Origin of the sequence: Pseudomonas sp. PDM27, assembly GCF_019219205.1 — a bacterium.
GTDB classification, from domain to species: domain Bacteria; phylum Pseudomonadota; class Gammaproteobacteria; order Pseudomonadales; family Pseudomonadaceae; genus Aquipseudomonas; species Aquipseudomonas laurylsulfatiphila.
This window is the reverse complement of the sequence record NZ_JAHUWF010000008.1, coordinates 227,003-313,140: the sequence shown is the minus strand read 5'-3', so window position 1 is coordinate 313,140 and position 86,138 is coordinate 227,003. Positions and strand designations below refer to the sequence as shown.

General features: G+C 61.1%; 66 protein-coding genes, 1 other RNA gene and 1 pseudogene (1 of these 68 cut by a window edge). 36 read left to right on the top strand and 32 right to left on the bottom strand.

Features of this window, described 5'->3' with window-relative positions; translation table 11 throughout:
* Positions 1–144 precede the first annotated feature (144 nt).
* A complete protein-coding gene (gene pdxB, locus KW838_RS18540) occupies positions 145–1,287 on the bottom strand; it encodes a 4-phosphoerythronate dehydrogenase PdxB (protein ID WP_218502270.1) in 1,143 nt (380 codons plus the stop codon).
* A gap of 267 nt (positions 1,288–1,554) precedes the next feature.
* Here pdxB and KW838_RS18535 point away from each other — a divergent pair, with 267 nt between their 5' ends.
* Positions 1,555–2,964 (top strand): MATE family efflux transporter, encoded by a 1,410-nt coding sequence (locus tag KW838_RS18535; protein ID WP_102698745.1) that lies wholly within the window; start codon positions 1,555–1,557, stop codon positions 2,962–2,964.
* Between the two features lie 48 nt (positions 2,965–3,012).
* Here KW838_RS18535 and tusA read toward each other — a convergent pair whose 3' ends face one another.
* Both tusA and rlmM read right to left on the bottom strand, forming a co-directional pair.
* Positions 3,013–3,264 carry a sulfurtransferase TusA gene (tusA, locus tag KW838_RS18530; RefSeq protein WP_007974070.1) on the bottom strand — a complete coding sequence of 84 codons (252 nt, stop codon included), beginning with the start codon at positions 3,262–3,264 and terminating at the stop codon, positions 3,013–3,015.
* A gap of 196 nt (positions 3,265–3,460) precedes the next feature.
* Positions 3,461–4,534 carry a 23S rRNA (cytidine(2498)-2'-O)-methyltransferase RlmM gene (gene rlmM, locus KW838_RS18525; protein ID WP_218502267.1) on the bottom strand — a complete coding sequence of 358 codons (1,074 nt, stop codon included), beginning with the start codon at positions 4,532–4,534 and terminating at the stop codon, positions 3,461–3,463.
* Positions 4,535–4,756: 222 nt separating this feature from the next.
* On the opposite strand from rlmM, the gene acnA reads away from it, so the two are divergent.
* The 3 genes from acnA (at position 4,757) to KW838_RS18510 (ending at position 10,190) form a co-directional block, all read left to right on the top strand.
* Complete coding sequence (gene acnA / locus KW838_RS18520; RefSeq protein ID WP_218502255.1) at positions 4,757–7,498, top strand: aconitate hydratase AcnA; 2,742 nt, start codon at positions 4,757–4,759, stop codon at positions 7,496–7,498.
* Positions 7,499–7,727: 229 nt separating this feature from the next.
* Positions 7,728–8,519, top strand: coding sequence for a CPBP family intramembrane glutamic endopeptidase (locus KW838_RS18515; RefSeq protein WP_218502252.1), 792 nt, complete (start codon positions 7,728–7,730; stop codon positions 8,517–8,519).
* Positions 8,520–8,624: 105 nt separating this feature from the next.
* Positions 8,625–10,190, top strand: coding sequence for a PAS domain-containing methyl-accepting chemotaxis protein (locus KW838_RS18510; protein ID WP_102698749.1), 1,566 nt, complete (start codon positions 8,625–8,627; stop codon positions 10,188–10,190).
* A 97-nt stretch (positions 10,191–10,287) separates the two neighbouring features.
* Here KW838_RS18510 and KW838_RS18505 read toward each other — a convergent pair whose 3' ends face one another.
* Complete coding sequence (locus KW838_RS18505) at positions 10,288–10,962, bottom strand: alpha/beta family hydrolase (RefSeq protein WP_256358889.1); 675 nt, start codon at positions 10,960–10,962, stop codon at positions 10,288–10,290.
* Between the two features lie 95 nt (positions 10,963–11,057).
* On the opposite strand from KW838_RS18505, the gene ccoN (KW838_RS18500) reads away from it, so the two are divergent.
* The 8 genes from ccoN (KW838_RS18500) to ccoP (KW838_RS18465) all read left to right on the top strand — a co-directional run bounded on the left by ccoN (KW838_RS18500) (position 11,058) and on the right by ccoP (KW838_RS18465) (position 17,950).
* Complete coding sequence (gene ccoN, locus KW838_RS18500; protein WP_102698751.1) at positions 11,058–12,482, top strand: cytochrome-c oxidase, cbb3-type subunit I; 1,425 nt, start codon at positions 11,058–11,060, stop codon at positions 12,480–12,482.
* 10 nt (positions 12,483–12,492) lie between these two features.
* On the top strand, positions 12,493–13,101 hold the full coding sequence (ccoO, locus tag KW838_RS18495) for a cytochrome-c oxidase, cbb3-type subunit II (RefSeq protein ID WP_102698752.1): 609 nt from the start codon (positions 12,493–12,495) through the stop codon (positions 13,099–13,101).
* 3 nt (positions 13,102–13,104) lie between these two features.
* Entirely contained in the window at positions 13,105–13,302 is a 198-nt protein-coding gene (locus KW838_RS18490; RefSeq protein ID WP_102698753.1) for a cbb3-type cytochrome c oxidase subunit 3, read from the top strand.
* Complete coding sequence (gene ccoP / locus KW838_RS18485) at positions 13,299–14,252, top strand: cytochrome-c oxidase, cbb3-type subunit III (protein WP_218502249.1); 954 nt, start codon at positions 13,299–13,301, stop codon at positions 14,250–14,252. The genes KW838_RS18490 and ccoP (KW838_RS18485) overlap by 4 nt, the downstream gene beginning before the upstream one ends.
* 482 nt (positions 14,253–14,734) lie before the next feature.
* Complete coding sequence (ccoN, locus tag KW838_RS18480) at positions 14,735–16,177, top strand: cytochrome-c oxidase, cbb3-type subunit I (protein ID WP_102698755.1); 1,443 nt, start codon at positions 14,735–14,737, stop codon at positions 16,175–16,177.
* Entirely contained in the window at positions 16,177–16,785 is a 609-nt protein-coding gene (gene ccoO, locus KW838_RS18475) for a cytochrome-c oxidase, cbb3-type subunit II (RefSeq protein WP_011333287.1), read from the top strand. The genes ccoN (KW838_RS18480) and ccoO (KW838_RS18475) overlap by 1 nt, the downstream gene beginning before the upstream one ends.
* Before the next feature lie 5 nt (positions 16,786–16,790).
* The gene (locus tag KW838_RS18470; RefSeq protein ID WP_003175465.1) at positions 16,791–16,976 is read left to right on the top strand and encodes a CcoQ/FixQ family Cbb3-type cytochrome c oxidase assembly chaperone; all 186 of its coding nucleotides are present in this window, start codon (positions 16,791–16,793) and stop codon (positions 16,974–16,976) included.
* A complete protein-coding gene (ccoP, locus tag KW838_RS18465) occupies positions 16,973–17,950 on the top strand; it encodes a cytochrome-c oxidase, cbb3-type subunit III (protein WP_218481482.1) in 978 nt (325 codons plus the stop codon). Before KW838_RS18470 ends, ccoP (KW838_RS18465) begins: the two co-directional genes overlap by 4 nt.
* A gap of 241 nt (positions 17,951–18,191) precedes the next feature.
* On the opposite strand, the gene KW838_RS18460 is transcribed toward ccoP (KW838_RS18465), so the two are convergent.
* Complete coding sequence (locus KW838_RS18460; RefSeq protein ID WP_218502230.1) at positions 18,192–18,410, bottom strand: hypothetical protein; 219 nt, start codon at positions 18,408–18,410, stop codon at positions 18,192–18,194.
* 519 nt (positions 18,411–18,929) lie between these two features.
* Here KW838_RS18460 and ccoG point away from each other — a divergent pair.
* The 8 genes from ccoG to KW838_RS18420 all read left to right on the top strand — a co-directional run bounded on the left by ccoG (position 18,930) and on the right by KW838_RS18420 (position 27,421).
* Positions 18,930–20,345, top strand: a complete 1,416-nt coding sequence (gene ccoG, locus KW838_RS18455) for a cytochrome c oxidase accessory protein CcoG (protein ID WP_102698758.1) — start codon at positions 18,930–18,932, stop codon at positions 20,343–20,345.
* Between the two features lie 11 nt (positions 20,346–20,356).
* Positions 20,357–20,896 carry a FixH family protein gene (locus tag KW838_RS18450; RefSeq protein ID WP_218502228.1) on the top strand — a complete coding sequence of 180 codons (540 nt, stop codon included), beginning with the start codon at positions 20,357–20,359 and terminating at the stop codon, positions 20,894–20,896.
* 154 nt (positions 20,897–21,050) lie between these two features.
* The gene (locus tag KW838_RS18445; RefSeq protein ID WP_218502226.1) at positions 21,051–23,504 is read left to right on the top strand and encodes a heavy metal translocating P-type ATPase; all 2,454 of its coding nucleotides are present in this window, start codon (positions 21,051–21,053) and stop codon (positions 23,502–23,504) included.
* 22 nt (positions 23,505–23,526) lie between these two features.
* Complete coding sequence (gene ccoS, locus KW838_RS18440) at positions 23,527–23,745, top strand: cbb3-type cytochrome oxidase assembly protein CcoS (RefSeq protein ID WP_007971444.1); 219 nt, start codon at positions 23,527–23,529, stop codon at positions 23,743–23,745.
* Positions 23,738–24,421: a sulfite exporter TauE/SafE family protein gene (locus KW838_RS18435; RefSeq protein ID WP_218502224.1), complete on the top strand. Its 684-nt coding sequence runs from the start codon at positions 23,738–23,740 to the stop codon at positions 24,419–24,421. The genes ccoS and KW838_RS18435 overlap by 8 nt, the downstream gene beginning before the upstream one ends.
* A 163-nt stretch (positions 24,422–24,584) precedes the next feature.
* Positions 24,585–25,967 carry an oxygen-independent coproporphyrinogen III oxidase gene (hemN, locus tag KW838_RS18430; RefSeq protein ID WP_218502286.1) on the top strand — a complete coding sequence of 461 codons (1,383 nt, stop codon included), beginning with the start codon at positions 24,585–24,587 and terminating at the stop codon, positions 25,965–25,967.
* A 90-nt stretch (positions 25,968–26,057) separates the two neighbouring features.
* Positions 26,058–26,792, top strand: a complete 735-nt coding sequence (gene fnr, locus KW838_RS18425; RefSeq protein ID WP_104449746.1) for a fumarate/nitrate reduction transcriptional regulator Fnr — start codon at positions 26,058–26,060, stop codon at positions 26,790–26,792.
* An 80-nt stretch (positions 26,793–26,872) separates the two neighbouring features.
* Positions 26,873–27,421, top strand: a complete 549-nt coding sequence (locus tag KW838_RS18420) for an adenine phosphoribosyltransferase (protein WP_003223345.1) — start codon at positions 26,873–26,875, stop codon at positions 27,419–27,421.
* A gap of 131 nt (positions 27,422–27,552) precedes the next feature.
* Here the strand turns inward: KW838_RS18420 and KW838_RS18415 are convergent, their stop codons facing one another.
* From KW838_RS18415 to dnaX, 5 genes are all read right to left on the bottom strand, one after another.
* The gene (locus KW838_RS18415) at positions 27,553–28,701 is read right to left on the bottom strand and encodes an acyl-CoA dehydrogenase family protein (RefSeq protein WP_218502223.1); all 1,149 of its coding nucleotides are present in this window, start codon (positions 28,699–28,701) and stop codon (positions 27,553–27,555) included.
* A gap of 184 nt (positions 28,702–28,885) precedes the next feature.
* Positions 28,886–29,488 carry a recombination mediator RecR gene (gene recR, locus KW838_RS18410; RefSeq protein ID WP_008050204.1) on the bottom strand — a complete coding sequence of 201 codons (603 nt, stop codon included), beginning with the start codon at positions 29,486–29,488 and terminating at the stop codon, positions 28,886–28,888.
* Between the two features lie 79 nt (positions 29,489–29,567).
* On the bottom strand, positions 29,568–30,602 hold the full coding sequence (locus KW838_RS18405; protein WP_102698765.1) for an NADP-dependent oxidoreductase: 1,035 nt from the start codon (positions 30,600–30,602) through the stop codon (positions 29,568–29,570).
* A gap of 262 nt (positions 30,603–30,864) precedes the next feature.
* Positions 30,865–31,203, bottom strand: a complete 339-nt coding sequence (locus KW838_RS18400) for a YbaB/EbfC family nucleoid-associated protein (RefSeq protein WP_007971455.1) — start codon at positions 31,201–31,203, stop codon at positions 30,865–30,867.
* A 68-nt stretch (positions 31,204–31,271) separates the two neighbouring features.
* Complete coding sequence (gene dnaX / locus KW838_RS18395) at positions 31,272–33,353, bottom strand: DNA polymerase III subunit gamma/tau (RefSeq protein ID WP_218502222.1); 2,082 nt, start codon at positions 33,351–33,353, stop codon at positions 31,272–31,274.
* 123 nt (positions 33,354–33,476) lie between these two features.
* Here dnaX and KW838_RS18390 point away from each other — a divergent pair, with 123 nt between their 5' ends.
* The gene (locus KW838_RS18390) at positions 33,477–34,274 is read left to right on the top strand and encodes an ABC transporter substrate-binding protein (RefSeq protein WP_218502219.1); all 798 of its coding nucleotides are present in this window, start codon (positions 33,477–33,479) and stop codon (positions 34,272–34,274) included.
* 60 nt (positions 34,275–34,334) lie between these two features.
* Here the strand turns inward: KW838_RS18390 and ffs are convergent.
* From ffs to KW838_RS18360, 6 genes are all read right to left on the bottom strand, one after another.
* Positions 34,335–34,431: signal recognition particle sRNA small type (gene ffs, locus KW838_RS18385), an RNA gene on the bottom strand.
* Positions 34,432–34,542: 111 nt separating this feature from the next.
* Positions 34,543–35,709 carry a putative zinc-binding metallopeptidase gene (locus tag KW838_RS18380; RefSeq protein ID WP_218502217.1) on the bottom strand — a complete coding sequence of 389 codons (1,167 nt, stop codon included), beginning with the start codon at positions 35,707–35,709 and terminating at the stop codon, positions 34,543–34,545.
* Positions 35,710–35,858: 149 nt separating this feature from the next.
* Positions 35,859–38,216, bottom strand: a complete 2,358-nt coding sequence (gene ligA / locus KW838_RS18375; protein ID WP_218502215.1) for an NAD-dependent DNA ligase LigA — start codon at positions 38,214–38,216, stop codon at positions 35,859–35,861.
* 242 nt (positions 38,217–38,458) lie between these two features.
* Positions 38,459–39,313, bottom strand: a complete 855-nt coding sequence (gene zipA / locus KW838_RS18370) for a cell division protein ZipA (RefSeq protein ID WP_102673249.1) — start codon at positions 39,311–39,313, stop codon at positions 38,459–38,461.
* Between the two features lie 258 nt (positions 39,314–39,571).
* Complete coding sequence (smc, locus tag KW838_RS18365; protein WP_218502213.1) at positions 39,572–43,060, bottom strand: chromosome segregation protein SMC; 3,489 nt, start codon at positions 43,058–43,060, stop codon at positions 39,572–39,574.
* A gap of 2 nt (positions 43,061–43,062) precedes the next feature.
* The gene (locus KW838_RS18360) at positions 43,063–43,722 is read right to left on the bottom strand and encodes a GntR family transcriptional regulator (RefSeq protein WP_102698771.1); all 660 of its coding nucleotides are present in this window, start codon (positions 43,720–43,722) and stop codon (positions 43,063–43,065) included.
* A 267-nt stretch (positions 43,723–43,989) separates the two neighbouring features.
* On the opposite strand from KW838_RS18360, the gene xdhA reads away from it, so the two are divergent.
* The 4 genes from xdhA to guaD all read left to right on the top strand — a co-directional run bounded on the left by xdhA (position 43,990) and on the right by guaD (position 50,123).
* Positions 43,990–45,444 carry a xanthine dehydrogenase small subunit gene (xdhA, locus tag KW838_RS18355; RefSeq protein ID WP_102698772.1) on the top strand — a complete coding sequence of 485 codons (1,455 nt, stop codon included), beginning with the start codon at positions 43,990–43,992 and terminating at the stop codon, positions 45,442–45,444.
* Positions 45,437–47,836 carry a xanthine dehydrogenase molybdopterin binding subunit gene (xdhB, locus tag KW838_RS18350; protein ID WP_102698773.1) on the top strand — a complete coding sequence of 800 codons (2,400 nt, stop codon included), beginning with the start codon at positions 45,437–45,439 and terminating at the stop codon, positions 47,834–47,836. The genes xdhA and xdhB overlap by 8 nt, the downstream gene beginning before the upstream one ends.
* A gap of 117 nt (positions 47,837–47,953) precedes the next feature.
* Positions 47,954–48,811: a xanthine dehydrogenase accessory protein XdhC gene (gene xdhC / locus KW838_RS18345; protein ID WP_218502201.1), complete on the top strand. Its 858-nt coding sequence runs from the start codon at positions 47,954–47,956 to the stop codon at positions 48,809–48,811.
* A 7-nt stretch (positions 48,812–48,818) separates the two neighbouring features.
* The gene (guaD, locus tag KW838_RS18340) at positions 48,819–50,123 is read left to right on the top strand and encodes a guanine deaminase (RefSeq protein WP_218502198.1); all 1,305 of its coding nucleotides are present in this window, start codon (positions 48,819–48,821) and stop codon (positions 50,121–50,123) included.
* Positions 50,124–50,302: 179 nt separating this feature from the next.
* On the opposite strand, the gene KW838_RS18335 is transcribed toward guaD, so the two are convergent.
* Positions 50,303–51,067: a GntR family transcriptional regulator gene (locus KW838_RS18335; RefSeq protein WP_007971481.1), complete on the bottom strand. Its 765-nt coding sequence runs from the start codon at positions 51,065–51,067 to the stop codon at positions 50,303–50,305.
* 357 nt (positions 51,068–51,424) lie between these two features.
* Between KW838_RS18335 and KW838_RS18330 the strand changes: the two genes are divergently transcribed.
* Complete coding sequence (locus KW838_RS18330) at positions 51,425–52,615, top strand: benzoate/H(+) symporter BenE family transporter (protein ID WP_218502196.1); 1,191 nt, start codon at positions 51,425–51,427, stop codon at positions 52,613–52,615.
* Between the two features lie 151 nt (positions 52,616–52,766).
* Here KW838_RS18330 and KW838_RS18325 read toward each other — a convergent pair whose 3' ends face one another.
* On the bottom strand, positions 52,767–53,111 hold the full coding sequence (locus tag KW838_RS18325) for a YggL family protein (protein ID WP_007971486.1): 345 nt from the start codon (positions 53,109–53,111) through the stop codon (positions 52,767–52,769).
* A 234-nt stretch (positions 53,112–53,345) separates the two neighbouring features.
* Between KW838_RS18325 and dacB the strand changes: the two genes are divergently transcribed.
* On the top strand, positions 53,346–54,806 hold the full coding sequence (gene dacB, locus KW838_RS18320) for a D-alanyl-D-alanine carboxypeptidase/D-alanyl-D-alanine-endopeptidase (protein WP_218502194.1): 1,461 nt from the start codon (positions 53,346–53,348) through the stop codon (positions 54,804–54,806).
* A gap of 134 nt (positions 54,807–54,940) precedes the next feature.
* Here dacB and KW838_RS18315 read toward each other — a convergent pair whose 3' ends face one another.
* Together KW838_RS18315 and rlmKL are read right to left on the bottom strand one after the other, a co-directional pair.
* Complete coding sequence (locus KW838_RS18315; protein ID WP_218502184.1) at positions 54,941–57,340, bottom strand: diguanylate cyclase; 2,400 nt, start codon at positions 57,338–57,340, stop codon at positions 54,941–54,943.
* A 192-nt stretch (positions 57,341–57,532) separates the two neighbouring features.
* On the bottom strand, positions 57,533–59,803 hold the full coding sequence (rlmKL, locus tag KW838_RS18310; protein ID WP_217837653.1) for a bifunctional 23S rRNA (guanine(2069)-N(7))-methyltransferase RlmK/23S rRNA (guanine(2445)-N(2))-methyltransferase RlmL: 2,271 nt from the start codon (positions 59,801–59,803) through the stop codon (positions 57,533–57,535).
* A 530-nt stretch (positions 59,804–60,333) separates the two neighbouring features.
* On the opposite strand from rlmKL, the gene rmf reads away from it, so the two are divergent.
* Positions 60,334–60,549, top strand: coding sequence for a ribosome modulation factor (rmf, locus tag KW838_RS18305; protein WP_003223300.1), 216 nt, complete (start codon positions 60,334–60,336; stop codon positions 60,547–60,549).
* 146 nt (positions 60,550–60,695) lie between these two features.
* On the opposite strand, the gene KW838_RS18300 is transcribed toward rmf, so the two are convergent.
* The 4 genes and pseudogenes from KW838_RS18300 to KW838_RS18280 form a co-directional block, all read right to left on the bottom strand.
* Complete coding sequence (locus KW838_RS18300; RefSeq protein WP_095965179.1) at positions 60,696–61,715, bottom strand: quinone-dependent dihydroorotate dehydrogenase; 1,020 nt, start codon at positions 61,713–61,715, stop codon at positions 60,696–60,698.
* A 1,427-nt stretch (positions 61,716–63,142) separates the two neighbouring features.
* Positions 63,143–63,790 (bottom strand): annotated as a pseudogene (gene sctW, locus KW838_RS18290) (type III secretion system gatekeeper subunit SctW); the annotation flags it as partial.
* The gene (gene sctC / locus KW838_RS18285) at positions 63,787–65,442 is read right to left on the bottom strand and encodes a type III secretion system outer membrane ring subunit SctC (protein ID WP_102698803.1); all 1,656 of its coding nucleotides are present in this window, start codon (positions 65,440–65,442) and stop codon (positions 63,787–63,789) included. The pseudogene sctW and the gene sctC, both read right to left, overlap by 4 nt.
* 4 nt (positions 65,443–65,446) lie before the next feature.
* Positions 65,447–66,229: a helix-turn-helix domain-containing protein gene (locus KW838_RS18280; protein WP_102698804.1), complete on the bottom strand. Its 783-nt coding sequence runs from the start codon at positions 66,227–66,229 to the stop codon at positions 65,447–65,449.
* A gap of 173 nt (positions 66,230–66,402) precedes the next feature.
* Here KW838_RS18280 and KW838_RS18275 point away from each other — a divergent pair, with 173 nt between their 5' ends.
* The 8 genes from KW838_RS18275 to cobA all read left to right on the top strand — a co-directional run bounded on the left by KW838_RS18275 (position 66,403) and on the right by cobA (position 77,983).
* Positions 66,403–67,614, top strand: coding sequence for a CmpA/NrtA family ABC transporter substrate-binding protein (locus tag KW838_RS18275; RefSeq protein ID WP_102698805.1), 1,212 nt, complete (start codon positions 66,403–66,405; stop codon positions 67,612–67,614).
* 15 nt (positions 67,615–67,629) lie between these two features.
* A complete protein-coding gene (locus KW838_RS18270; RefSeq protein ID WP_015096057.1) occupies positions 67,630–68,205 on the top strand; it encodes an ANTAR domain-containing response regulator in 576 nt (191 codons plus the stop codon).
* Positions 68,206–68,543: 338 nt separating this feature from the next.
* A complete protein-coding gene (locus KW838_RS18265) occupies positions 68,544–69,755 on the top strand; it encodes a NarK/NasA family nitrate transporter (protein ID WP_095965153.1) in 1,212 nt (403 codons plus the stop codon).
* Positions 69,756–69,762: 7 nt separating this feature from the next.
* Entirely contained in the window at positions 69,763–71,430 is a 1,668-nt protein-coding gene (locus KW838_RS18260) for a bifunctional protein-serine/threonine kinase/phosphatase (protein WP_102698807.1), read from the top strand.
* A 290-nt stretch (positions 71,431–71,720) separates the two neighbouring features.
* Positions 71,721–74,174, top strand: coding sequence for a nitrite reductase large subunit NirB (gene nirB, locus KW838_RS18255; RefSeq protein WP_102698808.1), 2,454 nt, complete (start codon positions 71,721–71,723; stop codon positions 74,172–74,174).
* Positions 74,171–74,488 carry a nitrite reductase small subunit NirD gene (gene nirD, locus KW838_RS18250; RefSeq protein WP_102698809.1) on the top strand — a complete coding sequence of 106 codons (318 nt, stop codon included), beginning with the start codon at positions 74,171–74,173 and terminating at the stop codon, positions 74,486–74,488. The genes nirB and nirD overlap by 4 nt, the downstream gene beginning before the upstream one ends.
* Positions 74,488–77,205, top strand: coding sequence for a nitrate reductase (locus KW838_RS18245; RefSeq protein WP_218502171.1), 2,718 nt, complete (start codon positions 74,488–74,490; stop codon positions 77,203–77,205). The genes nirD and KW838_RS18245 overlap by 1 nt, the downstream gene beginning before the upstream one ends.
* Positions 77,206–77,215: 10 nt before the next feature.
* Complete coding sequence (gene cobA, locus KW838_RS18240) at positions 77,216–77,983, top strand: uroporphyrinogen-III C-methyltransferase (RefSeq protein WP_218502155.1); 768 nt, start codon at positions 77,216–77,218, stop codon at positions 77,981–77,983.
* A 114-nt stretch (positions 77,984–78,097) separates the two neighbouring features.
* Here the strand turns inward: cobA and KW838_RS18235 are convergent, their stop codons facing one another.
* The 8 genes from KW838_RS18235 to ppsA all read right to left on the bottom strand — a co-directional run.
* Positions 78,098–79,129 carry an OmpA family protein gene (locus tag KW838_RS18235; RefSeq protein WP_218502152.1) on the bottom strand — a complete coding sequence of 344 codons (1,032 nt, stop codon included), beginning with the start codon at positions 79,127–79,129 and terminating at the stop codon, positions 78,098–78,100.
* 107 nt (positions 79,130–79,236) lie between these two features.
* Positions 79,237–79,827 (bottom strand): RNA polymerase sigma factor SigX, encoded by a 591-nt coding sequence (sigX, locus tag KW838_RS18230; protein WP_075949123.1) that lies wholly within the window; start codon positions 79,825–79,827, stop codon positions 79,237–79,239.
* A 90-nt stretch (positions 79,828–79,917) separates the two neighbouring features.
* On the bottom strand, positions 79,918–80,742 hold the full coding sequence (locus tag KW838_RS18225; RefSeq protein WP_007916401.1) for a mechanosensitive ion channel domain-containing protein: 825 nt from the start codon (positions 80,740–80,742) through the stop codon (positions 79,918–79,920).
* 2 nt (positions 80,743–80,744) lie between these two features.
* Positions 80,745–80,993, bottom strand: coding sequence for a hypothetical protein (locus KW838_RS18220; protein ID WP_007971509.1), 249 nt, complete (start codon positions 80,991–80,993; stop codon positions 80,745–80,747).
* Between the two features lie 62 nt (positions 80,994–81,055).
* A complete protein-coding gene (locus tag KW838_RS18215; RefSeq protein ID WP_218502149.1) occupies positions 81,056–82,051 on the bottom strand; it encodes a zinc transporter ZntB in 996 nt (331 codons plus the stop codon).
* Between the two features lie 27 nt (positions 82,052–82,078).
* Positions 82,079–82,567: a ribonuclease E activity regulator RraA gene (gene rraA, locus KW838_RS18210; RefSeq protein WP_173900792.1), complete on the bottom strand. Its 489-nt coding sequence runs from the start codon at positions 82,565–82,567 to the stop codon at positions 82,079–82,081.
* Positions 82,568–82,707: 140 nt separating this feature from the next.
* A complete protein-coding gene (locus tag KW838_RS18205; RefSeq protein ID WP_102698813.1) occupies positions 82,708–83,697 on the bottom strand; it encodes an alpha/beta fold hydrolase in 990 nt (329 codons plus the stop codon).
* Positions 83,698–83,898: 201 nt separating this feature from the next.
* A protein-coding gene (ppsA, locus tag KW838_RS18200; protein ID WP_015096069.1) for a phosphoenolpyruvate synthase crosses the window boundary here: on the bottom strand, positions 83,899–86,138 show its 3' portion. Its footprint extends 136 nt past the window's final position; 2,240 of the gene's 2,376 nt are visible here — the last part of the coding sequence; the start codon falls outside the window, past its right edge — the gene reads right to left on this strand; it ends in the stop codon at positions 83,899–83,901.

Below are 86,138 nucleotides of genomic sequence, written 5' to 3'. Positions count from 1 at the left end.
AGTGTATTTGTGCAGTTACCTTTTAGGGCGTTTGAAAAGCGGTGAAAACCGCCTTTCAAACCCACAAAAACGTAAAGGATGTCCCCGGTTTCGTTTGTAAAGGATGTATCCGTTTCTACATCGCGAAAGGGCCGCCGCGGTCTATCAGATTGCCGCCGCCCCCAACGCCGCCACAATCCGCTGCAACTCAGGCGCATCCCCCTCGATCCGCACCTGCAACCCGTCGATCTCACGGCGTGAAGGATAATTCTTGCGCAGCACATCGAATGCCGCGCGCTGTTCGCTGACACTGCCGACAAGGCTGCGACGGAAATCCGCATCGTCACGACGCGGGTCATACACGCCACGGCACAGCATCGCCAAGGCCCAGGCCGGGTCGCTTTGCGCATTCAGGGTCACGTGCGACAGCCAGGGTGCCGGCAGCAAATCGCTCAGGCTGACGCGGGCCGGTTGCCCGAGGAAATCGCAATAGGCCTGATAAATCTGCGCGGTGCCCCGCTGCTTGCCGTCGAGGCTGTAACCGGCAATGTGCGGCGTGGCCAGCACGCACAACTCAGCCAGCGCCACGTCGACTTCAGGCTCGCCTTCCCAGACATCGAGCACTGCTTGCAGGTCTTCGCGTTCCAGCAGCACATCGCGCAGTGCCGCGTTGTTGACCACCGGTCCTCGACTGGCATTGATCAGCCAGGTACCGGATCTGAGCTGGTTGAGGCGTTTTTCATCGAACAGATGCCAGGTCGATTGAGGCCCCTGCTTGGTCAGCGGCGTGTGCAGGCTGATGACGTCGCACTCTTCGATGATCTGCTCGAGGCTGACGTAGTCACCGCCTTCAGTCGCCTGCCGGGGTGGATCGCACACCAGCACCTTCCAGCCCAGGCCCTGCAGGACCTTGACCAGTCGGCCACCCACCTCGCCGGCGCCGACCACGCCGTAGGTACGCCGGGTCAGGTCGACCCCTTCGATTTCGGCCAGGGTCAGCAAGCTGCCGAGCACATAGTCGACCACGCCGCGGGCATTGCAGCCCGGTGCGCTGGACCAGGTGATGCCGGCCTGCTGAAAGTAATCCAGGTCCAGATGATCGGTGCCGATGGTGCACGTACCGACAAAGCGCACCTTGCTGCCTTCGAGCAGCGCGCGATTGACGTTGGTCACTGAACGCACCAACAGCACATCGGCCTGCTCGACCGTGGCACGGTCGATGGCGCGACCCGGCACCCGGCGGATTTCACCGAAGCCTTCAAAGAAGGCATCAAGCAGGGGGATATTTTCGTCGGCAACAATCAGCATGGCAGGCTCCTTTGGCGGATCGGCAGTGTAGGCGTAGATGACGCATCGCGCCTAGACGCATCTCTCTGTAGGAGCGAGCTTGCTCGCGATGGACGCAAGGATGCCACGTTCATTCAGACATCCCGCGTCATCGTTGACGCTCATCGCGAGCAAGCTCGCTCCTACAGAGGGTTGATTACAAATCGGTAACACGAGCTTTTTCCTGACTGCCGCGTCAACGCGTAGAATGCGCGGCTGTGCATCAAAACCCTCTTGGACGTTTCGCTATTGAATCCTGTTATTGAAAGTACCGTCGCCACCGCTCCTGCGCGCACGACACCCGTTCGCCTGGAACTCAAGGGCCTGCTCGGCCTGGCCCTGCCCATCATGATCGCGCAACTGGCCACCACGGCCATGGGCTTCGTCGATGCGGTGATGGCCGGCCGCGTCAGCCCACGGGACCTGGCCTCGGTGGCCCTGGGCAACTCGATCTGGATTCCGGTCTACCTGTTGATGTCCGGCGTTCTGCTGGCAACCACACCCAAGGTCGCGCAACGCTTTGGCGCCGCGCAGTTCGACGAGATCGGCCCGCTGGTGCGCCAGGCACTGTGGCTGGCCTTGTGTGTCGGCTTGATCGGTAGCGGCCTGCTGCTCGGCGCCGAGCCGATCCTGCACTGGATGAAAGTCGATCCGCAATTGATCGAGCCGAGCATGGGTTACCTGCACGGGATCGCTTTCGGGTTTCCCGGTATGGCGTTCTATTACGTATTGCGCTGCTACAGCGATGGCATGGGGCGTACCCGCCCGAGCATGGTCATCGGCTTGTGCGGCCTGCTGCTGAACATCCCGCTGAACTATGCGTTGATCTACGGCCATTTCGGCGCACCGGCCCTGGGCGGCGTCGGTTGCGGCTGGGCCAGCGGCATCGTGATGTGGTTCATGGCGTTGAGCATGGCCGGCTGGACCTTCTGGGCCCCCTTCTATGCCCGCACCCGGGTGCTGGTGCGCTTCGACCGCCCGCAATGGGCCGTGATCAAGCGTCTGGTCGGCATTGGCCTGCCGATTGGCATTGCCGTCTTTGCCGAGTCCAGCATCTTCGCGGTCATCGCGCTATTGATCGGCAGTCTCGGCTCTACCGTAGTGGCCGGGCATCAGATCGCCCTCAATATCAGCTCGTTGCTGTTCATGATTCCTTATTCGCTGGGCATGGCGGTGACCGTGCGCGTCGGTCAGGCACTGGGGGCCGGCAATCCCTGGCAGGCGCGTTTCGCGGCGAAGGTCGGGCTCGGCGCGGCACTGGTGTTCGCGGCGTTTTCGGCGGCCCTGATCCTGCTGCTGCGCGAACCGATCGCCTCGATCTACACGCCTGACAAGGCCGTGATCCAGATTGCGTCGATGTTGATTGTGTATGCCGCGCTGTATCAGTTTTCCGATGCCATCCAGGTGATTTGCGCGGGTGCGTTGCGTGGATACCAGGACACCCGGGTGACCATGATCCTGACCTTGTTCGCCTATTGGGGCATCGGCCTGCCGGTCGGCTACGTGCTGGGACTGACCGATTGGTTCGGTCCGGCCAGTGGCCCGAGCGGGCTGTGGGAAGGGTTGATTGCCGGTTTGAGCTGCGCGGCGCTGATGTTGTCGATCCGCCTGACGCTCAGTGCGCGCCGGCGAATTCGTAACAGCCGCTCGGCGGGCTGACTGCACAAACAAAAAGACCTGCGTTTGCAGGTCTTTTTTTGGGTGTCATCAGCCGGACTTCTTGCGAATCCAGTAGAGGTAGGTGCCCTCCTCCTCGTGCTGCGCCACCAGTTCGTGGTCGAGAAACACACAGAACTTGGGAATGTCACGACGGGTCGACGGGTCTGTGGCGATGACCTTGAGCAGGCCACCGGGCACCAGGTCACGGATGTGCTGGTGCAGCATCATCACCGGCTCGGGGCAGTTGAGGCCGGTGGCATCGAGGGTGCCGTCTACCGGCGTATCAAGCATTTCACTCATGATTCACTCCTGAAACTGGCCGGCATTGTCGCGCATTGCCGGGTGTTCGGTCACCTGTGGCATTACGCCTCCCTTGTGGGATGACCACTGACCTGTGGGAGCGGGCTTGCTCGCGAAGGCGGTGTGTCAGCAGCGTTGACGTCGACTGACACGACGCCTTCGCGAGCAAGCCCGCTCCCACATTGGTCCCCGTATGTCAGCGGGACTTGGGCTTCTTCACATCAATCCGGCGCAAATGGCAGGTCACTTCCTCGCGGTCGTGGTACAGCTGTTTGCAGCCGATCTCGACCTTGATGCCCCGCGCCTTGAAACCCTCGGCAATGCGCTCGAGCAGACGCTTCACCTCGGCATAGCGCTGTTTCATCGGCAGCTTGAGGTTGACCACCGCCTCGCGGCAATGGCCGTCACCGATCCACTCTTCCAGCATCGCCGCATTGCGCGCCGGCTTCTCGACGATGTCGCAGACCATCCAGTCCACCGGCTGCTTGGGCTTGAAGGTGAAACCGTCGGCCATCAGGTGTTGCACCAGACCGGTGTCCATCAGGCTTTCGGCCATCGGGCCGTTGTCGATGGCGGTCACCAGCATGCCGCGGTTGACCAGTTGCCAGGTCCAGCCACCCGGAGCGGCCCCGAGGTCGACGCCGGTCATGTCGCTGTGCAGACGCTCGTCCCACTGGTCGCGCGGGATGAAGTGATGCCAGGCCTCTTCCAGCTTCAGGGTCGAGCGGCTCGGCGCCTCCCGAGGAAACTTCAAACGGGGAATGCCCATTGGCCACATCGCCGAGTTGTTCGACTCGGCCAGCCCCATGAACACCTCACGACCACTTTTGAAGGTCAGCAACAGCCGCGGCTTGTGAGCGTCTTCCACCAGTTTGCCGGCGGCCATCAGCGCTTTGCGCAGGTGCACTTCGAACTTTTTGCAGAAGTTCGACAGTTCCTTGCCATCATTGGTGTCGACCATTTCCAGCCACAGGCTGCCGCACAGCGGAAAGTCCGCCATATGGGCGAGGATCACGCTGATGCGGTCGGTTTCCGGCAGATCGATGAAAATCCCCCGTGCCCACTGGCGCGGGAAAATCAGCTCGGCGAAACGCTGCCCGCGCATCAGGCGCTCGGCGCCGTCTTCTTCGGTGCAGACGAATTCGGCGCAAGCGGTGGCGGCTTTGGCCTTGGCGTAGCCGGCCACGTTCAAGCGCGCGGCGAGGTCGGAAATCTCGGAACAGACTTCACCTTCGAAGCCCGGCCGGCAATGCATGAATAGGGTGTTCATTCTTACTCCTGGGCAATGGCGATGAATTTCGGCCACTGCACGATGCCCAGGCTTGCCCTGAAGCAAAGCCTGTCACGAAAACCGGCGCATGATAGCCGAGATCGGAACCTGGGGTCTGTCCATAGAGTCCAGTTATTAGCCAGCTACCGAAAACAGGGCTAGGTTTAAGGCTCTGTCCGTCCCCTCAGTCCGTAGCCGTGCGGACTTCAAGGAGTGATCGTAATGCCGTCCCTCGATAGCCTGAAGACGTTGAAAACCCTGCAAGTCGGCAACAAGACCTACCACTACTTCAGCCTGCCCGACGCCGCCAGGAGCCTGGGCGAGCTGGACAAGTTGCCGATGTCGTTGAAAGTCCTGCTGGAAAACCTGCTGCGCTGGGAGGACGAGAAAACCGTCACCGGCGCCGACCTCAAGGCACTGGCCGCGTGGCTCAAGGAGCGCCGCTCCGACCGGGAAATCCAGTACCGCCCGGCGCGGGTGCTGATGCAGGATTTCACCGGCGTTCCCGCCGTGGTCGACCTGGCCGCCATGCGCGCGGCGATGGCCAAGGCCGGCGGCGATCCACAGCGCATCAACCCGCTGTCGCCGGTGGACCTGGTGATCGACCATTCGGTGATGGTCGACAAGTTCGCCAGCAGCAGCGCCTTCGAGCAGAACGTCGACATTGAAATGCAGCGCAATGGCGAGCGCTATGCGTTCCTGCGCTGGGGCCAGAGTGCCTTCGACAACTTCAGCGTAGTGCCGCCGGGCACCGGGATCTGCCACCAGGTGAATCTTGAATACCTCGGTCGCACGGTCTGGACCAAGGACGAGGACGGCCGCACCTATGCCTTCCCCGACACCCTGGTCGGCACCGACTCCCACACCACCATGATCAACGGCCTCGGCGTGCTCGGCTGGGGCGTCGGTGGCATCGAGGCGGAAGCGGCGATGCTGGGGCAACCGGTGTCGATGCTGATTCCCGAAGTCATCGGTTTCAAACTCACCGGCAAGCTCAAGGAAGGCATCACCGCCACCGACCTGGTGCTGACCGTCACCCAGATGCTGCGCAAGAAAGGCGTGGTGGGCAAATTCGTCGAGTTCTACGGCGACGGCCTAGCCGACCTGCCGTTGGCCGACCGCGCGACCATCGCCAACATGGCGCCGGAATACGGCGCCACCTGCGGTTTCTTCCCGGTGGACGACGTCACGCTGGAGTACCTGCGCCTGTCCGGCCGCCCCCTTGAAACAGTGCAACTGGTCGAGGCCTACAGCAAGGCCCAGGGCCTGTGGCGCCTGCCCGGCCAGGAGCCGGTGTTCACCGACAGCCTGGCGCTGGACATGGGCAGCGTCGAAGCCAGCCTCGCGGGACCAAAACGCCCGCAGGACCGGGTGTCGCTGCCGAATGTCGCGCAAGCCTTCAGCGACTTCGTCGACCTGCAATTCAAACCCACCAGCAAGGAAGAGGGCCGCCTCGAAAGTGAAGGGGGTGGTGGCGTCGCCGTCGGTAATGCCGATATGGCCGGTGAAGCGGATTACGATTACGAAGGCCAGACCTATCGCCTGAAAAACGGCGCCGTGGTCATCGCCGCCATCACCTCCTGCACCAACACCTCCAACCCGAGCGTGATGATGGCGGCCGGGCTGGTGGCGAAGAAGGCCGTGGAAAAAGGCCTGAAACGCAAACCCTGGGTGAAGAGCTCGCTGGCCCCCGGCTCGAAGGTGGTCACCGACTACTATAAGGCGGCCGGCCTGACCCGCTACCTCGATGAACTGGGTTTTGCCCTGGTCGGCTACGGCTGCACCACCTGCATCGGCAACTCCGGGCCGCTGCCGGAACCCATCGAGAAAGCCATCCAGCAAGCCGACCTCACCGTGGCATCGGTACTCTCGGGCAATCGCAACTTCGAAGGCCGGGTGCATCCCCTGGTGAAAACCAACTGGCTGGCCTCTCCGCCACTGGTGGTCGCCTATGCGTTGGCGGGCACGGTACGCACCGACCTCAGCCGCGAACCGCTGGGCGAAGACAAGGACGGCAAACCGGTTTACCTGCGCGACATCTGGCCCAGCAGCCAAGAAATCGCCGAAGCGGTGAATCAGGTCAACACCGCCATGTTCCACAAGGAATACGCCGAAGTGTTTGCCGGAGACGAACAATGGCAGGCGATCGAGGTTCCGCAAGCGGCGACCTATGTCTGGCAGGACGACTCGACCTACATCCAGCACCCACCCTTCTTCGACGACATCGGCGGCCCGCCGCCCGTGGTCAAGGATGTCAGCGCAGCGAACATTCTCGCCCTGCTCGGCGACTCGGTGACCACTGATCACATCTCCCCCGCCGGCAACATCAAGGCGGACAGCCCGGCAGGGCAATACCTGCGCGACAAAGGCGTGGAACCGCGGGACTTCAACTCCTACGGTTCGCGACGCGGCAACCATGAAGTGATGATGCGCGGCACCTTCGCCAACATCCGCATTCGCAACGAAATGCTCGGCGGCGAGGAAGGCGGCAACACCCGTTACATTCCCACCGGGGAAAAAATGCCGATCTACGACGCCGCCATGCGCTATCAGGCATCGGGCACCCCGCTGGTGGTGATTGCCGGTCAGGAATATGGCACCGGATCGAGCCGCGACTGGGCGGCCAAAGGCACCAATCTGCTGGGCGTCAAAGCGGTCATCGCCGAAAGCTTCGAGCGCATCCACCGCTCCAACCTGGTGGGCATGGGCGTGCTGCCGTTGCAGTTCAAGCTGGATCAGAACCGCAAGAGCCTGAACCTCAACGGCAGTGAAACCCTGGACATCCTCGGCTTGACCGGTGTCGAGCTAACGCCACGGATGAACCTGACACTGGTCATCACTCGCGAAGACGGCAGCCGCGAGAAAATCGAGGTGCTGTGCCGCATCGATACGCTCAATGAGGTGGAGTACTTCAAGTCCGGAGGGATTCTGCATTACGTGTTGCGGCAGCTGATTGCCTCCTAGCCATGCGCTGATACAAACACCGCCTTCGGGCGGTGTTTTTGTTTGGGTCACGCTTATAATCGCAGCCCTCAGGACACTCCTCATCTGTGGCGAGGGAGCTTGCTCCCGTCGCCAGCCCTGCAGATGCATTTCATCCGGCACACCGGGTTGATTGTTATCGGGGCCGCTTCGCAGCCCAGCGGGAGCAAGCTCCCTCGCCACAAAACCCATTCATCTCTAAGGACTTCAAATGATTGCCCTGCCATGGACGTTTCTGGCCCTGCTTTCCCTCGGTTACGCTCTGGCGCTGACCTACGGCCATCTCGGCTGGCTCTCGGCAATCACGGTGTCCTTGTTGCTGGTCGCTGGCGCGGCAGTTCGCCAGCGCGAGATCCCTTTTGTCCGCTACCTCGGCCACGGTCTGTTCATCGTCCTGGCCCTGGCCTTGGCGACGCATTGGCTACCCGGTTTCTACAACGGTCGCGTTATCGATCCCCAGCGTTTTACCGACGATGCCACGTCATTCGCCATGCACCTGAACCTGGACAAACCGCTGATCGGCTTCTGGCTGTTGCTGGTTTGTCCGTGGATTGTCGGCCGCCGTTCGCTTCGATTGTCGCTGTATGCCACCGCAATGGCCCTGACCTTGAGTGCCGTGCTGGCGCTGGGCGGTGCGCTGCTGCTGGGTGTCATCGCCTGGGCGCCGAAATGGCCTGATCAGGCCTGGCTGTGGCTACTGAACAATCTGCTTCTGGTGACACTGGTCGAGGAAGCGCTGTTCCGCGGCTACATCCAGGGTGGCCTGAGCCGTTGCCTGAAAAACCTGCGCCATGGCGAAAACCTTGCCCTGCTCCTGGCTTCCTTGATCTTCGGCCTGGCCCATGCCGGGGCAGGCTGGCAATGGGTCCTGCTGGCCAGCCTGGCCGGGATCGGCTATGGCCTGGCCTACCGTTTTGGAGGACTGACAGCAGCCGTCGCTACTCACTTCGGCTTGAACCTGCTGCACTTCAGCCTGTTCACCTATCCGATGCTCGCGGGCTGACGCAAGGGTTATTTTGCGACGCATCGCTGATTTTCGAAAAATAACCTCAACAATCCGCCGGTCTTGCCGATACAGCACTTGAAAGCCTTGCGGATTAAAAAAGCCATGCGTAACAACCAGCCAATTACACAACGCGAGCGGACCTTCCCGGCCCAGCAACGGTTGATTTCCACCACCGATGCCAAGGGCATGATCACCTACTGCAACGACGCCTTTGTCGAAATCAGCGGGTTTTCCCGAGAGGAGCTGATCCGTGCACCGCACAACCTGGTCCGTCACCCCGACGTCCCGGCCGCGGTGTTCGCACACATGTGGGGCACACTGAAACAAGGCTTGCCATGGATGGGCATTGTGAAGAATCGCTGCAAGAGCGGTGACCACTACTGGGTGAACGCCTATGTGACACCGGTCTTCGAAGGCAATCAGGTGGTCGGTTACGAGTCGGTGCGGGTCAAGCCCACCGCCGAACAGATCCGCCGTGCCGAAGCGCTCTACCAACGCATCAACCAGGGCAAGTCGGCCATTCCCTCCTCGGACAAATGGCTGCCGATCCTGCAGGACTGGCTGCCGTTCATCCTGGTCAGCCAATTGAGTTTCATGATCGGTGCATCGCTGAACTCCCATTGGGGTTTTGCCCTGGCCGCTGGTCTCTCGGTGCCGCTGGGCCTGATGGGCCTGCAGTGGCAACAGCGCGGTATCAAGCGTTTGCTGCGCCTGGCCGAGCAGACCACCTCCGACCCATTGATCGCACAGATGTACACCGACAGTCGCGGCGCCCAGGCGCAGCTGGAGATGTCCATCCTCAGTCAGGAAGCACGCTTGAAAACCTGTCTGACGCGTCTGCAGGATACGGCCGAGCACTTGACCGAGCAGGCCAGGCAGTCCGATGCCCTGGCGCACAACAGCTCCAGCGGCCTGGAACGTCAACGGGTCGAGACCGAGCAGGTGGCCACCGCGGTCAACCAGATGGCCGCGACCACCCAGGAAGTCGCCAGCCACGTGCAACGCACCGCCGACGCCACCCAGGAAGCCAATCGGCTGACCGGTCGCGGTCGTGACATCGCCGGGGAAACCCGCGAAGCCATCCAGCGCCTGTCGGTGGTGGTGGGTGAAACCGGCGTGACCGTGACCCAGCTGGCCAAGGACAGCAACGAAATCGGTGGTGTGGTCGACGTGATCAAAGGCATCGCCGACCAGACCAACCTGCTGGCCCTGAACGCCGCCATCGAAGCGGCCCGCGCCGGTGAGATGGGTCGTGGTTTTGCGGTGGTGGCCGACGAAGTCCGTCAGCTGGCGCAACGCACCAGCGAGTCCACCGGGCAGATTCATGCGCTGATCGCCAAGCTCCAGCAAACCGCCGGTACTGCGGTGCAAACCATGGAAGCCGGGCATCGTCAGGCGGAAGAAGGCGTGGCGCGGGTACTGGAAGCGGACCAGGCGCTGGTGGGGATCAGTGAAGCGGTGGCCAACATCACCGACATGACCACCCAGATCGCCGCCGCGACCGAAGAGCAAAGTGCCGTGGCCGAAGAAATCAGCCGCAACATCAGCAACATCTCGGCGCTGGCGGACCAGACCTCGGAACAGGCGCAGAACTCGGCGTTGTTGAGTGAAGAGCTGACCAAAACCGCGAATACCCAGTATTCGCTGGTGGAGCGGTTCAACCGCTGACAGCAAAGTCAAAAGATCGCAGGCTGCGCCAGCTCCTACAGGGACCACATTCCCCCTGTAGGAGCTGCCGAAGGCTGCGATCTTTTGATCTTGCTTCTTACAAAAAACCAGCCACCCTGCCCGCCGCAGCCGCCAAATGCTGCTCATGACTAAACCCGGAAGCCTTCAACGGCTTCAAGTCATGATCCCCCGCCGCCAGCCAGAACACCTCAATGCTCGGTGACAACGTGTAAGCCTCGACCGCCTCGCGATTGCCCAACGCATCGCGCTCGCCCTGCACAATCAGGGTTCGGGTTTTCAAAGCAGCCAAATGCTCCACCCGTGGCTTCTCCGGCTTGCCCACCGCATAAAACGGATACCCCAGGCACACCAGCGCATCCGCGCCCAACTCATCGGCGAGCAAACTGGCCATGCGCCCGCCCATGGACTTGCCGCCGATGGCCAGCGGCCCAGTGACATGGCGTCGCACCTGGGCATACACCTCGCGCCAGCATTCGAGCAGTTTCGGCGCCGGATTCGGTGGGCGCTTGCCGCCGTCGAGGCGCCGCTGCGCCATGTAGGGAAATTCAAAGCGCAACACGTTGACGCCTTGTGCGGCGAGGCGTGCAGCCATGTCGCTCATCCAGTCGCTGTCCATCGGTGCGCCGGCGCCGTGGGCGAGGATCAGCGTCGCCGCTGCCTTGCCAGTGGCGGCATTCCACAACCATCCATGATCCCGCACGCACTGCGCCCATTGATCCCCGTCAATACCGGCCTTGTGCCCTTTGTCCATGCTTGCCTCGCTTTTAGTCTGCCTATAACTCCGGCCGAAGGGTGCGCTGCCTTGCGCGAGTGCGCTCACTTCGGCTGAACCGTGGATGGGGAACCATGAACACTTCTATCAGTACCGCCTACAACTACAAGGTGGTCCGCCAATTCGCCATTATGACGGTGGTGTGGGGCATCGTCGGCATGGGGCTCGGGGTTTTTCTCGCTGCCCAGTTGGTCTGGCCCGAACTCAACTTCAATTTGCCCTGGACCAGCTTCGGCCGCCTGCGCCCGCTGCACACCAACGCGGTGATCTTCGCCTTCGGCGGCTGCGCGCTGTTCGCCAGTTCGTTCTATTCGGTGCAACGCACCAGCCAGACGCAACTGTTTGCACCGAAAATCGCCGCGTTCTGCTTCTGGGGCTGGCAGCTTGTGATCCTGCTGGCGGCCATCAGCCTGCCGCTGGGCTACACCAGTTCCAAGGAATACGCCGAGCTGGAATGGCCGATCGACATCCTGATCACCATTGTCTGGGTCGCCTACGCCATCGTGTTCTTCGGCACGATCATGCAGCGCAAGACCAAGCACATCTATGTCGGCAACTGGTTCTTTGGTGCGTTCATCATCACCGTGGCGATCCTGCACATCGTCAACAATATGGAATTGCCGGTCAGTTTCACCAAGTCCTACTCGCTGTACGCCGGTGCCACCGACGCGATGGTGCAATGGTGGTACGGCCACAACGCCGTGGGCTTTTTCCTCACCGCCGGTTTCCTCGGCATGATGTATTACTTCGTGCCAAAACAGGCCGAGCGCCCGGTGTATTCCTATCGCCTGTCGATCGTGCACTTCTGGGCGCTGATCACCCTGTACATCTGGGCAGGCCCCCACCACCTGCACTACACCGCGCTGCCGGACTGGGCACAGTCGCTGGGCATGGTGATGTCGCTGATCCTGCTCGCGCCGAGCTGGGGCGGCATGATCAACGGCATGATGACCCTGTCGGGCGCCTGGCATAAGTTGCGCAGCGACCCGATCCTGCGCTTCCTCGTGGTGTCGCTGGCGTTCTACGGCATGTCGACCTTCGAAGGGCCGATGATGGCGATCAAGACGGTCAACGCCCTCTCCCACTACACCGACTGGACCATCGGCCACGTACACGCCGGCGCCCTCGGCTGGGTGGCGATGATTTCCATCGGCGCGCTGTACCACATGATCCCGAAAGTCTTCGGACGCGAGCAGATGCACAGCATCGGCCTGATCAACGCGCACTTCTGGCTCGCCACTATTGGCACCGTGCTGTACATCGCCTCGATGTGGGTCAACGGCATCGCCCAGGGCCTGATGTGGCGTGCGGTGAACGAGGACGGCACGCTGACCTACTCCTTCGTCGAGACCCTGGTGGCCAGCCACCCAGGCTTCGTCGTGCGGCTGGTGGGCGGCGCGATCTTCCTCAGCGGCATGTTCCTGATGGCCTACAACACCTGGCGCACCGTGCGGGCCTCGCAGCCTGCCGAAGTCGCCGCTGCCGCGCAGATGGCCTGAGGAGTCCGCCATGAAACACGAAACTATCGAGAAAAACGTCGGCCTGTTGCTGCTGCTGATGATCCTGGCCGTGAGCATCGGTGGCCTGACCCAGATCGTCCCGCTGTTCTTCCAGGACGTGACCAATAAGCCGGTGGAAGGCATGAAGCCCTACACCGCGCTGCAACTGGAAGGCCGCGACATCTACATCCGCGAAGGCTGCGTCGGCTGTCACTCACAGATGATCCGTCCGTTCCGTGCCGAGACCGAGCGCTACGGGCACTACTCGGTGGCCGGCGAAAGCGTTTGGGACCACCCGTTCCTGTGGGGTTCGAAACGTACCGGGCCGGACCTGGCGCGGGTCGGGGCGCGCTACTCGGATGACTGGCACCGCGCGCACTTGTACAACCCGCGCAACGTCGTGCCGGAGTCGAAGATGCCCGCCTACCCGTGGCTGGTGGCCAATCAACTCGACAGCAGCCACACCGAAACCAAGATCAAGGCCATGCGCACCCTGGGCGTGCCGTACACCGACGAAGACATTGCCGGCGCCGTCGCTTCGCTCAAGGGCAAGAGCGAGATGGATGCACTGGTCGCCTACCTGCAAGTGCTCGGCACTGCGATCAAGAGCAAGAGGTGAGCCATGTTCATTGAAATGAGCACTGGAATGATCCGCGGCCTGGGCACAGTCGTCGTGTTCGTGGCCTTCGTCGGCCTGACGCTGTGGGTATTCAACAGCAAGCGCGGCCCGGAATTCGCCGAAGCGCGCCTGCTGCCGTTCGCCGACGAACCACAACCCGACATCACCGAAGATTCAGCAACAAGGAGTACCCGGCCATGACCACCTTCTGGAGTACGTGGATCTGCGTACTGACCATCGGCAGCCTGATCGGTCTGACCTGGCTGCTGATCGGCACCCGCAAGGGCGAGACCAAGGGCAGCGTCGACCAGACCATGGGCCACAGCTTCGATGGCATCGAGGAGTACGACAACCCGCTGCCGCAATGGTGGTTCATGCTGTTCGCCAGCACGCTGGTGTTCGCCGTCGGCTACCTGATCCTCTATCCCGGCCTGGGCAACTGGAAAGGCGTCCTCCCCGGCTATGAGAACGGCTGGACCGGCGCCCACGAGTGGGAAAAGGAAATGGCCAGGGCGGATGCGAAATTCGGACCGATCTTCGCCAAATTCGCGGCCATGCCACTGGAAGAAGTGGCCAAAGACCCGCAAGCGCTGAAAATGGGCGGTCGCCTGTTTGCCTCCAACTGCTCGGTGTGCCACGGCTCGGATGCCAAGGGTGCATTCGGCTTCCCCAACCTGACCGACAGCGACTGGCGCTGGGGTGCCAGCGCAGAAACCATCAAGACCACCATCATGGGTGGCCGGATGGCGATGATGCCGGCCTGGGGTGAAGTCCTGGGGGAAGACGGTGTGAAAAACGTCGCCGCTTATGTGCGCCATGATCTGGCCGGCCTGCCGTTGCCGGAAGGCAGCAAGGCGGACCTGCAAGCCGGACAGCAAGCCTTCAGCACCACCTGCGTCGCTTGCCATGGGGCAAACGGCCAGGGCACCGAAGCCATGGGCGCGCCAAACCTGACGCACCCGGCCGGCTTCATTTACGGCACCAGCCTGACGCAGCTTGAACAGACGATTCGGCATGGTCGCCAAGGCCATATGCCGGCGCAGAACGAACTGCTCGGCAACGACAAGGTGCAACTGCTGGCCGCGTATGTGTACAGCCTGTCCCACGGTTTGAATACCGAGCGCCTGCAGGCTGAAGACAACCGCGAATAAATCCCGACCGCTCTGCTGCCGCATTCTCCCGGATGCGGCAGTTCCCTGCCCCTTTGCGACGCATTGTCGCACCCTCTTTGACTCTTCCTTTCGGTTCCCCGGATTCAGGTCTAAGCTTCCCCCGATGCGGACTGGCCGGTGCCGGTTCCAGGTCGACCCTGAACGATGTGTTCGACGAATCTGCCCGATGACAGGCCGCAAAGGCTGGTAGATACCGGCTATCGCGCCAGTTGCCTTCGGTCAGCCAAACGTTGCGTTTGAACACACCCCGTTACATCCGACCTGACCCCCTCGCCTGATCAGTCCGCCGGGACGTTTTGCCCGCGGGCAATTTTGTCCCTACGCGGCGCATGGAAAGGCCGCAGAATCAGCATTTGAAAGCATTGACCCAGGTCATGGCGCGTTGCAATGACCCCCTGCTTTCTCCATACTTGCGGCCGATTTTTAATCCTAATAAAACACCCAAACCGTGGAACCTTAGAATGAGCACAGCAATCAGTCCGACTGCTTATAACTATAAGGTAGTCCGCCAGTTCGCCATCATGACGGTGGTCTGGGGGATCCTTGGCATGGGGCTCGGTGTCTTCATCGCCTCGCAACTGGTCTGGCCGGAGTTGAACTTCGGTCTGGCATGGACGAGCTTTGGACGCCTGCGCCCGCTGCACACCAACCTGGTGATTTTCGCCTTCGGTGGATGTGCACTGTTTGCCACTTCTTATTACGTCGTGCAGCGAACCTGCCAAACGCGACTGATTTCCGACAGCCTCGCCGCCTTCACCTTCTGGGGATGGCAAGCGGTGATCGTCGGCGCGATCATTACCTTGCCGATGGGTTTCACCACCACCAAGGAATACGCGGAACTGGAATGGCCCCTGGCTATTCTGCTGGCCATTGTCTGGGTCACCTACGGTCTGGTGTTCTTCGGCACCATCGTCAAGCGCAAGACCAAGCACATCTATGTGGGTAACTGGTTCTACGGCGCCTTCATCGTCGTGACCGCGATGCTGCACATCGTCAACCACATGTCGCTGCCGGTCAGCCTGTTCAAGTCCTACTCGGCCTACTCGGGTGCGACGGACGCCATGATCCAGTGGTGGTACGGCCACAACGCCGTGGGCTTCTTCCTGACCACCGGCTTCCTGGGCATGATGTACTACTTCGTGCCGAAACAGGCCGAGCGTCCGATCTACTCCTATCGCCTGTCGATCGTGCACTTCTGGGCGCTGATCACCCTGTACATCTGGGCCGGTCCCCACCACCTGCACTACACCGCACTGCCGGACTGGGCTCAGTCGCTGGGCATGGCGATGTCGATCATCCTGCTGGCACCGAGCTGGGGCGGCATGATCAACGGCATGATGACCCTGTCGGGCGCCTGGCATAAGCTGCGCACCGACCCGATCCTGCGTTTCCTCGTGGTGTCCCTGGCGTTCTACGGCATGTCGACGTTCGAAGGCCCGATGATGGCCATCAAGACCGTCAACTCGCTGTCGCACTACACCGACTGGACCATCGGCCACGTACACGCCGGTGCCCTGGGCTGGGTTGCGATGATCTCGATCGGCGCCATCTACCACATGATTCCGAAACTGTTCGGTCGTGCGCAGATGCACAGCACCGGCCTGATCAACACGCACTTCTGGCTCGCAACCATCGGTACCGTGCTCTACATCGCCTCGATGTGGGTCAACGGCATCACCCAGGGCCTGATGTGGCGTGCAATCAACGACGACGGCACCCTCACCTACTCGTTCGTCGAAGCGCTGCAAGCCAGCCACCCGGGCTTCATCGTTCGCGCCCTGGGCGGTGCGTTCTTCGCCACCGGTATGCTGTTCATGGCCTACAACGTCTTCCGTACCGTACGCGCCTCGAACCCGGCTGAAGCCGAAGCCGCCGAACAGATCGTCGTAGTTGGAGCTCACTGATGAAGCATGAAGCAGTCGAGAAGAATATTGGCCTGCTGGCCTTCTTCATGGTCATCGCCGTCAGCGTCGGCGGCCTGACCCAGATCGTTCCGCTGTTTTTCCAGGACGTCACCAACAAGCCGGTCGAGGGCATGAAGCCCCGCACCGCCCTTGAACTGGAAGGCCGGGACGTTTATATCGCCAACGGTTGTGTCGGCTGCCACTCGCAGATGATCCGTCCGTTCCGTGCTGAAACCGAACGTTATGGCCACTACTCGGTCGCCGGTGAAAGCGTCTGGGACCACCCGTTCCTGTGGGGTTCCAAGCGTACCGGTCCGGACCTGGCCCGTGTCGGCGGTCGTTACTCCGATGACTGGCAGCGTGCGCACTTGTACAACCCGCGCAACGTCGTGCCCGAGTCGAAGATGCCGGCCTACCCGTTCCTCGTGGAAAACAAGCTCGACGGCAAAGACACCGCCAAGAAAATGGAAGTGTTGCGCACGCTCGGCGTCCCTTACACCGACGAAGACATCGCCGGCGCCAGGGATGCCGTGAAGGGCAAAACCGAAATGGACGCGCTGGTGGCCTATCTGCAAGGCCTGGGCACCATCATCAAAAGCAAACGGTGAATTAGATGGATATCGGGATGATTCGTGGCCTGGGCACCGTTGTCGTGATGGTGGCCTTCATCGGACTGGCACTGTGGGTGTTCAGTCCCAAGCGCAAGTCGGAGTTTGAAGACGCGACCTTGCTGCCTTTCGCGGATGATCCCGAAGCCATCAAGCACGTCGAGCAAGCTTCTAGGAGTAACAAAGAATGACTACATTCTGGAGTCTGTACGTCACAGTCCTCAGTCTCGGTACGATCTTTTCCCTGACCTGGCTGCTGCTGTCGACCCGCAAGGGCCAGCGCACCGAGCAGACAGACGAGACGGTCGGGCACTCCTTCGACGGGATCGAGGAGTACGACAACCCGCTGCCGAAATGGTGGTTCATGCTGTTCGTGGGCACCATCATCTTCGCACTGGGCTACCTGGCGCTGTATCCGGGCCTGGGTAACTGGAAAGGCCTGCTGCCGGGTTACGGCTACCTCGACAACGAGAAGCAGACCCCCTTCGCCAACGGCCAGACCGGCTGGACCGGCGTCCACGAGTGGGAAAAGGAAATGGCCAAGTCGGACGCGAAGTTCGGTCCGATCTTCGCCAAGTTCGCGGCCATGCCAATCGAAGAAGTGGCCAAGGACCCGCAAGCCCTGAAGATGGGTGGCCGCCTGTTCGCCTCCAACTGCTCGGTCTGCCACGGTTCCGACGCCAAGGGCGCCTATGGCTTCCCTAACCTGACCGACGCCGACTGGCGTTGGGGTGGCGAGCCGGAAACCATCAAGACCACCATCATGGGCGGCCGTCATGCGGTGATGCCGGCGTGGGCTGAAGTGATCGGCGAGCAAGGCGTGGCCGACGTGGCCGCGTTTGTCCTGACCAACCTCGATGGCCGCAAGCTGCCGGAAGGCGCCAAGGCCGACCCGGTTGCCGGGCAGAAACTGTTCGCCGCCAACTGCGTGGCGTGCCACGGTCCGGAAGGCAAAGGCACCCCAGCGATGGGCGCCCCCAACCTGACTCACCCGGCAGCGTTCATCTACGGTTCGAGCTTCGCTCAACTGCAGCAGACCATCCGCTACGGCCGTCAGGGCCAGATGCCTGCGCAAGAGCAACTGCAAGGTAACGACAAGGTTCACCTGCTGGCCGCTTACGTCTACAGCCTGTCTCACGGTGAGAAGGCAGCGGACGCCGAGTAAGGCAAAGGCTTGATGCAACAAAAAACGGCCCCGCCAAATCACATTGGCGGGGCCGTTTTCATTTCAAGTCCATGCACACTTATTTGCGCACAGCTCCGTGGACTTGCTGGCAAGCCCTCCCGGTTATTATTTTTCACGCCCCCTTCGATCAACTAATCAAAACGGCTTCGCCACTTTAGTTATCGAAGTGATTTTTTATAATCTCATGAATACACTTCGTATTCATGTGTATTAGCTGTAATCAAGGAAGGTTACCGCCACCCAAACTGTCCAGACCGCCAGTCCCTTTCTTTTTGTCTGAAGATCGTTTTGCCTGGAGTTTTTGCGCAGTCGGCTCCACCGTATCGACAGTCGTAGCGGGTGCCGGAATCGTGCAGTCTGCACCTGGCTTATGAGCTTCGACAGTAATTGGTCCAGCAGCCTGAGTTGCTCGAGTGCAATCTTTATCATTAATAGACATTTTTACTTATCCTTAAGTAGACACTTACAACGTATACGACGCGCAATAAAATTTATTACCGCCGCACTAACAACCTATTAAATCAAGAGCAAAATATCCATCTACAAATAATCACAAAGCATGACCAAAGTTAAAAATATATTCTTCACGAATAAAACCTATCCGCCTTCTTAAATCATTAGACAGAAAACAAAACATCAAACGATCAAACCAGAACAGTCAAGTTAAGATATTTCCCGCGCATCAACCCACTGATATCCGCCCCCTCGCCGATACGGACTGTTTGTTCACACTAACCGCGCGGCCTTGCTGAAAACCATCCATACTTCACAAGTCAATTGACTCAGATCACGTTTTGTTACATTCGCTACACCATTCATGATTTTTACCCAACGCGACCAAAGGTCGCACCCGCAGGCTAGAGCGACAGGCGTATCATTGCGCCACTGCAACACCCCTTTTTGACCGCGGTCGGCACGTACTGACCGAGGCACTTTTCCACTGCCGTGGGATGCAATGATGAGCAACCAGATTCCGGTACACGACGTCACTCCACCCACCAAGAACGCGAACAACAGCGTCGACCTCTACGCCGCCAGGGAAAAAATCTACACCCGCGCCTTCACCGGCCTGTTCCGCAACCTGCGGATGACCGGCGGTGCCCTGTTGTTCCTGCTGTATTTCGGTACGGTGTGGCTGGACTGGGGCGGTCATCAGGCGGTCTGGTGGAACCTGCCGGAGCGCAAGTTTTTCATTTTCGGCGCCACCTTCTGGCCCCAGGACTTCATCCTGCTGTCCGGCATGCTGATCATCGCCGCGTTCGGCCTGTTCTTCATCACGGTGTATGCCGGACGGGTCTGGTGCGGATATACCTGCCCGCAAAGCGTCTGGACCTGGATCTTCATGTGGTGCGAAAAAGTCACCGAAGGTGATCGCAACCAGCGCATCAAGCTCGACAAGGCGCCGATGAGCGCCAACAAGTTCCTGCGCAAATTCAGCAAGCACAGCCTGTGGCTGTTGATCGGTTTCGTCACCGGCATGACCTTCGTCGGTTACTTCTCGCCGATCCGCGAACTGGTGTTCGACTTCTTCAGCGGTCAGGCGGATGGCTGGTCTTACTTCTGGGTCGGTTTCTTCACCCTCGCCACTTACGGCAACGCTGGCTGGTTGCGCGAACAGGTGTGCATCTACATGTGCCCGTACGCGCGCTTCCAGAGCGTGATGTTCGACAAGGACACCCTGATCGTTTCCTACGACCCGCGCCGCGGTGAAAGCCGTGGCCCGCGCAAGAAGGGCATCGATTACAAAGCCCAGGGCCTGGGTGACTGCATCGACTGCACCATGTGCGTCCAGGTCTGCCCGACCGGTATCGACATCCGCGACGGCCTGCAAATCGAATGCATCGGCTGCGCCGCCTGCATCGATGCCTGCGACGCCATCATGGACAAAATGGAATACCCGCGCGGGCTGATCAGCTACACCACCGAACACAACCTGTCCGGGCAGAAAACCCATAAACTGCGTCCACGCCTGATCGGTTATGCCGTGGTACTGCTGGCGATGATCAGCTTGCTGGTGACCGCGTTTTTCATGCGTGCGCTGGTGGGTTTCGATGTCAGCAAGGACCGCGTGCTGTACCGCGAGAACGCCGAAGGCCGGATCGAAAACGTCTACAGCCTGAAAATCATGAACAAGGACCAGCGCGACCATACCTACCTGCTCGAAGCCTCCGGCCTGCCGGATCTCAAATTGCAGGGCCGGCGCGAGATCAAGGTCGCGGCCGGCGAGATCGTCAGCCAGCCTGCCGAGCTGTCCGTCGCGCCGGAAAAACTGCCGTCGAGCACCAACGAGGTGAAATTCATCCTCAAGGATGCCGACGACGACAGCATCCACATTGAAGCCAAGAGCCGGTTCATCGGCCCACAAATTCGTTGAGAGAACTGAACATGCCCGCAGCAACTGCCGCAAGCCCCTGGTACAAGCACCTCTGGCCGTGGATCATCATCGGGATCCTGGCCTGCTCGGTGACCCTGACCTTGTCCATGGTGACCATCGCAGTGAAGAACCCGGACAACCTGGTCAACGACAACTACTACGAGGCCGGCAAAGGCATCAACCGCTCCCTCGACCGTGAGCTGCTGGCCCAGAACCTGAAAATGCGCGCCAGTATTCATCTCGATGAAGTGACCGGCGAAGTTGACCTGCGACTGAGCGGCGACAGCCATCCGAAAACCCTGGAGCTGAACCTGATCTCGCCGACCCAGCCGGAGAAGGATCGCAAGATCACCCTGGCCCGCAGCGAAACCGAACAGGGTCGCTACATCGGCCAATTGAGCGACAAGATCGAAGGCCGACGCTTTGTCGAATTGCTCGGCACCCAGGACGAGCACATCTGGCGCATGTTCGAAGAAGAACTGGTCAACCATGACAAGGATCTGCTGCTCGGTGACGAACCGTTGCAAGGTGCCGAAGACCTGAAGAAATAAAGCAGCGCTTCGCGCATCGCGAGCAAGCTCGCTCCCACAGTTGATCACCGCCGTGCTCAGAACCTGAGTACACCTATGATCCCTGTGGGAGCGAGCTTGCTCGCGATGAGGCCCTATCAGACGCCAGAGATTCAGCAGTACTAGTGAATACTCCATGACCACCACCCCACTCCCCTGCTACCACTGCGCCCTGCCCGTCCCGGCCGGCAGTCGCTTCACCGCCGTCGTACTCGGGGAGCCCCGCGAGTTCTGCTGCCCGGGTTGCCAGGCCGTGGCCGAGGCCATAGTCGCGGGCGGCCTGGATAGCTATTACCAGCACCGCAGCGAAGCCTCGGCCAACCCCGAGGCGCTGCCGGTACAACTGGTCGACGAACTGGCGCTTTATGACCGCGCCGATGTGCAGCAGCCCTTTGTCCGTCACGATGGCGAACTGGCCGAAACCACGCTGTTGATGGAAGGCATCAGTTGCGCCGCCTGCGGCTGGTTGATCGAGAAACACCTGCGCACCTTGCCGGCGGTGGCCGAAGCGCGCCTGAACCTGTCCAACCATCGCCTGCACGTGCGCTGGAGCGACGCGCAATTACCCCTGAGCCGGGTCCTCAGCGAACTGCGCCACATCGGGTACGCCGCACACCCCTATCAGGCCGACCGCGCCAGCGAACAGCTGGCCGGCGAAAACCGCCTGGCCCTGCGCCAGCTTGGCGTGGCCGGATTGCTGTGGTTCCAGGCGATGATGGCAACCATGGCCACCTGGCCTGAATTCAACATCGACCTCAGTCCCGAACTGCACACCATCCTGCGCTGGGTCGCCCTGTTCCTCACCACCCCGATCGTGTTCTACAGCTGCGCACCGTTTTTCAAGGGCGCCATGCGCGATCTGCGCACCCGCCACCTGACCATGGACGTTTCCGTGTCGCTGGCCATCGGCAGCGCCTACGTCGCCGGGATCTGGACCTCGATCACCGGGGTGGGCGAGCTGTATTTCGATGCCGTCGGCATGTTTGCCTTGTTCCTGCTGGCCGGGCGCTACCTGGAGCGGCGCGCCCGTGAGCGCACGGCCGCCGCCACCGCGCAGCTGGTGAATCTGTTGCCCGCCTCGTGCCTGCGCTTGACCCCCGAAGGCCAGAGCGAACGCATTTTGCTCAGCGAACTGCGAATCGGTGATCAGGTACTGGTTCATCCAGGCGCCATTCTCCCGGCCGACGGCAAGATCCTCGACGGCCAGTCGAATATCGACGAATCGCTGCTGACCGGCGAATACCTGCCGCAACCTCGCACCCTCGGCGATGCGGTCACCGCCGGTACCCTGAACGTCGAAGGCGCACTGACTATCGAGGTCCAGGCCCTGGGCCAGGACACGCGCCTCTCGGCCATCGTTCGTCTGCTCGACCGTGCCCAGGCCGAAAAACCGCGTCTGGCGGAAATCGCCGACCGCGCCGCGCAATGGTTCCTGCTGTTGTCGCTGATTGCGGCTGCGGCCATTGGCCTGTTGTGGTGGGAACTGGATTCATCGCGAGCCTTCTGGATCGTGCTGGCGATGCTCGTGGCGACCTGCCCGTGCGCCTTGTCGCTGGCGACGCCGACCGCCCTCACTGCGGCCACCGGCACCTTGCACAAGCTCGGTCTGCTGCTGACCCGCGGCCATGTGCTGGAAGGCCTGAACCAGATCGACACGGTGATTTTCGACAAGACCGGCACCCTCACCGAAGGGCGTCTGGCGTTGCGCTCGATCCGCCCCCTCGGCGCCCTCGACAGCGACCAATGCCTGGGCCTCGCCGCCGCCCTGGAAAACCGTTCCGAACACCCGATCGCCCGTGCTTTCGGACGCGCGCCGATGGCGGCCGAAGAAGTCCACAGCACCCCGGGTCTTGGCCTGGAGGGGCTGGTTGAAGGGCGACGCCTGCGCATCGGTCAACCGGGATTCGTCTGCGAACTCAGTGGTGCCAAGGCGCCGCCGATGCCCGAAGAAGCCGGCCAATGGCTGCTGCTCGGCGACAGCGAAGGGCCGCTGGCCTGGCTGGTCCTCGATGATCGCTTGCGTGCCGATGCGCCGGTATTGCTGGCCGCGTGCAAGGCGCGGGGCTGGCGCACGCTGTTGTTGTCCGGCGACAGCTCGCCGATGGTCGCCAGCGTGGCGGCAGAACTGGGCATCGACGAAGCGCGCGGCGGCTTGCGCCCGGACGACAAACTGCAAGTCCTGCAACAACTGCACAAGGAAGGTCGCAAGGTGTTGATGCTGGGTGACGGCGTCAATGACGTGCCGGTGCTGGCGGCTGCGGATATCAGCGTCGCCATGGGCTCGGCCACCGACCTGGCGAAAACCAGTGCCGATGCGGTGCTGCTGTCCAACCGCCTCGACGCGCTGGTGCAAGCCTTCAGCCTGGCGCGGCGCACCCGTCGGGTCATTATCGAGAACCTGTTGTGGGCAGGGTTGTACAATGGCCTCATGTTGCCCTTCGCCGCCCTCGGCTGGATCACTCCGGTCTGGGCGGCGGTAGGCATGTCGATCAGTTCGTTGACCGTGGTGCTGAACGCGCTGCGCCTGACTCGAATGCCGAGCGAGCGCGCCCTCGACACCCCGCCAGAAACCCGCCCGCTGCCGGCCTGAGCCGCGCGGGCATGGAGTCCAGATGCCAGCTCTTTACGTGATGATTCCCGCTGCGCTGCTGATCGTGGCCATCGCCGTCTATATCTTCTTCTGGGCGGTCGACAGCGGGCAGTACGACGACCTCGACGGCCCGGCCCACAGCATCCTGTTCGACGACCAGGACCCGAACCACACCGCCGCCGTCGACGAAGCCAGCGGCCAACCGGCCAAACCACAAGACAAGGCCCCGCCCCATGCTTGAACTGGCGCCACTGCTGGTATCGGCGGTGATCCTCGGCTTGCTTGGCGGCGGTCATTGCCTGGGCATGTGCGGAGGCTTGATGGGCGCGCTGACCCTGGCGATTCCCAAAGAGCAACGCAGCCGCCGCTTTCGCCTGCTGCTGGCCTACAACCTGGGGCGGATTCTGAGTTATGCCTGCGCCGGACTGTTGATCGGCCTGGCCGGATGGGCCGTGGCCAGCAGCCCGGCGGCGATGTTCCTGAGAGTCCTCGCCGGCTTGCTGTTGATTGCCATGGGCCTGTACCTGGCCGGCTGGTGGAGCGGCCTGACCCGCATCGAAAGCCTCGGTCGAGGCTTGTGGCGGCACATCCAGCCAGTCGCCAACCGGTTGCTGCCGGTATCGAGCGTTCCGCGTGCGCTGCTGCTGGGCGCGCTCTGGGGCTGGCTGCCGTGCGGCCTGGTTTACAGCACCCTGCTATGGTCGGCCAGCCAGGGCAACGCGCTGGACAGTGCATTGTTGATGCTTGCGTTCGGGCTTGGCACCTGGCCGGTGCTGCTGGCGACCGGCCTGGCTGCCGAGCGCGTCACCGCGGTGTTGCGCAAGCGCAGCGTACGCATGGCGGGTGGGATGCTGGTGATGCTGTTTGGTCTCTGGACACTGCCGGGGCCGCATCAGCATTGGTTGATGGGGCACTAAAAGCAAAAGATCGCAGCCTTCGGCAGCTCCTACATGGATCGCGTACACCTGTAGGAGCTGCCGAAGGCTGCGATCTTTTGATCTTGATGTAAGTCAAGATGCCCCACCCCGCCCTCGCATAAAGTGGCCGACACTGCCAGCCTATCCGGGGAATGCCCGCATGATGCTCGACGCCATTCGTTGGGACACTGATCTGATCCGCCGTTATGACCTGGCGGGACCCCGCTACACCTCGTACCCCACCGCCGTGCAATTCAACAGCCAGGTCGGCACCTTCGACCTGTTTCACGCCCTGCGCGACAGCCGCAAGGCCCAACGTCCATTGTCCCTGTACGTGCACGTGCCGTTCTGCGCGAACATTTGCTACTACTGCGCCTGCAACAAGGTCATCACCAAGGATCGCGGCCGGGCGCAGCCGTATTTGCAGCGCCTGGAACAGGAAATCCAGCTGATCGCCTGCCACCTCGACCCCACACAGAAAGTCGAGCAACTGCACTTCGGTGGCGGCACGCCGACCTTTCTCAGCCACGACGAACTGCGCCAGCTGATGGCGCACTTGCGCAAACACTTCAATTTGCTGGACGACGATTCCGGCGACTACGGCATCGAGATCGACCCCCGCGAGGCCGATTGGTCGACCATGGGACTGCTGCGCGAACTGGGCTTCAATCGGGTCAGCATCGGCCTGCAGGACCTCGACCCGGCGGTGCAGCGAGCGGTCAATCGCCTGCAAAGCCTGGAGGAAACCCGCGCGGTGATCGACGCCGCCCGCACCTTGCAGTTTCGCTCGATCAACATCGACCTGATCTACGGCCTGCCTAAACAGACGCCAGAGAACTTCGCCCGCACCGTCGATGAAGTCATCCGCCTGCAACCGGACAGGTTATCGGTATTCAACTACGCCCACCTGCCGGAGCGCTTCATGCCGCAGCGGCGCATCAACAGCAATGAACTGCCGACACCCGCGCAGAAACTGGAAATGCTGCAGCGCACCATCGAGCAACTGATCAACGCCGGTTACCGTTACATCGGCATGGACCACTTCGCCCTGCCCGACGACGAGCTGGCTATAGCCCAGGAAGAATCGACCCTGCAACGCAATTTCCAGGGCTACACCACCCACGGTCATTGCGATCTGATCGGCCTGGGCGTCTCGGCAATCAGCCAGATCGGCGACCTCTACTGCCAGAACAGCAGCGACCTGAACCACTATCAGAACACCCTGGCTTCTATGCAACTGGCCACCAGCCGCGGCCTGCTGTGCAATGCCGATGACCGGTTGCGGCGCGCGGTCATTCAGCAATTGATCTGCAATTTCAGCCTGGAGTTTTCCGACATCGAACAGGCCTTCAACATCGACTTTCAGGGCTACTTCGGCGATCTCTGGCCTCAGTTGCAAGACATGGCCAAAGACGGGCTGATCGAGCTCGATCGCGACAGGATCACCATCCTGCCCGCCGGGCGACTGTTGGTGCGTTCGGTGTGCATGGTGTTCGACGCGTACCTGGAACAACACAACCGCCAGCGATTTTCACGGGTGATCTAATTCTGCAAGCTAGCGCCCCAGACTGGCCTCGATCTCCTATGGTGAGTTACCCTTACGCCTTATGTGTGAATTCCCACAAGGATTGAAGAAATGTCCGAGCCAGTAAAACAGCGCGCTCATAGCCAAGCCCATTGCAAGGATTGCAGCCTGGCCCCTCTTTGCCTGCCACTTTCGCTGAATCTGGAAGACATGGATGCGCTGGACGAAATCGTCAAGCGCGGCCGGCCGCTGAAAAAGGGCGAGTTTCTGTTTCGCCAGGGCGATACCTTCGATTCTGTCTACGCAGTCCGTTCCGGCGCCCTCAAGACCTTCAGCCTGAGCGACAGCGGTGAAGAACAGCTCACCGGTTTCCACCTGCCCAGCGAACTGGTCGGCCTGTCGGGCATGGACACCGAAAAGCACCCGGTGTCGGCACAAGCCCTGGAAACCACCTCGGTGTGTGAAATTCCTTTCGAACGCCTCGACGAACTGGCCCTGCAACTGCCGCAGTTGCGCCGTCAGTTGATGCGGGTGATGAGCCGCGAGATCCGTGACGACCAGCAGATGATGCTGCTGTTGTCGAAAAAGACCGCCGACGAACGCATCGCCACCTTCCTGGTCAACCTGTCGGCACGCTTCCGCGCCCGGGGTTTTTCCGCCAATCAGTTCCGCCTGAGCATGTCGCGCAACGAAATCGGCAACTACCTGGGCCTGGCGGTGGAAACCGTGTCCCGGGTCTTTACCCGCTTCCAGCAAAACGAGCTGATTGCGGCAGAAGGCAAGGAAATCCGGATTATCGACCCGATCCAGCTGTGCGCCCTGGCCGGTGGCTCACTGGACGGCTGAAACAAAACGTCGTGGCTGAGCGCAACGGTTCAGCCGCCGTTATACTGCGTCGTTTGCAGCCCTGCCAGGACACCTAGACGATGGTCTTCGACTCCTTCGACATCAAATCCCTCATCCGCCCTGTCATCGACTTCCCGAAACCGGGCGTGATCTTTCGCGACATCACCCCGCTGTTCCAGTCGCCCAAGGCCCTGCGCCTGGTGATGGACAGCTTCGCCCACCGTTACGTCGAGGCTGACTTCACCCACATCGGCGCGATGGACGCCCGTGGCTTCCTGATCGGTTCGGTACTGGCCTATCAGTTGAACAAGCCGCTGGTGCTGTTCCGCAAGCAAGGCAAACTGCCGGCTGACGTGCTGGCCGAGGGCTATGCGACCGAATACGGCGAAGCCTTCCTGGAAGTGCACGCCGACAGCCTGTGCGAAGGGGATTCGGTGGTGATGTTCGATGACCTGATCGCGACCGGCGGCACCCTGATTGCCGCCGCCAACCTGATCCGCCGCATGGGCGCACGGGTGCATGAAGCGGCGGCGATCATCGACCTGCCGGAGCTGGGTGGCTCGCAGCGCCTGGAGGACATGGGCATTCCGACGTTCTGCCTGACGCAGTTTGCGTTGACTGATAAGTAATCTGGCGCCTGTACTGACGCCTTCGCGAGCAAGCCCGCTCCCACAGTGAACGCATCCTTCCTGACAGAACGCAGTCAAATGTGGGAGCGGGCTTGCTCGCGAATGGCGTCAGTCGCTACACCGCAAAAAACTCAAAGCCCCATCTGCTTGCTGATGATCTCGTTCATCACTTCCCGCGTCCCGCCGCCAATCGACAAAATCCGGTTGTCGCGGTACAGCCGCTCCACCAGGCTCTCGCGCATGTATCCCAGCCCACCGAGTATCTGCACCGCATCGGTCACGATCCGGTCTGCGGTATCCGTCGCAAAATTCTTGGCCATGGAAATTTCCTTGATCACACTCTGCCCCGCCGCCATCTTTGCCGCCTGGCGATAAGTGAATTCCCGGGATACCTCCAGCGTGGTCGCCATCTCGGCGAGGCGATGCTTGATCACCTGAAACTTGCCGATCGGTTTGCCAAAGGCCTCGCGCTGGCGCGCCCACTTCAGGCTCTCTTCCAGCGCCAGCTGTGCGGTCATGTTGGCCATCAGAGCCAGGGCCAGGCGTTCGCTCTGGAAATTGCCCATGATGCAGGCAAAGCCCATGTTCTCGGCGCCGATCAGGTTTCCCACGGGCACCGGGCAATCATCGAAGAACAGCTCGGCGGTGTCTGACGCCCACCAGCCCATTTTCTTCAGTTGCCGTCCTACGGTGAATCCGGGCGTGCCCTTTTCGATCAGCAACAGGCTGATGCCGGAGAACCCCGGCTCACCGGTACGCACCGCGACGGTATAAAAGTCCGCACGCACACCGCTGGTGATAAAGGTTTTGCTGCCATTGACCCGGTAAAAATCGCCGTCACGCACGGCGCGGGTTTGCAGGTTGGCGACGTCGGAGCCGCCGCCGGGCTCGGTGATGGCCAGGGCGCTGACTTTTTCGCCGGTCAGTACTTGCGGCACCACACGATCACGGACTTCAGGCCGGGCCCACTTGAGAATGGGCGGCAAGCCGATATCCAGCGACCCCAGGCCGGCAACCAGCCCGCCTGAGCCGCAGCGCATCAACTCCTCACTGGCGGCAACCTTGGCGAACAGATCCCCTTCATGGCTGCCTCCGTAAGCCTGCGGGTAGCCGATGCCGAGAATCCCCGCTGCGCCGGCCTTGAGGTAGAGCTCGCGAGGAAAGCTTTCGGCTTCTTCCCACTGCTCGATATCAGGAAGGATCTCGCGTTCGACGAATCGTCTGACGCTGTCACGGACCAATTGGTGGCTGGGGTCGAAGTATTCCTGAAAGGCAGACATCGGCGAGCTCCACTGAAGGGGTCAGTGAAGTTAACCGAGCGCTTGCTTGGTTTACAACAGGATTGTGTGAATCAGCGACACCGAGGTGCGCCCTTCGCGAGCAAGCCCGCTCCCACAGGGGATTGCATTCCAAATGTGGGAGCGGGCTTGCTCGCGAAGGCGTCAGCATGGACGCCACATGAACTCAGAGCGAAATCGGCTTACGCCCGGCAAACGAATGCGCCAGCGTGCCGCCATCCACCAGTTCCAGCTCACCACCGAGCGGCACGCCGTGGGCGATCCGCGAGGCGATCAGGCCTTTGCTGCTGAGCAACTGGGCGATGTAATGCGCAGTGGCCTCACCTTCCACGGTCGGGTTGGTCGCCAGGATGACTTCGGCGAAGGTGCCAGCCTCTTCGATCCGCGCCATCAATTGCGGGATGCCGATGGCTTCCGGCCCCAGACCGTCGAGCGGCGACAGATGCCCCTTGAGCACGAAGTAGCGCCCGCGGAAACCGGTCTGCTCCACCGCATAGACGTCCATCGGGCCTTCCACCACGCAGAGCAAGGTGTCGTCGCGACGGGTATCGGCGCATTGCGGACAGAGATCATCTTCGGTCAGCGTACGGCACAAGCGGCAGTGACCGACCCCTTCCATGGCCTGGCTCAAGGCCAGCGCCAGGCGTGAGCCGCCGCTGCGGTCACGCTCGAGCAACTGCAACGCCATGCGCTGGGCGGTTTTCTGACCCACGCCTGGCAAAATTCGCAGGGCGTCGATCAGTTGGCGAATCAAAGGGCTGAAGCTCATGGTGGAAAAGTCCGACAAAACAACGAGACGCGGTTTATACCCGCGCCTCGGTTGAGCGTCAAATTGCAGCGTCAATTACTCAGTCCCGGGAAACCCGAACCACCAGTTTGCCGAAGTTGCGCCCCTCCAGCATGCCGATGAACGCGTCGGGAGCCTGTTCAAGGCCATCGACCACGTCTTCGCGGAATTTCACTTTGCCATCACGCACCCAGGGCGCCATGGCACTAAGGAATTCCGGCTGGCGATCACCATAGTCATCGAACACGATGAAGCCCTGGATGCGCACCCGCTTGGTCAACAGGGTGCGCTGCAACAGGGGCAGGCGATCCGGCCCGCTCGGCGCTTCATGGGCGTTGTAGGAGGCAATCAGGCCGCACAGTGGAATCCGCGCCTTGGGATTGAGCAACGGCACCACGGCGTCGAAGACCTTGCCGCCGACGTTTTCGTAGTAGATGTCGATGCCCTTGCCGCAGGCCTTGGCCAGCTCATCGGCAAAGTCCGGACTCTTGTGGTCGATGCAGGCGTCAAAGCCCAACTCGTCGACCACATAACGGCACTTGTCCGCCCCGCCGGCCACGCCAACCACACGCAGCCCCTTGATCTTCGCCACCTGGCCGACCACCGAACCCACCGCACCGGAGGCCGCTGCAACCACCAGGGTTTCGCCGGCCTTGGGCTGGCCGATGTCCATCAGGCCCATGTACGCGGTCATGCCCGGCATCCCCAGCACCCCAAGGGCCATCGACGCACTGGGCAATCCCGACGGCACCGGGATGATGCTGCGCCCGTCATTGATGCTGTGGCTTTGCCAACCAGTGGCACCGACCACCAGGTCACCTTCCTGAAACTTCGGATTGAGCGAACGCTCGACCCGGCTGACCGCGCCCCCGGTCATGACTCCGCCGATTTCCACCGGTGCGGCGTAGGACGGAGCGTCGCTCATGCGTCCGCGCATGTAGGGATCCAGCGACAGGAAAACGGTCTTGAGCAGCACCTCACCGTTGGCCAGCTCCGGCAACGCCACCCGCTCCATGCGGAAGTTTTCCGGCGTTGGCGCGCCGACGGGGCGTGAAGCCAGGACAATGCGTTGATTGAGGGTCATGGGGTCGGACATGGCAGCGTCTCCTGTGATCGATGGGGTTGGGTGATATAGGGAGCAGACCTTTGTGGCGGTATGGCGTTCGATGTGTTTTCAGTTGCACCGGGTGAATTCTTCGCGAGCAAGCCCGCTCCCACATCTGGAATGCAATCCCCTGTGGGAGCGGGCTTGCTCGCGAAGGCGACTTCACAGGCACCGCATCTCTGTCAGCCAGAAACAAAAATGCCAGGCGCAATGCCTGGCATTTTTTGTAGCTCATCTGCCGCCTGAAGGCGAATCAGAATGGCAGTTTCATGCCCGGCGGCAGTTGCATGCCGGCAGTCATGCTGCCCATCTTGTCCTGGCTGTTGGCTTCGATCTTGCGCACGGCATCGTTGACCGCGGAGGCGATAACCGCTTCCAGCATTTCCTTGTCGTCTTCGCTCATGCCTTCAACCAGGCTCGGGTCGATGGTCACGCTCTTGACGTCATGACGACCGGTCATCACCACGGTGACCATATCGCCACCGGCCTTACCGGTGACTTCGGCGTTGGCCAGCTCTTCCTGCATCTTGGCCATTTTTTCCTGCATCTGCTGCGCCTGCTTCATCAGGCCGGCCATGCCACCTTTCATCATGGTAATCACCTCTAAAGTACTTGGATCAAAACAGCGCCCGGCGGAATGTAGCCGAGCGCCTTCAGTTATTAGCCCTGAGTGACCAGGGCGTCGACAGGTTCAATAGTATCGTTACGGACCACCGCACCGAACTGCTGCATCATTTGCTGGATGAACGGATCGCCATGGATCGATTCCTCCGCCTCGCGCTGACGGTTGGCGCGGCGGCGCGAAGCCGCTTGTGCCGGGGTTTCCTGCTCGGGCTTGATCAGCTCGATGCTCAGGGTCAGCGTGCGCTGGTGATACTGGTTCAGCGCATCGTTGAGGCGACGCTGCTGAGTGGCGTTGAACAAGGCACTGTGGGCCGGGTCCAGGTGCATCAGCCAATTGTCGCCATCCACCGCGATCAGCGTGCAGTTGGCGGCGATGCTGCCGGTCATGCCGGAAATCGGCAATTTCGGGAACAGCTCCAGCCATTGCAGGGCGAGGCCAGTGGCCGGCATTGCCGCGGGCTCAGGCTCGGGCTCCGGCGCCGGGTCGGCGGCATGCTCGCTGGCCAGTTCGTCGAGGTAACTGTAGGCCGAATCCATGTCCGGCTCGATGTAATCCTCGTCCAGCGGCGGCTCGTCATCCAGGTCCATGCCCGGCGTTGCGGCATCGACGTCGGCCACCGAAGGCTCCGGTATTGGCGCGGCGGCCCACTCCGGGGCATCCGGCACCACGCTGTCCGGCGTCGGCAACGGCATCGGCGGTAATTCGGGTTGTTCGCTGGCGGTTTCCAGCACCGGCTCCACCGCCGGTTGCTGAACGGGGGCAGGCGCGACCGGGTCATTCCACGGCAAGTCGACCACCTCCTCGACCACGGCCGCTTCAACCACAGGCACAGGCGCAGCTTCCGGCACAACGACCGGCGCCACCGGTTCCGGTGCGGGCGCGGGAGCCGCCACTGGCGCAGCCGCTATCGGTGCAACAGCCGCAGCGACTACCGGCGCAACGACCTGCGCGGCAGCCACTGAGTTTGCGGAATCAACTGTGGCCTGGCTGATCCCCACTGGCTTTAGCGGTTGCCTCGGGGCATCCGCGGTATCTGCGGGCCGGAACGCCAGCATCCGCAGCAACACCATTTCAAAACCGCCCCGGGGATCCGGCGCCAGCGGCAAGTCGCGGCGACCGATCAGGCCCATCTGGTAGTAGAACTGCACGTCTTCGGCCGGCAAGGCCTGGGCCAGTGCCAGCACACGATCGCGGTCGCCGTGACCGTTATCGACACCTTCCGGCAAGGCCTGGGCAATGGCAACGCGGTGCAGCACATTGAGAATCTCCGAGAGCACGCCATTCCAGTCCGGGCCTTGTTCGGCCAGGTGGCGGACGGCTTCGAGCAGCGCCTTGGCATCGCCTTCGATCAGCGCATGCAGGACGTCGTAGACCTGCCCGTGATCGAGGGTCCCGAGCATCGCCCGCACATCGGCGGCCAGGACCTTGCCTTCACCGAAGGCAATCGCCTGGTCGGTCAGGCTCATGGCATCACGCATCGAACCGTCGGCAGCACGGCCCAGCAACCACAGTGCATCGTCTTCGAACGGCACGTTCTCGACACCCAGCACGTGGGTCAAGTGCTCGACAACCCGTTCCGGTGTCATGTTCTTCAGGGAGAACTGCAGGCACCGCGACAGAATCGTTGCCGGAAGTTTCTGCGGATCGGTGGTCGCCAGGATGAACTTGACGTAGGGTGGCGGCTCCTCGAGGGTTTTGAGCAGCGCGTTGAAGGAATGGCTGGAGAGCATGTGCACTTCGTCGATCAGGTAGACCTTGAAGCGCCCACGGCTCGGGGCGTACTGCACGTTGTCGAGCAATTCGCGGGTATCTTCGACCTTGGTGCGGCTCGCGGCATCGATCTCGATCAGGTCGACAAAGCGGCCTTCGTCGATTTCGCGACACACCGAACACTCGCCACAGGGGGACGAAGTGATACCTGTCTCACAGTTAAGGCATTTGGCAATGATCCGCGCGATGGTGGTCTTGCCGACCCCACGGGTACCGGTGAAGAGGTAGGCGTGGTGCAGCCGTTGGCTGTCCAAGGCATTGATCAGAGCCTTGAGCACATGGGTCTGGCCGACCATTTCGCGGAACGAGCGCGGACGCCATTTACGTGCAAGAACCTGATAACTCATCGAAAACCGTCGCAGCGAAGGAAGCAGAAGCGGCTAATGCTAGCGGAGCAAGGCACAAATTGCATCCGGTGCGCTCGTGTATTGTGGCTAAGCTGCACATCGGGGGCATTTAACGGAGTGTTTATGCGGTTGGCCTTGGGGACATTGCTGTTGATCAGCCTGGACAGCGCAGCGGCGCCAGCACCGCTGCGCTTCGTGATAACCGACAGCTGGAGCATGCCCATGGTGCAACTTGAACGGGGCAAACCGACCCAGGGCATCCTGTATGACATGATGCTCAGCCTCGCGACCCAGGTCGGCGTACCGGCCGAATTCCACGTATTGCCCCGCAGGCGCATACAAGACGCCATGGAGCAAGGCGAGGTCGATGTCCGCTGTTATGCCGCGCAATCGTGGCTGCCCGAGCAATCTGACGAATATCTCTGGAGCATCCCGCTCTTCACTCAACCTGACGTGTTGATCACCCGGCATGCGCCGCCCGACCCAGTCAAACCCGCCGACTTGCCGCAACAGCCCATTGGCACGGTGCTGGGCTACAGCTACCCGACCCTGCAGCCGCTGTTCGACACCGGCCAACTGCAGCGCGACGATGCACGCAATCAGGAACAAGTGCTGGAAAAACTCCTGGCCGGCCGCAATCGCTATGCCGTCAGCAATCAATGGAGCCTGGACTGGTTCAATCACCGCCTGTTGCCGGAGCAGCAACTGCAAAACGTGGCAGTGCTGCAGGAAAACAGCCTCGGTTGCTACGTTCGCAACGACCCACAGGTCCCGGTGCAGAGCATTCTGCGCACCCTGGCGCGGATGAAGATGTCCGGGGAGATCGATGAAATTGTTCGGCTGTATATCGGTGGCGAGCCGGCGCCTGTGGATAAAGCGCAAACGACGAAAAACCGCCCCGGAGAAGATCCTGGCAGCTAGCGAAAGTCTGTATTGAAGAAGATAACGCGAGAGAACACTCGCGTGGCGTTAAGGTGGTAACCCTACCAGCCACACCCCGGCACACAATGTCACCGCTGCGGCTGCTCCCTTCCAGGCCTGACCGGGTTCACGGCTGATCGTTGCGGGGGGACCGATAGGGTCACCATAACGACGCTCACCTGTCGGCGAGCCGCGCCATTGTACCTATCTGAGGCGAAGTTACAACCGTTGGTTTCGGATAAAAAACATGAGGGGCTTCAAGCACTTGCTATTGCGCCTCAAGCACCGCGTCCGCCCTGCCGCCCGCCTGCTGAATCACCAGGTGAATGAAGTGCAGCTTGGCAACGACAGCAGGCGGCAGGACGAAGGGGTAGAAATCCGGCTGCCCCATGCTGCGTGACAGCTCGTTGAGCATGCCGGCCAGCTCGATCCAGGCGTTGACGAACGACAGGAAAGCCGTGCCGCCGGGATGCTGCGGATCGTAGAGGGTTTCGGGCGGAAACGGCTGATAGTCGAAGTCCATTTCCCGGGCGCTCATGCCAAACCCTAGCGCGGTGTCCACGGCGTCCATCATGTGCAGGTAATGCGCCCAGGTTTCCGCCCAGTCTTCCCACGGGTGCATGGTCGCGTAGGCGCTGACACAGTGCTGCTGCCAGTCGAGCGGCGCGCCCTGCTGATAATGCCGTTCGAGGGCATCGGCGTAGCTCGCGCGTTCATCGCCAAACAAGCCGCGAAAAGGCTCAAGCCAATGGCTGCAGGCGATCAATCGGTCCCAGTAGTAATGCCCGACTTCGTGACGAAAATGCCCGAGCAAGGTGCGATAGGGTTCGTGCATTTGCACCCGCACCTGCTCGCGGTGCGCGTCGTCGGCCTCCTTGATATCCAGGGTGATCAGGCCGTTGGCGTGGCCCGTGGTCGGCGGCTTGCCTTCAAGGTCGACGCCGATGAAGTCGAATGCAAGGCCAGTCTCCTCATCGACTGCCTTGGGAATCACCCGCAACCCCAGGCTGACCAGTTGCGCGACCAGACGCCGCTTGGCGGTTTCCACCTTGCGCCAGCGCTCGTGGTTTTCCGTGATTGACAGGTCGGGAATGGTTCGATTGAGACTGCAGGCAATGCACAAGACCTCTTGGTCATTGGCAGGCAGCAGCCAATTGCAGGCCGCCGGAGAATCGAGGTTGGCGCAGCGTCGAAACAGTCCAGCCCCGGGATCGACATCAAGCAGCCAAGTGCCCGCTTGCACACCCGGCCGCAGTGAGGACAAGCGACTCTGCCCCGGCTGATAACCCAACGCCGCTGAACACGCCAGGCACTGGCTGTTGCGAAAGAACAGCGACTGCCCGCAACGACACGGCCACACCTTGCTGTTGCGCGAGCTTTCGCCCATGAACGGTGCAGCGATGCGCGAGCTGAGCTGCTCGAAGAAAGGGTGCATGGCGATCTCTCCCTGGGGCTTGCAGAGACTAGATCATTCTTGTGCCTGGATCGTTCCAGTTGGAATTGAGGTGTCTGTAAAAAGATCGCAGCCTTCGGCAGCTCCTACAGAGATCGGTGTAGGAGCTGCCGGAGGCTGCGACTTTTTGTTCAGACTGGGACGCCGTGCTCTTTGAGGAATACCACAAACGCCTCTTCATCCAGCACCTTCAACCCCAGCTCATTGGCCTTGGTCAACTTCGAACCGGCGCCCGGCCCTGCGACCACGCAATGGGTCTTGGCCGACACGGAGCCGGCGACCTTGGCCCCCAGGATTTCGAGTTTGTCCTTGGCCACATCGCGGCTCATCAGCTCCAGCGAGCCGGTCAGCACCCAGGTCTGCCCGGCCAGCGGCAAGCCTTCGACGACCTTTTTCTCGCTCTGCCAGTGCATGCCGAATTCAGCCAGTTGCTTCTCGGCCGCCTCGGCCAATTGGCGATTCTCTTCGAGCGCGAAGAACTCGCGCACCGAATTGGCCTGTTTCTCCGGCAGAGCCTGACGCATATCCAGCCAGTCAGCACCGATCACCGCCTGCAGCGAGCCGAACTTGTCCGCCAGTTTCTGCGCCCCGCCCGGACCGACCGATGGAATATGCAGTTTGTCGAGGAAACCGCCCAGCGTGGTGCTTGCCGAAAACTCGGCGCCCAACTCGCCCTGATCCTGGATCTGCAAACCATGCTTGAGCAGTTCAGCAATCACCTGCTGGTTATGTGCGTCTTCAAAGAAGCTGTGGATCTCATGCGCGACTTCCAGCCCGACATCCGGCAAGTAGGTCAGCACCTGCGGCAAAGCCTGCTGCACCCGCTCCAGCGACCCCAGGGAGCGGGCCAGCACCTTGGCCGTCTCTTCGCCGACATCGGGAATCCCGAGGGCGTAGATGAACCGCGCCAGGCCCGGCTTCTTGCTGTCTTCGATGGCGCCGAGCAGGTTCTTGCTCGACAGTTCGGCAAAGCCTTCCAGATCGACGATCTGCTCGAACGTCAGGGCGTACAGATCGGCCGGCGAACTCACCAGGCCTTCGTCGACCAGTTGCTCGACGCTCTTCTCGCCCAGGCCTTCGATATCCATGGCACGACGGGAGACGAAGTGAATGATGGCCTGCTTGAGTTGCGCGCCACAGGCCAGGCGACCGACGCAGCGGTACACCGCGCCTTCGCTGATCGTCTCGCGACCCTTGCTGCGCTTGATCAGTTGTGTGCGCTCGACATGGGAGCCACACACCGGGCACTTCTCCGGAATCTGCACCGGCCGGGCGTTTTCCGGACGACGCTCCATGACCACTTGCACTACTTGCGGAATCACGTCACCGGCGCGGCGAATGATCACCGTATCGCCGATCATCAGGCCCAGGCGTGCGACTTCATCCATGTTGTGCAGTGTGGCGTTGGCCACCGTGACGCCTGCGACCTTGACCGGCTTCAGCCGTGCCACCGGTGTTACCGCACCGGTGCGGCCCACCTGGAATTCCACATCGAGCAGTTCGGTGAGCTCTTCCATGGCCGGGAATTTGTGGGCGATGGCCCAACGCGGCTCACGGGCGCGAAAACCCAGTTCGCGCTGGGAGGCGATGCTGTTGACCTTGAACACCACGCCGTCGATTTCATAAGGCAGTGCGTTGCGCCGCTCACCGATGTCGCGGTAGTAATCCAGGCACTCGGCGATACCCTGCGCCAGTTTCAGCTCATGACTGATCGGCATGCCCCAGGCCTTGAGTTGCTGCAAATTGCCGATGTGCGTATCGGCAATGTCCGCCGACACCTGGCCGATGCCGTAGCAGCAGAATTCCAGTGGACGGTTGGCGGTGATCTTCGAATCCAGCTGACGCAAACTGCCCGCCGCTGCGTTGCGCGGGTTGGCGAACGTCTTGCCGCCGACTTCCAGTTGCGTGGCGTTGAGCCGTTCGAAACCGGCCTTGGACATGAACACTTCGCCGCGCACTTCCAGGGTCGCCGGCCAGCCAGTACCGTGCAGCTTGAGCGGAATGTTGCGCACGGTGCGTACGTTGACACTGATGTCTTCGCCCGTCGTGCCGTCGCCGCGGGTCGCGCCACGCACCAGGACGCCATCCTGGTACAACAGGCTGACGGCCAGGCCGTCGAGCTTGGGCTCGCAGCTGTATTCGACTGTTGCGCCGCCACCGAACAGGTCACCCGCCGGCAAATCCAGGCCTTCAGTCACCCGGCGGTCGAACTCACGCATGTCGGTTTCTTCGAAGGCGTTGCCGAGGCTGAGCATCGGCACTTCGTGACGCACCTGGGTAAACGCCGACAGCGCCGCGCTGCCCACTCGCTGGGTGGGCGAGTCGCTGGTGATCAGCTCGGGATTGGCTGCTTCCAGCGCCTTGAGCTCGTTGAACAAGCGGTCGTATTCGGCGTCCGGAATGCTCGGCTCGTCGAGCACGTGATAGCGATAGTTATGCTGATCCAGCTCAGCGCGCAGCTCTAAAATACGGTTCTTGGCGGCGGTCATGGGTGTTCTCTCATAAAGCAAAAGAGCAGCCGAGGCTGCTCAATTTTCATATTTCGGCCCGGCAAGGGGCTGCATTTGTGGCGAGGGGGCTTGCCCCCGTTCGGCTGCGAAGCAGTCGTAGATCCAGTGTTCGTATTTTATCTGACACAACGGGTTGGCTGGTTTTGGGGCCGCTTCGCAGCCCAACGGGGGTAAACCCCCTCGCCACAAACGCTCTCCTGACATAGAGAGCTCCGTTTGATTTAGCGCTTCTGGGTCAGGGCGCGGCGTTCGAACTCTACGATGCGCTGACGGTAATGCTCGATCGTCTGGGCAGTCAGTACGCTGCGCTGGTCGTCCTTCAGTTCGCCGTTGAGCTCCTGGGACAATTTGCGCGCCGCGGCCACCATCACGTCGAAAGCTTGCTTCGGATGGCGAGGGCCTGGCAGACCCAGGAAGAAGCTCACCGCCGGGGTGCTGAAGTGGTCGATGTCGTCCAGGTCGAATACGCCCGGCTTGACGGCGTTGGCCATGGAGAACAGCACCTCGCCGTTGCCCGCCATGCTTTCGTGACGGTGGAAAATATCCATCTCGCCGAAACGCAGGCCGCTTTCCAGAATGTTCTGCAACAGCGCCGGGCCCTTGAAGCCGGCAGCGTCGCGGCAGATCACGCTGATCACCAGCACTTCTTCAGCTTGCGGCTGATCTTTTTCGCCGTGCGCTGGCGAGGACTTGGTGTCATCCGGGAAATCGTCGTCGCGGCTGCTGAAGCTCGGGCCGCCATCCAGATCCAGACTGAGGTTCATGTCGCCCTGGGAAGGCTCGCTGTGGCCACGCTTGCCGCGCTTGGAGCCCGATTCACGAGGCTCGCGGGCCGGCATGCTCACCGACGGCAGGTCCTGCTCGTCCAGTTGCGGCTCTTTATGCGTGTCCAGCACGCGCGGCGGGCCCAGCAGCTCGGCGCTGCTGTCCTCGTCCGGCAGATTGGACAGACTTCGGTCAAGGCGGAATTTCAGTTTTCCCTTGCCGCCGCGCATACGGCGCCAGCCATCAAAAAGAATACCGGCAATGACAATAATGCCGATGACGATCAGCCACTCGCGCAGACCGATTTCCATGTAATCCCGTGCCTCTATAAAAAATGCTGAAAAATAAGGGGTTTACAACCTGTAAACCGCTTTAAAACGTGGCGCCAACTCTATGTTCTGACAGGCGTTTTGCCCACGTATACGAAAAATTGACATTAAACTAGCACGACCAAAGGCAACTTTACACCGTCTACCACCTTGGCTAGCGCGAATATGTCGATTGGCCAGCAAGTCGAAGCGAGGAAAAGAGTCCTACAACCCATAAACACGCCTTCCTGCAACCACGACTCAGGCATCCACCATCGCCATCGCCTCCTCGACATCCACTGCCACCAGACGTGAACAACCGGGTTCGTGCATCGTCACACCCATCAGTTGATCGGCCATTTCCATGGCGATCTTGTTGTGGGTGATATAGATGAACTGCACTGACTGCGACATTTCTTTAACCAAATTTGCGTAGCGTCCAACGTTAGCGTCATCCAGTGGCGCGTCAACTTCATCGAGCATGCAGAACGGCGCCGGATTCAACTTGAAGATCGCAAAAACCAGGGCCAATGCGGTCAGGGCTTTTTCGCCACCGGAGAGCAAATGGATGGTGCTGTTCTTCTTTCCAGGCGGCTGCGCCATGATTGTCACCCCTGTATCGAGTAGATCTTCGCCCGTCAGTTCCAAATACGCGCGGCCTCCACCGAAAACTTTTGGGAAAAGCGCCTGTAAACCGCCATTGATCTGATCAAAGGTATCCTTGAAGCGGTTGCGGGTTTCCTTGTCGATCTTGCGAATCACGTTCTCAAGGGTTTCAAGCGCTTCCACCAGATCGGCGTCCTGGGCATCCAGATAACGTTTACGCTCCGATTGTTGCTGGTACTCATCGATGGCCGCCAGGTTGATCGCGCCCAGACGCTGAATCCTCGCGGCGATGCGCTCGAGTTCTTCCTCGGCTTCCTTCTCGCTGGCCTCGGCGGTCAATGTCGCGAGTACGCCGTGGAGATCGTAGCCGTCTTCCAGCAACTGGTCCTGCAAAGTCTTGCGGCGCACGGTCAGGGCTTGCCATTCCATGCGCTGGGTTTCGAGCTGGCTGCGAATCAACTGGGATTGCTGTTCGGCCTGGCTGCGGCGCTTCTCGGCGTCGCGCAGCTCGCGGTCGGCGTCTTCGAGGGCGATCTGCGCGGTCTTGAGCTCTTCGTCAACGGTCATGCGCTTGTCGAGCAACTCCTCGAGTTTCAGGCGCAGCTCTTCCAGTGGCGCTTCGCCCTCCTCCAGGTTGAGGCTCAGTTGTTCGCGCTTTTCGGTCAGGCGTTCGGACTGCATCTCCAGACGCTCCAGCGCCTGGCGAGTCGAATCGTGCTGCGCCTTGAGCGAACCCAGGCGCACCGCCAACTGATGGGCATGATCCTTGTGTTGCCGTGCTTCCTGCCGCACCCGATCCAGGCGCTCGCGCAAACTGTCGCGCTGAGCCAGCAACAGCTCGCGCTGCTCGGTGTCCAGCGCCATGCTGTCGAGGGCTTCCTGCAACTGCAGGCGCGCTTCACCGATGTTTTCGTGCTCCAGCGCGCGCTGCTCATCCAGTTCGGTGAGCTCTTCGTCGAGGCGAGTGCGGCGCAGGGTCAATTGCTCGGCCTTGGCTTTTCCGGCCGACAACTGCGCTTTCAATTCACCTTGCTGGCGGGCTTCGTCTTGCAGCAAGCGGCGCAAATGCTCGCGGCCGTTTTCCTGCTGACGCTGCTGCGCCCTGAGATTCTGCAGTTGGGTTTCCAGGGTTTCGACCGCGGCTTCGCGCTCTTCGCGCTCAAGGCCCAATTGCTGGATTTCCTGACCCCGGGCGAGCACACCGCTTTCCGCCTCACTGGCCCGACGCACACGCAGAAAATGCCGACCGACCCAGTAACCGTCACGGCTGATCAGGCTCTGCCCGGCAGCCAATTGCCCGCGCAAGGCCAGGGCCTGCTCAAGGCTGTCCACCGGCTTGACCTGCCCCAGCCATGGCGACAGATCGATCTGCGCCTCGACCTTGTCCAGCAGGCTGCCCGGCACCCGTACGCCATCGCCGGCCGGGCTGAGCAAGCGCAAATCGCCCTGGGCAAAGCCCGACAAATCGAAATCGTTGAAATCATCCACCAGCACCGCCTGCAGGTCGGCGCCGAGCACGGTTTCCACCGCCAGCTCCCAACCGGCCTCAACCTTCAGGCCTTCGGCCAGGCGCGGGCGATCCGCCAGGTTCTGTTCGCGCAGCCATTCAGCGGTGCCGGTGCCCGGATCGAGCGCGGCTTGCTGCAAGGCTTCGAGCGAAGCCAGTCGACCGTTGAGCCGCTGCAAATCGCCCTGGGCCTGTTGTTGCGCCGTCAGCGCTTGCTGTAATTGCTGGCGCAGTTGCTCGAGCTTTTCGACCTGGGCCTCTTCACTGGTCTGCAAATCTTCGAGGGTCGCCTCGGACTCGGCGAGCTGCTCGCTGAGCTCCATAATCGCCGCGTCTTCCGGGTCCGCCGAAAGCAACGCGCGCTCTTCGCCCAGACGCTTCTGGCGATCGGCCAGGCGCTCCAGGCTGGTTTCCAGCTGCTGGATCCGCGATTGCTGCACTTCGGCCTGACGGCGCGGTTCGGCGGCGGTGAGGTTGAACGTATCCCATTGCTCCTGCCAGCCATGCATGGTGGTTTCGGAGTCTTCCAGCGCGGCGGCGGCCTCTTCGGCGGCGGCGCTGGTGACTTCCTGTTCCGGGGTCAGCATGTCCAGCTCTTCGCCCAGGGTCAGCAGCAGCGTGCGGTCATGGCCGAGGTGGGATTCGGTTTCCAGGCGTGCGCGCTCGGCTTCCTTGAGGTCGTCCTGCAATTGCCGCAAGCGTTGCTGGCCGTGCTGGATGCTCTGCTCGACCCGGGCAATGTCGCCGCCGACCGAGTAAAAGCGCCCTTGCACCAGATTGAAGCGCTCCGACAGGTCGTGGTGCCCGTCACGCAGGCGCTCGATGCTCGCGTCGGCATTGCGCTGTTCGGCCACCAGGGCTTCGAAGGAAACCTCCTGGTTGCCGATGATCGCTTCACGCTGGCCGACCTGATCGTTCAATGCCTGCCAGCGCAGGGCCGACAGTTGCGCCTTGAGTTGACGCTCCTCGCCCTTGTATTCCTGGTACTTCTTGGCGGCCTCGGCCTGGCGATGCAAGCGCTCGAGCTGACGCGCCAACTCTTCGCGCAGGTCGGTCAGGCGCTCCAGGTTCTCGTGGGTACGACGGATGCGGTTTTCGGTCTCGCGCCGGCGCTCCTTGTACTTGGAGATGCCCGCCGCTTCTTCGATGAAGTTGCGCAGGTCTTCGGGCTTGGACTCGATGAGTTTGGAGATCATCCCCTGCTCGATGATCGAGTAGCTGCGCGGGCCAAGGCCGGTGCCGAGGAAGATGTCGGTAATGTCACGACGCCGGCACTTGGTGCCGTTGAGGTAATAGGTGGTCTGGCTGTCGCGCGTTACTTTGCGGCGAATGGAAATTTCCGCGTAGGCGGCGTATTCGCCGAGCAGGGTGCCGTCGGAGTTATCGAACACCAGTTCGATGCTCGCCTGGCTCACTGGCTTGCGGCTGGTGGAGCCGTTGAAGATGACGTCGGTCATCGACTCGCCACGGAGGTTCTTCGCCGAACTCTCACCCATTACCCAGCGAACGGCGTCGATGATGTTCGATTTGCCGCAGCCATTGGGTCCGACCACCGCCGCCATGTTGCTGGGGAAGTTCACCGTCGTCGGGTCGACGAAGGACTTGAACCCCGCCAGCTTGATGCACTTGAGCCGCACGCTCAGGCGTCCGTCAGGGCGGAGATCACCAGATCGCAACTGCGCTGGCCATACGCGGTCAGCACGGTGCGGATCTGCGCAAAGTCACGGGCGATCACGGCCGCGAGCAGGCGTTCGAACAGTTCCAGGTATTCGCTCATCGACGCCTTGCGCTGGTCCAGGGCAAGGAAATAGGCACGGCTCATGGCCGGCTGCAGATTCTCGACGGTTTCCTGCAAGTACGGGTTGTTGGCAAACCCGTAGGTGGCGCGCATCACGTTGAAACTGTCGTCGACGAAGGTGTGGATGTCCTGGCGCTCGTAGCTGGCATTCAGGCGCTGCTGGATCTGCACGAACGGCGCCAGGTCGGCCTGGACTTTCCAGCCGCTGGCCACGGCGTTGGCCAGCAGGATGTACATCTCGCTCATCAGCGTGCACAGGCTCTGCACCTTGTGCGGCGTGAGCTCGGTGACGTGGGCGCCACGTCGCGGCAGGATCGCGATCAGGTGGCGACGCTCGAGGATCAGCAAGGCCTCGCGGACCGAACCGCGGCTGACATTGAGGGCCAGCGTGACCTTCTGTTCCTGGATGCGCTCCCCGGGCTTCATTTCGCCGCGAATGATGCGTTCGGCGAGGTGGTGAGCGATTTGCTCGGCGAGGCTGTCCGGCGCCTTGAACGTCATGGTTGTCCTTCAAACTCTTTGATCTGTACAAGCGGCGCAGTGTAGCGCAATTGCTGCGTCAGGGCGGAGTGCCCGCCCGGAGGTTTTTGGCACGATTCAAGCAAAAAAGCAGGCTATCGAACCAACGACAATAATTAAGGAACAAGGGGTTGATCGACAAAATGCAATTTCCTGACCTTTAAGTCAGAAAATCATTGACCGAAAAGTCAGACCTGCTAAATTCGGTTCCTATCGGTTAACAACAATAATGAGTCTGCGAGGCCTTCCGTGATCCAGTTTTTACTAAACCAGGAACTCCGTAGCGAGCACGCCCTGGACCCGAACCTGACCGTGCTCAATTATCTGCGCGACCATGTGGGCAAACCCGGCACCAAAGAAGGCTGCGCCAGCGGTGACTGCGGCGCCTGCACAGTGGTGGTCGGCGAATTGCAGACCGATGACGACGGCCGCGAACACATTCGCTATCGCAGCCTCAACTCGTGCCTGACCTTCGTGTCGTCCCTGCACGGCAAGCAACTGATCAGCGTTGAAGACCTCAAGCACAAGGGTGAGCTGCACAGCGTGCAGAAAGCCATGGTCGAGTGCCACGGCTCGCAATGCGGCTTCTGCACCCCAGGCTTCGTGATGTCGCTGTTTGCCCTGCAAAAGAACAGCGATGCACCGGATCATGCCAAGGCCCACGAAGCACTGGCCGGCAATCTCTGCCGCTGCACCGGCTACCGGCCGATCCTGGAAGCCGCCGAACAGTCCTGCTGCGGCAAGCAACCGGACCAGTTCGACGCTCGCGAGGCCGACACCATCGCGCGCCTGAAGGCCATTGCCCCGACCGATATCGGCGAACTCAACAGCGGCGACAAACGCTGCCTGGTGCCGCTGACCGTAGCCGACCTGGCCGACCTCTACGACGCTTATCCACAGGCCCGCCTGCTGGCCGGCGGCACCGACCTGGCGCTGGAAGTCACGCAGTTCCACCGCACCCTGCCGGTGATGATCTATGTCGGCAACGTTGCCGAGATGAAACGCATCGACCGCTTTGACGATCGCCTGGAAATCGGCGCCGCCACCGCCCTTTCCGATTGCTACGAAGCCCTGAACGCCGAGTACCCGGACTTCGGTGAATTGCTGCACCGTTTCGCGTCCCTGCAGATCCGCAACCAGGGCACCCTGGGCGGCAACATCGGCAACGCCTCGCCGATTGGTGACTCACCGCCCCTGCTGATCGCTCTCGGCGCGCAGATCGTCCTGTGCAAAGGCGAAACCCGCCGCACCTTGGCGCTGGAGGATTACTTCATCGATTACCGCGTCACGGCACGCCAGGAAAGCGAGTTCATCGAAAAGATCATCGTGCCCCGCGCCAGCGTCGAAAAACTGTTCCGCGCCTACAAGGTCTCCAAGCGCCTGGACGATGACATCTCGGCAGTGTGCGCGGCCTTCAACATTCGCCTGGAAAACGGCGTGGTCGCCGAGGCCCGCGTCGCCTTCGGCGGCATGGCGGCCATCCCGAAACGTGCTGCTGCCTGCGAAGCCGCGTTGCTTGGCTCGCCATTCAATAACGCCACCGTTGAACGCGCCTGCGCGGCCCTGGGCGAAGACTTCACGCCGCTCTCGGATTTCCGTGCCAGCAAGGAATATCGCCTGCTCAGCGCGCAAAACCTGCTGCGCAAATACTTCATCGAACTGCAAACACCGCACATCGAGACCCGGGTGACCGCTTATGTCTAATCATCACGCCGTAGAGAAGACCCAAGCCGAATTGGCTGAACTGTTCGCCAAGGACCTGACCACCGGTGTCGGCCGCGCCGTCAAGCACGACAGCGCCGCCAAGCATGTCGCCGGTGAAGCGCAGTACATCGACGATCGCCTGGAGTTTCCGAACCAGCTGCACGTTTATGCGCGCATGTCGGACCGTGCCCACGCCCGCATCATCAGCATCGACACCTCGCCCTGCTACGCCTTCGAAGGCGTGCGCATCGCCATTACCCACGAAGACGTGCCGGGCCTGAAGGACATCGGTCCGTTGCTGCCGGGCGATCCGCTGCTGGCGATCGACACCGTGCAATTCGTCGGTCAACCGGTGGTCGCCGTGGCGGCGAAAGACCTGGAAACCGCACGCAAGGCGGCCATGGCCGCGATCATCGAATATGAAGATCTGGAACCTGTGCTGGACGTGGTCGAAGCCCTGCGCAAGCGCCACTTCGTACTCGACAGCCACACCCACCAACGCGGCGATTCGGCCACGGCGCTGGCCACTGCCGAGCACCGCATCCAGGGCACCCTGCACATCGGCGGCCAGGAACACTTCTACCTGGAAACCCAGATCTCTTCGGTGATGCCGACCGAAGACGGCGGCATGATCGTCTACTGCTCCACGCAGAACCCCACCGAAGTGCAGAAACTGGTGGCCGAAGTCCTGGACGTGTCGATGAACAAGATCGTCGTCGACATGCGCCGCATGGGCGGCGGTTTTGGCGGCAAGGAAACCCAGGCGGCCAGCCCGGCGTGCCTGTGCGCGGTGATCGCGCACCTCACCGGCCAGCCGACCAAGATGCGCCTGCCGCGGGTCGAAGACATGCTGATGACCGGCAAGCGTCACCCCTTCTATGTCGAGTACGACGTCGGCTTCGACAGCACCGGCCGCCTGCACGGCATCAACCTGGAACTGGCCGGCAACTGCGGTTGCTCGCCTGACCTGTCGGCGTCGATCGTCGACCGCGCGATGTTCCACTCGGACAACTCGTACTACCTGGGCGATGCGACCATCAACGGTCACCGCTGCAAGACCAACACCGCGTCGAACACCGCTTACCGTGGCTTTGGCGGCCCGCAAGGCATGGTCGCCATCGAAGAAGTGATGGACGCCATCTCCCGCCATCTGGCCCTCGATCCGCTGGCTGTGCGCAAGGCCAACTACTACGGCAAGACCGAGCGCAACGTCACCCACTACTACCAGACCGTCGAGCACAACATGCTCGAGGAGATGACCGCCGAACTGGAAGAAAGCAGCCAGTACGCCGAGCGTCGCGAGGCGATCCGTCGCTACAACGCCAACAGCCCGATCCTGAAAAAAGGCCTGGCGCTGACCCCGGTGAAATTCGGTATTTCCTTCACCGCCAGCTTCCTCAACCAGGCCGGAGCCCTGGTGCATGTCTACACCGACGGCAGCATCCACCTGAACCACGGCGGCACCGAAATGGGCCAGGGCCTGAACACCAAGGTCGCGCAGGTCGTGGCCGAAGTGTTCCAGGTGGAAATGGACCGCGTACAGATCACCGCGACCAACACCGACAAGGTGCCGAACACCTCGCCGACCGCCGCGTCCAGCGGTGCCGACCTGAACGGCAAGGCCGCGCAGAACGCCGCCGAAACCATCAAGCAGCGCCTGGTGGAATTCGCCGCGCGCCAGTACAAGGTCAGCGAAGAAGACGTGGAGTTCCACAACGGCCACGTGCGGGTCCGCGATCACATCCTGACGTTCGAAGCGTTGATCCAGCAGGCGTACTTCGCCCAGGTGTCGCTGTCGAGCACCGGGTTCTACAAGACCCCGAAAATCTACTACGACCGCAGCCAGGCCCGTGGTCGGCCGTTCTACTACTTCGCCTTTGGCGCGGCGTGCTGCGAAGTGCTGGTCGACACCCTGACCGGTGAATACAAGATGCTGCGCACCGACATCCTCCACGACGTCGGCGCCTCGCTGAACCCGGCCATCGACATCGGTCAGGTCGAGGGCGGTTTCATCCAGGGCATGGGCTGGCTGACCATGGAAGAGCTGGTGTGGAACAACAAGGGCAAGCTGATGACCAACGGCCCGGCCAGCTACAAGATCCCGGCCGTGGCGGACATGCCGCTGGACCTGCGGGTGAAGCTGGTGGAAAACCGCAAGAACCCGGAAGACACGGTGTTCCATTCCAAGGCCGTGGGCGAGCCGCCGTTCATGCTCGGCATCGCTTCGTGGTGTGCGATCAAGGACGCCGTGGCGAGCCTGGGCGACTACAAACATCAACCGAAGATCGACGCACCGGCGACTCCGGAGCGGGTGTTGTGGGGCTGTGAGCAGATGCGCCAGTTGAAGGCGGCGAAGGCTGTCGAGGCGGAGACCGAGTTGGCTTCGCTTTAAGACCGAGGTGCGGCCTTCGCGAGCAGGCTCGCTCCCACATTGAAATGCATTCCAAATGTGGGAGCGGGCTTGCTCGCGAAGAGGCCGGTACAGACAACAGAGATGTTGAGGTGAAACATGTACAACTGGATCGACGCCCTCGCCGACCTGCAAAACCGGGGTGAACCCTGCGTGCTGGTGACCATCATCGAAGAGCTCGGCTCCACGCCGCGCAACGCTGGCTCGAAAATGGTCATCAGCGCGAACCAGGCCTTCGACACCATCGGTGGCGGGAACCTGGAATACAAGGCCATGAAGATCGCCCGCGAGATGCTCGTCAGCGGCAAGCAGGACACCCATCTGGAGCGTTTCAGCCTCGGCGCCAGCCTCGGCCAGTGCTGCGGCGGTGCCACCGTTTTGTTGTTCGAACCGATGGGCCAGGTGCAGGCGCAGATCGCCGTGTTCGGTGCCGGCCACGTCGGCCGCGCCCTGGTGCCGCTGTTGGCCAGCCTGCCTTGCCGGGTACGCTGGATTGATTCGCGGGAAGATGAATTCCCCGAACAGATTCCCCACGGCGTGCGCAAGATCGTCAGCGAAGAGCCGGTGGATGAAATCGATGACCTGCCCGCCGGCAGCTATTGCATCGTGATGACCCACAACCACCAGCTCGACCTCGAACTGACCGCTGCGATCCTCAAGCGCAACGACTTCGCCTACTTCGGCTTGATCGGTTCGAAGACCAAACGCGTGAAGTTCGAACATCGCCTGCGCGACCGCGGTTTCGACAACAGCGTCGTGCAACGCATGCGCTGCCCGATGGGCATCGGCGAAGTCAAAGGCAAGTTGCCTGTGGAAATCGCCATCTCCATCGCCGGTGAAATCATCGCCACCTATAACGCGAACTTCGGCCAGCAGACCTCCAGCGCCGAACCGATTGCCAAACTGCTGCCCGCGTCACGCCGCAGCCAAACCGCAAACTTGAAAGCCTCGAACTGAGAATCTCATGCCTCTGACTCGCAAAGCTTACCGCGCCGCCATCCTGCACAGCATCGCCGACCCTGCCGAAGTCGGTATCGAAGCCTCCTACGAGTATTTCGAAGACGGCTTGCTGATTGTGGATAACGGCCAGATCAGCGCCCTGGGCCACGCCAGCGAATTGCTGCCGACCCTGCCGGCGGATATCGAGATCACCCACTATCAGGATGCGCTGATCACCCCCGGCTTCATCGACACCCACATCCACCTGCCACAAACCGGCATGGTCGGCGCCTATGGCGAGCAATTGCTGGACTGGCTCAACACCTACACCTTCCCGTGCGAAAGCCAGTTCGCCGACAAGGCCCACGCTGACCAGGTCGCGGACATTTTCATCAAGGAACTGCTGCGCAACGGCACCACCACCGCGCTGGTGTTCGGCAGCGTGCACCCGCAATCGGTGAACTCGTTCTTCGAAGCGGCCGAGCAGCTCGACCTGCGGATGATCGCCGGCAAGGTGATGATGGACCGCAACGCCCCGGACTACCTGACCGACACCGCCGAATCCAGCTACGTCGACAGCAAGGCGCTGATCGAGCGCTGGCACGGCAAGGGTCGCCTGCACTACGCCGTCACCCCACGTTTCGCACCGACCAGCACCCCGGAACAGTTGACCCTGGCCGGCCAGTTACTGACCGAATACCCGGATCTGTACATGCAGACCCACATCAGCGAAAACCTCAAGGAAATCGAGTGGGTCAAGGAGCTGTTCCCCGAGCGCAAGGGCTACCTGGACGTCTACGATCACTACCAGTTGCTCGGCGAGCGCTCGGTGTTCGCCCACGGTGTGCACCTGTGCGATGACGAGTGCGCGCGCCTGGCAGAAACCGGTTCGGCCATATCGTTCTGCCCGACCTCGAACTTCTTCCTCGGCAGCGGCCTGTTCAACCTGCCGATGGCCGAGAAGCACAAGCTCAATGTCGGCATCGGCACCGATGTCGGCGGCGGCACCAGTTTCTCGCTGCTGCAAACCCTTAACGAAGCCTACAAGGTGATGCAACTGCAAGGTGCGCGCCTGAGCCCGTTCAAATCGCTGTACCTGGCCACCCTCGGCGGCGCTCGCGCGCTGCGCCTGGAAGACAAGATCGGCACCCTGCAACCGGGCACCGACGCCGACTTCCTGGTGCTGGACTACAACGCCACGCCGCTGCTGGGCTATCGCCTGAAGCAGGCCAATAACATCGCCGAGACGTTGTTTGTGTTGATGACGCTGGGGGATGACCGGACTGTGTTGCAGACGTATGCGGCGGGGAACCTGGTGCATCAGCGGTAAATTTCTTCGGGCATAAAAAATCCCCCGCCGCTTTTCAGCCCGGGGGATTTTTATTGCATGTCACACCGCCTTCGCGAGCAGGCTCGCTCCCACAATGGATCTTCAGTGATCCTGGCTTATGTATTCAACACAAAACCCTGTGGGAGCGAGCCTGCTCGCGAAAGCAGCGACGCGGTCTATCAGATTTTCGCCGGCGAACGCCCAGGCTTCTTGGTCTGCAGCAAATGCGAGAACACCGCATGCAGGTCATCCGAAGCACTTTCCTCGTCGAGGTTGAGCTTGCTGTCGATGTGATCCATGTGATGCATCATCAGGTTCACCGCCAGTTCAGCGTCGCGCTTCTCGATGGCGTCGATCAACTGGGTGTGCTCGTCGTAGGAACAGTGGGAGCGGTTGCCGCTTTCGTACTGGGCGATGATCAGCGACGTCTGGGACACCAGGCTGCGCTGGAAGCTGATCAACGGGGCGTTTTTCGCCGCTTCAGCCAGTTTCAGGTGGAATTCGCCCGACAGGCGGATGCCGGCACCACGGTCGCCGCGGGAGAAGCTGTCGCGTTCGTCGTTGACCATCTGGCGCAATTCGGCGATCTGCTCGGCGGTGGCGTGCTGCACCGCCAGCTCGGTGATCGCGCGCTCGACCAGACGCCGGGCCATGAACACCTGGCGCGCCTCTTCGACACTCGGGCTGGCAACCACGGCGCCGCGATTCGGACGTAGCAGAACCACGCCTTCATGGGCCAGGCGCGACAGGGCGCGGCGAATGATGGTACGGCTGACCCCGAAAATTTCCCCCAGCGCTTCTTCGCTCAACTTGGTGCCGGGCGCCAGACGCTGCTCGAGGATGGCCTCGAAGATATGCGCGTAGACAATATCGTCCTGGGTACCGCTGCGGCCGGCTTTGCCTGCTCGCGGTTGTTTCTTTAGGGGTTGCAACTGTTCGTTCATGGGCACTCGAGTCGGAAGAACTGCGGCGAATTGACCGTGACTGTAATACGGCACAGTGGGTCGCTGGCAAGTATCGCGTAAAAAACACTGCGATTGTACACAATGGACGGTGGCAACACGACTGTACGGCTGAATGTTGCCTCGGCTGTATCGCAACGCCTGATTACTTTTGAGTTTAGGCTTTAACGCAGAATCCGCCTTTTGTGATGCACTCCCTGTGGGAGCGAGCTTGCTCGCGATGACGGCGTCACATTCAGCATTTCTGTTGGCTGATCCACCGCTATCGCGAGCAAGCTCGCTCCCACAGGGTTCAGTGTTGCAGCGGACATTTTCATCTGTAAAAGGAACACCACCGTCATGAACGACGCCACCCACACGCAAATCCGCCCGCTGGCCGACACCTCGCCCTCGGCCATCGTCGCCGGATTCATCGCCATGATGACCGGCTACACCAGCTCCCTGGTGCTGATGTTCCAGGCCGGGCAAGCGGCGGGCCTGAGCAGCGGGCAGATTTCTTCGTGGATCTGGGCGATCTCCATCGGCATGGCGGTGTGCTCCATCGGCCTGTCCCTGCGCTATCGCACGCCGATCACCATTGCCTGGTCGACCCCCGGTGCCGCGCTGCTGATCACCAGCCTGGGCGGCGTGAGCTACGGCGAAGCCATTGGCGCCTATATGACCTGCGCAGTGCTGGTGACGATTTGCGGGCTGACCGGCAGCTTCGAACGGCTGGTGAAAAAAATCCCGGCCTCCCTGGCCGCCGCCCTGCTGGCAGGGATCCTGTTCAAGATCGGCAGCGAGATTTTCGTCGCCGCGCAACACCGCACGGCCCTGGTACTGGGGATGTTCGTCACTTATCTGTTGGTCAAGCGCCTGTCGCCGCGCTATGCGGTGCTGGCCGCCTTGCTGATCGGCACGGCATTGTCAGGCTTCATGGGGCTGCTGGACTTCAGCGGTTTCCACCTGGAGGTCGCCACGCCGGTCTGGACCACACCGCAGTTCTCCCTGGCTGCGACCATCAGCATCGGCATTCCGCTGTTTGTCGTCGCCATGACTTCACAAAACATGCCCGGCATCGCCGTATTGCGCGCCGATGGCTACACCGTGCCAGCCTCGCCGCTGATCACCACCACCGGCGTCGCCAGTTTGCTGCTGGCACCCTTCGGCTCACACGGGATCAACCTGGCGGCGATCAGCGCGGCAATCTGCACCGGTCCGCACGCCCATGAAGATCGCAACAAACGCTACACCGCCGCCGTCTGGTGCGGGATTTTCTACGGGATCGCCGGCGTGTTCGGCGCGACGCTCGCGGCATTGTTTGCCGCGCTGCCCAAGGAACTGGTGCTGTCGATTGCCGCACTGGCGCTGTTCGGCTCGATCATCAACGGCTTGAGCATCGCCATGAGCGAAGTGAAGGAACGTGAAGCGGCGCTCATCACCTTCATGGTCACGGCATCGGGGCTGACGCTGTTTTCCATCGGTTCGGCGTTCTGGGGGATTGTCGCGGGGGTGGTGACGCTGTTGATTCTGAATTGGCACAAGGCCTGACAAAGCAAAAGATCGCAGCCTTCGGCAGCTCCTACACAAGCATATGCGCACATCTGTAGGAGCTGTCGAGTGAAACGAGGCTGCGATCTTTTGATCTTCACAAATTCGCAAAAAAAAACGGCGACCCTTGGGCCGCCGTTTTTTCAGAACATCAAGCTACCGGATTGATCGGCTTTTCCGGGTACCAGACGTCCAGCAGCGGGCTGACTTCAACGCTGGTCAGCTCGGTGCGGCCTTTGAGCCAGGCTTCAACGGCAGCGCGCTGTTCAGCGCTGACCGAGCCACGCTTCTGCAGGCACACCAGACCGTAGTCGTCGCCGCCAACATAACCCAGGCCGTTGGCTTCCATGGCTTCTTTGAGGAACGCATCGAGGAAAGCATCAATGGCTTCATCAGCCAAATCTTCTTTGAAATCCAGGTTCAGTTCGAAACCCAGCTCTTGAAATTCATCGACGCACAGTTTTTTGCGCAGACGCTGGGAACGGTTAGTCGCCATTGGAACAATCCTCTTAAGTAATAACGGGCGGCACTTTAGCAGTTTAAGCCGCCGATTGCCTGACTCTCTGGGCCATCACGCCTACCGTCGGTAAAAAAATAGCCCATCGAACAGCCCTCGCACGGCACAAGTCGTGGCACCTTGGGGCATAATGCCGACACTTTCATGACCATTGAGGGAATTTATCTTCATGCCCTCATCTTTTTTCCCCTCGGCTGTAGGGTTTTATTTCAGATGATCAAGTCTTTGCGTCCATTGCTGTTGGCCGGTTTTCTTCTCCCCCTGGCCCTCCCCGTTTCTGCAGCTCCGGTCAATACTGCGCTGTCGCCCAATGTTGAAAAAGCCCTGAAAGCCAGCAAGTTGCAGGACAACGCCCTGTCGCTGGTGATGATCCCGCTCACCGGCCCCGGCAACCCGACGGTGTTCAACGCCGACGTGTCGGTCAACCCGGCGTCGACCATGAAACTGGTCACCACCTACGCAGCCCTGGAAATGCTCGGCCCGAACCACCAGTGGAAAACCGAGTTCTATACCGACGGCACCCTCAGCGGCGGCATCCTCAACGGCAACCTCTACCTCAAGGGTGGCGGCGATCCGAAGCTGAACATGGAAAAACTCTGGCTGCTGATGCGCGACCTGCGTGCCAACGGTGTCACCCAGGTCACCGGCGACCTGGTGCTGGATAAAACCTTCTTCGTGCAACCGCAACTGCCGGAGTTCAATGACGACGGCAACGACGAGAACAAGCCGTTCCTGGTCAAGCCCGACTCGCTGCTGGTCAACCTCAAGGCGCTGCGCTTCGTTGCGCGCAATGACTCGGGCAAGGTACTGGTCTCGGTGGAGCCGCCGATTGCGAGCATCCGCATCGACAACCAGGTCAAGGCCCTCAACTCCAAGCAATGCACCGGTGGCGTGCGTTACAACCCGGTGGCGCAAGCCGATGGCACCGTGACCGTTACCGTCGGCGGTCAATTGGGTGAAGGCTGCAGCTCGCAGACCTACCTGTCGCTGCTCGACCACGCGACCTACACCGCCGGCGCCGTCCGCGCGATCTGGAAGGAACTGGGTGGCAGCATCCAGGGCAGGGATGTGCTGGCGCCAACCCCTAAAGACGCCAAGGTTCTGGCCCGGGCGTTCTCGCCGGACCTGGCGGAAATCATCCGCGACATCAACAAGTACAGTAACAACACCATGGCCCAGCAGTTGTTCCTGAGCCTGGGCCAACGTTTCCGCACCGATGCCGATGGTGACGACGCCAAGGCTGCCCAGCGTGTCGTGCGTCAGTGGCTGGCGAAAAAGGGCATCACCGCGCCGCATCTGGTGATGGAGAACGGCTCCGGCCTGTCCCGCTCCGAGCGCGTCAGCGCCCGGGAATTGGCCTCGATGCTCGAAGCGGCGTGGCACAGCCCGTATGCCGCCGAGTACATCAGTTCGATGCCGATTGCCGGCACCGACGGCACCATGCGCAAGCGCCTGAAGACCACGGCGATGCGCGGCGAAGCCCACGTCAAGACCGGCACGCTGAACACCGTACGGGCGATTGCCGGCTTCAGTCGCGACGTCAACGGCAACACCTGGGCGGTGGTGGCGATCCTCAACGACAAGGCCCCGTTCGGCGCCTCGTCGGTGCTCGATCAAGTGCTGCTCGACCTGTACCGCCAACCGAAAGCGCCGCAGACGGCTTCGGTGTTGTAACCGAATCGAGAAACTGCAGAGATCCACTGTGGGAGCGAGCTTGCTCGCGATGGCGGCCTGACAGTCAACAATGATGTTGAATGTTATGGCCTCATCGCGAGCAAGCTCGCTCCCACAGGAATTGCATGCCCCCCCTAGTTCATTTCCGCCTCAACCCTATCCCTTCCTGCCTGCTTCGCCGCATAAACCCCCGAATCCGCGCGCAACAGCAAGGCATCGGCGCCCTCCCCGGCGCGCCAACTGGCAATCCCGAAACTGGCGGTGACCGTACCGACGCCTTCAATGGGTGAGCTGCGCAGGCTCTGCCACAATTGCTGGGCCAGCACAAAGGCATGTTCGCCACCGATATCCGGGCACAGCACCATGAACTCCTCGCCGCCCAGGCGGCAGAACACATCGGTGCGACGCAGCCGGTGGCCGATTCGTTCGCACACGGCCTGCAACACCCGGTCACCGATGGCGTGGCCATGCAGATCGTTGATGCGCTTGAAGTGGTCGATATCGAGCATGATCACCGACAAATCCCCACCGCCCCGCTCCACCCGGGCCATTTCGGTGGTCAGGCGTTCCTGGAAATAACGCCGGTTGTGGATGCCGGTCAGCGAATCGGTGACCGACAACGCGCGCAATTCTTCTTCCACCCGCTTCATATCGGAAATGTCCGAGATGTAGCCGTGCCAGAGCACACCGCCACCGGGCAACTCCTCCGGAGTGGCTTCGCCGCGAACCCAACGCACCCCGCGTTGCGGCAGTTGCACGCGGTACTCCTCGCGCCAGGGGCTGAGGGTTTCGGCCGAAGCGCGGATCGAGGCGCGGACACGGGTCGTGTCCTGAGGATGAATCCGGGTGAAGATCGCTTCGGCATTGAGCAGCAGCACGTCGGGTTCCAGCTCGTAGATATCGCGAATGCCATCGCTGGCATAGATCACGCTGAAGCGCCCGTCGAACTCCATCTTGAACTGGTAGATGCCACCGGGCACGTGGGCGCTGAGTTTCTTCAACAGCAGGTCCCGCGCCGCGAGCGCTTCATGGACCCGCTTGCGTTCGGTGATGTCGATGCACACCGCCAGGTGCCCGACCCACAGGCCTTGCTCGTCGAGCACCGGCGTGGCGAGCATGTTGACCATCAGATGACTGCCATCGCCGCGCACCAGGGTCCACTCCCGCGCCTCGTGGCCGCCCTCCACGTCGCCTTCGACCAGCATCGCCTGGCAGGTCGGCACCGGCTTGCCATAGCGCGCGCTCAGCTCGGCCGAACGACCGGCCAGCTCCCGGGGCAGGTGCAGGTTCTCCAGGGTCATATGGCCGACCACTTCGGCACTGCTATAGCCGAGCATCTGCTCGGCACCGGCGTTGAACGTGCTGATGACGCCGCGCAGGTCGGTGGCGATGATCGCGACCTGGGTGGCGGCATTCAGCACGCCACGCAACTGACCATGGGTGCCACGCAGCTCCTGTTCCCGATCACGCAGCTCCTGGGTACGCTGCTCGACCAGTCTCAACGCCCGCTGCCGCTGACTGACCAGCACATAGAGCAAGGCACTGAGCATCAGGCTGAGCAATCCACCCAACACGACCAGACTGGTCACGGAGGAATGGTTGGCCTGCACAAACGCGTCGGAGGGCTGGATATCGACCTGATAGTCATGGTCGGCCATGCGCAACAGGCGCGTGGCCGACAGCTCGCTGACGGCTGGCGGGTTGGGCGACTCGAACAGCACTTCGTGCTGGTCCTCGGTGGACAAATCGAGGATGCGTACCGAGAGATAGTCGCGACTCGCTTCCGGCAGTCCGTCCGCCAGCAATTGGCGCATGCTGATCACGGCCATCACATACCCGTAGGGTTTCGTGGCTGTGAGGTCCTGTCCGGTGCGCTGCGTGAGCGGCGCGACCAGCAGCACGCCGCGCGCATAAGCCGGTTCGATACTCACCAGATGCATCGGTTGCGACACCGCCATGCCGCCATGCTGATCGGCCCGTTCGAGCGTGGCACGCCGCAGCGGCTGGGCCAGCAAGTCGTAGCCGAGGGGGGAACCGAGTTTGCTTTGCGTCTGGCTATACAGCACCGCCACGTACTCATCGCGCTCGCCGGCCAGTTGCAATTGGCCGTCGGCGTTGAGTTCTCTCAGGGTGAAGCTGTTCAAGCCCTCGTCTCGCACCCGTCGCTCGAACGCCGCCCGCTCGTCACGAGTGACCCGCTGGGCATACGAATACGCCTGGGTTCGCAGCAGCAAAGGTTGGGTGTAGCCGTCGAATTCCGCTCGGGACACCGAGCCGGAATTGGCGAAAAACCGGCGCAGGCCGTCGAGGCGCTGCTCCTGATCTTCGAAACGTTCTTCGATACGGCTGTAACGCTCACTGGCCAGCAGTTGGAAGCGTTGCCGCAATTGATGGTGAAACAGATTCAGCGTCGACCACGCCAGCAACCCGGTGAGCACCCCGCCGATCAACAAAACCAGCAGCGCGACCAGCCAGGCCGAGGCATCTTCGCTGATAAAACCCAGGATCTTGGGGCGCACGGCGTGCAACGACATAAAACGCAACTCAAAACGCCAGGTGCGGGAAAGCCCTTTGGCCATGAGTTGAGTTATAGCTATTTGCCACTAATTTGACCAGCGTTGTAGGAGCGAGCCTGCTCGCGATGGACTCAAGAACACCGCGTGCTTTCAGACAGCCCGCGTTATCGTTATCGACCATCGCGAGCAGGCTCGCTCCTACACAGCTATTTAGCGTGCCATGATTTTCCAGGCGCGATGGATCTTGGCGTTGCGGGCAAAATCCGGATCGAGAGTCTGGGCGGTGATGTCCTCGACCGCATAGCGCTCGCCGAGATTGGCCTCCAGTTCGAACTTGCGGAAGTTGTTGGAGAAGTACAACACGCCACCGGGTGCCAGGCGCGCCATGGCCAGGTCGATCAGTTGCACCTGATCGCGCTGCACGTCGAACACGCCTTCCATACGCTTGGAGTTGGAGAACGTCGGCGGGTCGATGAAGATCAGGTCGTATTCGTCACGACTGGCTTCGAGCCACGCCATCACATCGCCCTGCTCCAGGCGGTTCTTGTCGGAAAAACCGTTCAGCGACAGGTTGCGACGCGCCCAGTCCAGATAAGTCTTCGACAGATCGACACTGGTGGTGCTGCGCGCCCCGCCCTTGGCCGCATGCACACTGGCCGTTGCGGTGTAGCAGAACAGATTGAGGAAGCGTTTGCCGGCCGCCTCTTTCTGGATACGCATGCGCATCGGCCGATGGTCGAGGAACAGACCGGTGTCGAGGTAATCGGTGAGGTTCACCAGCAACTTCACACCGCCTTCATTGACCTCGACAAATTTGCCCTGCGCCGCCTGGCGCTCGTACTGCTTGGTGCCGCTCTGACGCTCGCGGCGCTTGACCACTACGCGGTTCTTGTCGATGTTCAACGCCTGCGGGATGGCGGCCAGGGCATCGAACATGCGGGCCGAGGCTTTTTCCGGATCGATGGATTTCGGCGCGGCGTACTCCTGAACATGGACCCAGTCGTGATACAGGTCGATGGCCATGGAATATTCCGGCATGTCGGCATCGTACACGCGGTAGCAGTCGATACCTTCACGCTTGACCCACTTGCCCAGGGCCTTGAGGTTCTTTTGCAGGCGGTTGGCGAACATCTGCCCGCCTTCGCTCAGGCGCGGCTGCTCGACCACCGGAGCCGGTGCCGGCGTCGGTTTGATCGGGTTGCCGTTTTTGTTGAACTTGCGTTCTTGCGGTTCATTCGGCGTCTGATCGTAGGCGGCTTGCTCACGCTCGACCTGGCGCTGTTCCGGCGTACGACGCTCGCCGGTGACGAACTGATCGGGCAGCACCTTGATCAGCAGCAGCTTGCACGGCAAGGCGCCGTTCCAGAACGAATACTGCTTGTGGCTGCGGATGCCCATGCGCTTGCCCAGGTCCGGTGCGCCGGTGAACACCGCCGCTTCCCAGTTCAGGCAGGCCTGACGCAGACGTTCGCCGAGGTTCTGGTAGAGGTAGAGCAGGCTCGCCTCGTCGCCCAGACGTTCGCCGTACGGAGGGTTGCAGATCACCAGGCCTTTCTGGTTCTGGTCCGGGCGCGGCTCGAACGTCGCGACTTCACCCTGGTAGATCTTGATCCACTCGCTCAGGCCGGCCCGCTCAACGTTGTTGCGACCCGGTTGAATCAGGCGCGGATCGGCTTCGTAGCCGCGAATCCACAGCGGTGTCTTGGCCAAACCGGCCGCGGCGCGCTCGGACGCTTCTTCGTGGAGTTTTTTCCACAACGCCGGGACGTGACCGAGCCAGGCAGTGAAGCCCCACTGCTCGCGACGCAGGTTCGGCGCGATGTCGGCGGCGATCATCGCCGCTTCCACCAGGAACGTACCGACACCGCACATCGGGTCGGCCAGCGCGCCGCCTTCGGCCGCGATACGTGGCCAGCCGGAACGGATCAGGATGGCGGCCGCGAGGTTTTCCTTCAGCGGTGCCGCACCCTGCTGCAGGCGATAACCGCGCTGGTGCAGGCTGTGGCCGGACAGGTCGAGGGACAGAATCGCTTCGCCACGGTCCAGGCGCAGGTGAATGCGCAGATCCGGATTGAGCTTGTCGATGGACGGACGGTCGCCTTGCGGGGTGCGCAGTTTGTCGACGATGGCGTCCTTGACCTTCAGTGCGCCGAAGTGGGTGTTGTCGATTCCCGAGCCATGGCCGCTGAATTCGACGGCCAGGGTGCCGTCGTTGAGCATGTGGTCTTGCCACTCGATGTCCAGCACGCCGTGGTACAGGTCTTCGGCGTCCTTCATCGGGAAACGCTTGAGCACCAGCAGCACGCGGTTGGCCAGGCGTGACCACAGGCACAGGCGATAAGCGGTTTCCATGGTGGCCATGCCGCGCACGGCAGAGGTGTGCTCCCGCGCTTCCTCAAGGCCAAGCCCGACGGCTTCCTCGATGAGCAGGCCTTCAAGGCCTTTTGGGCAAGTGAGGAAGAGTTCGAAACGATCGGACATGGGAATTCCAGAACCTTTAGCTGAGTGACCGGGCAACGCATTGCCGGTCCGGTTTTCAATCAGGCGCTTTTCTCGAAGAGCGCCCGCGTGGCACGAAGGTGTGCCGTTCCACCCCTGCTGCTCGGGTTAAATGAGCTTAGATGCAAGGACAGATAAAAAAGTTGATGCAATGAAATGTCATAAGTCGACCCTTCGTCGAATAGTGCCTCCCGGCAACGGGAGCCATTCTCACTAAAGGATTAAGCCCATCATCCAGCGCAGGGCTGATCATACCGGGGTTTGGCCAATAAATACGCTACAAACACTCTGTTACTTATGGCCTTAACACATGAATGGTTACGTCCTTATGACAAAACGATCATTCCCTCGATGTGACGCATTGGTTAGAACTCAACTCAGGTTGGCGCCGCAATGACGCCAACACCTTGGCTCGTCACGCCGGCAACGAGCCCCCAACGGCAGAGTTTTTCTGCCAGACCTCAATAGAGGTCGACGCGATAAATACAGTCAACAAGTGAGGGCAACACCCTATGAGAAGACTTAAGCGTGATCCGTTGGAAAGAGCATTTTTGCGCGGATATCAATATGGCGTTGGTGGCAAATCCCGTGAGCTTTGCCCATTTACTCTACCGTCGGTACGTCAAGCCTGGATCAACGGCTGGCGAGAAGGACGCGGCGACAACTGGGACGGTATGACCGGCACTGCGGGAATCCACAGACTCAACGAACTTCACGCCGTCGGCTAATTACAGGGCACAACACTCCGACACGACAATCTGATTTTGTACTGAATTAACCACGCACGTCCCATCCGGACGGCGGGCTGCGGCCCAGGGGCTCCTTTGAAGGAGCCCTTTTTTATGAACGCAATTTTCCCGTGTAGGAGCCGGGTTTATCTCAGGGCGGCGATGGCGTCTACGGACTCGCGAATCAGCGCCGGGCCCTTGTAGATGAAGCCCGAGTAGATCTGCACCAGGCTCGCGCCTGCGGTGATTTTCTCTGCGGCGTGCTTGCCTTCTGTAATGCCGCCGGCCGCGATGATCGGCAGGCGACCACCCAGCTCAGATGCCAGCACTTTCACGGTGTGGGTGCTCTTGTCGCGAACCGGTGCGCCGGACAGGCCACCGGCCTCGTCGCCATGCTCCATGCCTTCGACGCCGACGCGGCTCAGGGTGGTGTTGGTGGCGATGACCGCATCCATTCCGGTTTCGATCAGCGCTTGTGCAACCTGTGCGGTTTCTTCGTCGCTCATGTCCGGTGCGATCTTGATCGCCAGCGGTACATGCTTGCCATGACGCAAGGCCAGCTCCGCGCGGCGCTCGGCCAGATCGGCCAGCAACTGCTTGAGCGAGTCGCCGAATTGCAGGCTGCGCAGGCCCGGCGTATTCGGCGAACTGACGTTGACCGTCACATAGCTGGCGTGGGCATAGACCTTGTCCAGGCAGATCAGGTAGTCGTCCACCGCACGCTCGACCGGCGTATCGAAGTTCTTGCCGATGTTGATGCCCAGCACGCCCTTGTATTTGGCCGCTGCCACGCGGGCCAGCAGGTGATCGACGCCTAGGTTGTTGAAGCCCATGCGATTGATGATCGCCTCGGCTTCCGGCAAACGGAACAGGCGAGGCTTGGGGTTGCCCGGCTGCGGACGCGGGGTGATGGTACCGATTTCGACAAAACCGAAACCCAGTTGGGCGAAACCGTCGATGGCCGCGCCGTTCTTGTCCAGACCGGCGGCCAGGCCCACCGGGTTCGGGAACTCCAGGCCCATGACGTTCACCGGCATTTTCGCCGGGGCCTTGCACAGCAAACCGTTGAGCCCAAGACGCCCGCCCGCGCCGATCAGGTCCAGGGACAGATCGTGGGAAGTTTCCGGGGAAAGTTTGAACAACAGCTGACGGGCCAGGGTGTACATGGGCGGGTTTGACTCAAGGCTACGAAAAGTGGGGCGATTATAGCCATGTGGAGGGTGGCGGGCGAGAAACTCTGCGATTCAACGTCGCAGACCTGATCCACCACCCGGATCGCCGCTGTCGAGCCGGGTGGTGGCGTATCAGGTTACGCCTGCAACTGCGCTGCAGGTTGAGCCTCAGGCGCGCTCTGGGAGCAACTCCAGATGAATGGGTAGTAGATGAGCATCATCATCATCCCCAGGCAGATATTCAGGATTTGAGCTTGAGTGTTTTCTCCAAGATCAGTCAACGACAGTGCAGCGGCTGCGGTCCCCAAGACAAGAACAAGGCCCATAAACGCCGAAGTTCGCGACGCCCCGTTATTGAACATTGCATTCCCCAACTGTTGTGCCGTGGGCAGGCGTGCTTCGGTGCGTACTTCAAGGACACGTTGCTGGAGTGATTCGGGGTCAATCGATACCGCCCCCAACCCCACTGATGGCGATAACAACGGCCAGCTTCGACAAAGGATAAAGACGAAATCGTCAATCACCGCGCCAAAAGCATTCACGGCTCCCGCAATGGCATCGGCCCCCAGGCTCCAACCAAGGTCCGCCGCTGCGCGCCCCGGGCCACTGGGAGGCATCAGTGGGGCCAATTGCTCCAATAGATACTGCACCGTAGCGAAGGCTACCGTGGCGGCTCCCGTCGCTCTGTCATTCACCGCTCCGGCGTTGTCATTCAAAGGAAAGAAGGCATTGCACAGGTCCCGGGCAAATGTATAAACAGTCGTATTGACCGCCGTCGAAAGCATTGAGCTGGATGCACCGGTCAGGTGCGCCGCGATCAGCGCCCCCATCGTGATGCTCGCCATGCACACTCGCCCCAGTCGAGTCTGAAGATTGGCGGTGCCTGCGCACTCATCGCGGATGGCGCCTATCAGGCTCGTCGCGGGTCCAATCATCGTTATGGCGGCCACCGCCCATGCTTGAGATGCCTCGGGTGAGTCGCCTTCCCGGATAGCTTTCTCCACGTAAAAACCGACCAGCTGACGCAACACTGTGGTCAGCGCGACGACCAGGCCTGTGCGCGCTGTGACATTAAGCAGGTTCAGCCCGGGCCCTCGGGCGCTCTCAAGCAACTCCAGACCGGCTTCAAGCACCGTGCGCATTCGACTTTCGCGAGTTTGTTCGATGTCCACTGCATTTAACGCGCGGATCCGTGTTTCAAAATCCGCAGCGACAGTCCCCCCGGGTGACACTCCCTGATCAATGAAGACCTTCGTTCGTTCCACCACAGTCTGATCTGTCTCGCCTAACTCGCTATTGATCACCTCCATCGCAATCGACACCGAACGGTCAAGGATTTCCACACCCGCACCGATTTGCCTGGGTGATCCCAAACTGGCGGGGCTAAAATCCAACGAAACAACCAGGTCTGAATGATCACCTACCGCCATGCGTTGTGACGGACCATACAGTGCGATCCAGTCCTGATAACAACTGATCGGGCCCTCGTCGGACTCCAGAAAATCCCGGTAGGTCTCGCGCAACACCCCTGCGCGCACCGCCATGCTCGCCCCGAACATCCTGGCCTTGAGGGCGGCGTTGATCCCGGCATTCATCCGCTTGGGGGAGCCTTGGGCAACCACCGTCTGTAAAAGCGTTTCAAGTCGCTGACGGGTGGTCTTTTCCAGTTTCTTGCGACGTAGCAGTTCTCGCAGCACCAACGCCAGATCACTGTCATCGGGGAACAGTTGTCGCACCCTTTGCAGCAACCAGGCGACCGGCTTGTCCGCCAGCCGCACGAGGCTGAGCACCTGCTGCACCTTGGGCAGAGTGTCGTTTTCAAGGACTCGTTCGAAGTTGTCCATCAAGGTCTCGGACTTGAGTTCGAAATGTCGCCGCCCGCGAAACTGAGCCAGTGCCGCCGACATTTCATCGCTGATCTGCACAAAGCGCTGCGCAACGGCAACCGTCGAGCTGTCGTCGAGATCAACCTGCGCATCCGCCTGGGGCTGTGGATGTTCGGCGGCCTTTTCGGCATTGAGCCGTGCCTGGGCCGCTCGCCCACCTGTGGAAACCGGCGGCAGGATCATTTTTCTGCCGCCCGGAAATAGGAGCGGCGCACCCGCTCATGCTGCTGCGGGGTCAGCAGCCGGGTGGCCGGATCAGTCGTGGCGGGCTCAAGTGTGTCGAGAATCTCCTTGGGCTGAATCAGGAACACCCGCACCGTGTTGGCCGAGCGGTTCTGGCGATAGCTGAACAGGCGCCCGATCCACGGAATCGAACCCAGTACCGGAATCCGCCCGACTTGCTCGCTGTGATCATCGCGGGTGAAACCGCCCACCAACAGACTCTTGCCCTGGGGCACACGCGCCACCGTGCTGATCCGTGTGCGCCCGACCGTCGGCAAACTGCCGGGTTGTTTGTTCTGGTCAGGGTTTTCTACTTCGTTGCCGTCTTCGATATTGAGTGACATTTCAATTTCGTCCGCCTGGGCGAAACGGGGCAGGACACTGACGAGCGTGCCATAGGTCACGTGCTGCAAATCGACACTGCGCTCCCCCACCAGCGGGGCATAAAAGGTGCGGTTGTTGTCGAAGATCGCCGGCACGTTCTCTTGTGTCAGGATCACCGGACGCGAGACCACATTCGCCCGGTTGGTGCGCTCCAGGGCCATGACCTGGGCGACGAACGAAGCGCCATCGAGGGTGGTCGCCGAGCCGGCGTTCAGCGATACGCTGAATGTCCCACTGGACTTCAATGCGCCCTGCCAGTTGATGCCCAGCTGATTGAGTTCATCCTTGTGCAAATCGATGATCCACAACGACAACTCCACGTGTCGCTTCGGCGTGTCCAGCGCACTCACCAGGTTCTCGATAAAGCGCACTTGCTCCGGCAGCCCCTTGACCAGCAGGCTGTTGGTGTCGGGATAGGCCACCACCCGTATATTTCCGGCAGCCACCTCTCGCGCAATGATTCGCGGCGCGGTCGGGTCTTGCTCCGAGGGGGCGCTCGCCAGGCCTTCCAGGGGAAACGCCGGCATCAATCCCTGCGGACGCTGCGCGGGGGCTTGTGCCACCGACGGCTCGACCTCGCGCTTTTCGCCACGCAACAACTCCTCGATCACGGTTGCCAGCCCGGGAATGGTCACCTTGTCATCACGCAGCTCATACTTGCGGTCGCTGACAAAGGTATTGCGCACCTGGATCACGCCGATCTGCTGCTTGCCCAGCAACAGTTCCGAGCGCTGGTTATCCATCAGTCCGGCGGCTTGCACCACCAGATCGACATACATCGGCGGGCCCGACACATGAAAAGTGCGCAAACCGTCGTGGCGCAATGGATAACGTGCATCGTGCAACCCGGAACGCTCAAGGAACGCCTGAAGTCGGGTGACTGTCAGGGTCTGCAGCGACATCATCGAGCTTTTGACTTCCGACGCGTCATACAGATACATCGCCTGGCCATCGCTATACCAGATAAGCCCCATCTGCGCGCTGACCCGTTCGAAGGTCCGCTGCGGCGAACGCAGATCGAAGGCACCGGAAATCCGTTTGGCGGCGGCAGTCTTGCTGACGATGACAGGTTTGCCCAAGGGTCCGGACAACTCGCTGAAGAATGTGCGCACGCTCTGTTCGCGAGCCACATAGCCGTCGGCATTGGCGCGCGCGGCAAGCGGCACCAGCGACAACAGGGCGCCTAACCAGAACGGCAAAACAAATAACGAAAGCAATCGGCGGTTCATTGGCTCACTTGCCTGGGAGGTAGGTTATGTCGGCCAGGCTACTGGGCGTGAAGCCAACAAGATCACGGATTTCCTTGGAGAAATGCGAAGAAGAGGCAAAACCCAACTCCAGCGCGATATCCGTCAGGGAGCCTTCCTGCAGGCTCATGTTCAACAGCGCCCTGGCCGCACGCCAGCCGCGCAATGCAGGCTTGGTCGCCGTGCCTAGCGCCTGCCGGCACAGTCGACGGAAGTGCGACACGGAAACGCCATAACGCTGGGCCAGGATGGTCAACTTTTCGCTGCGAGTGCCCTGCTCCAGCAGGAAGCGCACGAGTCCGTAACTCTCGGTATGACGCAGCACGCCGGCGAAGGTCTGGTAGGCCATACCCCCGACCATGGCCTGTTCGATGTACCAGCGCTCAAGTACCTGCCCGGACCACACGGTGGGGTACGCCACCGGCAACGCCGCCCAGGATGTCGGGCTGGGTCGTTGATCAAGCAGCGTGTTTCCCAGATCGATGAACACTTGCAATTTCACCAGCGCCGCCTCTGCAACCGGCCGGGTCTGTGCGCCACCGCTCAGCTCGAATGTATCGCTCGTTGCAATCAGCCCTTCCCAACCGACCGGCAGACAGACCCGCGGGCGCTGCGCCGAAGCCAGATACACAGGGGATTCGCTGACCCGCACATGCAGCACCCGTTCGCTGCAACGAGCATCAGGCAGACCGGTGGCGTGTAGTAATTGGATTTGCACGCCAACCTCCTTTGCGGCCTGACGATTAACGGCCGGCAGGATGAAAGACATGACGCGATCAATCCTGATGTAAAGCTGATGAACCGGTGATGGCATATGCCTTGCACCCTTCCGGGTACCAGCACCCCTGCCAGCGTCGGAATGGGTGCAAAGACAATGGCGTCGTCCCCGGCCTGCCCATGCACGGACCCGGGACGACGTTTTTTTTGCAAGGTGAACGTGCGATGAACGAACCGTCAGCCGGCCCTCTGGCCTGGGTCAATGGCAGCGATGCCCCGGAAAAAACCGAAATCAATCTCGGCTTCATGGCCCTGAGCGACTGCGCCTCAGTGGTGGTCGCCGCCACCCAGGGCTTCGCCCAACCCTATGGCTTGACCCTGAACCTCAAGCGCCAAACGTCCTGGGCCAACCTGCGGGACAAGCTGGTCAGCGGCGAACTCGATGCCGCCCACAGCCTCTACGGTCTGATTTACGCCGTCCACCTGGGCATCGGTGGCGTGGCCGCGACCGACATGGCGGTATTGATGGGCCTGAATCAAAACGGCCAGAGCATCAATCTGTCCCGCGGCTTGCAGGCGCTGGGGGTGACCAGTCCTGAGGCATTGGATCGGCACGTGCACCAAACTCGCGCAAAACTCACCTTCGCCCAGACGTTTCCTACCGGCACCCACGCCATGTGGTTGTATTACTGGCTGGCCAGCCAGGGCATTCACCCGCTGCTGGATGTCGACAGCGTCGTAGTGCCGCCGCCGCAAATGGTCGCCCACCTGCGGGCCGGGCGTATCGACGGGTTCTGTGTCGGCGAACCCTGGTCCGCCAGCGCCGTGCAACAGGACCTCGGTTTCACCCTGGCCACGACCCAGGCCCTCTGGCCCGATCACCCGGAAAAGGTCCTCGGTTGCACCCGTGCGTTCGTCGAGCAATACCCCAATACCGCGCGGGTGTTGGTGATGGCGGTACTGGAAGCCAGCCGCTTCATCGAACAAAGCCGTGAAAATCGTCGCAGCACCGCGCAATTGCTCAGTGCAGCGCAATACCTCGATGCACCGCTCGAATGCATCGAGCCGCGCCTGCTGGGCGACTATGTCGATGGCCTGGGCAATCGCTGGCAAGACCCGCACGCCCTGCGCTTCCATGGTGAAGGCGAGGTCAATCTGCCGTACCTGTCCGACGGCATGTGGTTCATGACCCAGTTTCGTCGCTGGGGCTTGTTGCGCGATGACCCCGATTACCTCGCCGTGGCCCGTCAAGTCCATCAACTAGACTTGTATCGTGAAGCGGCCGGCGCTGTAGGCGTCGCGGCACCGGGCAAGGAGATGCGTAGCAGTCAATTGATCGACGGCAAGATCTGGGACGGTTCGGACCCGGCCGGGTATGCCCGCAGTTTCAAACTGCACGCCATGAGCGACAGCTCCCACCGATCCGCCAGCCGCTGACAGGAGACGACGAACATGCTGCGTATCCTGCTGATCAACGACACCGCGAAAAAAGTCGGACGCCTGAAGGCCGCCCTCACCGAGGCGGGGTTCGAAGTGATTGATGAGTCCGGCCTGACCATCGACTTGCCCGAACGCGTCGAAACGGTGCGTCCGGACGTGATTCTGATCGATACCGAGTCACCAGGCCGCGATGTCATGGAACAAGTGGTGCTGGTCACTCGCGACCAGCCACGACCGATTGTGATGTTCACCGACGAACATGACCCCGATGTGATGCGTCAGGCGATCAAGTCCGGGGTCAGTGCCTACATCGTCGAAGGCATTCACGCACAACGCCTTCAGCCGATTCTCGATGTGGCCATGGCACGCTTTGAAAGCGATCAGGCCTTGCGTGCCCAGTTGCAGGCCCGCGACCAGCAACTGGCCGAGCGCAAGCGCATCGAGCTGGCCAAAGGGCTGCTGATGAAAATGAAGGACTGTAACGAAGAAGAGGCCTACACACTGATGCGCCGCCAGGCGATGAGCCGCCAGCAGAAGCTGATTCAAGTGGCGGAGCAGATTATTGCCATGAGTGAGTTGCTTGGCTGAAGTGCTGTGGCGCCTTTGAGGACGCCATCGCGAGCAAGCTCGCTCCCACAGGGGAATGGCGTCGAACACAAATCACCTGTGGGAGCGAGCTTGCTCGCGATGGCAGCGACTCGATTTCGAGTGTTGGCACAGATCTGGCTAAGTAATCACCACAGGTAACCAACGGCGGTTGCCCCACCTACGACAAAGACGTCGCTCACCTCATTTGCCCTTGGCGGATCGGGTGGCGGCGTTTTTTCGTTTTGGCCCCACAGCACGGGGCCGGTGGAGCGGCCGTAGCGGCGCCCCACCTGCAAGCTCATGACTCCTTTCGAGACTCTTCACAGCTGAGGTGCGCAATGAATTCAAGCTTCTGGAAATCCGGCCACACCCCCACATTGTTCGCAGCCTTCCTCTATTTCGACCTGAGCTTCATGGTCTGGTACCTGCTCGGACCTCTGGCGGTGCAGATCGCCGCCGACCTGCACCTGACGACACAACAACGCGGGCTGGTGGTCGCCACGCCGATTCTGGCCGGGGCGGTCTTGCGTTTTGTCATGGGGATGCTGGCTGATCGCCTGTCGCCCAAAACCGCCGGCCTGATCGGCCAGGTCATCGTGATCTGCGCGCTGTTCGGCGCCTGGAAGCTCGGCATCCACAGCTACGAGCAAGCGCTGCTGCTGGGTCTGTTCCTCGGCATGGCCGGTGCGTCCTTTGCCGTTGCCCTGCCCCTGGCCTCGCAGTGGTATCCGCCGCAGCATCAAGGCAAGGCCATGGGCATCGCCGGCGCCGGCAACTCGGGTACGGTATTCGCCGCCTTGATCGCCCCGGTACTGGCGGCGGCGTTTGGCTGGAGCAACGTATTCGGCTTCGCCCTGATTCCGCTGATCCTGACCCTGATCGTCTTTGCCTGGCTGGCGAAAAACGCCCCCGAGCGACCAAAAGCCAAATCCATGGCCGACTACTTCAAGGCCCTGGGCGATCGTGACAGCTGGTGGTTCATGTTTTTCTACAGCGTGACGTTCGGCGGCTTCATCGGCCTGGCCAGCGCCCTGCCCGGCTATTTCAACGACCAGTACGGCCTGAGCCCGGTAACGGCCGGTTACTACACGGCGGCCTGCGTGTTCGGCGGCAGTCTGATGCGCCCCTTGGGCGGCGCGCTGGCTGACCGGTTCGGTGGCATTCGGACCTTGTTGGCGATGTACACCGTCGCGGCGATCTGTATTACCGCGGTCGGTTTCAACCTGCCGAACTCTTACGCCGCACTCGCACTTTTCGTCTGCACCATGCTCGGCCTGGGCGCCGGCAATGGCGCGGTATTCCAGTTGGTGCCGCAGCGGTTTCGTCGGGAGATCGGTGTGATGACCGGCCTGATCGGCATGGCTGGCGGCATCGGTGGTTTTGCCCTCGCGGCCGGCATGGGCGCGATCAAGCAAAGCACCGGCAGCTATCAACTGGCCCTGTGGTTGTTCGCCAGCCTCGGCATTCTGGCCTGGTTCGGCCTGCACGGCGTGAAACGACGCTGGAGAACCACCTGGGGTTCGGCGGCCGTGACGGCTGCGCGGGTCTGACGCCTCGATGAGCCTGCAACTGAGTTTCGCCGAAGCCAGCGCCATCGGTCCGCGCGAAGAGAACCAGGATGCCCTGCGCCTGGTCACGCCGGCCCCGGCGCTGGCGGCGAGCAAAGGCTATCTGTTCGCTATCGCCGACGGCGTCAGCCAGTGCGCCGATGGCGGCCTGGCGGCCCGTTCGACGCTGCAGGCCCTGGCGCTGGATTACTACGCCACGCCGGAAACCTGGAGCGTGGCGCAGGCACTCGATCGCCTGTTGCTGGCGCAAAACCGTTGGTTGCAGGCCAATGGCGGCGGACAACCGCTGCTGACCACCCTCAGTGCGCTGGTCCTGCGTGGCCGGCGCTTTACCCTGGCCCATGTCGGCGATTGCCGGGTGTATCGCTGGCACGCCGACCGATTGCAGCGAATCAGCGAGGATCACGTCTGGGACCAGCCGGGCATGCAGCATGTGCTGAAACGGGCGCTGGGGCTCGATCAACACCTGGTGCTGGATTTTCTCGACGGTGAATTGCGCCTCGATGAAAGCTTCGTCCTGCTCAGCGACGGCATCTGGGCCGTCCTCGGCGATACCGCCATTGCGGCGATCCTGCGTGATCAACCGGACTTGCACAGCGCTGCACAGACCCTGGTCAATGCCGCACACCTGGCTGGCAGCCAGGACAACGCCAGCGCCTTGCTGGTGCGGGTCGACGCCCTCGGTGAGGCGAACATTGGCGACGCGTTGATTCACTTGCAGCAATGGCCACTGCCGCCGGCCCTGAAACCCGGTCAGGCGTTCGAGGGCTGGCAGGTCGAAGGGATCGTCGCGCAGAGCCAACAATCGCTGCTTTATCGCGTGCGCGACTCTCAGCAACAACCCTGGCTGCTGAAAACCCTGCCTGGGCGCCTGCACGACGATCACCAGGCCGGGCAAGCCTTGCTGTCGGAAGAGTGGTTTCTCAAACGCGTGGCCGGTCGGCATTTTCCTGAAGTGCATGCCGCCAGTCAGCGTCAGCATTTGTACTACGTGATGCGCGAATATTCGGGCGCTACCCTGGCGCAACGGCATGAGCAAAGCGGACCGTTGCCGCTGCCCCAGTGGCAAGACATCGCCGAACGCTTGCTACGAGCGGTCGGCCTGTTGCATCGACGACAGATTCTGCATCGCGATATCAAACCGGAAAACCTGTTGCTGGGGGACGACGGCGAACTGCGCCTGCTGGATTTCGGCCTCGCCTACTGCCCCGGTCTCTCGCAAGATCTGCCCTGGGCTCTGCCGGGTACACCCAGCTACATCGCGCCGGAAGCCTTTCGTGGCGACGTGCCGACGCCACAGCAGGACCTGTATGCCGTTGGTGTGACCTTGTATTTCCTGCTCACCGGGCACTATCCCTATGGCGAAATCGAAGCGTTCCAGCGTCCGAGGTTTGGTCTCCCGGTCAACGCCAGCCGCTACCGGCCCGACCTGCCGGAATGGATCGCCCATCACCTGGAACGCGCCGTGGCGGCGGCCCCCGAACAGCGTTTCGAAACGGCGGAAGAATGGTTGCTGCTGATCGAGCAAGGCGAACGCCGCAGTTTGAGCGTGCGCCCCAAACCTTTGCTGGAGCGCGAGCCGCTGAAAGTCTGGCGGACATTGGCGCTGGTATCGCTGCTGCTCAACCTGGTGCTGCTGGTGGTGGCGCTCCATTAGCGGGCAACGCGCCTTGAATCGGTGCATTCCCTCGCGACCCTGCCCTTGCGAACGGGAAGAACGCCAACAAACACAGGGCCTGAGCAACTTGGCACAACCACTGCATTACCCTTTTCAACAGACATAAAGCGCAGGCTTCAACGACGAAGGCTGCACTTCCCGAGAGAACGGGACCAGGACAAAGGCGTCCTCGCTAGGCAACTAGCGGGACGCCTTTTTTTGTTTGCGCAAAATTTGTCGAGCATGGCCTGAACCCTGATGAGGCAGGCCTGGACTCCCCGGAGAACCTGATGAAAAAACTAAAACTGGTGATGATCGGCAACGGCATGGCCGGGGTCCGGACCCTGGAAGAACTGCTCAAGCTGAGCACCGAGCTGTACGACATCACGGTCTTCGGCGCCGAACCGCACACCAACTACAACCGCATCCTGTTGTCGCCGGTGCTGGCGGGCGAACAGACCTTCGAAGAGATCGTGCTCAACGACCTGGACTGGTACCTGGACAACAACATCAAACTGCTGCTCAACCGCAAAGTGGTGGAGATCGACCGGGTCAAGCGCCGGGTCATTGCCGAAGACGGCAGTGAAGCCGAATACGATCGCCTGCTGATCGCCACCGGCTCGACGCCTTTCATCCTGCCCATTCCCGGCAACACCCTCGAAGGCGTGATCGGCTACCGCGACATCGCCGATACCCAGGCCATGATCGACACCGCGAAAACCTACCGGCACGCCGTGGTGATCGGCGGCGGCCTGCTCGGCCTGGAGGCCGCCAACGGCCTGATGCTGCGGGGCATGCACGTCACCGTGGTGCATATCGGCGAGTGGCTGCTGGAGCGGCAACTGGACAAGACCAGCGGCCAGTTGCTGCAAACCGCCCTGGAGTCTCGCGGCCTGCATTTCCGTCTGTGCGAGCAAACCCAGGCTTTGCACGACGCGGGCAATGGCCGGGTCGGCTCGGTGCAATTCAAGAATGGCGACATCATCCCCGCTGACCTGGTGGTGATGGCCGCCGGCATTCGCCCCAATACCGAGCTGGCAGAGAAATCCGGCATTCCGTGCAATCGCGGGATTCTGGTCAACGACACCCTGCAAACCTATGACCCGCGGATCTACGCCATCGGCGAGTGCGCCAGTCACCGCGGCATCGCCTATGGTCTGGTGGCGCCGCTGTTCGAGCAGGCCAAAGTCTGCGCCAACCACCTCGCCCAACTGGGTTTTGCCACTTACAAGGGATCGGTGACCTCCACCAAGCTGAAGGTCACCGGCATCGACCTGTTTTCCGCTGGCGACTTCATGGGCGGTGAAGGCACCGAGACCATCACCCTCTCCGACCCGATTGGCGGGGTCTACAAGAAACTGGTGATCAAGGACGACGTGCTGGTCGGCGCCTGCCTGTACGGCGATACGGCCGATGGCGGCTGGTATTTCCGGCAGATCCGTGAAAACCACGCCATCAGTGAGATCCGCGATCATCTGATGTTTGGCGAAAACGCCTTGGGCGACGTAGGGCACCAGGGCCAGGACAAAGCCATGAGCATGGCCGACACGGCCGAAGTCTGCGGCTGCAACGGCGTGTGCAAAGGCACCATCGTCAAGGCCATTCAGGAACACGGGCTGTTCAGTGTCGACGAAGTGAAGAAACACACCAAGGCTGCCAGCTCCTGCGGTTCGTGCGCGGGTTTGGTGGAGCAGATCCTGATCAACACCGTGGGCGGCGCCGCCGACGTCAAACCGAAAAGCGAAAAGGCCATCTGCGGCTGCAGCGACCTCAACCACGGGCAAATCCGCCAGGCCATCCGCGAGCAGCACCTGCTGACGATCGCCGGCACCCTGAGCTACCTGAACTGGCGCACACCCAACGGCTGCGCCACCTGCCGGCCGGCGCTCAACTACTACCTGATTTCCACCTGGCCAGGGGAAGCCAAAGATGATCCGCAATCGCGCCTGATCAACGAACGCGCCCACGCCAACATCCAGAAAGACGGCACCTACTCGGTCGTCCCGCGGATGTGGGGCGGCGTGACCAATCCTTCGGAACTGCGGCGCATTGCCGACGTTGCCGACAAGTACAACGTGCCGATGGTCAAGGTCACCGGCGGCCAGCGCATCGACTTGCTGGGGATCAAGAAGCAGGACTTGCCGGGCGTCTGGAAAGACCTCGACATGCCGTCCGGCCATGCCTACGGCAAATCCATCCGCACCGTGAAGACCTGCGTCGGCAGCGAGTTCTGCCGCTTTGGCACGCAGAACTCCACACAACTTGGCATTGAACTGGAACATGACCTGTTCAACATGTGGTCGCCGCACAAAGTGAAACTGGCTGTCTCCGGTTGCCCGCGCAACTGTTCGGAAGCGGGCATCAAGGACGTAGGAATCATCGGCGTCGATTCCGGCTGGGAGATGTACATCGGCGGCAACGGCGGGATCAAGACCGAAGTCGCGGAGTTCTTCGTCAAACTGAAAACCGCCGAAGAAGTCCGCGAATACAACGGCGCATTCCTGCAGCTCTATCGCGAAGAAGCCTTTTACCTCGAACGCACCGTGCACTACCTGCAACGGGTCGGCATGGACCACATCAAGAAGGCCGTGCTGGAAGACCCGGAGCGGCGCAAGGCGCTCAACGATCGCCTGCAGTTCTCCCTGTCGTTCGAACAGGACCCGTGGAAAGAACGCCTGGAACAGCCGCAACTGAAAAAAGAATTCGACGTCATCCCCGTGAAAAACCTGGAGGTGCTGGCATGAACTGGCTGGATATCTGCGCACTGGATGAAATCAATGCCCTGGGCTCGCGGATCGTTGCCGGCCCTAAAGGCGACATCGCGATTTTCCGTACCAGCGACGATGAAGTGTTCGCCCTCGACGACCGTTGCCCGCACAAGGGCGGACCGCTGTCCCAAGGTTTGATCTACGGCAAGCGCGTGGCCTGCCCACTGCACAACTGGCAAATCGACCTGCAAAGCGGCGAAGCCCTGGCCCCGGACGTCGGCTGCGCCCACCACCATCCGGCGCGGGTCGAAAATGGCCGCGTGATGCTGGCCCTGCGGGACGCAGGCTGATGGACCGCCAGATCACCGCGTCCACCTGCTGCTATTGCGGGGTCGGCTGCGGCGTGCTGATCGAGCATGACGGCGAGCGCATCCTCGGCGTCAGCGGCGATCCGGCACACCCGGCCAATTTCGGCAAGTTGTGCAGCAAGGGATCAACCCTGCATTTGACCGGCGACTTGACGGCAAGGGCGCTGTACCCGGAACTGCGCCTGGGCAAAGGCCTGGCGCGCAGCCGCACCGACTGGGATACCGCGCTTGATCACGCCGCCAGCGTTTTCGCCCAAACCATTGCCGAGCATGGCCCGGACAGCGTGGCGTTCTACATTTCCGGGCAGTTGCTGACCGAGGACTACTACGCCTTCAACAAACTGGCTCGGGCGCTGGTGGGCACCAACAACATCGACAGCAATTCACGGCTGTGCATGTCGTCGGCGGTGGTCGGCTACAAGCGCAGCCTGGGCGCTGACGCTCCGCCATGCAGCTATGAAGACCTGGAATTGAGCGATTGCGTGATGATCGTCGGCAGTAACATGGCCTACGCCCACCCGGTACTGTTTCGCCGACTGGAAGAAGCCAAATCCCGACGGCCGCAGATGAAAGTCATCGTCATTGACCCACGTCGGACGGACACCTGCGATCTGGCTGACCTGCACCTGGCGATTTTGCCCGGCACCGATGTCGCCTTGTTCCATGGGATTTTGCATCTGCTGCTGTGGGAAGACTGGATCGACCGTGACTTCATCAAGGACCATACCGAAGGCTTGCCCGAGCTGAAGAAACTGGTGCGTGATTACACACCGCAGATGGTGTCGCAGCTCTGCGGAATCAGCGTCGGGCAATTGCAGCAATGTGCCGAGTGGATCGGCACATCACCGTCTTTCCTGTCGCTGTGGTGCATGGGGTTGAACCAGTCCACCGCCGGCAGCGCGAAAAACAGTGCACTGATCAATCTGCACCTGGCCACCGGGCAGATTGGCCGTCCGGGTGCAGGTCCTTTCTCGCTGACCGGTCAGCCGAATGCCATGGGCGGGCGGGAAACCGGTAGCCTGTCTAACCTGCTGCCGGGCCATCGTGACGCCGCCAACCCTGAGCACCGTGCTGACGTGGCCGCTTACTGGGGCGTTGATCAACTGCCTGAAAACCCGGGGCTGACTGCCATCGAGTTGTTTGAGCAGGTGGGCAGCGGCAAGATCAAAGCCTTGTGGATCGCCTGCACCAACCCCGCGCAGTCTCTTCCCGATCAGGCGGCCGTGCGCGCGGCACTGGAGGCCTGCCCGTTCGTGGTCTTGCAGGAGGCCTTTCGCACCACTGAAACCGCCAGGTTTGCCGACCTGTTGTTGCCCGCCGCCAGCTGGGGCGAAAAGGACGGCACGGTGACCAACTCCGAACGGCGTATTTCCCACGTCCGCCGCGCGATCGTCGCACCGGGTGAAGCACGCCCGGACTGGACGATCACGGTGGATTTCGCACAGCGCCTGGAAAAACATCTGCGCCCGGAAGCCACCAGCCTGTTTGCCTTTGACACCCCGGCGCAGGTCTTCGACGAATACAAACAGCTGACGCGGGGCCGCGATCTGGATTTGTCCGGGATCAGCCACGGCTTGATCGACACCATCGGCCCGCAGCAATGGCCCTTTCCTGCGGGGTCCAGCGCAGGCACCGCCCGCCTCTATCTCGACGGCATTTTCCCGACTTCCAGCGGACGCGCGCAGTTCGTGGCCGATCCGTATCGCGCCGCCAAGGAACAACGGGATGCGCGCTTCCCGCTGACGCTGATCACCGGTCGTCTGCGCGATCAATGGCACGGCATGAGCCGCACCGGCACTGCCGCGCAGTTGTTCGGCCATGTCAGTGAAGCCGTGTTGAGCCTGCACCCGGATGAGTTGCGCAGGCATCGCCTGCAAACGGGTGATTTGATCAGCCTGAAAAGCCGCCGCGGCGCGGTGATCGTACCGGTCGCCAGTGACGACAGCGTGCGTCCGGGCCAAGCCTTCTTGCCGATGCATTTTGGTGACCGTTTTCTCAAGGGCGGCGTGAACAGCCTCACCCTGCCCGCCTTCGACCCGTTGTCGAAACAACCGGAGCTCAAACACAGCGGCGTGCGCCTGGAACCGGTGCAATTGCCCTGGCACCTTTTCGCGCTGATAGAGGGCGATGTCCAACAACATTTTGAGACTCTACGCCCCCTCTGCGAGACGTTTTCCTACGTCAGCCTCAGTCTGACCGGTCGTGAGCGCCCTGCGCTGCTGATACGCGCTGCCAGCGCCACGGCGCCAGATCCGCAACTGCTGCGCGATATCGATCAATGCCTGGGGCTCAACGATGGACCGGTGCTGGCCTACGACGATCCACGACGCTCCATCGGTAAGCGGGTGCGGATCGAGAACGGCCGGATCACCGCGATCCGCCTGGCGGGTGAAACCCTCGCCCGGCACTGGCTGCAAAACCTCTGGCTCGAAGGTCGCGCCGATGAACAGCTACGGCGCTGGCTGCTCGCGCCACTGAGTGCCCCACCGGGCCAGGTTGACGCCGAAGCGATCGGTAACAAAACCCTGTGCAACTGCAAAAACGTCAGCCAAAACGCGGTCTGCGCCGGCATCCGCCGCGGCCTGGACTTGCCGGGGTTGAAACAAGAATTGGGTTGCGGCACGCAATGCGGCTCCTGCGTCCCGGAAATCAAGCGTTTGTTGGCCGCCACCGCGCAGCCGCAAGCCGCCATCTCGTGAGGAAAACACTATGAGCGCAAAAGTCTGGCTGGTGGGTGCAGGTCCTGGTGATCCTGAATTGCTGACCCTCAAAGCCGTTCGGGCGTTGAGAGAAGCGGATGTCGTGTTGATCGATGATCTGGTCAACGATGCGGTGCTGGAGCACTGCCCCGGCGCGCGGATAATTCCTGTGGGTAAGCGCGGTGGCTGTCGTTCAACGCCGCAAGCCTTTATCCATCGCCTGATGTTGCGTTATGCCCGTCAGGGTAAATGCGTGGTGCGCCTCAAGGGTGGCGACCCGTGCATCTTCGGGCGTGGCGGTGAAGAAGCGCAGTGGCTGCGCGAGCGTGGTGTCGAGGTTGAGCTGGTCAATGGCATCACCGCCGGCCTGGCGGGCGCAACGCAATGCGATATTCCATTGACCCTGCGCGGCGTGGCACGAGGGGTAACGCTGGTGACCGCCCACACTCAGGATGACAGCAGCCTGAACTGGCAAGCGCTGGCCCAAGGTGGCACGACACTGGTGATCTACATGGGGGTGGCGAAGCTCAGCGAGATCCGTGAGCAACTGCTGGCGGGCGCAATGGCGGCAGATACGCCGGTGGCAATGATTGAAAATGCATCGTTGCCGCATCAACGGGAATGTCGAAGCAACCTGATGGCAATGGAGGACGATGCCTGTGCCTTCGAGTTGAAAAGCCCGGCAATCCTGGTGATCGGTGCTGTGGCGGCCTGTGATGAGATCAAAAGATCACAGCCTTCGGCAGCTCCTGCACGGGTTCGGCATTTATCCCTGTAGGAGCTGGCGCAGGCTGCGATCCTTTGGAAGCAACGCAAAACCAATGCTGAAACCCAAATCGCAGACAAAGAAAAGCCCGGCCTAAGCCGGGCTTTTCTCAGAGCTGCGGGCTAATTACTTAGCTTGAGCTTCAACCTGCGCTTCTACGCGACGGTTAACAGCGCGACCAGCTTCAGTTTTGTTGTCAGCAACTGGGCGGGATTCGCCGTAGCCAACGGACTGAACGCGGGTCGATTCAACACCGTACTGGTTGGTCAGAACTTGTTTAACGGCGTTTGCACGACGCTCGGACAGTTTCTGGTTGTAAGCGTCAGGACCGACGGAGTCAGTGTGACCTTCAACAGTAGTGGTGGTGGATGGGTACTGCTTCATGAAGTCAGCCAGGTTCTTGATGTCGCCGTAGCTGTTTGGCTTGACTACCGACTTGTCGAAGTCGAACTTCACGTCCAGCTCAACACGAACAACTTCAGCAACTGCCGGGCAGCCGTCAGCGTCAACAGTTACGTTAGCTGGGGTGTCTGGGCACTTGTCAACGTTGTCGCAAACGCCATCGTTGTCGCTGTCAGAGCAAACTTCCGGAGCTGGAACTGGAGCAGCAGCTGGCTTGCTGCCGCCACCGAAGTTCACACCCAGACCGATGCTAGGAGCCCACTCGGTGTTGCCCTGGTCGATGTTGTATTGAGCTTCAACGCCAGCACGGGCGTAGAAGTTGTCGGTGAAGTACAGCTTGGCACCGCCGCCAACGTTGGCGAAGGTGGAACGGTTACGACCGTTCGAGCCGTTCTGGTCGATGCTCTGGTCGGAGAAACCGCCCGAGACGTAAGGACGCAGCATGTCGCCTGGGTTGTTGAAGTGGTACAGAGCGTCCAGAGCGGTGTTCGCGCCCTTAACGTTCTTGCCATCGTTTGCACGGGCGTTGTGCACTTCGTCGTAGGCCAGACGCAGTTCAACGTCGTCTGTCAGGAAGTAACCGATCGAACCACCCGGCAGGATGCCGTCGTTCTTGAAGTTACGGTCGCTATCGAAATATTGCTTCTTTGCGTAGCCTTCGATTTCAACTGCGCCTTGGCCCTGTGCCAGAGCGCCGATGGAAGTGGCGGCAATAAGAGAACCAATGGCCAAGCCCAAGGTGTTTTTCAGTTTCATCCGTTAAATCCCCATCTGGTGATTGTGAAGCAGTCCCGCAAACCGGGGGACAACTCGGCGGCAAGTCTAACAGAACTTGCCTACACGTAAGAGATATTTGCGCTGAACTAAGTTTCAGCAATGCCTGCAAATTTCTCACGCAATTTATCTAGAGCGCGTTTGTACCGCATTTTTGTTGCGCTCAAACCCATATGCATGATGTCTGCGATTTCCTGAAACTCCAGCTCTGCGACAAAACGTAGCACCAGAATTTCACGATCGATCGGGTTCACATACACCAACCAGCGATCAAGTCCGCCTTTTTCCTCAGGTTTCGGCGCCTTTTCTTCGGACGCCTCCTCGAGGGGGTCAAGACTCAATGCGTCCATCAAGCGACGCTTTCGCCGTTCCTTGCGATACTGTGTGATGCACTCGTTGTAGGTGATGCTATATAGCCACGTCTTGAACTTCGATTTACCTTCGAAGTTCTTCAGGCCATACAGCACCTTCAACATGACCTCCTGACAGACATCGTCTGCATCGCGATCGTTCCCGAGATATCTTGCACACACGTTAAATAATGTTCGCTGGTAACGCCGCATCAGTTCTTCGTAGGCGCGTGTTACGTGAAACAGCTCGGTATGCGAGCGCGCGACCAACTCCTCATCAGAGAGCTCGCGGGGGTCGTAGCGCATGGATAGCGATTGAGCTTTATTCAAAACAAGTCGGGCCGACAGTCAGGTCAATATCCTCCGCAGCCAGCGTCAGCTGGCATTTTGCGGCGGCATACATTAGCAGGGTTTGCCGGGTTAGCGGCTACTCACATGCTGCTCGAGGAGGATCCGATTGGAAAGAGAGACTAGCTCACCCTCATCGGTCAGCAATGTGGTTTTAACCGTGCCGATCTCTTCGATCTGGCCTTCGACCTCGCCAACACGCACTTGTTGCCCAACCTGATACAGCTCACGCACGTAGATTCCCGCAAGAATCTGGCCGGCTATTTCCCGGCTTCCCAACCCCATGGCCAGCGCTACCGCCAGACCAACGGTTATCAGCACAATCACGATCACGTGGTTCAGCAGGTCGGTCTTGACCTCCAACTGGCTGATCGCCACCGAAATACTGATGATGATCACCAGGCCCTGGGCAATTCGTCCAAGCCCTGAAGCATAGTCCAGCCCCACGCCTTCTGCCGCTCCGCGCACCAGCCCGTTGGCCAGTTGTGCCAGCAAAACACCTACCAGCAACACCAGCGCCGCGCCGAATACCTTCGGCAAATACAGCGCAAGCATATCCAGCGTAGCTGATACTCGCTCAAGTCCAAGGGATTCTGCGGCAGAAACCAGAAAAATAAGCAGAACGAACCAATAGACGATCTTGCCGATCAGGGTCGAGATGGGAACCTGCAATCCAGCGCGGGACATCAGCTTGGTCAGGCCAGTGCCGCCCATCAAGCGGTCCAGGCCCAGTTTGGCGAGCAATTTGGAAAGCAAGGTGTCCAGCAGTTTGGCCACGACAAAACCCAACAGCAGCACAACCAGTGCGCCGAACAGGTTTGGAATGAAGTTCGCAACCTTGGTCCACAACGCAGTCATTGCAGTGACGAGGCTCTGTGTCCAGAGATCAAGTTCCATATTCAATCAGCCTTATCAGCAGTGCGGGCAGCAGGTTTACGAAGACGGGATACCGGCGAGACATGGGCCGATCCGTTATTCAGGGCAATCATCAGTGCGGGCAACCAGCGCCCCAGCAGGCTGAACAAATCACCGGCGCCAACCTGGCGGTTGGCGGTTTTCAGCACACGCCCCAGACACGCATCGTCGTCCCGGGTGGACGGTGAGGCGTTGAGCATGTCGCGCAAAGACTGTTCAAACGGATCGTGCATACGCACCTCTCGTGATGTCTGTGGGAGACGCGGTCAGTTTTGGTCGGGTCACATGCATTCCCTCAGACCCAGCGCAAACGTCGGAATAACCACCATTGCCCCAATGCCACCGAAACCATCATCAGGCAGGCGATCAGAAAGCCGTAAGGGCTGGCAGAGAATGGAATGCCACCGACGTTGATCCCCAAAAGCCCGGCCAGAAAACTCATGGGCAAAAAGATCCCGGTGATGATCCCGAAGCGATACATCGTGCGGTTCATGCGCACGCTCAAGCGACGGTCTTCAGCCTCCAGGACCAGCCCCACCCGCTCCCGGGTCAGTTCCAGTTCCTCGAGGTAACGGGTCAGGCTGTTGTTCAATTCGTTCCAGTAATCACCGTCGTCCTCGACGAACCAGGGCAACTTGATTCGCGTCAACTGCCCGAAAATATCCCGCTGCGGAGCAAGAAAGCGCTTCAACGCTGCCGCCCGCCGACGAATCTGCAAAACCGCCCCGTGTTCAGGTGTATACCGTTCGTCGGCATCCAGCTTCTCTTCTTCCTCGTCGACCACTTCCGAGAGGCAACTGACCAGATCCTGCACCTTGTTGGTGAGGTACTGCGCCATGCAAAGGATGAGTTCGGAGGCGGTTTTCGGCCCCTTGCCCTCGGACAGTTGCACCAGCAACTCGTCAGTGGCGCGCAACGGACGCAAACGCAGGGAAATGACACGCTGGGCAGAACCGAAGATCCGCACCGACACCATGTCTTCCGGCTCGGCACCGGGGTTCAGATTGACCCCGCGCAGAAACAGCAGCAGTTCGCTGTCCGAAAGCTGTAAAAGTCGCGGACGGGTGTTTTCTTCGAGTAACAGGTCACAGCTGAATTCGCTCAGACCGCTGGATTTGCGCAGCCAGGTCTGGGTTTGCGGATGACTGCGATCCCAGTGCAACCACAGGCTTTCATGGGCCTGCAGCTGCAAGTCGTCAAGTTCAGTCCGGGCAATCGAACGCGCACCGCCTCTACCGTCCAGCACCAGGGCATGCACCAGCCCCCATTGCGCGTTTTCTTCCTCGAACATCCGCACTCCTCTGGTCTGCAGCCGTTTTTATTCAGGCATTTTCAGCGGGCTGGGCGAGATGATCACGCCGTTGTTGTCCGCATAGATGTAATGGCCCGGATGGAAGGTCACGCCGGCGAAGGTCACGGCTACGTTGAGATCGCCGATACCGCGCTTGTCGGTTTTCATCGGGTGACTGGCCAGCGCCTGAACCCCCAGATCGGTTTGCGCGATGACGTCGACGTCGCGGATGCAACCATAGATCACCAGGCCTTCCCAGCCATTGCTGGAGGCTTTCTCGGCGAGCATGTCACCCAGCAGCGCGCGGCGCAGGGAACCGCCGCCATCGACCACCAGAACCTTGCCATTGCCCTTGAGCTCGACTTGCTCCTTGACCAGCGAGTTGTCTTCGAAGCACTTGATGGTCACGATTTCGCCGCCGAAGGAATCACGGCCGCCGAAATTGCTGAACATCGGTTCCAGCACCTGCACCAGTTCCGGATAGGCGTCGCACAGGTCAGGCGTGAGGTAATGGATCATCGAGAAACTCCTGTAAAGAGGAAGACAGCACGAACATCAGTGATGACTCAGTCACGCAAAGTGACCGGAACAGCTCAATGCGTCATATCTTAGCCGCAAGCCGACCGGAGCGAAATGCCCTTGTTAGAGCATCAGGCTCAAACCGCTGCGGCCAAATCCCCTTGCCCACCCAACAAGGGTGTCTGCTGATCCGCCAGCCAGCGGGTCACCAATGGCCAGACTTCGGCCTGGGCAGGTTTGCTGACGAGCATTTCAACGTGACCGAAATTGTCGCCGAAACCCTGATCACGACCCAGATTGATAAATTGCTTGTGCTCGGAACCGAACTGCTCGAACAGTTTGCGGCAAGCCCACGCAGGGTCCTGGTGATCACCGGCTGCACTCACGGCGAGCACCGGCAACCTGACCTCGGCCAAACCGGCCCACCAGTCTTTATCGGCATCGCCAAAGCGCCCGAACAGACCGAACCAACGCATGCTTTCCAGGGCCAGGCCGATCGGCTCGTCCTCCGGGCCGCGCTTGAGCCTTGCTCCGGACAACTGGGCAAAACGCTTGAGAATGAAGCGACTGCTCCACTCCACCGGCGGAATCTTCAATGGCCAGTAGGTGCGACTGACTTGTGTACCGAAAAAAGCCGCCGAGGCCACCACCGGCTCACCGATGTACTCGCCACCCAGCGCTGCGGCCAGTGTAGTTCCCCCCAGCGAGTGACCGATCCAGTGCGGCACCTGCCCGCTCTGTTCGCGCACGAACGCGCCAATGGCCGGCAGGTCATAACGTGCGTAGTCGGCGACCCGGTTCTTGCGGTAGTCGTGGTTACGCTGGGACAGGCCATGGCCGCGCATTTCCGGAATCCAGACGTCGAACCCCAAGCGGGCCAGATAGGCGCCCAACCCCAGGCCCTTGGGAGAGAACCAGAACCGGCGATTGGAAAAGCTGCCGTGCAGCAGGATCACCGGCACGCCACGGGATGACGGCTCATCAGCCATGCCAAGGCGTGTCACAGCCAGTTCGACGGTGAAGTCGGGGCTGTTACCGGGTTTCAAGCGATACACATCTTCGCTCAGATCGCCGCGCCGTTCGGCGCTGATCAGGGCGACAGGAAATAGGTTGCTGCTGCTTTGCATAATCTCTTGCACAAAAAAGGGCGGCATCCGGAGGAGCCCGCCCTGCTTGAATCTCTAAAAGACCGCTCCCTGTGGGAGCGAGCCCTGCTCGCGAAGAACTTCAGGACACCACGTTTATCCAGCAAAAACGCGTCATCGTTGACGTCCATCGCGAGCAAGCTCGCTCCTACAAAGGTACGTGAGCGGCCCGTTCACATGGGGTCAAGCCTGCGCTTGACCCTCTGCCAGGAAGAACCAGGTTTCCAGTACGGAATCCGGGTTCAACGAAACGCTTTCGATGCCCTGCTCCATCAGCCACTTGGCCAGGTCCGGGTGGTCCGAAGGACCCTGACCGCAGATGCCGATGTACTTGCCGGCCTTGTTGCACGCGGCAATCGCATTGGCCAGCAGCTTCTTGACCGCCGGATTACGCTCGTCGAACAGGTGCGCGATGATACCGGAATCGCGGTCCAGGCCCAGGGTCAGCTGAGTCAGGTCGTTGGAACCGATGGAGAAACCGTCGAAGAACTCGAGGAATTCTTCGGCCAGGATGGCGTTGGACGGCAGTTCGCACATCATGATCACGCGCAGGCCGTTTTCGCCACGGGCCAGACCGTTTTCCGCCAGCAGATCCACCACCTGGCTCGCTTCACCCAGGGTACGAACGAACGGCACCATGATTTCGACGTTGGTCAGGCCCATTTCATTGCGCACGCGCTTGAGGGCGCGGCATTCGAGTTCGAAGCAGTCGCGGAACGATTCGCTGATGTAACGCGAAGCACCGCGGAAGCCCAGCATCGGGTTCTCTTCTTCCGGCTCGTACAGCTTGCCGCCGATCAGGTTGGCGTATTCGTTGGACTTGAAGTCCGACAGACGCACGATGACCTTCTTCGGCCAGAACGCAGCCGCCAGGGTGCTGATGCCTTCGACCAGTTTCTCGACGTAGAAGCCGACCGGGTCGTTGTAGCCGGCGATGCGCTTGTCGACGCTTTCCTTGATGTCCAGCGGCAGACCGTCGTAGTTCAGCAGTGCTTTAGGGTGCACGCCGATCATGCGGTTGATGATGAACTCCAGGCGAGCCAGGCCCACGCCAGCGTTCGGCAGCTGGGCGAAGTCGAAGGCGCGGTCCGGGTTGCCGACGTTCATCATGATCTTGAACGGCAGCTCCGGCATGGCATCCACGGAGTTCTTCTTGATGTCGAAGCCCAGTTCGCCTTCGAAGATGAAACCGGTGTCGCCTTCAGCGCAGGAAACGGTCACGCCCTGGCCGTCTTTCAACAGCTGGGTGGCGTTGCCGCAACCGACTACCGCTGGAATACCCAGCTCACGGGCGATGATCGCCGCGTGGCAAGTACGACCGCCACGGTTGGTGACGATGGCGCTGGCGCGTTTCATGACCGGTTCCCAGTCCGGGTCGGTCATGTCGGACACCAGTACGTCGCCTGGCTGGACCTTGTCCATCTCGGACACGTCCTTGATGATGCGGACCTTGCCGGCGCCGATGCGCTGGCCGATGGCGCGACCTTCAACCAGCACGGTACCGGTTTCTTTCAACAGGTAACGTTCCATGACGTTGGCCTGGGTGCGGCTCTTCACGGTTTCCGGACGGGCCTGCACGATGTACAGCTTGCCGTCGTCACCGTCCTTGGCCCACTCGATGTCCATCGGGCACTGGTAGTGCTTCTCGATGATCATCGCCTGCTTGGCCAGCTCGCTGACTTCAGCGTCGGTCAGGCAGAAACGTGCGCGCTCGGCCTTGTCCACGTCGACGGTCTTGACCGAACGACCGGCCTTGGCCTCGTCGCCGTAGATCATCTTGATGGCCTTGCTGCCCAGGTTGCGGCGCAGGATGGCCGGACGACCGGCAGCCAGCGTGCCCTTGTGGACGTAGAACTCATCCGGGTTCACCGCGCCTTGAACAACGGTTTCACCCAGGCCGTAGGCGCCGGTGATGAACACCACGTCACGGAAGCCCGATTCGGTATCGAGGGTGAACATCACGCCGGCGGTGCCGGTTTCGGAGCGGACCATGCGCTGCACGCCGGCCGACAGGGCAACCAGCTTGTGGTCGAAGCCCTGGTGCACGCGGTAGGAAATGGCACGGTCGTTGAACAGCGAGGCGAACACCTCTTTGGCGGCGCGAATGACGTTTTCGACACCACGGATGTTCAGGAAGGTTTCCTGCTGACCGGCGAAGGAAGCGTCCGGCAGGTCTTCGGCGGTAGCGGAAGAGCGCACGGCCACGGCCACGTCAGGGTTGCCGGCGGACAGCGTGGCGAACGCGGTACGGATTTCGGCATTCAGTTTTTCAGGGAACTCGGCTTCCATGATCCATTGACGGATCTGGGCACCGGTCTTGGCCAGGGCATTCACGTCATCGACGTCCAGGGCATCGAGTGCGTCGTGAATCTGCTTATTCAGGCCGCTCAGCTCCAGGAAATCACGATAAGCCTGAGCGGTCG

Excerpts from the sequence above, each read along its gene's own strand:
- KW838_RS18225 (WP_007916401.1), bottom strand. The coding sequence starts at position 80,742 with ATGGAACTTGATCTCTGGACACAGAGCCTCGTCACTGCAATGACTGCG.
- ccoN (WP_102698755.1), top strand. The coding sequence starts at position 14,735 with ATGAGCACAGCAATCAGTCCGACTGCTTATAACTATAAGGTAGTCCGC.
- KW838_RS18490 (WP_102698753.1), top strand. The coding sequence starts at position 13,105 with ATGTTCATTGAAATGAGCACTGGAATGATCCGCGGCCTGGGCACAGTC.
- KW838_RS18450 (WP_218502228.1), top strand. The coding sequence starts at position 20,357 with ATGCCCGCAGCAACTGCCGCAAGCCCCTGGTACAAGCACCTCTGGCCG.
- xdhC (WP_218502201.1), top strand. The coding sequence starts at position 47,954 with ATGTACAACTGGATCGACGCCCTCGCCGACCTGCAAAACCGGGGTGAA.
- KW838_RS18335 (WP_007971481.1), bottom strand. The coding sequence starts at position 51,067 with ATGAACGAACAGTTGCAACCCCTAAAGAAACAACCGCGAGCAGGCAAA.
- ccoN (WP_102698751.1), top strand. The coding sequence starts at position 11,058 with ATGAACACTTCTATCAGTACCGCCTACAACTACAAGGTGGTCCGCCAA.
- rmf (WP_003223300.1), top strand. The coding sequence starts at position 60,334 with ATGAGAAGACTTAAGCGTGATCCGTTGGAAAGAGCATTTTTGCGCGGA.
- KW838_RS18235 (WP_218502152.1), bottom strand. The coding sequence starts at position 79,129 with ATGAAACTGAAAAACACCTTGGGCTTGGCCATTGGTTCTCTTATTGCC.
- KW838_RS18280 (WP_102698804.1), bottom strand. The coding sequence starts at position 66,229 with ATGTCTTTCATCCTGCCGGCCGTTAATCGTCAGGCCGCAAAGGAGGTT.
- dacB (WP_218502194.1), top strand. The coding sequence starts at position 53,346 with ATGATCAAGTCTTTGCGTCCATTGCTGTTGGCCGGTTTTCTTCTCCCC.
- KW838_RS18380 (WP_218502217.1), bottom strand. The coding sequence starts at position 35,709 with ATGCACCCTTTCTTCGAGCAGCTCAGCTCGCGCATCGCTGCACCGTTC.
- KW838_RS18260 (WP_102698807.1), top strand. The coding sequence starts at position 69,763 with ATGAGCCTGCAACTGAGTTTCGCCGAAGCCAGCGCCATCGGTCCGCGC.
- KW838_RS18460 (WP_218502230.1), bottom strand. The coding sequence starts at position 18,410 with ATGTCTATTAATGATAAAGATTGCACTCGAGCAACTCAGGCTGCTGGA.
- KW838_RS18445 (WP_218502226.1), top strand. The coding sequence starts at position 21,051 with ATGACCACCACCCCACTCCCCTGCTACCACTGCGCCCTGCCCGTCCCG.
- KW838_RS18275 (WP_102698805.1), top strand. The coding sequence starts at position 66,403 with ATGAACGAACCGTCAGCCGGCCCTCTGGCCTGGGTCAATGGCAGCGAT.
- KW838_RS18215 (WP_218502149.1), bottom strand. The coding sequence starts at position 82,051 with ATGTTCGAGGAAGAAAACGCGCAATGGGGGCTGGTGCATGCCCTGGTG.
- ccoO (WP_102698752.1), top strand. The coding sequence starts at position 12,493 with ATGAAACACGAAACTATCGAGAAAAACGTCGGCCTGTTGCTGCTGCTG.
- nirD (WP_102698809.1), top strand. The coding sequence starts at position 74,171 with ATGAACTGGCTGGATATCTGCGCACTGGATGAAATCAATGCCCTGGGC.
- ccoG (WP_102698758.1), top strand. The coding sequence starts at position 18,930 with ATGAGCAACCAGATTCCGGTACACGACGTCACTCCACCCACCAAGAAC.
- KW838_RS18300 (WP_095965179.1), bottom strand. The coding sequence starts at position 61,715 with ATGTACACCCTGGCCCGTCAGCTGTTGTTCAAACTTTCCCCGGAAACT.
- sctC (WP_102698803.1), bottom strand. The coding sequence starts at position 65,442 with ATGAACCGCCGATTGCTTTCGTTATTTGTTTTGCCGTTCTGGTTAGGC.
- KW838_RS18315 (WP_218502184.1), bottom strand. The coding sequence starts at position 57,340 with ATGTCGTTGCACGCCGTGCGCCCCAAGATCCTGGGTTTTATCAGCGAA.
- pdxB (WP_218502270.1), bottom strand. The coding sequence starts at position 1,287 with ATGCTGATTGTTGCCGACGAAAATATCCCCCTGCTTGATGCCTTCTTT.
- KW838_RS18330 (WP_218502196.1), top strand. The coding sequence starts at position 51,425 with ATGAACGACGCCACCCACACGCAAATCCGCCCGCTGGCCGACACCTCG.
- xdhB (WP_102698773.1), top strand. The coding sequence starts at position 45,437 with ATGTCTAATCATCACGCCGTAGAGAAGACCCAAGCCGAATTGGCTGAA.
- ccoP (WP_218502249.1), top strand. The coding sequence starts at position 13,299 with ATGACCACCTTCTGGAGTACGTGGATCTGCGTACTGACCATCGGCAGC.
- KW838_RS18405 (WP_102698765.1), bottom strand. The coding sequence starts at position 30,602 with ATGTCCGACCCCATGACCCTCAATCAACGCATTGTCCTGGCTTCACGC.
- cobA (WP_218502155.1), top strand. The coding sequence starts at position 77,216 with ATGAGCGCAAAAGTCTGGCTGGTGGGTGCAGGTCCTGGTGATCCTGAA.
- rlmM (WP_218502267.1), bottom strand. The coding sequence starts at position 4,534 with ATGAACACCCTATTCATGCATTGCCGGCCGGGCTTCGAAGGTGAAGTC.
- KW838_RS18205 (WP_102698813.1), bottom strand. The coding sequence starts at position 83,697 with ATGCAAAGCAGCAGCAACCTATTTCCTGTCGCCCTGATCAGCGCCGAA.
- KW838_RS18265 (WP_095965153.1), top strand. The coding sequence starts at position 68,544 with ATGAATTCAAGCTTCTGGAAATCCGGCCACACCCCCACATTGTTCGCA.
- recR (WP_008050204.1), bottom strand. The coding sequence starts at position 29,488 with ATGAGCTTCAGCCCTTTGATTCGCCAACTGATCGACGCCCTGCGAATT.
- rlmKL (WP_217837653.1), bottom strand. The coding sequence starts at position 59,803 with ATGTCCGATCGTTTCGAACTCTTCCTCACTTGCCCAAAAGGCCTTGAA.
- KW838_RS18510 (WP_102698749.1), top strand. The coding sequence starts at position 8,625 with ATGCGTAACAACCAGCCAATTACACAACGCGAGCGGACCTTCCCGGCC.
- KW838_RS18390 (WP_218502219.1), top strand. The coding sequence starts at position 33,477 with ATGCGGTTGGCCTTGGGGACATTGCTGTTGATCAGCCTGGACAGCGCA.
- KW838_RS18435 (WP_218502224.1), top strand. The coding sequence starts at position 23,738 with ATGCTTGAACTGGCGCCACTGCTGGTATCGGCGGTGATCCTCGGCTTG.
- KW838_RS18400 (WP_007971455.1), bottom strand. The coding sequence starts at position 31,203 with ATGATGAAAGGTGGCATGGCCGGCCTGATGAAGCAGGCGCAGCAGATG.
- guaD (WP_218502198.1), top strand. The coding sequence starts at position 48,819 with ATGCCTCTGACTCGCAAAGCTTACCGCGCCGCCATCCTGCACAGCATC.
- nirB (WP_102698808.1), top strand. The coding sequence starts at position 71,721 with ATGAAAAAACTAAAACTGGTGATGATCGGCAACGGCATGGCCGGGGTC.
- ccoO (WP_011333287.1), top strand. The coding sequence starts at position 16,177 with ATGAAGCATGAAGCAGTCGAGAAGAATATTGGCCTGCTGGCCTTCTTC.
- KW838_RS18270 (WP_015096057.1), top strand. The coding sequence starts at position 67,630 with ATGCTGCGTATCCTGCTGATCAACGACACCGCGAAAAAAGTCGGACGC.
- ligA (WP_218502215.1), bottom strand. The coding sequence starts at position 38,216 with ATGACCGCCGCCAAGAACCGTATTTTAGAGCTGCGCGCTGAGCTGGAT.
- dnaX (WP_218502222.1), bottom strand. The coding sequence starts at position 33,353 with ATGAGTTATCAGGTTCTTGCACGTAAATGGCGTCCGCGCTCGTTCCGC.
- KW838_RS18470 (WP_003175465.1), top strand. The coding sequence starts at position 16,791 with ATGGATATCGGGATGATTCGTGGCCTGGGCACCGTTGTCGTGATGGTG.
- KW838_RS18420 (WP_003223345.1), top strand. The coding sequence starts at position 26,873 with ATGGTCTTCGACTCCTTCGACATCAAATCCCTCATCCGCCCTGTCATC.
- zipA (WP_102673249.1), bottom strand. The coding sequence starts at position 39,313 with ATGGAAATCGGTCTGCGCGAGTGGCTGATCGTCATCGGCATTATTGTC.
- ccoP (WP_218481482.1), top strand. The coding sequence starts at position 16,973 with ATGACTACATTCTGGAGTCTGTACGTCACAGTCCTCAGTCTCGGTACG.
- KW838_RS18245 (WP_218502171.1), top strand. The coding sequence starts at position 74,488 with ATGGACCGCCAGATCACCGCGTCCACCTGCTGCTATTGCGGGGTCGGC.
- KW838_RS18360 (WP_102698771.1), bottom strand. The coding sequence starts at position 43,722 with ATGACGTTCAAGGCGCCGGACAGCCTCGCCGAGCAAATCGCTCACCAC.
- KW838_RS18325 (WP_007971486.1), bottom strand. The coding sequence starts at position 53,111 with ATGGCGACTAACCGTTCCCAGCGTCTGCGCAAAAAACTGTGCGTCGAT.
- ccoS (WP_007971444.1), top strand. The coding sequence starts at position 23,527 with ATGCCAGCTCTTTACGTGATGATTCCCGCTGCGCTGCTGATCGTGGCC.
- hemN (WP_218502286.1), top strand. The coding sequence starts at position 24,585 with ATGCTCGACGCCATTCGTTGGGACACTGATCTGATCCGCCGTTATGAC.
- KW838_RS18415 (WP_218502223.1), bottom strand. The coding sequence starts at position 28,701 with ATGTCTGCCTTTCAGGAATACTTCGACCCCAGCCACCAATTGGTCCGT.
- acnA (WP_218502255.1), top strand. The coding sequence starts at position 4,757 with ATGCCGTCCCTCGATAGCCTGAAGACGTTGAAAACCCTGCAAGTCGGC.
- tusA (WP_007974070.1), bottom strand. The coding sequence starts at position 3,264 with ATGAGTGAAATGCTTGATACGCCGGTAGACGGCACCCTCGATGCCACC.
- KW838_RS18505 (WP_256358889.1), bottom strand. The coding sequence starts at position 10,962 with ATGGACAAAGGGCACAAGGCCGGTATTGACGGGGATCAATGGGCGCAG.
- fnr (WP_104449746.1), top strand. The coding sequence starts at position 26,058 with ATGTCCGAGCCAGTAAAACAGCGCGCTCATAGCCAAGCCCATTGCAAG.
- KW838_RS18220 (WP_007971509.1), bottom strand. The coding sequence starts at position 80,993 with ATGCACGATCCGTTTGAACAGTCTTTGCGCGACATGCTCAACGCCTCA.
- KW838_RS18515 (WP_218502252.1), top strand. The coding sequence starts at position 7,728 with ATGATTGCCCTGCCATGGACGTTTCTGGCCCTGCTTTCCCTCGGTTAC.